This is a genomic window from Metabacillus kandeliae, assembly GCF_021166585.1.
GTDB lineage: Bacteria > Bacillota > Bacilli > Bacillales > Bacillaceae > Metabacillus_B > Metabacillus_B kandeliae.
This window is the reverse complement of record NZ_JAJOZE010000003.1, coordinates 230,686-344,236: the sequence shown is the minus strand read 5'-3', so window position 1 is coordinate 344,236 and position 113,551 is coordinate 230,686. Positions and strand designations below refer to the sequence as shown.

120 protein-coding genes (1 of these 120 cut by a window edge) are annotated in these 113,551 nt (G+C 45.7%); 91 read left to right on the top strand and 29 right to left on the bottom strand.

Translation table 11 applies throughout. The features are described from left to right. On the bottom strand, nucleotides 1-220 hold the 5' portion of the coding sequence (locus tag LRR81_RS10915) for a spore morphogenesis/germination protein YwcE (RefSeq protein ID WP_231789400.1). The gene continues 92 nt to the left of window position 1, outside the view; only the first 220 of its 312 coding nucleotides appear in the window; it begins with the start codon at nucleotides 218-220; the stop codon falls past the left edge of the window. Nucleotides 221-565: 345 nt separating this feature from the next. On the opposite strand from LRR81_RS10915, the gene LRR81_RS10910 reads away from it, so the two are divergent. From LRR81_RS10910 to nfsA, 3 genes are all read left to right on the top strand, one after another. Further along, nucleotides 566-1,762 carry an MFS transporter gene (locus tag LRR81_RS10910; RefSeq protein WP_231789399.1) on the top strand — a complete coding sequence of 399 codons (1,197 nt, stop codon included), beginning with the start codon at nucleotides 566-568 and terminating at the stop codon, nucleotides 1,760-1,762. Nucleotides 1,763-1,890: 128 nt separating this feature from the next. Beyond that, entirely contained in the window at nucleotides 1,891-2,754 is an 864-nt protein-coding gene (locus LRR81_RS10905; RefSeq protein ID WP_231789398.1) for a fructosamine kinase family protein, read from the top strand. Between the two features lie 14 nt (nucleotides 2,755-2,768). Further along, nucleotides 2,769-3,515 (top strand): oxygen-insensitive NADPH nitroreductase, encoded by a 747-nt coding sequence (gene nfsA / locus LRR81_RS10900; protein WP_231789397.1) that lies wholly within the window; start codon nucleotides 2,769-2,771, stop codon nucleotides 3,513-3,515. Nucleotides 3,516-4,211: 696 nt separating this feature from the next. Here the strand turns inward: nfsA and LRR81_RS10895 are convergent. The 3 genes from LRR81_RS10895 to LRR81_RS10885 all read right to left on the bottom strand — a co-directional run bounded on the left by LRR81_RS10895 (nucleotide 4,212) and on the right by LRR81_RS10885 (nucleotide 6,255). Then, complete coding sequence (locus tag LRR81_RS10895; RefSeq protein WP_231789396.1) at nucleotides 4,212-5,027, bottom strand: bifunctional hydroxymethylpyrimidine kinase/phosphomethylpyrimidine kinase; 816 nt, start codon at nucleotides 5,025-5,027, stop codon at nucleotides 4,212-4,214. Between the two features lie 139 nt (nucleotides 5,028-5,166). Continuing rightward, entirely contained in the window at nucleotides 5,167-5,733 is a 567-nt protein-coding gene (locus LRR81_RS10890) for a L,D-transpeptidase (protein WP_231789395.1), read from the bottom strand. A 195-nt stretch (nucleotides 5,734-5,928) separates the two neighbouring features. Then, the gene (locus LRR81_RS10885; RefSeq protein WP_231789394.1) at nucleotides 5,929-6,255 is read right to left on the bottom strand and encodes a general stress protein; all 327 of its coding nucleotides are present in this window, start codon (nucleotides 6,253-6,255) and stop codon (nucleotides 5,929-5,931) included. A 160-nt stretch (nucleotides 6,256-6,415) separates the two neighbouring features. On the opposite strand from LRR81_RS10885, the gene LRR81_RS10880 reads away from it, so the two are divergent. The 4 genes from LRR81_RS10880 (at nucleotide 6,416) to LRR81_RS10865 (ending at nucleotide 9,128) form a co-directional block, all read left to right on the top strand. Beyond that, a complete protein-coding gene (locus LRR81_RS10880; protein ID WP_231789393.1) occupies nucleotides 6,416-7,240 on the top strand; it encodes a glycosyltransferase family 2 protein in 825 nt (274 codons plus the stop codon). A gap of 88 nt (nucleotides 7,241-7,328) precedes the next feature. After that, nucleotides 7,329-8,099: an SDR family NAD(P)-dependent oxidoreductase gene (locus LRR81_RS10875; RefSeq protein ID WP_231789392.1), complete on the top strand. Its 771-nt coding sequence runs from the start codon at nucleotides 7,329-7,331 to the stop codon at nucleotides 8,097-8,099. 15 nt (nucleotides 8,100-8,114) lie between these two features. After that, on the top strand, nucleotides 8,115-8,414 hold the full coding sequence (locus LRR81_RS10870) for an ArsR/SmtB family transcription factor (protein WP_231789391.1): 300 nt from the start codon (nucleotides 8,115-8,117) through the stop codon (nucleotides 8,412-8,414). Nucleotides 8,415-8,438: 24 nt separating this feature from the next. After that, nucleotides 8,439-9,128 (top strand): uracil-DNA glycosylase, encoded by a 690-nt coding sequence (locus LRR81_RS10865; protein WP_231789390.1) that lies wholly within the window; start codon nucleotides 8,439-8,441, stop codon nucleotides 9,126-9,128. Nucleotides 9,129-9,168: 40 nt separating this feature from the next. Here LRR81_RS10865 and LRR81_RS10860 read toward each other — a convergent pair whose 3' ends face one another. Then, a complete protein-coding gene (locus LRR81_RS10860) occupies nucleotides 9,169-9,516 on the bottom strand; it encodes a general stress protein (protein WP_231789389.1) in 348 nt (115 codons plus the stop codon). Nucleotides 9,517-9,699: 183 nt separating this feature from the next. Here LRR81_RS10860 and LRR81_RS10855 point away from each other — a divergent pair, with 183 nt between their 5' ends. From LRR81_RS10855 to LRR81_RS10835, 5 genes are all read left to right on the top strand, one after another. Further along, complete coding sequence (locus LRR81_RS10855) at nucleotides 9,700-10,086, top strand: KGG domain-containing protein (protein ID WP_231789388.1); 387 nt, start codon at nucleotides 9,700-9,702, stop codon at nucleotides 10,084-10,086. A gap of 83 nt (nucleotides 10,087-10,169) precedes the next feature. Next, complete coding sequence (locus LRR81_RS10850; RefSeq protein ID WP_231789387.1) at nucleotides 10,170-10,556, top strand: KGG domain-containing protein; 387 nt, start codon at nucleotides 10,170-10,172, stop codon at nucleotides 10,554-10,556. Nucleotides 10,557-11,393: 837 nt separating this feature from the next. Beyond that, a complete protein-coding gene (locus tag LRR81_RS10845; RefSeq protein WP_231789386.1) occupies nucleotides 11,394-11,699 on the top strand; it encodes a YwdI family protein in 306 nt (101 codons plus the stop codon). A gap of 108 nt (nucleotides 11,700-11,807) precedes the next feature. Then, nucleotides 11,808-13,112, top strand: a complete 1,305-nt coding sequence (locus LRR81_RS10840) for a purine/pyrimidine permease (protein WP_231789385.1) — start codon at nucleotides 11,808-11,810, stop codon at nucleotides 13,110-13,112. Nucleotides 13,113-13,180: 68 nt separating this feature from the next. Beyond that, nucleotides 13,181-13,552: a DUF423 domain-containing protein gene (locus LRR81_RS10835; protein WP_231789384.1), complete on the top strand. Its 372-nt coding sequence runs from the start codon at nucleotides 13,181-13,183 to the stop codon at nucleotides 13,550-13,552. A gap of 14 nt (nucleotides 13,553-13,566) precedes the next feature. Here LRR81_RS10835 and LRR81_RS10830 read toward each other — a convergent pair whose 3' ends face one another. The 4 genes from LRR81_RS10830 to hemQ form a co-directional block, all read right to left on the bottom strand. Continuing rightward, the gene (locus tag LRR81_RS10830; RefSeq protein ID WP_231789383.1) at nucleotides 13,567-13,971 is read right to left on the bottom strand and encodes a VOC family protein; all 405 of its coding nucleotides are present in this window, start codon (nucleotides 13,969-13,971) and stop codon (nucleotides 13,567-13,569) included. A 101-nt stretch (nucleotides 13,972-14,072) separates the two neighbouring features. Beyond that, a complete protein-coding gene (gerQ, locus tag LRR81_RS10825) occupies nucleotides 14,073-14,579 on the bottom strand; it encodes a spore coat protein GerQ (protein ID WP_231789382.1) in 507 nt (168 codons plus the stop codon). Nucleotides 14,580-14,651: 72 nt separating this feature from the next. Continuing rightward, entirely contained in the window at nucleotides 14,652-15,074 is a 423-nt protein-coding gene (locus tag LRR81_RS10820) for a cell wall hydrolase (RefSeq protein WP_231789381.1), read from the bottom strand. 247 nt (nucleotides 15,075-15,321) lie between these two features. Beyond that, a complete protein-coding gene (hemQ, locus tag LRR81_RS10815) occupies nucleotides 15,322-16,083 on the bottom strand; it encodes a hydrogen peroxide-dependent heme synthase (protein WP_231789380.1) in 762 nt (253 codons plus the stop codon). A 299-nt stretch (nucleotides 16,084-16,382) separates the two neighbouring features. On the opposite strand from hemQ, the gene pta reads away from it, so the two are divergent. The 4 genes from pta (at nucleotide 16,383) to LRR81_RS10795 (ending at nucleotide 21,680) form a co-directional block, all read left to right on the top strand. After that, nucleotides 16,383-17,360, top strand: coding sequence for a phosphate acetyltransferase (pta, locus tag LRR81_RS10810; RefSeq protein WP_231789379.1), 978 nt, complete (start codon nucleotides 16,383-16,385; stop codon nucleotides 17,358-17,360). Between the two features lie 288 nt (nucleotides 17,361-17,648). Continuing rightward, nucleotides 17,649-19,115, top strand: a complete 1,467-nt coding sequence (locus LRR81_RS10805; RefSeq protein WP_231789378.1) for an NAD(P)H-binding protein — start codon at nucleotides 17,649-17,651, stop codon at nucleotides 19,113-19,115. Nucleotides 19,116-19,194: 79 nt separating this feature from the next. Beyond that, on the top strand, nucleotides 19,195-20,040 hold the full coding sequence (locus LRR81_RS10800; RefSeq protein WP_231789377.1) for a lipoate--protein ligase family protein: 846 nt from the start codon (nucleotides 19,195-19,197) through the stop codon (nucleotides 20,038-20,040). A 254-nt stretch (nucleotides 20,041-20,294) separates the two neighbouring features. Beyond that, entirely contained in the window at nucleotides 20,295-21,680 is a 1,386-nt protein-coding gene (locus tag LRR81_RS10795; protein WP_231789432.1) for an alanine/glycine:cation symporter family protein, read from the top strand. Nucleotides 21,681-21,848: 168 nt separating this feature from the next. On the opposite strand, the gene LRR81_RS21245 is transcribed toward LRR81_RS10795, so the two are convergent. Both LRR81_RS21245 and LRR81_RS10790 read right to left on the bottom strand, forming a co-directional pair. Continuing rightward, nucleotides 21,849-21,971 carry a hypothetical protein gene (locus LRR81_RS21245; protein WP_269448600.1) on the bottom strand — a complete coding sequence of 41 codons (123 nt, stop codon included), beginning with the start codon at nucleotides 21,969-21,971 and terminating at the stop codon, nucleotides 21,849-21,851. A gap of 699 nt (nucleotides 21,972-22,670) precedes the next feature. Further along, on the bottom strand, nucleotides 22,671-23,417 hold the full coding sequence (locus tag LRR81_RS10790) for an RsfA family transcriptional regulator (protein ID WP_231789376.1): 747 nt from the start codon (nucleotides 23,415-23,417) through the stop codon (nucleotides 22,671-22,673). A gap of 477 nt (nucleotides 23,418-23,894) precedes the next feature. Between LRR81_RS10790 and LRR81_RS10785 the strand changes: the two genes are divergently transcribed. Together LRR81_RS10785 and LRR81_RS10780 are read left to right on the top strand one after the other, a co-directional pair. Next, nucleotides 23,895-25,220, top strand: a complete 1,326-nt coding sequence (locus tag LRR81_RS10785; RefSeq protein WP_231789375.1) for an HD domain-containing protein — start codon at nucleotides 23,895-23,897, stop codon at nucleotides 25,218-25,220. Between the two features lie 113 nt (nucleotides 25,221-25,333). Beyond that, the gene (locus LRR81_RS10780; protein ID WP_231789374.1) at nucleotides 25,334-25,840 is read left to right on the top strand and encodes a YwgA family protein; all 507 of its coding nucleotides are present in this window, start codon (nucleotides 25,334-25,336) and stop codon (nucleotides 25,838-25,840) included. Between the two features lie 66 nt (nucleotides 25,841-25,906). On the opposite strand, the gene LRR81_RS10775 is transcribed toward LRR81_RS10780, so the two are convergent. Further along, a complete protein-coding gene (locus tag LRR81_RS10775) occupies nucleotides 25,907-26,683 on the bottom strand; it encodes an arylamine N-acetyltransferase family protein (RefSeq protein ID WP_231789373.1) in 777 nt (258 codons plus the stop codon). A gap of 43 nt (nucleotides 26,684-26,726) precedes the next feature. Then, nucleotides 26,727-26,912 carry a 2-hydroxymuconate tautomerase gene (locus LRR81_RS10770; protein ID WP_231789372.1) on the bottom strand — a complete coding sequence of 62 codons (186 nt, stop codon included), beginning with the start codon at nucleotides 26,910-26,912 and terminating at the stop codon, nucleotides 26,727-26,729. A 131-nt stretch (nucleotides 26,913-27,043) separates the two neighbouring features. Between LRR81_RS10770 and LRR81_RS10765 the strand changes: the two genes are divergently transcribed. Further along, entirely contained in the window at nucleotides 27,044-27,703 is a 660-nt protein-coding gene (locus LRR81_RS10765) for a site-2 protease family protein (RefSeq protein ID WP_231789371.1), read from the top strand. Nucleotides 27,704-27,717: 14 nt separating this feature from the next. Then, on the top strand, nucleotides 27,718-28,227 hold the full coding sequence (locus LRR81_RS10760; protein WP_231789370.1) for a YwhD family protein: 510 nt from the start codon (nucleotides 27,718-27,720) through the stop codon (nucleotides 28,225-28,227). Between the two features lie 46 nt (nucleotides 28,228-28,273). On the opposite strand, the gene LRR81_RS10755 is transcribed toward LRR81_RS10760, so the two are convergent. Beyond that, a complete protein-coding gene (locus LRR81_RS10755; RefSeq protein WP_231789369.1) occupies nucleotides 28,274-30,325 on the bottom strand; it encodes a transglycosylase domain-containing protein in 2,052 nt (683 codons plus the stop codon). A gap of 225 nt (nucleotides 30,326-30,550) precedes the next feature. Between LRR81_RS10755 and speE the strand changes: the two genes are divergently transcribed. The 4 genes from speE (at nucleotide 30,551) to argS (ending at nucleotide 34,868) form a co-directional block, all read left to right on the top strand. Beyond that, nucleotides 30,551-31,381, top strand: coding sequence for a spermidine synthase (gene speE / locus LRR81_RS10750; protein WP_231789368.1), 831 nt, complete (start codon nucleotides 30,551-30,553; stop codon nucleotides 31,379-31,381). A gap of 21 nt (nucleotides 31,382-31,402) precedes the next feature. Continuing rightward, on the top strand, nucleotides 31,403-32,281 hold the full coding sequence (gene speB / locus LRR81_RS10745; protein ID WP_231789367.1) for an agmatinase: 879 nt from the start codon (nucleotides 31,403-31,405) through the stop codon (nucleotides 32,279-32,281). 491 nt (nucleotides 32,282-32,772) lie between these two features. Then, complete coding sequence (locus LRR81_RS10740) at nucleotides 32,773-33,201, top strand: DUF1934 domain-containing protein (protein WP_231789366.1); 429 nt, start codon at nucleotides 32,773-32,775, stop codon at nucleotides 33,199-33,201. Then, a complete protein-coding gene (argS, locus tag LRR81_RS10735; protein ID WP_231789365.1) occupies nucleotides 33,198-34,868 on the top strand; it encodes an arginine--tRNA ligase in 1,671 nt (556 codons plus the stop codon). Before LRR81_RS10740 ends, argS begins: the two co-directional genes overlap by 4 nt. Before the next feature lie 211 nt (nucleotides 34,869-35,079). On the opposite strand, the gene uvsE is transcribed toward argS, so the two are convergent. Together uvsE and cls are read right to left on the bottom strand one after the other, a co-directional pair. After that, on the bottom strand, nucleotides 35,080-36,036 hold the full coding sequence (uvsE, locus tag LRR81_RS10730) for a UV DNA damage repair endonuclease UvsE (protein WP_231789364.1): 957 nt from the start codon (nucleotides 36,034-36,036) through the stop codon (nucleotides 35,080-35,082). 36 nt (nucleotides 36,037-36,072) lie between these two features. Continuing rightward, nucleotides 36,073-37,272, bottom strand: a complete 1,200-nt coding sequence (cls, locus tag LRR81_RS10725) for a cardiolipin synthase (RefSeq protein WP_231789363.1) — start codon at nucleotides 37,270-37,272, stop codon at nucleotides 36,073-36,075. 189 nt (nucleotides 37,273-37,461) lie between these two features. On the opposite strand from cls, the gene LRR81_RS10720 reads away from it, so the two are divergent. From LRR81_RS10720 to LRR81_RS10635, 18 genes are all read left to right on the top strand, one after another. After that, the gene (locus LRR81_RS10720; RefSeq protein ID WP_231789362.1) at nucleotides 37,462-39,576 is read left to right on the top strand and encodes a (Fe-S)-binding protein; all 2,115 of its coding nucleotides are present in this window, start codon (nucleotides 37,462-37,464) and stop codon (nucleotides 39,574-39,576) included. 120 nt (nucleotides 39,577-39,696) lie between these two features. Then, the gene (locus tag LRR81_RS10715) at nucleotides 39,697-40,878 is read left to right on the top strand and encodes an acetyl-CoA C-acetyltransferase (protein ID WP_231789361.1); all 1,182 of its coding nucleotides are present in this window, start codon (nucleotides 39,697-39,699) and stop codon (nucleotides 40,876-40,878) included. 31 nt (nucleotides 40,879-40,909) lie between these two features. Further along, entirely contained in the window at nucleotides 40,910-41,761 is an 852-nt protein-coding gene (locus LRR81_RS10710) for a 3-hydroxybutyryl-CoA dehydrogenase (protein WP_231789360.1), read from the top strand. Nucleotides 41,762-41,783: 22 nt separating this feature from the next. Continuing rightward, nucleotides 41,784-42,920, top strand: coding sequence for an acyl-CoA dehydrogenase (locus tag LRR81_RS10705; protein ID WP_231789359.1), 1,137 nt, complete (start codon nucleotides 41,784-41,786; stop codon nucleotides 42,918-42,920). Between the two features lie 23 nt (nucleotides 42,921-42,943). Next, nucleotides 42,944-44,083 carry an acyl-CoA dehydrogenase gene (locus LRR81_RS10700; protein ID WP_231789358.1) on the top strand — a complete coding sequence of 380 codons (1,140 nt, stop codon included), beginning with the start codon at nucleotides 42,944-42,946 and terminating at the stop codon, nucleotides 44,081-44,083. 60 nt (nucleotides 44,084-44,143) lie between these two features. After that, on the top strand, nucleotides 44,144-44,761 hold the full coding sequence (locus LRR81_RS10695) for a TetR/AcrR family transcriptional regulator (protein ID WP_231789357.1): 618 nt from the start codon (nucleotides 44,144-44,146) through the stop codon (nucleotides 44,759-44,761). Between the two features lie 26 nt (nucleotides 44,762-44,787). Next, on the top strand, nucleotides 44,788-48,036 hold the full coding sequence (icmF, locus tag LRR81_RS10690) for a fused isobutyryl-CoA mutase/GTPase IcmF (RefSeq protein WP_231789356.1): 3,249 nt from the start codon (nucleotides 44,788-44,790) through the stop codon (nucleotides 48,034-48,036). 494 nt (nucleotides 48,037-48,530) lie between these two features. After that, nucleotides 48,531-49,142 (top strand): TerD family protein, encoded by a 612-nt coding sequence (locus tag LRR81_RS10685; protein ID WP_231789355.1) that lies wholly within the window; start codon nucleotides 48,531-48,533, stop codon nucleotides 49,140-49,142. A 113-nt stretch (nucleotides 49,143-49,255) separates the two neighbouring features. Then, a complete protein-coding gene (locus LRR81_RS10680) occupies nucleotides 49,256-49,834 on the top strand; it encodes a TerD family protein (protein ID WP_231789354.1) in 579 nt (192 codons plus the stop codon). Nucleotides 49,835-49,966: 132 nt separating this feature from the next. Continuing rightward, a complete protein-coding gene (locus LRR81_RS10675) occupies nucleotides 49,967-50,545 on the top strand; it encodes a TerD family protein (protein ID WP_231789353.1) in 579 nt (192 codons plus the stop codon). Between the two features lie 93 nt (nucleotides 50,546-50,638). Continuing rightward, nucleotides 50,639-51,856, top strand: coding sequence for an HpcH/HpaI aldolase/citrate lyase family protein (locus tag LRR81_RS10670; protein WP_231789352.1), 1,218 nt, complete (start codon nucleotides 50,639-50,641; stop codon nucleotides 51,854-51,856). Beyond that, nucleotides 51,795-53,159, top strand: coding sequence for a phosphoribosyltransferase family protein (locus LRR81_RS10665; RefSeq protein WP_231789351.1), 1,365 nt, complete (start codon nucleotides 51,795-51,797; stop codon nucleotides 53,157-53,159). Before LRR81_RS10670 ends, LRR81_RS10665 begins: the two co-directional genes overlap by 62 nt. A 14-nt stretch (nucleotides 53,160-53,173) precedes the next feature. Continuing rightward, nucleotides 53,174-54,292: a cysteine protease StiP family protein gene (locus LRR81_RS10660; RefSeq protein WP_231789350.1), complete on the top strand. Its 1,119-nt coding sequence runs from the start codon at nucleotides 53,174-53,176 to the stop codon at nucleotides 54,290-54,292. Nucleotides 54,293-54,303: 11 nt separating this feature from the next. Beyond that, nucleotides 54,304-55,116: an HAD family hydrolase gene (locus LRR81_RS10655; protein WP_231789349.1), complete on the top strand. Its 813-nt coding sequence runs from the start codon at nucleotides 54,304-54,306 to the stop codon at nucleotides 55,114-55,116. 212 nt (nucleotides 55,117-55,328) lie between these two features. Beyond that, nucleotides 55,329-56,933, top strand: a complete 1,605-nt coding sequence (locus tag LRR81_RS10650) for a YceG family protein (protein ID WP_231789348.1) — start codon at nucleotides 55,329-55,331, stop codon at nucleotides 56,931-56,933. Between the two features lie 258 nt (nucleotides 56,934-57,191). Next, entirely contained in the window at nucleotides 57,192-58,280 is a 1,089-nt protein-coding gene (locus LRR81_RS10645; protein ID WP_231789347.1) for a toxic anion resistance protein, read from the top strand. A 304-nt stretch (nucleotides 58,281-58,584) separates the two neighbouring features. Then, on the top strand, nucleotides 58,585-59,142 hold the full coding sequence (gene rpoE / locus LRR81_RS10640) for a DNA-directed RNA polymerase subunit delta (RefSeq protein WP_231789346.1): 558 nt from the start codon (nucleotides 58,585-58,587) through the stop codon (nucleotides 59,140-59,142). A gap of 414 nt (nucleotides 59,143-59,556) precedes the next feature. Continuing rightward, the gene (locus LRR81_RS10635; protein ID WP_231789345.1) at nucleotides 59,557-61,164 is read left to right on the top strand and encodes a CTP synthase; all 1,608 of its coding nucleotides are present in this window, start codon (nucleotides 59,557-59,559) and stop codon (nucleotides 61,162-61,164) included. Nucleotides 61,165-61,282: 118 nt separating this feature from the next. Here LRR81_RS10635 and LRR81_RS10630 read toward each other — a convergent pair whose 3' ends face one another. Then, nucleotides 61,283-61,828, bottom strand: a complete 546-nt coding sequence (locus LRR81_RS10630; RefSeq protein ID WP_231789344.1) for a DUF2529 domain-containing protein — start codon at nucleotides 61,826-61,828, stop codon at nucleotides 61,283-61,285. A gap of 190 nt (nucleotides 61,829-62,018) precedes the next feature. Here LRR81_RS10630 and LRR81_RS10625 point away from each other — a divergent pair, with 190 nt between their 5' ends. From LRR81_RS10625 to fsa, 3 genes are all read left to right on the top strand, one after another. Further along, complete coding sequence (locus tag LRR81_RS10625) at nucleotides 62,019-62,393, top strand: response regulator (RefSeq protein ID WP_231789343.1); 375 nt, start codon at nucleotides 62,019-62,021, stop codon at nucleotides 62,391-62,393. Between the two features lie 175 nt (nucleotides 62,394-62,568). Further along, nucleotides 62,569-63,429 (top strand): class II fructose-bisphosphate aldolase, encoded by an 861-nt coding sequence (locus LRR81_RS10620; RefSeq protein ID WP_231789342.1) that lies wholly within the window; start codon nucleotides 62,569-62,571, stop codon nucleotides 63,427-63,429. A gap of 99 nt (nucleotides 63,430-63,528) precedes the next feature. Further along, a complete protein-coding gene (gene fsa / locus LRR81_RS10615; RefSeq protein WP_231789341.1) occupies nucleotides 63,529-64,170 on the top strand; it encodes a fructose-6-phosphate aldolase in 642 nt (213 codons plus the stop codon). Nucleotides 64,171-64,270: 100 nt separating this feature from the next. On the opposite strand, the gene LRR81_RS10610 is transcribed toward fsa, so the two are convergent. Further along, entirely contained in the window at nucleotides 64,271-64,450 is a 180-nt protein-coding gene (locus tag LRR81_RS10610) for a hypothetical protein (RefSeq protein WP_231789340.1), read from the bottom strand. Between the two features lie 51 nt (nucleotides 64,451-64,501). Between LRR81_RS10610 and LRR81_RS10605 the strand changes: the two genes are divergently transcribed. From LRR81_RS10605 to LRR81_RS10585, 5 genes are all read left to right on the top strand, one after another. Beyond that, nucleotides 64,502-65,791 carry a UDP-N-acetylglucosamine 1-carboxyvinyltransferase gene (locus LRR81_RS10605; protein WP_231789339.1) on the top strand — a complete coding sequence of 430 codons (1,290 nt, stop codon included), beginning with the start codon at nucleotides 64,502-64,504 and terminating at the stop codon, nucleotides 65,789-65,791. Between the two features lie 134 nt (nucleotides 65,792-65,925). Beyond that, nucleotides 65,926-66,888, top strand: coding sequence for a class II fructose-bisphosphatase (gene glpX, locus LRR81_RS10600; protein ID WP_231789338.1), 963 nt, complete (start codon nucleotides 65,926-65,928; stop codon nucleotides 66,886-66,888). 255 nt (nucleotides 66,889-67,143) lie between these two features. Continuing rightward, nucleotides 67,144-68,433 carry a transcription termination factor Rho gene (rho, locus tag LRR81_RS10595; RefSeq protein ID WP_231789337.1) on the top strand — a complete coding sequence of 430 codons (1,290 nt, stop codon included), beginning with the start codon at nucleotides 67,144-67,146 and terminating at the stop codon, nucleotides 68,431-68,433. 150 nt (nucleotides 68,434-68,583) lie between these two features. Further along, the gene (rpmE, locus tag LRR81_RS10590; protein WP_231789336.1) at nucleotides 68,584-68,784 is read left to right on the top strand and encodes a 50S ribosomal protein L31; all 201 of its coding nucleotides are present in this window, start codon (nucleotides 68,584-68,586) and stop codon (nucleotides 68,782-68,784) included. Between the two features lie 205 nt (nucleotides 68,785-68,989). After that, nucleotides 68,990-69,616, top strand: a complete 627-nt coding sequence (locus LRR81_RS10585; protein ID WP_231789335.1) for a thymidine kinase — start codon at nucleotides 68,990-68,992, stop codon at nucleotides 69,614-69,616. Between the two features lie 87 nt (nucleotides 69,617-69,703). On the opposite strand, the gene LRR81_RS10580 is transcribed toward LRR81_RS10585, so the two are convergent. The 5 genes from LRR81_RS10580 to gloA2 form a co-directional block, all read right to left on the bottom strand. Further along, on the bottom strand, nucleotides 69,704-70,063 hold the full coding sequence (locus LRR81_RS10580) for a hypothetical protein (protein ID WP_231789334.1): 360 nt from the start codon (nucleotides 70,061-70,063) through the stop codon (nucleotides 69,704-69,706). 13 nt (nucleotides 70,064-70,076) lie between these two features. Then, nucleotides 70,077-72,044 carry a DUF6792 domain-containing protein gene (locus LRR81_RS10575; RefSeq protein WP_331716335.1) on the bottom strand — a complete coding sequence of 656 codons (1,968 nt, stop codon included), beginning with the start codon at nucleotides 72,042-72,044 and terminating at the stop codon, nucleotides 70,077-70,079. A 12-nt stretch (nucleotides 72,045-72,056) separates the two neighbouring features. After that, nucleotides 72,057-72,671, bottom strand: a complete 615-nt coding sequence (locus LRR81_RS10570; protein ID WP_231789332.1) for a hypothetical protein — start codon at nucleotides 72,669-72,671, stop codon at nucleotides 72,057-72,059. A 322-nt stretch (nucleotides 72,672-72,993) separates the two neighbouring features. Next, nucleotides 72,994-73,494 (bottom strand): MerR family transcriptional regulator, encoded by a 501-nt coding sequence (locus LRR81_RS10565; RefSeq protein ID WP_231789331.1) that lies wholly within the window; start codon nucleotides 73,492-73,494, stop codon nucleotides 72,994-72,996. Nucleotides 73,495-73,611: 117 nt separating this feature from the next. Then, nucleotides 73,612-73,995, bottom strand: coding sequence for an SMU1112c/YaeR family gloxylase I-like metalloprotein (gene gloA2 / locus LRR81_RS10560; protein WP_231789330.1), 384 nt, complete (start codon nucleotides 73,993-73,995; stop codon nucleotides 73,612-73,614). Between the two features lie 89 nt (nucleotides 73,996-74,084). On the opposite strand from gloA2, the gene prfA reads away from it, so the two are divergent. The 8 genes from prfA (at nucleotide 74,085) to LRR81_RS10520 (ending at nucleotide 80,836) form a co-directional block, all read left to right on the top strand. After that, nucleotides 74,085-75,155: a peptide chain release factor 1 gene (gene prfA / locus LRR81_RS10555; protein ID WP_231789329.1), complete on the top strand. Its 1,071-nt coding sequence runs from the start codon at nucleotides 74,085-74,087 to the stop codon at nucleotides 75,153-75,155. Then, the gene (gene prmC, locus LRR81_RS10550; protein WP_231789328.1) at nucleotides 75,155-76,009 is read left to right on the top strand and encodes a peptide chain release factor N(5)-glutamine methyltransferase; all 855 of its coding nucleotides are present in this window, start codon (nucleotides 75,155-75,157) and stop codon (nucleotides 76,007-76,009) included. Before prfA ends, prmC begins: the two co-directional genes overlap by 1 nt. 503 nt (nucleotides 76,010-76,512) lie before the next feature. After that, complete coding sequence (spoIIR, locus tag LRR81_RS10545) at nucleotides 76,513-77,148, top strand: stage II sporulation protein R (protein ID WP_231789327.1); 636 nt, start codon at nucleotides 76,513-76,515, stop codon at nucleotides 77,146-77,148. Nucleotides 77,149-77,349: 201 nt separating this feature from the next. Then, nucleotides 77,350-77,790, top strand: coding sequence for a hypothetical protein (locus LRR81_RS10540; RefSeq protein WP_231789326.1), 441 nt, complete (start codon nucleotides 77,350-77,352; stop codon nucleotides 77,788-77,790). Nucleotides 77,791-77,950: 160 nt separating this feature from the next. After that, complete coding sequence (locus tag LRR81_RS10535) at nucleotides 77,951-78,997, top strand: L-threonylcarbamoyladenylate synthase (RefSeq protein WP_231789325.1); 1,047 nt, start codon at nucleotides 77,951-77,953, stop codon at nucleotides 78,995-78,997. A gap of 67 nt (nucleotides 78,998-79,064) precedes the next feature. Then, a complete protein-coding gene (locus LRR81_RS10530; RefSeq protein ID WP_231789324.1) occupies nucleotides 79,065-79,625 on the top strand; it encodes a manganese efflux pump MntP in 561 nt (186 codons plus the stop codon). 135 nt (nucleotides 79,626-79,760) lie between these two features. Beyond that, on the top strand, nucleotides 79,761-80,216 hold the full coding sequence (locus LRR81_RS10525) for a low molecular weight protein arginine phosphatase (RefSeq protein ID WP_231789323.1): 456 nt from the start codon (nucleotides 79,761-79,763) through the stop codon (nucleotides 80,214-80,216). A gap of 47 nt (nucleotides 80,217-80,263) precedes the next feature. After that, nucleotides 80,264-80,836, top strand: a complete 573-nt coding sequence (locus LRR81_RS10520) for a TIGR01440 family protein (RefSeq protein ID WP_231789322.1) — start codon at nucleotides 80,264-80,266, stop codon at nucleotides 80,834-80,836. Between the two features lie 15 nt (nucleotides 80,837-80,851). Here LRR81_RS10520 and LRR81_RS10515 read toward each other — a convergent pair whose 3' ends face one another. After that, on the bottom strand, nucleotides 80,852-81,202 hold the full coding sequence (locus LRR81_RS10515) for a PH domain-containing protein (RefSeq protein WP_231789321.1): 351 nt from the start codon (nucleotides 81,200-81,202) through the stop codon (nucleotides 80,852-80,854). 205 nt (nucleotides 81,203-81,407) lie between these two features. Here LRR81_RS10515 and glyA point away from each other — a divergent pair, with 205 nt between their 5' ends. Then, complete coding sequence (gene glyA, locus LRR81_RS10510; RefSeq protein ID WP_231789320.1) at nucleotides 81,408-82,643, top strand: serine hydroxymethyltransferase; 1,236 nt, start codon at nucleotides 81,408-81,410, stop codon at nucleotides 82,641-82,643. A 64-nt stretch (nucleotides 82,644-82,707) separates the two neighbouring features. Here glyA and LRR81_RS10505 read toward each other — a convergent pair whose 3' ends face one another. Beyond that, nucleotides 82,708-83,145 (bottom strand): YybH family protein, encoded by a 438-nt coding sequence (locus tag LRR81_RS10505; protein ID WP_231789319.1) that lies wholly within the window; start codon nucleotides 83,143-83,145, stop codon nucleotides 82,708-82,710. A gap of 199 nt (nucleotides 83,146-83,344) precedes the next feature. Here LRR81_RS10505 and upp point away from each other — a divergent pair, with 199 nt between their 5' ends. The 13 genes from upp (at nucleotide 83,345) to LRR81_RS10440 (ending at nucleotide 94,080) form a co-directional block, all read left to right on the top strand. Further along, nucleotides 83,345-83,974: a uracil phosphoribosyltransferase gene (gene upp, locus LRR81_RS10500; protein ID WP_231789318.1), complete on the top strand. Its 630-nt coding sequence runs from the start codon at nucleotides 83,345-83,347 to the stop codon at nucleotides 83,972-83,974. Nucleotides 83,975-84,116: 142 nt separating this feature from the next. Further along, nucleotides 84,117-84,377, top strand: a complete 261-nt coding sequence (locus tag LRR81_RS10495) for a hypothetical protein (protein ID WP_231789317.1) — start codon at nucleotides 84,117-84,119, stop codon at nucleotides 84,375-84,377. A gap of 20 nt (nucleotides 84,378-84,397) precedes the next feature. Then, nucleotides 84,398-86,617 (top strand): S8 family serine peptidase, encoded by a 2,220-nt coding sequence (locus tag LRR81_RS21240; RefSeq protein ID WP_269448598.1) that lies wholly within the window; start codon nucleotides 84,398-84,400, stop codon nucleotides 86,615-86,617. Nucleotides 86,618-86,819: 202 nt separating this feature from the next. After that, a complete protein-coding gene (locus LRR81_RS10485) occupies nucleotides 86,820-87,041 on the top strand; it encodes an AtpZ/AtpI family protein (protein WP_231789316.1) in 222 nt (73 codons plus the stop codon). Nucleotides 87,042-87,048: 7 nt separating this feature from the next. Next, entirely contained in the window at nucleotides 87,049-87,417 is a 369-nt protein-coding gene (locus LRR81_RS10480; RefSeq protein WP_231789315.1) for an ATP synthase subunit I, read from the top strand. Between the two features lie 21 nt (nucleotides 87,418-87,438). After that, entirely contained in the window at nucleotides 87,439-88,176 is a 738-nt protein-coding gene (atpB, locus tag LRR81_RS10475; RefSeq protein ID WP_269448597.1) for a F0F1 ATP synthase subunit A, read from the top strand. A 68-nt stretch (nucleotides 88,177-88,244) separates the two neighbouring features. After that, the gene (gene atpE / locus LRR81_RS10470) at nucleotides 88,245-88,463 is read left to right on the top strand and encodes a F0F1 ATP synthase subunit C (protein ID WP_231789314.1); all 219 of its coding nucleotides are present in this window, start codon (nucleotides 88,245-88,247) and stop codon (nucleotides 88,461-88,463) included. Between the two features lie 203 nt (nucleotides 88,464-88,666). Then, nucleotides 88,667-89,197 carry a F0F1 ATP synthase subunit B gene (gene atpF / locus LRR81_RS10465; RefSeq protein ID WP_231789313.1) on the top strand — a complete coding sequence of 177 codons (531 nt, stop codon included), beginning with the start codon at nucleotides 88,667-88,669 and terminating at the stop codon, nucleotides 89,195-89,197. Continuing rightward, the gene (locus tag LRR81_RS10460) at nucleotides 89,194-89,736 is read left to right on the top strand and encodes a F0F1 ATP synthase subunit delta (protein ID WP_231789312.1); all 543 of its coding nucleotides are present in this window, start codon (nucleotides 89,194-89,196) and stop codon (nucleotides 89,734-89,736) included. Before atpF ends, LRR81_RS10460 begins: the two co-directional genes overlap by 4 nt. Before the next feature lie 15 nt (nucleotides 89,737-89,751). Further along, nucleotides 89,752-91,263 (top strand): F0F1 ATP synthase subunit alpha, encoded by a 1,512-nt coding sequence (atpA, locus tag LRR81_RS10455; RefSeq protein ID WP_231789311.1) that lies wholly within the window; start codon nucleotides 89,752-89,754, stop codon nucleotides 91,261-91,263. 76 nt (nucleotides 91,264-91,339) lie between these two features. After that, a complete protein-coding gene (atpG, locus tag LRR81_RS10450) occupies nucleotides 91,340-92,197 on the top strand; it encodes an ATP synthase F1 subunit gamma (protein WP_231789310.1) in 858 nt (285 codons plus the stop codon). A gap of 33 nt (nucleotides 92,198-92,230) precedes the next feature. Beyond that, on the top strand, nucleotides 92,231-93,652 hold the full coding sequence (gene atpD, locus LRR81_RS10445; protein ID WP_231789309.1) for a F0F1 ATP synthase subunit beta: 1,422 nt from the start codon (nucleotides 92,231-92,233) through the stop codon (nucleotides 93,650-93,652). A 23-nt stretch (nucleotides 93,653-93,675) separates the two neighbouring features. Beyond that, a complete protein-coding gene (locus tag LRR81_RS10440) occupies nucleotides 93,676-94,080 on the top strand; it encodes a F0F1 ATP synthase subunit epsilon (protein WP_231789308.1) in 405 nt (134 codons plus the stop codon). A gap of 387 nt (nucleotides 94,081-94,467) precedes the next feature. Here LRR81_RS10440 and LRR81_RS10435 read toward each other — a convergent pair whose 3' ends face one another. Then, a complete protein-coding gene (locus LRR81_RS10435; protein WP_231789307.1) occupies nucleotides 94,468-94,956 on the bottom strand; it encodes a hypothetical protein in 489 nt (162 codons plus the stop codon). Between the two features lie 175 nt (nucleotides 94,957-95,131). Between LRR81_RS10435 and LRR81_RS10430 the strand changes: the two genes are divergently transcribed. From LRR81_RS10430 to spoIID, 16 genes are all read left to right on the top strand, one after another. Further along, a complete protein-coding gene (locus LRR81_RS10430; RefSeq protein WP_231789306.1) occupies nucleotides 95,132-95,473 on the top strand; it encodes a hypothetical protein in 342 nt (113 codons plus the stop codon). Nucleotides 95,474-95,672: 199 nt separating this feature from the next. Next, complete coding sequence (locus LRR81_RS10425) at nucleotides 95,673-96,047, top strand: NADH-quinone oxidoreductase subunit A (RefSeq protein ID WP_231789305.1); 375 nt, start codon at nucleotides 95,673-95,675, stop codon at nucleotides 96,045-96,047. Beyond that, nucleotides 96,038-96,550 (top strand): NuoB/complex I 20 kDa subunit family protein, encoded by a 513-nt coding sequence (locus tag LRR81_RS10420; protein WP_231789304.1) that lies wholly within the window; start codon nucleotides 96,038-96,040, stop codon nucleotides 96,548-96,550. Before LRR81_RS10425 ends, LRR81_RS10420 begins: the two co-directional genes overlap by 10 nt. Further along, entirely contained in the window at nucleotides 96,550-97,866 is a 1,317-nt protein-coding gene (locus tag LRR81_RS10415) for an NADH-quinone oxidoreductase subunit C (RefSeq protein WP_231789303.1), read from the top strand. Before LRR81_RS10420 ends, LRR81_RS10415 begins: the two co-directional genes overlap by 1 nt. Before the next feature lie 3 nt (nucleotides 97,867-97,869). After that, nucleotides 97,870-98,970 carry an NADH-quinone oxidoreductase subunit D gene (locus tag LRR81_RS10410; RefSeq protein ID WP_231789302.1) on the top strand — a complete coding sequence of 367 codons (1,101 nt, stop codon included), beginning with the start codon at nucleotides 97,870-97,872 and terminating at the stop codon, nucleotides 98,968-98,970. Next, on the top strand, nucleotides 98,970-99,968 hold the full coding sequence (gene nuoH / locus LRR81_RS10405) for an NADH-quinone oxidoreductase subunit NuoH (protein WP_231789301.1): 999 nt from the start codon (nucleotides 98,970-98,972) through the stop codon (nucleotides 99,966-99,968). The genes LRR81_RS10410 and nuoH overlap by 1 nt, the downstream gene beginning before the upstream one ends. Before the next feature lie 15 nt (nucleotides 99,969-99,983). After that, complete coding sequence (nuoI, locus tag LRR81_RS10400) at nucleotides 99,984-100,409, top strand: NADH-quinone oxidoreductase subunit NuoI (protein WP_231789300.1); 426 nt, start codon at nucleotides 99,984-99,986, stop codon at nucleotides 100,407-100,409. Next, nucleotides 100,406-100,912 carry an NADH-quinone oxidoreductase subunit J gene (locus LRR81_RS10395; protein ID WP_231789299.1) on the top strand — a complete coding sequence of 169 codons (507 nt, stop codon included), beginning with the start codon at nucleotides 100,406-100,408 and terminating at the stop codon, nucleotides 100,910-100,912. Before nuoI ends, LRR81_RS10395 begins: the two co-directional genes overlap by 4 nt. Further along, on the top strand, nucleotides 100,913-101,227 hold the full coding sequence (nuoK, locus tag LRR81_RS10390) for an NADH-quinone oxidoreductase subunit NuoK (RefSeq protein WP_231789298.1): 315 nt from the start codon (nucleotides 100,913-100,915) through the stop codon (nucleotides 101,225-101,227). 21 nt (nucleotides 101,228-101,248) lie between these two features. Beyond that, nucleotides 101,249-103,093: an NADH-quinone oxidoreductase subunit L gene (gene nuoL, locus LRR81_RS10385; protein WP_231789297.1), complete on the top strand. Its 1,845-nt coding sequence runs from the start codon at nucleotides 101,249-101,251 to the stop codon at nucleotides 103,091-103,093. Then, complete coding sequence (locus tag LRR81_RS10380; protein ID WP_231789296.1) at nucleotides 103,090-104,592, top strand: complex I subunit 4 family protein; 1,503 nt, start codon at nucleotides 103,090-103,092, stop codon at nucleotides 104,590-104,592. Before nuoL ends, LRR81_RS10380 begins: the two co-directional genes overlap by 4 nt. Before the next feature lie 2 nt (nucleotides 104,593-104,594). Further along, nucleotides 104,595-106,067 (top strand): NADH-quinone oxidoreductase subunit N, encoded by a 1,473-nt coding sequence (locus LRR81_RS10375; protein ID WP_231789295.1) that lies wholly within the window; start codon nucleotides 104,595-104,597, stop codon nucleotides 106,065-106,067. 239 nt (nucleotides 106,068-106,306) lie between these two features. Further along, nucleotides 106,307-106,549, top strand: coding sequence for a DUF1146 family protein (locus LRR81_RS10370; protein ID WP_231789294.1), 243 nt, complete (start codon nucleotides 106,307-106,309; stop codon nucleotides 106,547-106,549). 161 nt (nucleotides 106,550-106,710) lie between these two features. Further along, a complete protein-coding gene (locus LRR81_RS10365; protein ID WP_231789293.1) occupies nucleotides 106,711-107,448 on the top strand; it encodes a YwmB family TATA-box binding protein in 738 nt (245 codons plus the stop codon). Between the two features lie 32 nt (nucleotides 107,449-107,480). Then, nucleotides 107,481-108,779, top strand: a complete 1,299-nt coding sequence (gene murA / locus LRR81_RS10360; protein ID WP_231789292.1) for a UDP-N-acetylglucosamine 1-carboxyvinyltransferase — start codon at nucleotides 107,481-107,483, stop codon at nucleotides 108,777-108,779. 226 nt (nucleotides 108,780-109,005) lie between these two features. Further along, entirely contained in the window at nucleotides 109,006-110,022 is a 1,017-nt protein-coding gene (spoIID, locus tag LRR81_RS10355; protein ID WP_231789291.1) for a stage II sporulation protein D, read from the top strand. A gap of 92 nt (nucleotides 110,023-110,114) precedes the next feature. Here spoIID and LRR81_RS10350 read toward each other — a convergent pair whose 3' ends face one another. Beyond that, nucleotides 110,115-110,660: a glutathione peroxidase gene (locus tag LRR81_RS10350; RefSeq protein WP_231789290.1), complete on the bottom strand. Its 546-nt coding sequence runs from the start codon at nucleotides 110,658-110,660 to the stop codon at nucleotides 110,115-110,117. Nucleotides 110,661-110,766: 106 nt separating this feature from the next. Between LRR81_RS10350 and LRR81_RS10345 the strand changes: the two genes are divergently transcribed. After that, nucleotides 110,767-111,150: a hypothetical protein gene (locus tag LRR81_RS10345; protein ID WP_231789289.1), complete on the top strand. Its 384-nt coding sequence runs from the start codon at nucleotides 110,767-110,769 to the stop codon at nucleotides 111,148-111,150. 47 nt (nucleotides 111,151-111,197) lie between these two features. Then, nucleotides 111,198-111,626, top strand: coding sequence for a DUF4825 domain-containing protein (locus LRR81_RS10340; protein WP_231789288.1), 429 nt, complete (start codon nucleotides 111,198-111,200; stop codon nucleotides 111,624-111,626). A gap of 32 nt (nucleotides 111,627-111,658) precedes the next feature. Here LRR81_RS10340 and LRR81_RS10335 read toward each other — a convergent pair whose 3' ends face one another. Both LRR81_RS10335 and LRR81_RS10330 read right to left on the bottom strand, forming a co-directional pair. Next, on the bottom strand, nucleotides 111,659-112,153 hold the full coding sequence (locus tag LRR81_RS10335) for a GNAT family N-acetyltransferase (protein ID WP_231789287.1): 495 nt from the start codon (nucleotides 112,151-112,153) through the stop codon (nucleotides 111,659-111,661). After that, nucleotides 112,143-112,538 (bottom strand): VanZ family protein, encoded by a 396-nt coding sequence (locus tag LRR81_RS10330; protein WP_231789286.1) that lies wholly within the window; start codon nucleotides 112,536-112,538, stop codon nucleotides 112,143-112,145. The genes LRR81_RS10335 and LRR81_RS10330 overlap by 11 nt, the downstream gene beginning before the upstream one ends. Before the next feature lie 132 nt (nucleotides 112,539-112,670). On the opposite strand from LRR81_RS10330, the gene LRR81_RS10325 reads away from it, so the two are divergent. Beyond that, nucleotides 112,671-113,456 carry a M23 family metallopeptidase gene (locus LRR81_RS10325; protein WP_231789285.1) on the top strand — a complete coding sequence of 262 codons (786 nt, stop codon included), beginning with the start codon at nucleotides 112,671-112,673 and terminating at the stop codon, nucleotides 113,454-113,456. The last annotated feature ends 95 nt before the right edge of the window (nucleotides 113,457-113,551 follow it).

Sequence of the window (113,551 nt, the reverse complement as noted above, 5' to 3'; positions counted from 1 at the left end):
TCAAGAAAGCGGATAGATGTGCAAAAAGGACGTTTGCTACGAAGAAAGAGTTAAGGATTACATGGTTCATTGAGTCAAGCGCACCGGTAAGGTAGAGAATGAAGTAGGCCCAGATTCCAGCAATGAACGGAATGTGAAAGATGGCCAGCCGTCTTCTTTCTATCCATAAAAACAGGGGAGTTGCCGTAATAATGAATAAATAGACTACAAATACATCCATCTTATTCAACTCCTTATCGTTTTGTTACCGCTTACAAAAAGGAACAACTTGTGACAACATTTTATCCAAATTGTGAACTTTTTGTTACAGTTATTATATCATAAAATTCTGAATATTAAAGAACTTTATAAAAGAATTTCCTTGTAAATGGTATTTTTGCCTTTTTTCTTTTGTTTATTCACTGAAAGTATATGGGACAGGCAAATATATATTCCTTATTATCAAATTCTTTCCTGAAAGGGGCGGGTATGGCATAATAAAAAAGATCTTTTTAGAATCCTGTAATTTTAAAAAACGAAACAATAAACAGCTATGGCTAAAAACCATCTAAGCATGGAGGGAATTATGGAAAAAGTTCAAAAGCTGTCCCAGCGAAAGCTTCTGGGCATCGCCGGCACCGGCTGGTTATTCGATGCACTGGATGTTGGGATATTATCCTTTATAATAGCGGCCCTGCAAAAAGAATGGAGTCTGACCGCTTCGCAGATGTCCTGGATCGGTTCTGTCAATTCCATTGGCATGGCAGTCGGAGCTCTAATTTTTGGTCTTATGGCAGACCGCATCGGGCGCAAAAACGTGTTTATGATTACACTGCTTTTATTTACAATCGGCAGCGGCATCTCAGCAGCTGTTTCTTCTCTGGCTGTCTTTTTAATTCTTCGCTTCTTTATTGGAATGGGTCTAGGCGGCGAGCTGCCTGTAGCATCCACTCTTGTTTCAGAAAGCGTGCCTGAAAAGGACAGAGGCAGAATCGTTGTGCTGCTTGAAAGCTTTTGGGCTTTCGGATGGCTGCTGGCTGCCCTCATTTCCTATTTTGTCATCCCGTCGGCAGGCTGGAGAATTGCCCTTCTCATCACAGCCATTCCAGCCCTTTATGTCATATATTTAAGAAGAAACCTTCCTGATTCTCCTGAATACATGAAACTTCAAGAAAAAAAGACGATTTTCCAGAACATGAAAAGTGTTTGGGGAAAGCCTTACAGTTCGCAAACTGCCATGCTTTGGGTGCTCTGGTTCTGTGTAGTCTTCTCATACTACGGCATGTTTCTATGGCTGCCAAGTGTCATGGTTTTAAAAGGGTTCAGCATGGTAAAAAGCTTTCAGTATGTGCTTATTATGACACTTGCCCAGCTTCCCGGATATTATTCGGCTGCCTGGCTGATAGAAAGAGCCGGAAGAAAATTTGTGCTTGTGGCATACCTTGCAGGAACGGCGGCAAGCGCCTTGATTTTTGGCTATGCCGGATCTCTTGGCATGCTCCTGGCAGGGGGAATATTGCTTTCCTTCTTTAACCTCGGGGCATGGGGTGCTCTTTATGCATACACCCCTGAACAGTATCCTTCCGCCATCAGAGGGACTGGTTCAGGCATGGCAGCAGCCTTTGGAAGGGTCGGCGGCATTCTCGGCCCCCTTGCAGCAGGGTATATGCTCGAAGCGAAGTTTTCGATTCACGCGATTTTCAGCGTCTTTTGTGCAGCTGTAATAATTGGAGCTTTTGCCGTATTATTTTTTGGAAAAGAAACAAAAGTTCAGAAAGCCTGATAGAAGAAAGAGGCAGACCATGCAAATGAGGTCTGTCTTTTTAGCATGTTGAAAACAGCAGTTTAATTGACTCAAGAGTGTCTGTTCATGTACTCTAACGGTACTTTAACCGGCAGGAGTGACAGCAGATGATTTCCCTAATTGAAAAAGCTTTGCACAGCCTTGGCGATAACTCGGAAATAACAAAGTGCCAGCCGGTTTCAGGCGGTGACATTAACGAGGCGTACAGAGTGCAGACTTTGAGGAAAACTTATTTTGTAAAGCATAACAGCCATATTCCTGAAGGCTTTTTTGAGTCAGAGGCAAATGGGCTCAATGAAATACGAAACACTCATACTGCTTCCGTACCTGATGTATTAGCTCTGGAGCATGAAGGAAGACATGGTGTGCTTGTGCTGGAATGGATTCAGAGCGGCCCAAAGCTTAAGAAGACAGACATGCTGCTGGGGCAGGATGCAGCGCAAATGCACCAAACTGCAGGAAAGCAATATGGGTACGGGTCAGATTCATTTATCGGCAGGCTGCCGCAGCCTAATGGCTGGCATGATGATTGGGAAGAATACTACAGGATGAAGAGACTATATCCTCAAATCAGGCTTGCCGGTGAAAAAGGAAGACTTTCCAATGGAAGAGGAGATAAGCTTGAAAAATTGCTTTCTTCTCTGCACCGCTGGATTCCATCAAATCCGATTCCTTCCTTGCTTCATGGAGACTTATGGGGAGGCAACTGGATAGCTGGGCCGAATGGAAAGCCTTATTTGATCGATCCTTCTGTATTTTACGGTGATCATGAAATGGAGATAGCTTTTACAGAACTTTTTGGCGGCTTCAATGCAGACTTTTATAGTGCTTACAATGAAATTATGCCGCTTTCACCTGAATACGAAGAGAGAAAGCAGCTTTACCAGCTCTACTTTTTGCTTGTTCATTTAAATTTATTTGGCGAGACATACGGAAGTGCTGTAGATCAAGCTGTGAAAAGATACATATAACAGGAGGGCTTACTATGAATGAAACAATTGAAAGAATGCTGCAGCATCGCTCTATCAGAAAATTTGAAGACAGGCCCTTGTCAGACGAAGAAATCACCACCATTGTCAGAAGTGCACAGGCTGCATCCTCATCAAGCTTTGTGCAGGCTTATTCCATAATAGGTGTAAAAGACCCTGTGAAGAAGCAAAAATTGTCTGAACTGGCTGGAAACCAGCAATATGTAGCTGAAAATGGGCATTTTTTCGTCTTTTGCGCTGACCTGCACAGACATGAGCTTCTTGGAGAAAAGGAAGGAGCAGAGATTGAAACAGCCCTCGAAAGTACCGAGAAATTTATGGTTGCCGTCATAGATGCGGCGCTTGCAGCTCAAAATGCTGCTGTTGCAGCTGAATCGATGGGCATGGGAATCTGCTATATTGGAGGGCTTCGCAATCATCTGGATGGAGTAGCAGAAATATTGAAAACGCCTGACAGGGTCATTCCTTTATTCGGTTTGGCTGTTGGCTATCCGGCTCAAAACCCGGGAGTGAAACCAAGGCTTCCAATCGGAGGCGTTTATCATGAAGACACTTATCTGCCAGATGAAAAGCATTGGGAGCAGCTTGAAGAGTACAATAGAATTGTAAGCGAATATTACACAGGCAGAACAGCTGGCGCCAGATCTGATACGTGGACAGGCCAAATGGCTGCGATGCTCTCTCATCCATCACGCATGTACATGAAGGAGTTTGTTAATAAAAAAGGATTCGGCAATAAGTAAAAAGGAAGGCATCCGGATTGGTCCGGTGTCTTCCTTTATTTTCTTCTATATAGGATCCAGATGGGAAATGAAAAAAGCAGAACGATAAAATAAAATGCTGAAAAAATCCAGCTCGCTGGAAGCTTAATCAAATAATCAACAGTATCTTCAGAAGCTCTGCTAAAAGGGCTTCTATGGCTAGCTTTCTTATGAAGAAAATAAAAAAGAACAGTAAACGAAGCAAAGCAAAAGGTATAAGTAATGAGGATAAAGAAGAAAAGCTCCGGCATAGAAGGATTTCCTCCATCTTTTTTCTAGTATTTTAGCAAATCTATATGCCTGCAGGAGTAAAAAAATGCTAGTTACTGGGCAATTTAGGAATTTTGGGCTGGGAAAATTGAGTTATTCACAGACCCTGTGAATAGGAAGGTTTTAAAAAATAGATATAGTAGGGAATGAACGTTCCCCTACTAAATGTGGACAAAAAATGTGGATATGTTGATAAGTTCTGTGGATAAATTGTTCGTATTGTCAAAACAGACTGTTAATAACTGAAATATTTGACGGAAAAACTCGAATTTAGGAGATAACCACATGTTATCAACAGAAAGCTATTCAATCTATCAACAGATGGCAGAAAATCAACTCTTGTGTATAACAATTTTATTAGGGAAAAGCAGACAGAAGAAAAGCCGGACAGTCAGTCCGGCTTTTGTCTTATTTCTCCCCATATAAGCGAAGGGCTGCATGATTCGTCGGCCCAACATATTCATTAAGCGGGAAAGAATGACGTATAGCTGCTGTCATAAATTTCTTTGCTTCATAAATAGCTTCTTTCGGAGCAAGCCCTTTGGCAAGTCCAGAGGCAATAGCTGAGGAATACGTACAGCCGGCACCATGTGTATAAGAAGTATCAATGCGTTCGCCTTCCAAAACTTCAAAGCTTTCTCCATCATACAGCACATCAACGGCCTTTTCATGCTCCAGCTTGCCGCCGCCTTTAACCAGAACGAAAGGGGTGCCTTTTTCATGAATGATGCGGGCTGCCTCTTTCATTTGATCGATTGTAGTGATCGTGCCGATGCCGCTCATTTGTCCAGCTTCAAACAGGTTCGGAGTTACAATTGTTGCAAGCGGGCTTAAAATATCGCGCAATGCATCAGCAAGGTCAGGATACAATACTTCATCCGCTCCCTTGCAAACCATAACTGGATCGACTACTACATTTTTCAGATTATGCTTTTTGATGGTTTCAGCAGCAAGCTGAATAATTTCGACAGTTGGAAGCATGCCTGTTTTGACTGCATCCACACCGATTCCTTCAACAATCGTTGCGAGCTGGGGTTTAATCATATCTAAATCAACAGGGAAAACCTGATGATTCCACTCGTTATGAGGATCCATTGCTACAATGACAGTCAGAGCTGACATTCCGTAAACTCCGAATTCCTGCATTGTTTTTAAATCTGCCTGTATGCCTGCACCGCCGCTTGAATCAGAACCGGCTATCGTTAATGCTTTAGGCATTGTCATACTTGAACGACCTCCATCCATTTAGGAAAAGAATATAAAATTATTATATCAATAGATTCCCTGATATTAAAGTTGGGTGAATTTGGATCCTCTTTATTGCAAAAAAAAAGCCGCCTGCTGGCAGCCTATCTTGCCACTGCTATTTTTTCCAAAAGAAGGAGCCTGTCCTTTTATCAGCGGCAGCAGGTGCTGAAGCCACCTTGTATCCGGCAGATGCAGCTATGACAGGAAAGGATTTGGAAGAATGAAGAATTTTAACTTTTGTATACGTACGGACATGATCAAAAAGCCAATGCACATCTTGATTGTACATGCGGACACATCCTCCGCTGATGTATTTTCCGATCGACCCTGAATTATTGTTGCCATGGATAGCATAGGTTGTTCCATAAGTGCCTCTTGCATTGAGGCCAAGCCATCTGTCTCCAAGAGGATTTAGCTTGCTGCCTCCCGGTATATGCGATTTATAGTAAGGGCGGTTTTTTATCTTATTCACAATAGAAAAGGTACCCTCAGGTGTAAGACTGTCATTCTTTCCAGTCGCCACTTTAAAAACCTTCTGAAGCTTCCCGTTATCAAAGAAAGCCAGTGTATTTGTACTTTTATTAATAATAATTAATTGGCTGTCTGCCGCTTGAACAGGCGGCGGAACAGCTGCTGCCGAAAACAGAAGGACAGCGATCAGCAATCCCCAAATTTTTTTCATTGACCTATCCCCTTTTTTTAGCTTTTTTATTAACTGTAACAGAAGGGGATAGAAAATAATGTAAAAACTTGTCCCTTTTTTCATGAAAAAAAGCCGCTTTTGCGGCTTTTTAATTAGACTCTGTTAAATCTGGCTGCTGCTTTCAGTACACAGGCGTCTGCTTAAAAATCAATATCCAGCTAACCTGGCCTTAAATTAAATTTCATTCTCCTGTGCAATTAATAGAACTTTACCTTCGTCAAGCTGCTCTTCCATCTGTTCTGCTTCAGTCTGTGACAGACCAAGAGACACCATTTTGGAGCGGAGTTCATCACCGCGGGAACGAAATACATTCGCAACAGAATTGAAGATACCTTCATTAGACATGCCCACTTCATGAGTATGCGTTCCTTCGGTCAGGTCTTCCGACCGCTTCGGATCATGTGCAAGCAAATATATGCTATCTTTCGTAATTCCTTCTGCTTCCAAGCTTTTAATTTTTTCAACTGCCTGTACACCATTTTCAATAACAAAAGTTCTCATTTTCTTCAGCTCCTTCTATTCTTATCTATTCCGTTCATCCTTTACCCGCTGCAAGACAGGGAGAAAACATATAAAAGCAAAATCAAGGTCTAACAGACTATGAAATGTAATAACATACCAACTGTGGTTAAATAAGAAATAAACGGGTGGAGCTGACGATATGAAAGTTTCAGTGGTCGTGACGGCATATAATCGCAGAGTGGAGCTTGCAGAACTATTTGAGGCTCTTCTAAGGCAGACAAAGAAGGCCTTAGAAATACTAGTAGTAAATGATGCAGGAGAAGAACCGGCTGATCTGGCAGCTCTTTATCCTGAACTTCCTATAAAAATCATCAGTCTGAATAAAAATTCAGGTCATGTTATCGCCCGGAATGAAGGAATAAAAAGAGCAAAAGGAAATGCCATTCTGCTAATGGACGATGATGATCTAATTTTGCCTGAGCATATTGAAAGAATGGCAAAGGCGCTTGAAACAGCAGACTTTGTTTATTCAGATGCGGAGATTGTTTCTTTTAAAACTGTTGGCAGCTCCCGAATTCCTCAGCATAGAAGGCTGTTTGCTTATCATGATGACAAGCTTGCCATGCGCCGTTTTTCTACCTATGTTCCCTCTGGCAGTCTTTACAGAAAAGAAATTCACGAAAAAGTCGGGCTGTTTGATCCTGACATGCACAACTACTGGGATTGGGACTTTATATTAAGGGTCTCAGAGAAATATCATACAAAACGCGTTCCTTCAGCTGGTGTTTTGTATTCGTTCTCTGAAACAAGCAGCCAGCAGTCAAATGATACAAGCGGCAAAAGAAATGAATACCTAAAGAAGCTTTGCCGAAAACATGGATTAGGCCATCTGCCAAGCAAAAATTTCTTTCTGCTGCTGGAAGAACCGGAATTGAAAAGCAGAGAAGCAGAGAGTGCCATCCTGTGGGACGGAAAGCCGATTGTTTCGCGGCTTGCTTCTATCGAAAATCCTCTGTCTATTTAGACGGGGGATTTTAACTTTACAGACGGCCCTTTCTATATTATTATATGTTTAAGTACTTAAACATATAAACTAATTAGGAGTGGTAAATATGGAACGGAAAACAGCTTTAATAACAGGAGCATCCGGAGGAATTGGTTTGGAGCTTGCTGTAAGACTTGCAAAGGATGGCTATCAGCTTGTTCTCGCAGCCCGCAGTGAAAAGAAACTGCTTGAAATTCAGCAGGAGCTTTCCCCTCATTCAGTAATTATTAAAAGAAAAGATTTGAGCAGAATGGAAGAGGTTCACGAACTTTACCGGGAACTGCAAAACGAGGGAATAAAAGTAGATTTGCTGATTAATAACGCTGGCTTTGGCCTTTTTGGGGACTTTCATCAAACAAGTGCAGAAGAAGAGCTGAACATGATTGACTTAAACATCAAAACAGTCACATTGCTAACAAAGCTTATTCTTCCTGACATGCTGAAGGAAGGCAAAGGACAGATTTTAAATGTTGCTTCAACAGCGGCTTTTCAGCCTGGTCCGCTGATGGCTGTTTATTACGCTACAAAAGCTTATGTGTTATCATTTAGTGAAGCGCTGGAGCAAGAATGCAAAGGCACCGGGGTACATGTATCAGTCCTCTGTCCAGGCCCGACAAGCACGGGATTCAGTGAAAGGGCAGAGCTTGGCTCTTCCAAGCTGTTTCAGTCAGGAGTCATGACATCCGGTCAGGTTGCAGACAGCGCAATCAGCGGGTTGAAAAAAAAGAAAACAGTTATTATTCCAGGTAATAAAAATAAATTATTGGCTCAGGCAGTCCGGTTTATGCCGAGAAAAACAGTTGCTGAAATTGTCAGGCGAACACAGGAACGAGCCTAGAAAGGGGTGGAAGGGATGGACGAAGCGATACAGACATTTCGTTCCTGCATCCCGCTATTCCATGCACTTGGCGATCCCGCAAGGCAGGATATCATTTTATTGCTGGCCGAAACGGAAAAACTGACGGTAAACGAAATTGCCGATCAGTCCCGTTTATCGCGCCCGGCTATATCGCATCATTTAAAGATCATGAAAGACCAGGGGCTTGTCTCCATTGAGCAGCAGGGGACAAAACGCTATTATTCTCTTGAACTGGAAGAGTCTGTAGGACTATTAAAAAAATTGACCTCTCTTGTCGAAGAAACATGCCTATAATCGCAGCTTAAGGGGGAAACCAGGTTGAATCAGATACTGGAGAATGACTGGGAGCCGGTCCTAAAAAAGCAATTTCAGGAAAGCTATTACCAGCATTTAAGAGAATTCTTAAAGCAGGAATATCAATCAGGAAGTATTTACCCTGACAAATATGATATTTTTAATGCTCTGCATTTAACACCCTTTCACAAAGTAAAAGCAGTCATTCTTGGACAGGATCCCTATCACGGTCAGGGCCAGGCGCACGGCCTTAGCTTTTCTGTAAAGCCGGGAACAGGCAAGCCGCCGTCTTTAAGAAACATTTTTATTGAAATGAAAGAGGACTTAGGATGTGATGAGCCAAATCACGGTTCCCTTGTCAAATGGGCAAAAGAAGGCGTTTTGCTTCTCAACACCGTTCTCACTGTAAGGAAAGGTGAAGCAAACTCCCATAAGGGAAAAGGGTGGGAGCAGTTCACAGATGAAGTCATCAAAGGATTGAACAGCAGGGAAAAACCGGTGGTCTTTATTCTTTGGGGAAAGCACGCTCAAGCAAAAAAAGAAATCATTGATACCGGCAAGCACTTTATTATTGAATCTCCCCATCCAAGTCCCTTTTCAGCCAGCAGAGGCTTTTTTGGAAGCAAACCCTTCTCAAAAGCTAATGGATATTTGAAAAGGGCTGGCGAGGACGAAATTGACTGGTGCATATCAGATGAAGATGCCTCTCTCTGACATAAAAAAACTGGCCTTTTATTAGGCCAGTTTTTTTCTATTAGAGCAGGCCGCCAGTTTTTTCATGATCCGTTATAATAAGCAGAACTTTTCCTTCATCAAGCTTTTCCTCATAAGAAGATGCTTCATCTTCTGTAAAGCCAACCTCAGAAAGCTTGCTGCGAAGCTCATCCCCTTTTTTGCTGAAAAGATTGCCTACAGCTTCACCAATTCCCATTTCACTGATGCCGATCGTATTGGCATTGGCATCATCTGCTACCCTGTTTGTCCGTTCGTCATCATGCGACAGCACATAAATATCCTCTGGGGCAACTCCCTTCCCCTTCAATTCCAGAACATCCTGCTTCAAAAGGGCATCGTTGACGTATTCTCTTATAAATGGCTTCATTTTTTATATTGGCCTCCTCAGACTGTTTTTACTTCTTTTACCTGCCTATTCACTTGTCAAACATCGAGACAATTGAACCATAACCCTATGTTTAGCCCTTTCTTACCAATTGCTTTTCGGGACGTTTATCAAGCGACTGAGGTGGTAAACAGAGAGTACACCAAACAAAGGAGGAACCTGAAAATGGCAAACAAAAAAAATGACGATCATAAAATGAGCAGAGAAGAGGCAGGACGCATGGGAGGAAAAAAAACCTCCAAAGAACATGGCAAAGACTTCTACCAGGAGATCGGACAAAAAGGCGGCAACGCTACTTCTAAAGACCATGACAAGGACTTCTACCAGGAAATCGGCCAAAAGGGAGGAGAAACAACCTCCAAGGAACACGGTAAGGATTTCTATCAGGATATCGGAAAAAAAGGCGGAGAAACAACAGCCAAAGAGCATGACAAAGAATTCTATCAGGAAATCGGCGAAAAAGGCGGGAAAGCCACTTCCAAAGAACACGGCAAAGAATTCTATCAGGATATTGGACAAAAAGGCGGCAAAAACTCCGGCAGCAGCCGATAACCAAGCATCAAGAAATTATCACGTTTAAAGAACGAGATTCGTGGAAACACACTATATATCAACACAAAAGGAGGAACCTGAAAATGGCAAATAGAAAAAATGACGATCACAAAATGAGCAGAGAAGAAGCTGGACGCAAAGGAGGAGAAACCACCTCCAAAGAGCATGACAAAGAGTTCTATCAGGAGATCGGACAAAAGGGCGGCAACGCTACTTCTAAAGACCATGACAAGGACTTCTATCAGGAAATCGGCCAAAAGGGAGGAGAAACAACCTCCAAAGAACACGGCAAGGATTTCTATCAGGATATTGGACAAAAAGGCGGAGAAACAACAGCCAAAGAACATGACAAAGAATTCTATCAGGAAATCGGCGAAAAAGGCGGAAAAGCTACTTCCAAAGAACACGGCAAAGATTTCTATAAAGAGATTGGCAAAAAAGGCGGCAACAGCTCAGGCAGCAACAGATAAATAAATAGATCAGGAAGATTTACCACCCGGCACACACTGGGAAGGACTGGCTCTCCATCTGAGGGCCAGCTTTTTTTGTGCTTTTGGCGGCTGGCTGCTAAGAGGAGAGGGGCCCAGCACTCAACGAGCGGAAAAACTATTAAACTCGTATTCTGGGGCTTTGAAGCTGGCTTTGATCTTCGTATGCTGGAAGCGTGCGTATCGATTGCCAATCAATATTGCAGTTTGGATGCCGGAACTGAGTAAATTTATAACGGTTTTTACTAGTTTTGAGCAAAAATGACCCTATTTGATGCTAGTAATTTCATTTTCGCTTTAGTCTAATAAAGAAATTCGGCAAATATATGCGGGTTTTCGAAGTTTATATGCGGGTTTGAGGATTTTATTTGCAGCTTTTTGATTTTTATTTGCAGCTTTCGACTTTTTATTTGCAGGTTTTTCTATTATCGTGCAGGATGGGTTCGTTCCATGTGGGTTCGCCTTTTACATTGCAGGTTTTGCTGTTTATATGCAGATCCGCCATTGTTCAGCTTCAGCCCTTGTCGGTGCCGCTCCCGCATTTCGCTCATAAAAAAAGGGCGGCAAGCTTTCTGAAGATCAGAAAAACTTACCACCCAGCACACACATATATTGTATACATGAATGATTGATGATTGCAAGACGATGTGACCAGTTTCTTTTTGAGCACCAGCTTAGGGACATGGCGCTCGCAAGCCCCCTCCTGATAACTCCCCCAAAATTAACCACTCCCCCAAAAAGCACGAAACCTTTACCCAGTCCCCCATCTCCATGTTAAAATGAATAAGCATGATTGAACCCAGATCGGGAGGCAGAATAATGGAAATACCTATTCAGGCGCTTCTTTTGAAGATGGAAGAAGAGCTTAAGAAAGCGAAGTCAGCAGGAGAGGATAAGGCGGTGAGAGATCATTTGCTGATTATCAGGTCTCTTTGCGATGTGGCTATAGATGCTGGACAAAGCACGCGGGAAACTATTCAATATCCTCAAACACAACCATCGAAAAGCGAACAGCAGGTGAGCAGCTGGGAGCTTCAAAAAATGATGGGAAGCACAAAGAAGCCCGGAGAGCAGGCTTCCAAAGATGAGGATGAAGCAAACGGGGATTCTATTTTTGATTTTTAATTGCTGCCGAAGAAGCTGCATGTGATAAAAGCCGGTATGATGGTCGGCTTTTTCTTATTGGCTTTTAGAAGGGAAAGATCATCAAGGAACTAGCACGGAGGAGAAAAAATGAAAACGATATTATCTGCATTGCAATGGGTGTTTTTCATCATTGCATCATCCATTGTTGTGCCAATTGCTATATCTCAGCTGTACCAGCTGAATGCCCAGGAAACAGCATCCTTGCTGCAAAGCACGCTTCTTGTGCTGGGGATTGCGGGTCTCATTCAGGTTCTGGCAGGTCATAAACTGCCGATTAATGAGGGGCCTGCCGGTTTATGGTGGGGAGTTTATTCGATTTATGCAGGACTCTCAAGCACGCTGTTTGCTTCCAATATTGAAACGCTTCAGGCGCTGCAGGGTGCCATTATGATCAGCGGCCTATTCTTTATTGCGTTTGCAGCGTTTGGTCTTATTGGAAAACTGGCGAAGCTGTTTACACCTGCAGTGACGGGCATTTATCTGCTGCTGCTTGTTTTTCAAATCGGCGGATCCATTATTAAAGGAATTTTCGGCATCGGCTACAGGCAGCAGACAGTAGATCCGGTTATTCTTATTTTGTCAGTCGTCATTGTTCTTTTTACGTATTATTTAAGCAGCCACAGAGTAAAGGCGATTAAGCAATATTCTATTTTAATTGGCCTTGTGGCAGGCTGGATCCTGTTCGCTGTGTTTGGAGCGGCAAAGCCTGTAGAAACGGCTGGGAATATTTTTTCGCTGCCGGGCATTTTCCCATTAGGATTTCCTAAATTTGATGCAGGCCTGCTTGTGACGGCGTTTTTCATTTCGATCCTGCTTGTGGCCAATATGCTGGCAAGCATCAGGGTTGCAGAAGAAGCGGTTAAGGTAACAAATCCTTATACTTTGGGGAAGGATACGCTTATTCAGCGGGGCAGGAGAGCAGGGTTTGGAGCTGGTGCAAGCCATCTTCTGAGCGGATTGTTTGGCGCAATCGGCCCGGTTCCGATTTCTGGCGCCGGCGGATTTATTGCTGCGACAGGAAGCGGTGAAAGAAAGCCGTTTATTGTAGGAAATGCCATCATTATTCTGATGAGCTTTATTCCGCTTATTTTGCACTTGTTCGCAGCCCTTCCTGCTCCTGTCGGTTTCGCGGTTCAGTTTGTGGTGTTTGCCGGTATGGCTGGGATGGCACTGTCGCAGTTTGATCAGGAGAAGGACCAGAAAAGGCTCAGGTTCATTGCAGGGATTGCCCTGCTTGCCGGGATTGGCGCCATGTATGTGCCTGCACAGGCGTTTAAAGGGTTTCCGCCGGTTCTTATTTCTGTTTTAAACAATGGGCTAATTTTAGGGACGCTGATTGCGATCGCAGTTGAGCAGCTGATGCTGCGCGTCACAAAACGTTCACTGGGGTAAGGATTGGAAAGAGCCTGCCGGTTAGGTATGATAAGAAGAGATCTTACTTCAGAACAGGAGTTGTATCAATGAAAACGTTCATAATTGCTGCAGCTGTTAATGCATTCCTTGCTGTTGCTCTTGGTGCATTCGGGGCGCATGGCTTGGAAGGGAAAATTCCGGAGAAGTATTTGAAAATCTGGCAGACAGGTGTACAGTACCAGATGTTTCATGCAGCAGGATTGTTTGTGATTGCACTGCTCCTGAACAAGCTCCCGCAGGCAGGCATTCTTAATTGGTCCGGCTGGCTGATGGTTGCCGGCATCATTCTTTTCTCGGGAAGTCTTTATATCCTGAGCCTGACACAGGTTGGCGTGCTTGGCGCCATAACCCCGCTCGGCGGAGTGGCATTTTTAGCTGCCTGGGTTTTGATTATCATCACAGCTGTAAAATATCTATAACAAAAGGCGCCTCTTCAAAAAGAGGCGCCTTTGCTGTTTTGATCGACATTTAATTCGATTAAATTCCCATCAGGATCAGCGCAAAAAATTTGGGCAAAGCCGCTCATACTATTCGGTTTTTCTAAAATTTCCACACCATTCTTTTTCAGCCAGTTCAGTGTTTCTGAATAGCTTTGGACTCTGAGAGCAAAGTGGCCTTCTCTGCTGCTCAGTTTCTTGTCGCGCCGGATGGTTTGGGATTCTGGGAAGACGATAAGGTGAAGCTGCTGATGCTGCCCAATTCCATACCAGGCGCCTTCAAACTTAAAGTCAGGGCGTTTTATTTCAGTCAGGCATAATATTTCGCTGTAAAATCTCTTCGCCCTTTCGAGATTTGAGACAGTAAGACTGACATGGTGCAATTCTTGATAATGAATCATAAAAATCATCTCCCTTGCTGAGCAGGCTATAAGGAAATTATGGACGTATTATGCCGATTTGAAAAGAAAAAAAGACAGCCTTTAAGGCTGCCTGAATTTCATTATCTGGATGGATACGAAGACATTCTTATTGGATAATCATAAGCAATTGGTTCATCAAACGTAATGTAATCCAGGTACACAGTCAGCAGTAAATAACGGGTGCCGGTAGTGGATTCGCTTAGAATAATATGATCACGGCCGGCAGCTTCAATTTCGCCCTGAAAGACTTTGGCATTCCATTCCCGGTTGTTTTCAAAAGTCATATAGACAGTGGCTACTTTTCCTCTGTTCAGCCGGAGAATGTTTTCTACATAGGATTCTTCCAGCGGAAGCATTCCAGGAGTCTGCTGGGTTTGCTGCTGCTGTGATGGGTATGGAGGCACCATAAGGCCGCCCTGTCCCCCGCCTTGCTGCATCTGTCCCTGCTGACCGCCTTGCTGTCCTCCGCCCTGCTGTCCCTGGCCTCCCTGCTGCCCTTGCTGAGCATAAGGGGACATGCCCATTCCATATCTTTGGTCGTAACCATAGGCACTGTAATCAGGTGCGCCGCCAAATTGATTGTACATAAGCTGAAAACCTCCTTAAAGAATTGTGTAATCCGGCTGTGCTTTTTAGGAAGTCAGCCTTATAACGAATGGCTAGTAAACAGATGGGCAGTCCTGCTGGCTTGGAAAGAAAAAACAGTGGGATTTAAAGCGCCCGGCATTTGGCTGGTTATACCACTGAGGCGGACAATCACCAGGCGGCTTGAAAAACCAGAGGGAATTTTCCGCCGGGCTGAACCGCTGGCCATTTATCACTCTTTTAGCAAGAGATAATTCTTTCTGGCGGGGCCGCTGAAAAAAATAACCCCGCTGGGTTGCTTCAAAGCCGCCCGGACGCTGATAAATCATTTTTTTAAGGGAGGAAATACCTTTAAAATCAAGGCACTTTGCTCTCACCCGGTTTACTCCGACATTTCCGACAAGGAGCATGCCTTTTGTTCCATCTCCTTCAGCCTCAGCCCGCATCAGCCTGGCGAGAAGCTTTACTTCGGCATTATTATAAGAAATGACTGCCATTAATCTCACCCGCCTTCAGGTTGCTGTTTTCTAGCTGCGGAAGGATGTGATTCTCATTCATAGGTATGAAGAATAAACAAGGCTTATGACAAAATAGAAAAGCGCAAGCCGCTCGTTCAGCCCCGACAAGCGCTGGAGCTGGACAAAACAACTTCTAAAAATCAGCAAACTAAGTACATTACAAATTCTAATGTCATAAAAAAAGCTGCCCCCAGTTTCATAACCAGGGGCAGCTTTTTTTAATTTATCAAACGTGAAGAAAAGCCTGAATTTTATCTTCCGGAAGAATGTTCCCAACATAGAAGGAGCCAAATTCTCCGTAACGTGCGCTGACTTCATCAAATCTCATTTCATAGACTAGCTTTTTAAACTGAAGGACATCCTCCGCAAAGAGCGTGACACCCCATTCATAATCATCAAAGCCGACAGACCCAGTAATGATCTGCTTGACTAGTCCGGCATATTTTCTGCCGATCATGCCGTGGCTTCTCATCAGGGACCTTCTATCCTGCATCGGAAGCATATACCAGTTGTCGTTCCCCTGGCGGCGCTTGTCCATTGGATAGAAGCAGACGTGCTTTGCTTTTGGAAGAGAAGGGTACAATCTTGCGCGGACCTGCGGATTTTCATAAGGATCGCCATCCCCGCCCATATAGTTGCTCAGTTCAACTACTGACACATAGGAATAAGAAGGTATCGTAAATTCAGCAAGCTTTGACTTGTTGAATTCATTTTCAATTTCATTAAGCTCTTCCATTGTCGGACGGAGAATCATCAGCATAAAATCTGCCTTTTGACCGAGAATACTGTAAAGAGCCTGGCTTCCGTTTCCGGCATCCTCAGCGAGTCCCCATTTTTCCAGCAACCCCATAAATTCATAAGTGGCGGCATGTCTGTCTTCCTTAGGGGCTAGCTTCCAGGCTGTCCAGTCCATAAGGCGGAAATCATGCAGGCTGTACCAGCCGTCAAGCGTTTGTGCTGCTTCATTTGGCGTGTTCTGTTCGTTCATCTATTTTCACTCCCGTTTCGATTAAAAGTGAGCTAATTCAACATTAACTATAACATAATTGACAACGTTCAGACGTGTCCAAACCTTGAACTTAGGAATCATTGGAAATTCGGCAGAAATTCTTGGCGATTGGAATGGTTTTTCCTAATGGCGGGTATCTGTAAATTGACAGTCAATTTTCAATAAAAAGAATTCAGTTTGTAAGCGCTGCAAAGCAAAAGCGTTTATTTGTTTTTATCTGCAAGTAGGATATTCTAAGAAAAGAGCAGCAATTGGAGATAAACAAGGAGGTTTTTTGAATGGCAGATTTATTCTCAAGCTTAAAGGAGCGCATTTCCGGAAAAGGTATTCGCCTTGTTTTCCCGGAAGGCAAGGATGAGCGGATTTTGGAAGCGGTAAGCCGCCTTGCGAAAGAAGGAGAAGTTCAGCCGCTTGTGATTGGCAATGAAAAAGAAACAGCAGACAAAGCGAAGGAACTCAATCTCGATCTGGGAAGCGCAGAAATTGTAGATCCGCAAAATTTCACAGGATTCGATGAAATGGTTCAATTATTTGTTGAGCGGAGAAAAGGAAAAGCGACAGAAGAGCAAGCCCGCCAAATCCTGCTGGATGAAAACTACTTCGGCACAATGCTTGTTTACATGGGACAGGCTCACGGCCTAGTAAGCGGTGCGGCTCACTCAACTGCCGACACAGTCCGTCCTGCTCTTCAAATCATTAAAACAAAGCAGGGCGTTAAGAAAACATCCGGCGTATTCATCATGGTGCGCGGAGACGAAAAATACGTTTTTGCTGACTGTGCGATCAACATTTCACCAGACAGCCAGGATTTGGCTGAAATTGCCCTTGAGAGTGCCAAGACAGCTAGAATGTTCGATATCGAGCCGAAAGTGGCAATGCTCAGCTTTTCAACAAAAGGCTCTGCCGTTTCTCCTGAAACAGAGAAAGTGGCAGACGCCGTGAAGCTGACAAAAGAATTGGATTCCCTGCTTGCCGTCGACGGCGAGTTCCAATTTGATGCGGCATTTGTTCCATCTGTAGCAGCAAAAAAGGCGCCGGATTCCGAGATTAAAGGCGATGCAAATGTCTTCATTTTCCCAAGCCTTGAAGCAGGGAACATCGGCTACAAGATTGCCCAGCGCCTTGGAGGCTTTGATGCAGTCGGTCCTATTCTGCAGGGCTTGAATATGCCGGTAAACGATCTGTCCCGCGGCTGCAGCAGCGATGACGTATACAAGCTCGCTCTGATTACAGCCGGTCAGGCAGCAGCAGAATAAGAAGAGGAAAAGCCGGTCAGAGCGATGACCGGCTTTTTTTGTAAGATTAAATTATGTACTTAGTCAGATGATTTTCAGAAGTTGAAATGGCCAGCTCCAGCGCCTAGCCCCTCGAGGTCATAAGCCGGTCATCCAGAGAAAGGAAAGACCGCCTTTCTCCGGCTGCCCGTCTTATGCTTGTCGGGGCTGAGCAAGGCGCTTCCGCTTTTAAGTCAATATGCTCTTTTGGTTTTTCAGCAGCGAGGCAAAGGGAAAGGATCTATACTAATTAAGAAGGGGCTGATGGCCATGGGTGAAGCGGCGAAGGATTCTAAACGACCGGTTATCGCACTGACTGGGGCGAGCGGGTATATCGGAAGCAGTCTGCTGAAAAGGCTGGAAGGAAAGGCGAAGATTGTTGCTTTGTCAAGAAACGGGGATCAGAGGGAAGACAGTGCTGCTGTTTCGTGGCGCTCCTGTGATCTTTTTTCCCTGCAGTCTGCAGAGGAGGGACTAAGAGGCGCCGATTACGCAGTGTATCTCGTTCATTCCATGATGCCTTCTGCAAGGCTGACACAGGCAAGTTTTGAGGATATGGATCTGATTTTAGCTGATAATTTTGCCAGGGCGGCTAAGAAGAACGGCATTAAACAGATTGTCTATTTGAGCGGCATTATTCCGGAGAATACTGAGAATCTGTCGCGGCATTTAAAGAGCAGGCTTGAGGTGGAAAAGGTGCTCGGTTCTTACGGCGTTCCGGTTACAACGCTCAGGGCAGGGCTCATTGTCGGTCCGCAGGGCTCTTCATTTCCCATTCTGTCCAGGCTTGCCAGCAGGCTTCCTGTAATGCTCCTGCCGAAGTGGACAAGAACAAATACGCAGCCGATCGCGCTAAGCGATGTCCTGACGGCTCTTTGCGGGTGCATTGGCAGGGAAGATCTTTACACCCGCGCAATTGATGCCGGAGGACCTGATGTGATGACCTACAAGGAAATGATTGTTCAGACAGCAGAAGTGATGGGGAAAACGCCATACACGGCTGACGTTCCCTTCCTGTCAGTAACGCTTTCCAGGCTGTGGATTTCCTTGATAGCCCAGGCGCCGAAGGAAACAGCTTATCCGCTTATTGAAAGCCTGATCCACCCGATGACGGCAGATAAGGAAAAAATGGCCGCTGGGATCAGCTATGGCCGGCAGACATTCAAGGAAGCTGCGGCAAGGGCTCTGGAAGAGGAAAAAGGAGCAGAAAAAAAGAAGAACAGCGGCCATTCCAGGAAAACTTCCTCTTTTACTGGAGTGCGTTCTGTCCAGAGAATCCTCATTCCGGAAGGCCAAACAGCCGATTGGGCTGCTGCCTATTACATGCAATGGCTTGGGAGCTTTGCAAAGCCTCTCCTTTCTTCAAGGACTGATGCCGAAAGAAAAGCGAGCGTGTTCTTGCCGTTTTTGAAAAAGCCGCTTCTTGAGATGAGTTATGTAAAAGAGAGAAGCACGTCTGACAGAGCTTTATACAAAATCAGCGGCGGAATGTTTGTCTCGAGACAGGAAGGACCAGCGGGGAGAATAGAGTTCAGGCAGGTTCCGGGAACGCAGGAATGCATTATTGCCATTCACGAATACAGACCATCGCTGCCATGGATTATTTACAAAACCACCCAGGCGAAAATCCACCTTGCTGTTATGAATCTCTTTAAAAAACATTTGCTGAAGCTGATGAAAAAAGGGCATCCTTATGAGCAGGGGCAGCAAGTGCGGAAAATGGCTGACGAGCATTAAACACCTTGCTCTTTTTCGCGGATAAAACAGGCATTCATGCTATAATGTGATCACTGACATTTCCCGAAAGGAACATCTTATGGAAGAGTTATCAAGACAATTACTAAATCAGCCTAAGTGGCGTATGATAGATCAGTCAAGCCTTGGTCCTTTGTTTGAAGCAGAGCAATCCTTCGCCTATGATGACACGCTTTGCGAGGCAGTCGGCCGGAATATGTCCCCTGCAACAGCAAGGTCATGGGTGCACCATGACACAATTGTTCTCGGCATCCAGGATGCAAGGCTCCCTCATGTGGAAGAAGGCATTCAATATTTGCAGAATCAGGGCTACAGGGTCATTATCCGGAATTCAGGCGGACTTGCGGTTGTGCTGGATGAAGGCGTGCTCAACATCTCCCTCATTTTTCCGGATGCGGAAAAAGGAATTGACATCAGCCGCGGCTATGAAGCCATGTGGGAACTTATTAAGCTGATGCTCGCTGACTACGGAAAGAAAATCGAAGCAAGAGAAATCTCCGGCTCCTACTGCCCCGGAAGCTATGATTTAAGCATCGGAGGCAAAAAATTCGCCGGCATTTCCCAGCGCCGCCTTCGAAATGGTGCAGCAGTGCAAATTTATCTGTGCATCAGCGGAAGCGGATCCAAAAGAGCACAGCTCATCAAAGAATTTTATGAAGCAGGGCTCCAGGGCGAAGAAACGAGATTTGACTATCCTTCTATTATTCCGGATACAATGGCTTCCCTATCGGAATTGCTCGGTGTTCAGCTGACAGTCAATGACATGATGATGAAGCTGCTTGTTACGTTAAAAAGTTTAAGCGGGCGCATTTTCTCTTCATCCTTATCTATTGACGAACAGCTGCTGTTTGAAAAGAACCTGCTCCGCATGATGGAAAGAAACAAAAAAATCCGCATCGGCTCGTAGAACCTTCCAGAAGAGAAGGTTCTTTTTTATTGTCATTAAAAGTCTGACCTTTTTTCCTGAATGAAACGGGTAAAAACTCGCAGTAAGCAGCCATTCCTCTTTAGCATCAAGCCTTAACCTGAAAGAAAAGAAGTTTACATGAAAGCGAGAGGGGAATTGGTATGTAGCACTAAAATTGATAGGAGAGGGGCTCATACTAGTTGCATCAGTTTATTGGAGGGCTGGAAGCCGTAGTTGCATCTGTTTCAGGCTTTATGTGGACATATCTTCTTTCGATTTTACTAATCGGAGGCGGAATATTTCTTGCATTTAAAATTAAATTTTTCCAATTTCGTTTCTTTGGCCATATGATCCACCAGACAATTGGTCAGATTTTCAAAAAAAATAAACATGCTGGAAGCATCACTCCTTTCCAAGCCTTCACTACAACACTTGGTGCCACAGCAGGGGCGACCAATATTGTCGGGGTCCCGGTAGCGATTGCGCTTGGAGGGCCAGGCGCCTTGTTTTGGATGTGGGCAGTTGCTTTGCTTGGAATGGGCACGCGCTACTGTGAAATAGTTCTTGGAGTAAAATATAGAGAAAAAAATAAGGATGGAGAATGGGTCGGAGGCCCGCAGTACTATATTAAAAAAGGCCTTGGCTGGAATAAAATCGCAGCTCTTTTTGCTTTTTTCCTTATGCTTGAGGCAATTCCAAGCGTTATGGTGCAGTCAAACTCCATCTCAACCCAGCTGGAAAGCTCTTTTGGCTGGTCCACTATGGTAACAGGCCTTATTATCATGCTAATGGTCGGACTTGTCGTCTATGGCGGCATTAAGAGGATCGGGAGTGTGACGGACAAAGTTGTACCGTTCATGGTTCTTACTTATTTGATTGTTTGTCTTATTGTTATTTTTGCTAATGCTGCAGAGCTTCCGGGTGTTTTAGGTTCTATCTTCCTTCATGCGTTTACTCCAATTTCTGCAGCTGGAGGATTTGCCGGTGCCGCAATCGGCCAGGCGATCAGATGGGGGATTGCAAGAGGTCTTTATTCAAATGAAGCCGGTCTTGGAACAGGGCCGATCGCCAATGCGGCAGCTCAGACAGATCATCCGAGCAAGCAGGGACTATGGGGAATCTTAAGTGTTTTCCTTGATACTATTGTCATTTGCTCAATTACAGGCATTACGGTTCTTGTCAGCGGGGTCTGGAAAACCATTGGGGCGGATAATGCTTCATCCATGACAGCAGCTGCTTTAAGCTCCCTTTTCGGAAAAAGCTTCGGCGGGGTATTCATCTCTATTTTCCTCTTCCTGTTTGTCATCACAACAGTTATTGTGGTGATCTATTATGGAGAAAAGCAGGCGGAATATTTATTCGGACTGAAAGTGTCTAAAGGAATGAGACTCGTATACACTGTATCTGTCTTTTTAGGTGCGATAGGCGGCCTTCAATTTATCTGGCAGTTCCTTGATTTGCTGCTTGGAATGGCTGTTATCTGCAACGTTGTTCCGCTCTTATTTCTCCATAAAGACCTTAAAGAAATTACAGCAGATTATGTGGAGCGCATCTATCACGGCAAATCAGGCAGTGCAAAGGTAAGATTGTTTACCGATGCACAGCCTGAGATGAAAAAGGAAGGCACTTCAATGAACTAAAAGAAAGGACAGGCGCTCAGCCTGTCCTTTTTCTTATTACCAGAATTTATAAGTGTATTTAGATAGCTAATTCAACGGCAGAAACGGAGTTCGCCGATATAATCACAAGATCGCCGATATAAAGAAAAAAGTGCTCGATATATTTCAAAATCCGCTGATATCAAGTGATCATCCGCCGATATCTGATGGTGAATCGCCGATATCCTGTAACGATCCGCCGATATAGGACAGGAGAAAGGGGACTTTATAGCGATCTCCCTCAAGAAACAGCTCAAAGAATAAGTGCGGCATCTAAAACCGGCCCTTAGTTAATAAAAGAGCCGGTTTTAAGCTGCAGAAACAGAGTTCGCCGATATAATCACAAAATCGCCGATATAAAGAAAAAAGTGCTCGATATATTTCAAAATCCGCTGATATCAAGTGATCATCCGCCGATATCTGATGGTGAACCGCCGATATCCTGTAACGATCCGCCGATATAGGACAGGAGAAAGGGGACTTTATAGCGATCTCCCTCAAGAAACAGCTCAAAGAGGAAGTGCGGCATCTAAAACCGGCCCTTAGTTAATAAAAGAGCCGGTTTTCGAATGCAGAAACGAAGATCGCCGATGTTTTGTCCAGCTTCAGCCGCTATCCCGTTCTGAGTGTCTTCAAAATACCGAAAAGTCTAAAACCGGACTTTTCGGTATTTTCTTCAGAGCTTGTCAGAGCTGAAAGAGCGGCTTGCGCTTTTCTAATTTGTCCAGCTCCAGCCGCTAGCCCCTCGAGGTCATAAGCCGTTCATCCAGGGAAAGGAAAGACCACCTTTCCCCGGCTGATCGTCTTATGCTTGTCGGGGCTGAACGAGCGGCTTGCGCTTTTCTAACTTGTCCAGCTCCAGCCGCTAGCCCCTCGAGTCGCTTCGGAAAATACCAAAAAGTCAAAGTGCAGACTTTTCGGTATTTTCCTCCAGCGCTTGTCGGGGCTGAACAAGCGGCTTTCGCTTTTCTATTATTCAGCCAGCTTTTCAAGGTTCCCGTTGCGGTCCATTTTAAATTTGGCTGCAGGGCGTTCTTCTTCTTCAAATAATGTCAGCTTTCTCGCTCTGTTCATGATTTTCATCAATGTTTCATAGTCTTCTTGAATGGTATGCGTGTTTTCTTCCATCTTTGAGATTCTGGACTGAAGCTCTTCATTATGAATAATCAAGTCTTTCACTTCGCGTTTAAGCCGCTCATTTTCCTGCTTGAGTACAGCAGCATGTTCAGAATGGACGTCATAATTCTGCAAAAATGCAATAACCTGATCCATTGTGAGCGAATGGCTTGCTTTGACAGGGGCAAAGACCGGAATTTCATAGGATTCTGTATCAGAGTCTTCTATTTCTGCTTCATAGTGGGAAGAAATCTCTGAAGCTGTTAAAGTCTCAGAAGCTTCTTCTTCTTCAAGATAATGGTGAACAGATGGTGTTTGGGCGGGATCAGGATTGTACAGCAGCTTTTTCTTGGCCGGCTGTCCGCTTCCTTGAGCCCTCATCTTTTGCTTGCGCTGTTTTTTAGCAAGCTGCAGAGCCTTTTCATACTGATGGCGGACAACGGCATTCCAGCGGAAACCGCAGGCTGCTGAAGTGCGGTTCAGTTTATCTCCTACTTCTTCAAAAGCATTCAGCTGTGTACTGCCCTCGCGCACATGGCGAAGAACGGTTTCAGCGAGCAATAAATCATTTTCTTCCGACCAGGCATCTTGTCTTTGTTTCATCTTCTCAACTCCCTAAGAAAATATAAGTTTGGGTTGTTACCATGATGGCCAGATTGCCTGTTTTCTATACAATTCCTAGAAGGATAATAGAAAAAAAGCGAAAGAAAGCCTATGCAAAAGTCTGAAAAAAGGAAACGCTTCCACAGCTTGCACCTTCGTGCTAAGAAAGGTAAAATACCCAATAGTGTCTGTAAATAGACGGAGTAAAATTTAACAAAGCTTTGTGATTGATAAGAAAGAAAAAAGGGAAAAACAACCGGGAGATCGAAATTAATAGAGAACAGGCCAGTCTAAAAAGGTCGCCATTGCCGAAAATCTGCATGGTGATTTTTTGTTAGGTTTATAACCTAAGACCCGCCATACTTGCAAGGGGTTTAAGGGAAAAATATGTAAAAAAATAGGTATAATTGTCGACAGGCTGCCGATATAATAAATGAGAGATGTTTTCAGCCTGACTGAAACGGAAGAGGGAAAGCGATGACGAATCCAAATGGGAAATTGTCTGAGGAAAAGGTATTCAAAGATCCTGTTCACCGCTACATACATGTCAGAGACAAGCTGATATGGGATTTGATCGGGACAGCTGAATTTCAGCGGCTGAGAAGGATCCGCCAGCTCGGTACGACCTATTTGACATTTCATGGAGCGGAGCATAGCCGTTTTACCCACTCAATGGGCGTCTATGAGATTGTTCGGAGAATCATAGATGACGTGTTCAAGGGCCGTCCTGAATGGAATGATGATGAAAGAATGGTCAGTCTCTGTGCTGCGCTTCTTCACGATCTTGGGCATGGTCCGTTTTCCCATTCCTTCGAAAAAGTGTTTCATCTTGATCATGAAGATTACACGCGGGCGATTATTACTGGCGATACGGAAGTGAACCGGGTCCTCAGAGGCATGGGAGATGATTTTCCGAAAAAGGTAGCGGAAGTAATCGCCAAAACGTATTCCAACAAACAGGTTGTTAGCCTGATTTCAAGCCAGATTGATGCGGACAGAATGGATTACCTTCAGCGGGACGCGTACTATACAGGCGTCAGCTACGGCCATTTTGATATGGAACGGATTCTCAGGGTAATGAGGCCGCGCGAGGATCAGGTTGTGATCAAGCAAAGCGGCATGCATGCGGTCGAAGATTACATAATGAGCCGGTATCAAATGTACTGGCAAGTGTATTTTCATCCTGTCACACGAAGTGCGGAGGTTATTTTGACAAAGATTCTGCACAGAGCAAAGCACCTGTATCTGGACGGATATCAATTTGCCTTTGAGCCGCTTCACTTTCACTCCATTTTTAACGGAGAAATGACCCTGAAGGATTATCTGAAGCTGGACGAATCGATTATCATGTTCTACTTCCAGGAATGGCAAGAGGAAAAGGACTGGATATTAAGCGATCTCTGCAGCCGGTTTATCAACCGCAACCTCTTTCAATATGCAGAATTCAATCCGAATAATGTCGAAATGATGAAGCTTATGGAGCTGACGGCACTGTTTAAAAAAGCCGGCATTGATCCTGAATATTACCTTGTCGTTGACTCGTCCTCAGATCTGCCGTACGACTTTTACCGGCCTGGAGAGGAAGAGGAAAGACTGCCGATTCACCTGCTGCGCTCAAATGGCGAGATCCGGGAGCTCTCAAGAGAATCGGAGATTGTTGATGCCATTTCAGGAAAAAGGCGCACAGACCATAAACTATACTATCCACATGACTTGATTACCGATTTTTCATCCAAACGAACCATTAAAAAGAAAATCCTCGAGCTGCTTGGACTGACAAAGGAAAGCACAGAGAAAAAATAGACAAGAAAAGGCTCTTTTGAAAAATTGCTTCAAGACGCGGCCCATCTGCCGGCTATGTCAATGCAGCAATTTTTTGCCGAAAACAGCCGCAACGAAAAGGAGATGAAGGGGACGTGCTGAATGAACACGCGAAGGTCATGAAGGTTTTTTTGGCCTCAGGGGAGATCATCGGACGCAAAAAACTGCAGAAAATGATTTACATTGCAAAGAAAATCAATCTGCCATTCTATGAAAAATACGACTTTCACTTTTTTGGACCCTATTCAGAGGAATTGACGCTAAGAATAGAAGAATTGTGCAATTTAGGATTTTTAAACGAAGTGCGCGAGAAAAAAGGCGGCTACTTTCAATACCGCTATACACTGACTGATTCTGGAAAAGAGTTCTTGGGCCATTACGAATTGGACATGCCGCCGCTTGAGCCTTGCATGAACGATATGAACGGCCAGACAGCCCGTTTTTTAGAGCTTGTATCAACCGTGCTATTTTTTGAAGACCTCGAAAAAGAAGAGGTCAAAGAAAAAGTGTTTACCTTAAAAAGCAAGCAGCGCTACACAGACGAAGAAGTGGAAGAGGCTTATCAGTATATAGCAGCACTGCGTGAAAAGATTCTAAATTAATCATCAGATCGGGCCACCGCTGGAGCTGGACACAAGAAAAGCAAACAAAAAAGGTAAGCCGTGTGCTTACCTTTTTACATTCATATAAAACTGCTCTTTTAAAATATCAGAAAGCAGGCCGCTTTCAACAGGGCGCTTTTCCTGCTGCCCAGCTTTTTCTATCAAAAGATGATCTTCTGACAAAACGATTTTGCCCTCTGGAATCCTCTTGGCAATCAGCTGCCGCTTGTTAAAAGGCGATGCCGGATTGTCATGAATTTCTTTCTGAACAGATTCAAGTTCATCCTGCACATGCTGTATTTCAATATCTGAAAAGGCATAGGCTTTGATCCAGCTGCCTTCTTCGTTTTTTTGCTCCAGCAAATAGGTTCCTTTTTCGGTTTGCTGCCTGCTGACCCGGAATACGCCTGATTCAGAATGAACAGGTTCACCTGAAAACGGAACAGGCTTTAAGGGAATAGAGGTGCCAAACCCGGCATCAACAAGAAACATGCCTGACGCATTCTTAACAATGATGGTAAGATGTGTGCCGTCGAGTGCCCACTGGTCTTTCTCATTATTGTATACCGTTCCTTTCACAAGCTTTGCGTCAAAGCCAGCTTCTTTTAAAAAACGGTGCAGGAGCGGATTCAGTTCATAACATAAACCGCCTCTTTGCTGAATAAGGATCTTATCAGCGAGGTTATCCTCTGACAAGGATCTCTTCTCTTTATTCATCACATCAAGATTTTCAAACGGGATATGAAAGGCAAAGGCGCGCAATAATTCTTCCAGCTGTTCAAACTTAGCGGCGGTGCTCTGTTTCCAGCCGATCCGTTTGATAAATGCTTCCTGGAAATTCACAATCAGCCCTCCTCTAACTAGAAAAAGCCGCGTAAGCAGCTTTTTACTGATCGCTCAGGCGGACACCGCCGACAGCGTAATGATTTTTCGGCATTTCTTCAATAAACACAGTCACTTTATCAGCTGTCGCTCCAGTTGTTTCTGTAACGGCAGCAGTCACCTTTTCAACAAGCGCCCGTTTTTGATCATCTGTACGGCCTTCGAGCATTTTCACTGTTACATATGGCATGCATCTATCGCTCCTTTATGGTGGTATAGACTCCAAGTATAGTATACTGGATTATGAAAAAACATGCAGGAATTGAAACTCTTCTCCTGCTGTTTCGTACTTACATGTAAATTTGTTTAAAGGAGAATACTGTGGACTTTTTCCGACTTGCTTATCCGCTTGAACAGCTTCCGTTCGTTATTATCTCGCTTGCCGCGGCTTTTACGCTTCATGAATTTGCCCATGCCTATTTTGCCTATAAATTCGGCGATCCGACGGCGAAAAACCAGGGCAGGCTGACACTGTCGCCGCTAGCTCATCTGGACATATTCGGTACACTCTTAATCATTATAGCCGGCTTCGGGTGGGCAAAACCAGTTCCCGTTAACCGCTTTTTCTTTAAAAACCCGCGCCTTGCCGGTGTTGTTGTTTCCATTGCCGGCCCTTTAAGCAATCTGCTGCTCGCATTTCTAGGTTATGCCATTTGGTACGGGCTGGTCGCAGCTGGTATGATGAATAATATCCCGATTAATGTGGCAGATTCACTGCAGCAGTTTTTCAGCATCTTTATTGGGCTTAATACGATCCTGTTCCTGTTTAACCTGCTGCCGTTTCCGCCCCTTGACGGATACCGGATTATTGAGGATCTTGTACCGAATACTTTAAGGGCGAAGATGTCCCAATTTGAACATTACGGGGCTATTCTGTTTCTTGTAATCGTCCTGACGCCGCTGAACAGATATGTCATTCAGCCTTACTTCGCATATGGACAAAACACGATTGGATCTGTTTTTGATCTGATTTTTAAATAATTGGAGGGTCATCAATGGAAGAGAAAAAGAAAAAAAGCATCGGCTTCAACATCATCAAAAACGACCCGACCGGCGGCCATAAAGGCTACGGTACAGGGGCACTCAGCCTTGAAAACGTATCTCCCGTGTTTGTGGATACAGAAGAGGGCGAGGCATTTGTTGATATTGGCGCCATGCATGCCAGAAGCACTGTTGAAAAAGGAATTAAATTTCTCCCAAATTTAGACGACGTTCCGCCAGGCAAGCCTTACTGGCTTGTATGGGTCACCATTGACCGGAATGAGGACGGGCCGTTTTATGCGGGCGTCACAGCTTGCTACATGACAGTAAACAGGGAAGCGAGAAGAGGCTACAAATCCCTCCCAGAGCACGTGAACCGAATGGATAAATCCATCAAACGCCACATTATCGTAGATCACATGGACAGCCGTTCAAAGGAAATTCTTGCAGCCTTTCTTGAAAAGCATGACAAAGGCACATGGGACCGCTCTTCAGATGAACTGAAAAAGGGCTTATCCTTATAAAAAAAGGCTGAAACCGCGTTTAAGCGGCTTCAGCCTTTTTGGCAATTTACCAGTGAAACATCTTTTGCCACCAGTTTTTCTTAGTGCCTTCTTTTGGCTGCTTCGGTTTTTCTTCGGCGCTTTTTTGTCCTGAGCAGTATTCCTGAGGCTGTGTGCCGGTCAGGTAGTAAACATACCTCTTTACAGGACAGCCTGCTGCTGAGAGCTTGCCGCTGGCAGGATCAATATAGACACCTGTCACACCGTTTGGAGGCTGGAACATCTCAGCCGGCCTGCTCCTCAATGCTTCTTCCATAAAGGAAGCCCAGATGGTTTTGGCAATTCCTCTCTCCTCAGCCTCCTCCATTTTTTGCCCTTTATCATAGCCGGTCCAAATACCTGTTACGAGGCTTGGGCTGTACCCGATCATCCAGCTGTCAGTGGAGGTGGAGCCCGATTTTCCGGCATACACATGCGTAAGTTTTCCTGCGATGCTGTTTCCTGTGACAGACGTGTAGCCGTTCAGCTTTTTATCAAACATCCCTGTCATGAGCTCTGTCGTTACAAAGGCTGCCGCTTCATTCAGCACTCTTTTTTCAGGCTGCTTGTATTCATACAGCAGCTGGCCGCTTGCGTCTTCGATCTTTTTAATATAGACAGGCTGGATCAGCTTGCCGCCGTTGGCTAGTATCCCGTAAGCATTGACCATCTCAGACAGCCTGACAGGGGATGTGCCGAGTGCGAGAGAAGGCACTTTTTTCAGCGGGCTTGTAATACCGGTTTTCCGGGCTGTATCAATCAGTGTCTCCATTCCGAGAAACAGATGCGTTTTAACCGCATAAATGTTGTCGGATACAGCAATAGCCTGTGCCAGTGAAATCGGCGCATTGGCAAAATAGCCATTATAATTGCCTGGTTCATAGGTGGATTTGCCGTTATCATATTCAAAATCTGTCGGCTCGCTTTTCATCATGGTTGATGGGGTAAAGCCGTGCGTAATGGCGGAATAATAGAGAAGCGGCTTCATCGTAGACCCCGGCTGCCTCTCTGCTTGTGTGGCCCTGTTAAAAGGGCTTTCTTCATAGCTCCTGCCGCCGACCATGGCTTTTACTTCACCAGTAGCAGGATCCAGCGACAATAAGCCTGTCTGCAGGCGGGAGGAAGCTTTAATCTGGCGCTTTATCTCCTGCTCCGCAAGAGTCTGCAGCTTTGGATCAAGCGTTGTGTAAATTCTCAGCCCGCTTGTTTCAAATTCATCCTTTGATAAATGAAGAAGCTTTCTTGCCTGCTGCATGGCTGTATCATAAAAATATGGTGCTATTTTCGATGAGGAGGTCTGTGAGGCATGATCAGCAAAAGACAGCTTTTTTCCGAATGCCTCCTGTGCCTGGGCTTTTGAAATAGCTCCGGTCTCCACCATCGCGTTCAGAACCGTTTTTTGGCGATCCTTTGCCTTGGTATAGTGAAGGAGAGGAGAGTACTGGCTTGGCCCCTTCGGCACACCTGCAAGCATGCTTGCCTCTGCAAGAGTCAGATCCTTTGCCTTTTTGCCAAAATAATAATTGGAAGCAGCCTCGATTCCGTAAGCGCCATGGCCATAATAAATGGTATTTAAATAGCCCTCAAGAATCTGATCCTTGCTGTAATTCGCTTCAAGGCGGAACGTATAAAATGCCTCATCCAGCTTCCTTGTCCACGTTTTATCATGCTTCAGAAACAGGTTCCGTGCATACTGCTGCGAGATCGTGCTTGCCCCCTGCACCTTTGACATGGACTTCAGATCTGCCGCAGCCGCGCCTGCTATCCGTTTGATATCAAAACCATGATGCTCGTAAAAATGCCTGTCTTCTATTGCGATTGCAGCTTCCTTTATAAAAGGAGAAATATTTTCGTTTTTCACCCAATAGCGCTTCTGACCGTGGTGGGTTTCGCCCATCTTTGTGCCGTCCCCCGCAAACAGAATGGTAGACTGCGATACAGTCAAGGAAGGAGGGCCCTGAATTTTAGCGGATAAATAAACAGTAAAAATAGCTGTAAAAAGAAAAAGCAACAGGATCAGACAGATAAAAAAACAGGCGCGCAAAGTTTTTACGGTAATCCTCAGCCGTTCCGGATTCATGCAGACTCCCTCCATTCTCTAATAAACTGTTAATCAGTATGAGGTTTTCTGCTGCTTTCTAAACCTCTGATGAAAATGGATGGAAATTTTCCTTGCAATTTTGCCGGATTCCTCTATACTTTTGCTGAGGTTTGAGTAAAATGACCGAGTTTGTGAAAAAGTGAAACGGGAACGATACTAGTGGACACAAACTAACAATCTTCCAACTTGAAAGGATGGTTCAACATGTCTGAACTTTGGTATACAGAAAAACAAACGAAAAACTTTGGAATCACGCTAAAAGTGAAGCAAACTTTACATACAGAACAAACAGAATTTCAGCACCTTGAAATGGTCGAAACAGAGGAATTCGGCAACATGCTGTTCCTTGACGGCATGGTCATGACTTCTCAAAAAGATGAATTTGTTTACCACGAAATGGTTGCTCACGTGCCATTGTTCACTCACCCCAACCCTGAGAACGTGCTGGTAGTTGGCGGAGGAGACGGCGGCGTTATCCGTGAAGTGCTGAAGCATCCGTCCGTGAAAAAAGCAACGCTCGTTGACATTGACGGAAAAGTGATTGAATACTCAAAGAAATTTTTGCCTGAAATTGCCGGGAAGCTTGAAGACCCGCGCGTTGACGTGAAAGTAGGCGACGGCTTTATGCACATCGCTGAAAGCGAAAACGAATACGACGTCATCATGGTTGACTCCACTGAGCCGGTAGGACCTGCTGTTAACCTGTTCTCAAAAGGCTTTTACGCTGGAATATCCAAAGCGCTGAAAGAAGACGGCATCTTTGTTGCCCAATCGGACAACCCTTGGTTCACACCGGACCTGATCCGCAACGTGCAGCGCGACGTGAAAGAAATTTTCCCAATCACAAAGCTATATGTGGCTAACATTCCGACATACCCAAGCGGCCTCTGGACATTCACATTGGGATCTAAAAAATACGACCCGCTTGAAGTTCCGGAAGACCGCTTCCATGAAATTGAAACAAAATACTATACAAAAGAACTTCACAGAGCAGCATTCGCCCTGCCGAAATTTGTTGCGGATTTAACGAAGTAATCATCGGGAGGAGAAAACACCATGCGCTTTGATGAAGCTTATTCAGGAAACGTATTTATAAAAAGCCACCCGTCCTTCGAAGAAGCGGAAGCTGTACTTTACGGGATGCCGATGGACTGGACCGTCAGCTACCGTCCTGGTTCCCGCTTCGGTCCGGCAAGGATCAGGGAAGCATCTATCGGGCTGGAAGAATACAGCCCATACCTCGACCGCGAGCTTGAGGAAGTTAAATACTACGATGCAGGAGACATTCCGCTCCCATTTGGGAATGCCCAGCGAAGCATTGACATGATCGAAGAATTTGTTGACCAGATTCTCGCAAGCGGAAAATTCCCGCTCGGCATGGGCGGCGAACACCTGACAGCCTGGCCTGTCATGAAAGCTGTCTACAAAAAATACCCGGATCTCGCCATCATTCACATGGATGCGCACACAGACCTCCGGGATGAATACGAGGGCGAACCGCTCTCCCATTCAACACCGATCAAGAAGATCGCAAACCTGATCGGCCCGAAGAACGTGTACTCCTTCGGAATCCGTTCAGGCATGAAAGAAGAATTCCAATGGGCAAAAGAAGCAGGCATGCACATCTCAAAGTTCGAAGTTCTCGAACCATTGAAAAAGGTGCTCCCGACCCTTGCCGGCCGCCCTGTCTACGTCACCATTGACATCGACGTGCTCGACCCTGCGCACGCGCCCGGTACCGGAACCGTTGATGCAGGCGGCATCACATCAAAAGAACTGCTCGCTTCCATCCATGAAATTGCCGGCGCTGATATTAGAGTGGTTGGCGCCGATCTGGTAGAAGTGGCACCAAACTATGACCCATCTGAACAGACCGTCAACACAGCAAGCAAGCTGCTGCGTGAAATGATCCTGGGCTGGGTGCAGAAGAGATAAGCGCATAGACTGACTTGAGGGGAGCCTTTTTACGGGGGGCTTCTCTTGGGTTGGTTTTTTTGTTTTTTAGAGAGGGGATGGTCTCTGTCCCCCTATGTATAGAGGTGCCTGTCCCCCATCAAGGTAAAGTACAAAAGATATGTCCCCATAAGTGGAACATGCGATGTTGAGCGGCTTTGTAAGGGAGTGTCGCTGTCCCCTAATGCGGTAAAGCATCAAGGGACAGACACCGCATACTTGGTGCCTGTCCCTTGCTTTGCTAAAGGGATAAAGGACTGGAACCAGGCTTTCTGCTCCTTGGGAGACAACAAAAAAATGGTGCAGCCTATGTCCCTTGCCGCTTTAGTATACTGGGGGCCAGGTCCCTCTGTATAAAGGTAAAGGTAAAGGGGGACAGAGACCCCCAAATTCCGCCCCGCTATTGAACTTTTGCCAAAACATCTTTATACTATTGAAGTTATAGTGGAACAGTGCGAAAAGGATGTGTTCTGATGACAGAACGGACACCAGTTAACATACATGTCATTTCCGAAATCCGGGATGGTGAGGAAACGGAAAAAATAGAAATTCAGACGTCTGGGGAGTATTACCTCAAGGGATCCATTCCATACTTAAGTTATAGCGAAGAGCAGGATTATGGAAGTATCCGCACCATCATTAAACTGAAGGTAGCGGAGGCAGTCGTCATCAGGTCTGGCGCTGTTTCCATGAGGCAGCGGTTTATTGAGGGTGCAGAAACGCTGACAAATTATGAGACCCAGTTCGGCAGCATGCAGCTTGCAACATTTACAGACAAAATGAATTTCAAGCCTGGCAGCGGTGCGAGCGGAAGGCTTGAGATAGGCTATCAGCTGAAAATTGGCGAAGATCAGACGCACTTACATAAACTGTTAATATCGTTTAAGGAGGCCGAAGGATGAACATTGTCGATCAGGTAAAAGAACGGTTAAAAAATGAAGTGAAAGCAGCGGTTTTAAAGGCCGGCCTTGCGGAAGAAGCGCAAATACCCGATATTATTCTTGAAACTCCTAAAGATAAAGCGCACGGGGATTTCTCAGTTAACACAGCGATGCAGCTTGCACGGATTGCGAAAAAAGCACCGAAAGCGATTGCCGATGAAATTGTGGCGAGCTTTGATAAAGGGAAGGCATCGATTGACAAAATAGAGATCGCCGGCCCTGGCTTTATTAATTTTTATATGGATAACAGCTATTTGACGGATCTTGTTCCTTCAGTGCTTCAGGCAGGGGACAGCTATGGTGAAGCGAATACGGGGAATGGCGAGAAGGTTCAGGTGGAATTTGTTTCGGCCAATCCAACTGGAACACTTCATTTAGGCCATGCCCGCGGTGCAGCAATCGGGGATTCGCTTTGCAATATTCTTGAAAAAGCAGGCTATGATGTTTCAAGAGAATATTACATCAATGATGCAGGGAACCAGATTAATAATTTGACGCTTTCTGTGGAAGCCCGCTATATGCAGGCGATCGGCAAGGATTTTCCGATGCCTGAGGATGGCTACCACGGCCAGGATATTATCGAAATCGGTGAAAAGCTGAAAAATGAGTTCGGCACTCGTTTTGCTGATGAAACAGAGGAAGAGCGCCGCGCGTTTTTCCGCGAATACGGCTTGCAATTTGAGATGGAAAAGCTGAAAAAGGATTTGGAGGAATTCCGTGTTCCTTTCGATGTCTGGTTTTCAGAAACCTCTCTTTATAAGAACGGAAAAATTGATCTGGCTTTAGCAGCTTTGCGTGAAAAAGGCCATATCTATGAAGAAGAAGGGGCAACCTGGTTCCGTTCAACTGAATTTGGCGATGACAAGGACCGTGTTTTGATTAAAAATGACGGGTCCTACACGTATCTGACACCTGACATTGCCTACCATAAAGATAAGCTCGACCGCGGATTCACAAAGCTGATTAATATTTGGGGCGCAGACCACCATGGCTATATTCCGCGGATGAAAGCTGCCATTCAGGCGCTTGGCTATGAAAAAGATACACTTGAAGTGGAAATCATCCAGCTTGTGCATCTTTATAAGAACGGCGAGAAAATGAAAATGAGCAAGCGGACAGGAAAAGCTGTCACACTGCGCGACCTGATGGAAGAGGTTGGCCTTGATGCAGTCCGTTACTTCTTTGCAATGAGAAGCTCTGATACTCATATGGACTTTGATATGGACCTTGCTGTCAGCCAGTCTAATGAAAACCCTGTGTTCTATGCCCAATACGCTCATGCCAGAATTTGCAGCATGCTTCGCCAGGGCGAGGAACAAGCGATTGCTTACCAGAATGATATCTCATTCGAACACGAGCTTTCTGAAAAAGAGATCGAACTTTTAAAAGCAATCGGAGAATTTCCGCAGGCTGTGGCAGAGGCTGCAGGCAAGCGGATTCCTCACCGGATTACAAACTATGTGTATGATCTGGCTGCTTCCCTGCACAGCTTTTACAATGCAGAGAAGGTTTTAGATTCCGAGAATGCATCAAAAAGCCGTGCCCGCCTTGCTTTAATGAAGGCTACACAAATTACGCTGAAAAATGCATTGTCACTGATCGGCGTTTCAGCACCGGAAAAGATGTAAAGTAGAAAGAGGCTGCCCTGATATTGTCAGGAGCAGCCTCTTTTTTGAGTTAAAATGATGAAAATGGCTCCCTGACAAGCTGTTTATGCGCAGGTTTAGCAGCTTATGCGCCGAGCTCAATCACCCTTAGCAGCGTGAGTTCAGCCCTCTTATGCACCGACCCCATCAACTAATGCTTGGGTTTCATCACCAAACACCCCGCTCCCTCCATCTACCACTGAATCGCTCCCCCTGTCACCCGCTTCACTCCTCTGATTGCAGAGACTTCTTCGACTAATTTAAACATCGCCAGGTCTTTTTGCTTCGCTTCAATCATAAAATCGACATCAGTGTCGATCTTTTTTAATTCGCGAAAAAGCGGCATGAGAAATTCCAGATCGACAAAGTCGGCGTGGCTTCGGATTTCTTTTTCAGATTTTGGCGAAGAGAGGTGGATTTTTGGCGGAAGGCCTGTGTGCTTCCATGTGTCGAAAATCCTCGGCAGCACTTCTGCGAGATCAGCATGGTCGTCTTTGTTGGCAATGTGGTGATGGTAATCAAACATGAGCGGAATGGCGGCTCTTTCGCATATAGCCAGGACTTCTTCTGTTGTATAGGTTTTGTCGTCATTTTCAAGTGTCATGCGGCCGAGCACTTCTGACGGCATTTTTTGGCTGTTTGGAAAAAATCTTTCGGCTGATCCTGCTTTGTCTCCGTATGCACCGCCGACATGAATATTGATCCATGCCTCATTGTGCAGGCCCATCGCTTCCAGCATGTCATAATGGTATTGCATATCACCGACAGAGTTTTCAGTAATGGTGTCATTAGGACTTGTGAAGAGGGTGAATTGGTTTGGGTGAAAGCTTGTCCGGATGCCGTGCTTTTTCACGAGCTCTCCGATTTCTCGGAACTTGTCTTTAAAGGGCGAGACAAAGTCCCACTTTACGTCAGGATGGGTGGCAAGCGGCACAAGTGATGACGACATGCGGTATACGGTGATTTCGTGAGCAATATTGTAATGCATGATGCGCAAAGTGTTTTCAAGGTTTTTCCCGGTAACAGCGAGCAGGCCGCTTTTTCGTTCATCTGCAGGAAGCCCGCTGTAGCGCTTATAGGTCATCGTTTTAGCAGGAGAGCAATCCCACAGAGCCAGCGCGTTTGCTACATAGCCAAACCGATTGTACATGATGTTCTCCCCTCTCTTTCTCTCTTTAAGCCGGCGTCAGAGAAAGCGGGAAACCATCCCAGCGATCATTTCCTTTCCTCTTGCCAGCAAGGGCCTTTTCTGAAAAGCTTCAATTGTGTAAAGCTCAGATCGTTCCATATCCTTTTCAATTTGCTCGAGAATATTGTCAATAAAGGGCATGTCATAGATAAAGCAATTAATTTCATCATTTAAGTAAAGGCTTCTTTTATCAAAATTAGCTGTGCCCAAGTCGCAGACTTTCCGATCTGCTACAACAACTTTTGCATGATAAAATCCTTGATAAAATCTGTAAATTTGACAGCCTTTTAAAAGCAGCCTCCCAAAGAAGGGAAAGGCAGCTTCGCGGACGAGAAGGTGGTCAGTTTTCATCGGGACAATAATTTTAACTGCCACACCTCTGGAGAGTGCGTGCTCCAGCTCTTCCATTAATCCATTGCTCGGAACAAAATAAGGGGTGCAGATGATAAGCTCCTGTTCAGTTTCCTTAATAATGCGGGTAAAGATTTTGTCGAGTTCTTTTCCATTTGTGCATAGAAACTGGTGCTCCATCTGTTCTTCTTCGTATAATTCAGGCTGGACATACGGCTTGAGTTTTTCGCCTGCAGCAAGCTTCCAGTCCTGGTTAAACTGATCAAGCATATCCTCAACACTTTTACCCTCAACCTTCAAATGGTAATCCCGCCAATAGCCGAATTTCGGGTCATTGCCGATGTACTCCTTGCCAATATTAAATCCGCCGATATAGCCGATATGGCCGTCGATAATGGTAATTTTCCTATGGTTCCTTGCCTGAAGGGTAAAAAAGAGAAAAGGCAGTTTTGGCTTATGGGAATAGGTCACCTCTGCGCCGGCGTCTTTTAGGCGGCGGATGGCCTTTTTGTTCACCTTCAGTGAGCCTGCCCAGTCCATTAAAAGCCTGACAGTAACACCGTTTGATGCTCTTTCGGTTAAGATATCAAGAAATTCTGAACTGATGGCATCATTTTTTACGATGTAAAATTGAATTTTTAACGAATGCTGTGCCTGCCGGAGGTCAGAAAAGTAGTGATCGTATAAATTCCGGCCATCTGAAAATAAAGTCAGCTTTCCCTTGTAGCGCGGATAGCATTTAATACCCTGCTGACGGATATGTTTTTTGTAGCCGATCATAAAATCAAGCGTAAACCATAAAATCAGCACAAGCAAAATGAGTGCGGCGATCGAGAGAAAGGTCATAGAATCCCTCCTTTGGGATAGTTTTTGTTAAAAGGAGAATTTTTATTTTTCCATGCAAATTTATTTGGAAAACAATTGACTGAATGCTCATTCATTATTAAACTGTTAGTAGAAGGAATTTTTGGAATTTTAGAATACATCTTTCGGGATAAAGGGAGAAAATTCGGCATCATGGATAGGGGGATAATGATGGGACCGCTGCTATGGATTAATTTCCTTGCGTTTTTATTTGTAACCGCTTACGCTGCTTATTTGTTTGTATATTTGATCCGTACCAGGATGGCCTACATCAGGCTGGGTAAGAAAGAGGAGTTTGATCATCGCTGGAAGGAGCGCCTGAACAGGATCTGGGTGAATGTGTTCGGCCAGAAAAAGCTTTTAAAGGATAAGAAAAGCGGAGCCATTCACGTTATGTTCTTTTACGGCTTTATTCTCGTCCAGTTCGGTGCTCTTGATTTCATTACAAAGGGGCTTGCGCCAGGGCATCATTTACCGCTTGGGCCGCTGTACCCTGGATTTACGTTTTTTCAGGAAATCGTTACGTTTGTTATTCTTGTCGCTGTTGTCTGGGCGTTTTACAGAAGATACATTGAAAAGCTTGTCAGGCTGAAGCGGAATTTTAAAGCTGGTCTTGTGCTGATTTTTATCGGCGGTTTGATGCTTTCCGTTCTGCTTGGAAACGCCATGGATCTTGTTTGGCATCAGGAGGAATTAAGCTGGACAGAGCCGATTGCATCCGGAATTGCCTTCTTGCTTGGGGGAATCGGCCAGACGGCAGCCATCGCCATTTTCTATGTATCTTGGTGGATTCACCTGCTCATCCTCTTGACATTCCTTGTTTATGTTCCGCAGTCCAAGCATGCTCACTTGATTGCAGGGCCAGCCAATACTTTCCTGAGCCGGCTTTCCAAGCAAGGGAAGCTTGAAAAGATCGATTTTGAAGATGAATCACAGGAATCCTTCGGGGTTGGTAAAATAGAAGATTTTAAACAGACGCAAATGCTGGATTTCTATGCTTGTGTTGAATGCGGACGCTGTACAAATATGTGTCCTGCCACTGGCACTGGAAAAATGCTCTCTCCGATGGATCTGATTCTTAAGCTTCGGGACCATTTAACAAACCACGGTGCAGCTGTTACATCAAAGGCGCCTTGGGTGCCGGCACCGGCATTCTCCGGCACATTCGGCAACCAGCTGGCAATGGCTTCAAAGTCTTCAGGAGCTGAGGAAACAGCTGCAGCTTCCCTGTATAATCCAGCTTTAATCGGAGAAGTCATCACAGAAGAAGAAATCTGGGCATGCACAACATGCCGGAACTGTGAAGATCAATGTCCGGTGATGAACGAGCATGTTGATAAAATTATCGACCTTCGCCGCTACCTCGTTTTAACAGAAGGGAAAATGAACCCGGATGCCCAGCGCGCTATGACAAACATTGAACGCCAGGGAAATCCGTGGGGACTGAACAGAAAAGAGCGCGAGAAGTGGCGTGAAGCGAGGGAAGATGTTGAGATCCCGACAGTGAAAGAGCTTCAGAAGCAGGAAAAGGAATTTGAATACCTGTTCTGGGTTGGCTCTATGGGCTCCTTTGATAACCGCAGCCAGAAGATTGCTTTGTCCTTTGCAAAGCTGCTGAATGAGGCGGGCGTCACATTTGCGATCCTTGGAAACAAGGAGAAGAATTCAGGAGACACGCCGCGCCGCCTTGGAAATGAATTTTTGTTCCAGGAGCTGGCAGCGAAAAATATTGAAGAGTTTGAAAAGAATGGCGTGACCAAGATCGTCACCATTGATCCGCATGCTTATAATATTTTCAAGAATGAATATCCGGATTTCGGCTTGCAGGCAGAGGTTTACCATCATACGGAGCTGCTTGCAAAGCTGGTGGAAGAGGGCAGGCTGAAGCCTGTGAGAGAAGTAAACGAAACGATTACTTTCCACGATTCCTGCTATCTCGGCCGGTACAATGATGTATATGATCAGCCAAGGGAAATTCTGAAGTCCATTCCAGGCGTCAAGCTTGTGGAAATGGCGCGCAGAAGAGAAACAGGCATGTGCTGCGGAGCCGGCGGCGGCCTCATGTGGATGGAAGAAGATGCAGGCTCAAGAATCAATGTAGCGAGAACAGAACAGGCACTTGCCGTGAAGCCTTCTGTTATCAGCTCGGGCTGTCCATACTGCCTGACCATGCTGAGTGATGGAACTAAGGCAAAAGAAGTGGAAGAAACCGTCAGCACGTATGACGTTGCTGAATTGCTGGAAAAAGCAGTCTGCGGTGAACCGGAAAAGGTTGAGGCGTCTTAATGATTGCCGGAAAGATCAAGCGTTATAGCTTGATCTTTCTGCCGCAGCAAAATCTGAGCGAGCGTTCAGTCGAAAAAATGTAACCGTTTACTTATCACTTTCTATATGGGGGAATGAAGGATGGGAAGGACAGTTATTATCAGTGGAGCAAGAACACCTTTTGGCAAGCTTGGCGGAAGCCTTCAGACGCTGACAGCATCTGAACTGGGCGGAAAAGCCGTTAAGGAGGCGCTGAACAGAGCAGGGGTTGAGCCTGGAGACGTTGATGAGGTCATTCTCGGCAATGTGCTGCAGGGAGGACAGGGCCAGATTCCTTCCAGACAGGCGGCAAGGCATGCGGGCATTCCATGGGAAGTAAAAACTGAAACCATTAATAAAGTCTGCGCTTCAGGTCTTAGGAGCGTGACACTTGCCGACCAGATTATCAGAGCCGGTGATGAGGAAGTGATTGTCGCGGGCGGCATGGAATCCATGTCAAATGCTCCGTATATCCTGCCGAAAGCGCGCTGGGGACTCCGCATGGGCAACCACGAAGTCAAGGACTTGATGATTCATGATGGCCTCACCTGCTCCTTTGAGGGTGTCCATATGGGGAATTACGGCAACAAAACAGCCAAGGATCTTGGCATCTCAAGGGAAGCTCAGGATGAGTGGGCGCTGAGAAGCCATCAGAAGGCTGCAGATGCTACCCAAAGCGGCAAATTTTCCGAGGAAATTGTAGCTGTTGAGATTCCGCAGCGAAAAGGGGATCCCGTTCTGGTTGATCAGGATGAAGCGCCAAGGAAGGATACATCCCTTGAAAAGCTGTCCTCGCTCCGCCCAGTATTCCAGCATGACGGAACAATTACAGCCGGTAATGCTCCAGGAGTAAATGACGGCGCATGTGCATTCGTTCTGATGAACGAGGAGCGTGCACAAAAAGAAGGCAGGGAGCCGCTGGCTGTTATTCTCGGACATGCGGAAATTGCCCTTGAGGCGCAGGACTTTCCGAAAACTCCGGGACTTGTCATCAATAAGCTGCTTGAGAAAACAGGCAAGCCGCTTGAAGAAATCGCCCTGTTTGAAATCAATGAAGCGTTCTCTGCGGTAGCACTTGCTAGCATGGAGCTGGCAGGTCTTGACAAAGAAAAAGTAAATGTGAACGGCGGCGCAGTGGCGCTTGGGCATCCGATTGGCGCAAGCGGCGCGCGGATTCTCCTGACACTGATTCATGAGCTTAAGCGAAGAGGCGGAGGTCTTGGGATAGCGGCGATTTGCTCAGGCGGGGGCCAGGGAGATGCGGTACTGATTGAAGTGAAATAAACAAATGCGGCAAGCAAAGGGGAGAAGAAAAATGGAGATTAAAAAGGTAATGGTCATCGGTGCAGGCCAAATGGGCTCCGGGATTGCCCAGGTTTGCGCAATGGCGGGATATAGCGTGATACTGAATGACCTGAAAGAGGAGTTTCTGCAAAGAGGCATGGGTGTGATCGGAAAAAACCTGCAGCGCCAAGTGGAAAAGGAGCGCATGACGGGAGATGAAAAAGAACAGATTGCAGCGCGTATTGCTCTTTCATCTGATATTTCCTCTGCAAAGGAAGCCGATCTCATCATTGAAGCGGCGACAGAAAATATGGAAATCAAGAAGTCTATTTTTACAAAACTGGATGACCTGGCGCCTGAGCATGCCATTTTAGCCTCCAATACATCTTCGCTCCCTATTACTGAGATTGCCGCTGTGACGAAGCGGCCTGAAAAAGTAATCGGCATGCATTTCATGAACCCTGTGCCTGTTATGAAGCTTGTAGAAATCATTAAAGGGCTTGCGACAGATGACAGTGTTTACAAGGCCATTGAAGACATGACCAAAACACTGAAAAAAGTTCCCGTCGAAGTAGAAGATTTTCCAGGCTTTGTATCGAACCGCATTCTGATGCCGATGATCAACGAAGCGATCTATACGCTGTATGAAGGTGTTGCCAGCAAGGAAGCCATTGATGAAGTGATGAAGCTCGGTATGAATCACCCGATGGGACCGCTGACACTGGCTGATTTTATCGGCCTTGATACATGCCTTTCCATTATGGAAATTTTGCATGAAGGCTTTGGGGATGACAAGTACCGTCCATGTCCGCTGCTCCGCAAATACGTAAAAGCCGGCTGGCTCGGCAAAAAGACCGGCAAAGGATTTTATTCATACGAATAAATTCATCAAGGGGGAAAAGGGGATGAATTTGCAATTCACGGAAGAGCAGGAAATGATGCGGAAAATGGTCAGGGATTTTGCCAAAGCGGAGATTGCTCCTTATATTGATGAGATGGAAAAGGGGCACTTCCCGCGGGAAATCGTGAAGAAAATGGGCGGACTCGGCCTTATGGGCATTCCGGTTCCTGAGAAGTATGGAGGTTCCGGAATGGACTTTGTCTCCTATATCATTGCCATCCATGAGCTTTCAAAGGTCAGTGCGACAATCGGCGTCATTCTGTCCGTTCACACATCTGTCGGCACAAACCCGATCCTTTATTTCGGAACTGACGAGCAGAAAGATAAATACCTTCCAAAGCTCGCTTCAGGCGAATATTTAGGGGCATTTTGCCTGACAGAGCCAGGAGCTGGATCGGATGCCGCCAATCTAAGGACAAAAGCAAAGCGGGACGGCGATTCCTATCTATTAAACGGCTCGAAAATGTTCATCACAAACGGCGGGGAAGCGGACACCTATATTGTATTTGCCTCTACAGACAGCAGTGCAGGAAGCAGAGGCATTACCTGTTTTGTTGTCGAAAAAGGGACACCGGGCTTCATCATAGGAAAAGATGAGCATAAAATGGGCCTTCAAGGCTCAAGAACCGTACAGCTTACCTTTGAAGATGCAAGAGTTCCGGCTGAAAACAGGCTCGGAGCAGAGGGAGAAGGCTACAAAATTGCGATGGCAAATCTCAATGCAGGCCGCATCGGAATTGCAGCCCAGGCACTTGGGATCGCAGAAGCCGCATTCGAAGCCTCTGTAAGCTATGCAAAGGAAAGAGTGCAATTCGGCAAACCGATTGCAGCCCAGCAGGGAATCGGCTTTAAGCTGGCCGATATGGCGTCACATGCAGAAGCAGCACGCCTGCTTGTGTATCAGGCTGCCTTTTTAAGAGAAAATGGGCTTCCATGCGGAAAAGAAGCCTCCATGGCAAAGCTTTTTGCTTCAAAAACAGCGATGGAAAATGCTATAGAGGCGATACAGGTGTTTGGCGGCTATGGCTATACAAAGGATTATCCTGTTGAGCGGTTCTTCCGGGACGCAAAAATTTGCGAAATTTATGAAGGTACAAGCGAGATTCAGCGGATTGTCATCAGCAAACATTTAACAGCCTAAAACGGTGCAAAGGGGATGCAGAAATGAACTTTAAACTATCAGAAGAACATGAAATGATCCGAAAAATGGTGCGCGATTTTGCGAGAAAAGATGTACAGCCGACAGCTGCAGAAAGAGATGAAGAGGAGCGCTTTGACCGCAGTCTGTTTGACAAAATGGCGGAGCTTGGGCTGACGGGAATTCCATGGCCTGAAGAGTACGGCGGCATCGGCAGCGACTATCTTGCTTACGTCATTGCTGTCGAAGAGCTTTCAAGAGTATGCGCTTCAACAGGTGTAACGCTCTCTGCCCATACGTCATTAGCCGGCTGGCCGGTATTTAAATTCGGTACAGAAGAGCAAAAACAGAAATACCTCCGCCCGATGGCAGAAGGCAAAAAAATCGGTGCTTACGGCCTGACTGAGCCAAGCTCCGGTTCTGATGCAGGCGGCATGCGCACGAATGCCCGCCTGGACGGTGACCACTACATCCTTAACGGCTCTAAAATTTTCATTACAAACGGCGGCATCGCTGACATTTATGTTGTGTTTGCTGTAACAGATTCAGAGCAGAAGCATAAAGGAACAAGCGCCTTTATTATTGAAAGCGGCTTTCCTGGATTCTCTGTCGGCAAGAAGGAAAGCAAAATGGGGATTCGTTCCTCGCCGACAACAGAAATCATTTTTGAAGACTGCCGTGTGCCAAAGGAAAACCTTCTTGGCAAGGAAGGTGACGGCTTCAAAATTGCGATGATGACGCTTGATGGCGGCAGAAACGGCATTGCCGCACAGGCGGTCGGGATCGCACAGGGCGCACTTGATGCAGCAACTGATTATGCAAAAGGACGCGAACAGTTCGGAAAGCCGATTGCGGCCCAGCAGGGAATCGGGTTTAAGCTGGCCGATATGGCGACAAGCGTTGAAGCAGCACGCCTGCTGACTTATCAGGCAGCATGGCTTGAGTCAGAAGGACTTCCGTACGGCAAAGAATCCGCTATGTCCAAACTGTTTGCCGGTGATGCAGCCATGCGCGTGACAACAGAAGCCGTGCAGGTTTTCGGGGGCTACGGCTATACAAAGGATTACCCTGTTGAGCGATACATGCGCGATGCGAAAATTACGCAGATCTACGAAGGTACACAAGAGATCCAAAGGCTGGTTATCTCTAGGATGCTGACAAAGTAATGGCCGGCGTATCGCCTGGCGATACGATACACGGCAGGGAAGCAGGAGAGGAGGAGCAGGATGAAAAGGGAAGTACTGGCATCTGTGAAGGATGAGCGGCTTGTCAAAAAACGGCGCGATCAGATGATCAAAGGGGCGGTCAGTCTTTTTAAGGAAAAAGGCTTTCACAGAACAACGACAAGGGAAATTGCCAAGTCTGCCGGCTTCAGCATCGGGACGCTCTATGAGTATATCCGCCAGAAGGAGGATGTGCTCTACCTCGTATGCGACACCATTTACGATGAAGTCCGGGAAAGACTGGAGCGGGACATTGACATGAAAAAAGGAACACTGGAGAGTCTGAGACTCGCCATTGCCAATTATTTCAGGGTCATTGATGAAATGCAGGATGAAGTGCTTGTGATGTATCAGGAAGCCAAATCGCTTTCAAAGGATGCGCTTCCTTATGTGCTGCAAAAAGAAATAGAAATGGTTGCGATGTTTGAAGCAGTGATTCAAAACTGCATTGAAAATGGGGTATGCAAGCTGTCTGAACCTGAAAAAAAACTTCTGGCTCATAATATTTTCGTGAAAGGGCAAATGTGGGGCTTCAGGAGATGGGCGCTTCAAAAGCTCTACACGCTTGATGAATATATTGAAGGGCAGACCAATCTGATCTTAAAAGGGATAGATTGCTGAAGACGGAAAACAAGGGGGAAAAGGAAATGCATATTTACAAGCCAAAGCATGCCGTTCGATTTGTGACAGCATCCAGTCTTTTTGACGGACACGATGCTTCCATCAATATTATGCGCCGCATTCTTCAGTCAAGCGGGGCGGAAGTGATTCATCTTGGACATAACAGGTCAGTTGAGGAAGTAGTCAATGCAGCCATTCATGAGGATGCACAGGGAATCGCGATTTCCTCCTATCAGGGCGGCCATGTGGAATATTTTAAATACATGTATGACCTGTTAAAGGAAAAAGGCGCGCCTCATATCCGCCTTTATGGCGGCGGGGGCGGCGTCATCATTCCCAGGGAAATAAAAGAGCTTCATGATTATGGGATTTCCCGCATCTTTTCACCTGAAGACGGCAGAAAGCATGGCCTTCAGGGAATGATCAACCAGATGCTTGAGGAGTGCGATTATCCGACAGTTTCAAGTATTGGAAATGAGCTGGAAGAATTAAAAGCAGGCAGTGTGAACGCTGTTTCGCGCCTTATTACATTAGCTGAGCAAAGAGCGCAGGAACAGACAGAAGCAGCTGCTGCGGCAGAGGTATTGGATGAAGTTCAAAAGCTGGATTCCAAAGCACCGGTTATCGGTATTACCGGTACAGGAGGGGCTGGGAAAAGCTCGCTCACAGATGAGCTGATCCGCCGTTTCCTCAATGAACTGCCTGAACTGAAGCTGGCAATCCTGTCAGTAGACCCGACAAAGCAGAAAACAGGCGGCGCGCTTCTTGGCGACAGGATTCGGATGAACGCCATCTTTAATCCCCGCGTCTACATGCGCAGCCTTGCAACAAGGCAGTCCCGCTCAGAGCTTTCGCTTGCCATCAAGGATGCTATCTCTGTTGTGAAAGCAGCAGGCTATGACCTTGTTATTGTAGAGACGAGCGGGATCGGACAGGGAGATGCAGGCATTACAGACATTTGCGACCTGTCGATGTATGTTATGACAAGCGAATACGGGGCACCTACCCAGCTGGAAAAAATTGATATGATCGACTATGCCGATCTGATTGTTATTAATAAATATGAACGCAAAGGCTCTGAAGATGCAAAGCGCCAGGTTCAAAAGCAATTTCAGCGCAGCCGCATGCTTTTTGAAACAGAGCTTGATGATCTGCCGGTTTACGGCACGATTGCCAGCCAGTTCAACGATCCGGGCACGAACACCCTGTTCAAGGCCCTATTAAAGGAAATCCGCGAAAAAACAGGCAAGGAATGGACGTCGGATCTTGAAACGGTCACAGATGTGAAAAAGCAAAATGTGATTATTCCGACTGACAGAAGATATTACCTTAGAGAGATCAGCGAGACAGTCAGAAATTATCATAAAAAAGCAGAAAAAGAAGCGGCATTGGCAAGAAAGGTGTTCCAGGCAGAAGGTGTGCTTGAAGCGCTGAAAGAAGACAATGCGGAAACAGCATTGGCTGCAGTTGAAGCTGTGAAGCAGAAGGCAGAGGAAGAACTGACGAAGGAATCCCGCAGCATTCTTGCCGGATGGGGCGAATTGAAGGAAAAATACAGCTCTGATCAATTTACCACAAAAGTGCGCGACAGAGAGCTTGTCACAAAGCTGAAAACTGTCACTCTTTCAGGCCTGAGCATTCCAAAGGTAGCTCTTCCGAATTATAAAGACTACGGTGAGATTCTCCGATGGGTATACAAGGAAAATGTCCCTGGCAGCTTCCCTTATACAGCAGGTGTGTTTCCATTCAAGCGGGAAGGCGAAGATCCGAAGCGCCAGTTTGCCGGTGAAGGAACACCTGAAAGAACGAACAGACGCTTTCACTACCTATCAAAGGATGATGAAGCAAAGCGCCTAAGCACAGCCTTTGATTCAGTAACTCTTTATGGTGAAGATCCTGCCTATCGTCCGGATATTTACGGAAAAGTCGGGGAGAGCGGTGTGAGCATCTGTACGCTCGATGATATGAAAAAGCTCTACAGCGGCTTTGATCTTTGTGCACCGTCTACATCCGTATCCATGACGATTAACGGCCCTGCACCGATCATATTGGCTATGTTCCTGAACACGGCCATTGCACAGCAGATAGCGAGGAAAGCAGAAGAACTCGGCCGTGAGCTGACAGAAGAAGAGCAGCTGCAAGTGAAGGAAATGACACTTCAAACTGTCCGGGGCACCGTGCAGGCGGATATTTTAAAAGAAGACCAGGGACAGAACACCTGCATCTTCTCAACAGAGTTTGCTTTGAAGCTTATGGGGGATATTCAGGAGTACTTTATCCGTCAAAAGGTTCGAAACTATTACTCTGTCTCCATCTCTGGCTATCATATCGCCGAAGCCGGCGCTAATCCGATTTCCCAGCTTGCCTTCACGCTCGCTAACGGCTTTACGTATGTAGAATACTATTTAAGCAGAGGAATGAACATTGACACCTTTGCACCGAATCTCTCGTTTTTCTTCTCTAACGGGCTTGATGCCGAGTATACAGTAATCGGGCGCGTTGCAAGGCGCATCTGGGCAACCGTTATGAGAGATAAATATGGAGCAAATGAGCGCAGCCAGAAGCTGAAATACCATATTCAAACATCAGGCCGCTCGCTGCACGCGCAGGAAATCGACTTCAATGACATACGGACAACGCTTCAGGCCTTGATGGCGCTGCAGGATAACTGCAATTCCCTTCATACAAATGCGTATGACGAGGCGATTACAACACCGACAGAAGAATCCGTGCGCCGTGCCATGGCTATCCAGATGATTATTACAAAAGAACATGGCCTTGCGAAAAACGAAAACCCGCTGCAGGGAGCGTTTATCGTAGAAGAGCTCACAGATCTTGTCGAAGAAGCAGTTCTCCAGGAATTCGACCGCATCAACGAGCGCGGCGGCGTTCTCGGTGCAATGGAAACTCAGTACCAGCGCGGAAAAATCCAGGATGAAAGCATGTTCTACGAAATGAAGAAGCACTCCGGCGAACTGCCGATCATTGGCGTGAACACTTACTTAAATCCGAACCCGCCATCAGAAGAAGAAATGAACAGCATGGAAATCGCGCGTGCATCAAAGGAAGAAAAAGAAACACAGATTCAGAACCTGAAAGAGTTCCAGTCACGGAACGAAGCGCAGCTTGCAGCCGCCATTCAGCGTCTGAAGCAAACCGCCATGCAAAACGGCAACATCTTTGAAGAGCTTATGGAAACCGTCCAGTACGCAAGCCTTGGCCAAATTACAGAAGCTCTGTATGAAGTCGGCGGACAGTACAGGCGGAATATGTAAGAAACTTGGGCCGGCGCCTGTTTGGAGCCGGCTTTTTGTATGGGATTGCTTGTAAAAAATGAATTTTGCAAGCTGAAAAACAAGTTTTGCCGCACCATGGCAGCCGGTGGTTTGTTCACATAATGTCTTACTGTCCAAAGCGCGAACTTCACTGTCCAAAGTCCGCTGTTTACTGTCCAAAGCGCCGTCTTTACTGTCCAAAATCCACTGTTTACTGTCCAATACCACCTTTACTGGCGGGTCAGCAGTTCGACAGCAGAATTCCGACCCCGCTCTAAAAATTCGAAACCTCGTCTGCCCTTTATCCGTATAACACATACTGCAGGCAGATTTTTGGAAGTTTGGGTAGGAATTAGTTGAGTTTTGTAGAATAGTTGTTAGTATTAGTTATATAGTCAGATTTTTTGCATTTTGCAGGCAGGCCAATAGAATGACAATGAGCTTGGCAGAAGTCTGGCTTCAATTACACGAATACAGGCGAGGAGCGTGAACATATGGCAATTACATTGCAAAAAGGGCAAAAGATCGATTTGACGAAGGGGAACAGCACCCTTAACTCCATGCTGGTCGGACTTGGCTGGGATCCCGTACAGCAGAGCGGCGGCAAAGGGCTTCTCGGAGGGCTTTTCGGAGGAAATAAGGAGTCAAATGTAGACTGCGATGCTTCCGTTCTAATGCTTGATGAAAAGGATCGTCTTGTAGACAAGAAGAGTGTAATTTACTTTGGCAATCTGCAGAGCAAATGCGGCAGTGTCAGACACTCCGGCGATAATTTAACAGGCCAGGGCGAAGGAGACGATGAGCAGATTCGCATTGATCTTCAAAAAATTCCGGCCAGCGTACATAAGCTTGTTTTTGTGGTGAACATCTACCAGGCTGTTCAGCGCAAGCAGCATTTCGGGATGATTCAGAATGCGTTTATCCGAATTGTGGATGCATCCAGCAATACCGAACTTGCTCATTATAACTTAACAGATAATTATTCAGGTTTAACCTCATTGTTTCCAGGGGAAATTTACCGCCATGGGAACGAATGGAAGTTTGCTGCAGTAGGACAGGGCACAAAAGACGCGTCCATCGGCGATATTGCAGGGCGCTATTCATAAAGCAGGGCTTTTTCCATCAGTTTTTGCTTGCAAAATGTTAAACAATTCCGTGATAAAGCGGAAATTTCCTCGAAAGATGCTAAACTACCAAACATTAAAGGAGCGAATAACACATGGCTATTTCACTGAGCAAAGGACAAAAGGTTGACTTAACAAAAGGAAATCCGGGATTAACGAAAGTAACGGTTGGACTGGGCTGGGATACAAACAAGTATGACGGAGGCAATGACTTTGACCTTGACACTTCTGTCTTCCTTCTTGACGAAAACGGCAAATGCCCATCAGAAGCGGATTTTATTTTCTACAACAATCTTAAAGGCGGAAACGGATCTGTTGAGCACACTGGCGACAACAGAACGGGAGAAGGAGAAGGCGACGACGAGCAGGTTAACATCAGCCTGCAGGATGTTCCTCAAAACATTCAAAAAATTTCTTTTGCGATTACGATTCATGATGCAGAAGCCCGCAGCCAGAACTTCGGACAGGTTTCCAACGCCTATGTGCGCATCCTGAACCAGGATAGCAATGAAGAATTAATCCGCTACGACCTTGGCGAGGACTTTTCCATTGAAACAGCCGTAGTTGTCGGTGAATTGTACCGCCACGGAGGAGAATGGAAATTTAACGCAATCGGCAGCGGCTACCAGGGCGGACTTGCTTCCCTTGTCAGCGACTATGGCTTGAATGCTTAAGCTAAACCGGTAAATGATAGAGGTTCTTTCAAAATGTAAATGAAAGGTGCGTTGCTACTGGCGCACCTTTTTTGAACCCTTCATAAAGATTGGTGAAAATTTTCCATATTATAATCAAACGGGGTGGAGTTAATGGGAATTCAACTGGCGAAAGGACAGCGGATTGATCTGACTAAAACCAATCCTGGCCTGACAAAAGCAATCATTGGACTCGGATGGGACACAAACCTGTACTCTGGCGGCTTTGATTTTGACCTGGATGCTTCCGCATTTTTGGCTGATGCAAACGGCAAGGTGCAGAATGATGAAGAATTTATTTTCTATAACAATCTAAAAAGCCCGACTGGAGCTGTCGAACATACGGGGGATAACAGGACAGGTGAAGGGGAGGGCGATGATGAGCAGATTATCATCGACTTTTCGCTGATTCCGGCACACGTGGAAAAAATCGGCATCACGGTTACCATCCATGATGCAGAACAGCGCAAGCAAAACTTCGGACAGGTCTCCAATGCCTTCGTTCGCGTGGTAAATCCTGATACAAATGACGAAATTCTCCGTTTTGACCTTGGAGAGGATTTTTCGATCGAAACTGCAGTAGTTGTCTGCGAGCTTTACAAGCACGCCGGAGAGTGGAAATTCAATGCAATTGGAAGCGGATTTTCAGGCGGGCTTGCCGCACTTTGCAGAAACTACGGACTGGATGTTTAACAAATCGGCTTTTCTTAACCGCACCATATGAATGTTCTCCCTTCCATGGATTAAGAAAAGGCTTAATAAGTAAAGGAAGCGGGGGAGTATGGCGTGCAGCATTTTCAATATGTGCCTGATCAAAAAAAGAAGGACATTTTTTTTCTGGAGCCTGAGCGTTTTACAAAGCACTCAGACCAAAAGCTATTAAGCTATGCTCTCGGTGCAGCGCTCTATATGCCGGGGAGCAGAACGTCGATTGCACAGGATCTTCTTTCAGGGAAATACCTGCAGGGCAAGCATGAAGGGCTGACCTCTATGGTGATCTGTTTGGAAGATTCGATTGCTGATCATGAAGTGGAGACAGCTGAACAGAACATTGCAATGTGTATGGCAGAAGTGGCAGAAGGGATTGAAAAGCAGCGCTTTTTTCAGGAGGATTTGCCGCTTATTTTTATCAGGGTCAGGGAGCCTGCTCAAATGCAAAGGCTTGCCGCTGTATTGGCTCCTTATTTAGGTTTGATTGCGGGATTTATTTTCCCGAAAATCAGCAGCGGAAATGTAAGGGAATACTTTTCTCTTTTGCAGTCTTTAACAAAGGAGCATAAAGAAATTCTTTACGGCATGCCGATTCTGGAAACACCTGAAGTGATTTACCGCGAGACCCGTATGGAGGAGCTGCTTGAGATCAAGCGGGTGCTCGATGAATACAAATCGCTCGTGCTGAATGTGCGGCTTGGAGGCACCGATTTATCAGGCATTTACGGAATCCGCAGAAGCAGAGGAACCACGATTTATGATATTTCGGTAATCCGAGACTGCATTACGGATATTATTAATGTTTTCGGCAGAAGCAGTGAAGAATATGTGATTTCAGGACCTGTATGGGAGTATTTTAACGGGAAAACGCGGCTTTTAAAGCCTCAGCTCAGGCAGACGCCTTTCCGGAATGCTTCAGGCAGTGAAGGCCTGAAGCTCAGGGATGAACTTCTGAGCCGGTATGATGACGGGCTGATTCAGGAAATTTTGCTGGACGGCGCCAACGGTCTTGTCGGAAAGACGATTATCCATCCTTCGCATATTAAAATTGTGAACGCGCTCAATGTTACGGCCAAGGAAGAGTACCTGGATGCAGCGGCGATCCTTGAACAGTCTCTGACCTATAATGGCGTGATTAAAAGCGAGTTTGCCAATAAGATGAACGAAATCAAGCCGCATGCAAGCTGGGCAAGAAAAGTGATGCTGAAATCAAAAATCTACGGGGTGTTTCATGAGAACGAGTCATTTGTCGAACTTATCGGTACAGCAGCAGGAGAACACGCGTACATTTGAGATTCTGGACCATTTATCTGCAGAAATCGCTGTGAGGGAGAATCCTTATTTTATCCCGCTTGAAAATCTGTTTTCCATGGCGGCAAGAAAAAATAAAAAAAGGGCCTTCCTGTTTGTCAGCAAGCTTTTAGGCAAGCATCTCCCTGTTCGTCCTGAGCTTGCTCTGCTGACGGGAAAGGCGCTTGCTGCCAGGTACCTTGAAACAGTGCATGGAAAAGCTCATCCAGAGCTTGAAACCATCATAAAAGGGCTGCACGGGGAAGCTGTGCCATTTTCATCCTCGCCGGAGCAGTATGAGCTTCCAGAGGAAACGGTTTTTATCGGATTTGCAGAAACAGCCACAGCGCTTGGTCATGCCGTGTTCGAAAACTTTTCAAATGCTGTCTTTTTTCATACAACAAGAGAGCAGATTGACGGGATGGAGTCCATTATCCACTTTGAAGAAGAACACTCTCATGCAACCTCGCACCGCTGCTATGTGAAAAAAAGGCTGCTTAACGGCGGCCAGCCAGTTGTCCTTGTTGACGATGAAGTCACAACAGGCAACACAGCTTTAAACATCATCGAATCCATTCAGCTTTCCTTCCCGCGGAAAGAGTACACGGTCATCTCCATTTTGGACTGGCGCTCTGATGCGGACAGGGAAAAATTCCGCGAAACAGAGCTAAGGCTCGGCATCAAAATCCACCATGTTTCTCTCCTTGAAGGAACCATAAAGCTCGTCGGAACGCCTGCTGAGGAATTCCCGGAAACACCTGTTCAGTCAGAGGAATCAGAGGCGGAAGTTACGGTTCACGAGCTGCCTTTCTTTGCAGATGAAGAGATCAGAAGCCGCTTCGGCTACCTGCTTTATACAGGCCGCTTTGGCTTGAAAAGCGAAGATCAAAGGGTGCTTGATGCAAAAGCAAAGGAAGCGGGCACCGCACTGAAAGAATTGAGAAGGGGATCGAGGACCTTATGCCTCGGAACGGGAGAATTTATGTACTTGCCGATGAAGGCAGCTGCCTTTATGGGGGAAGGAGCCGTTTACCAATCCTCAACGAGAAGTCCGATTCATCCAGCGTCACTGCCGGATTATGCTGTGCAGACGGCATATCCATATATCAGCCCTGAAGACGGAGAGACCCTCAATTATTTTTACAATGCCTCACAAGGCCAGTATGATGAAGTCTTCGTTTTTTTCGAAAAAAAGATGAGCTCTGAAGCGCTCAAACCGATGCTCGACCAGCTAAAACGTGTGTTTCCCATTGTCCGCATCATCCTATTCAGCGGGCAGGCAATCTTAGATTCTACGAATTCATAAGGGCGGTGCTGTTCATGGAACTAACGCGAGATCGTCTTCCGCAGCCGGGCGAGCTGGGAAGCTATTCAAAAAAAGACGTTGTATTTTTACTGAAGGACTTAAGCCATGCAGAAGACCTTGAAAAGCCGACAATGGAGCGGGAACAGGCCATTCAATCCGGCGGACATTACTCTGAGATGCTTCCCATTGAGTACCAGCCGTCGCCTGAATACTTGAAGCTCTACTATCAGTCTCTTGAAAAATATAAGGAAAAACTGGCATCAGCAGTGGGTTTTGTAGCAGAAAAAATCTTACAGGCAAAAGGGAAGAACGCTGTGCTTGTTTCATTGGCACGCGCCGGCACGCCGATCGGAATCCTGATTAAGCGCTACATTCAGCACCGCTTTCAGCTGGATGTTCCCCATTACAGCATTTCCATCATCAGGGGCAGAGGGATTGATGAGAATGCGATGAAATATATTCTCGCCAATCATCCTGACTCAGCCATTCAGTTTGTTGACGGCTGGACGGGTAAAGGAGCCATTACCCTTGAATTAAAAGAAGCGGTTCTCGAATTTAATAAGACGCATCAAACAGAGATTGACTGGTCTCTCGCCGTTCTCGCCGATCCGGGCTATTGCGCAGCAATCCGCGGCACGCACGAGGACTTTCTCATTCCCAGCGCCTGCTTGAATTCAACCGTATCAGGCCTTGTCAGCCGGACTGTTTTGAACGAAAAATGGATTGGCCCAAATGATTTCCACGGTGCAAAGTATTATAATGAATTAAAAGACGAAGATGTATCCAATCATTTTATTGATACAGTGTCAAACGAGTTTGGGTCTATTGCGGCAGCGGTTCAGCAGCAGCTGGAAGTAATGCCGGAAAGTGAAGCTCCTGACTGGAGGGGGCTTGCTGAAATTCATAAAATGCAAAAGGAATTCGGCATTGAAAATGTCCATCATATAAAGCCGGGTGTCGGCGAAACAACGCGTGTTCTTCTGCGGAGGGTTCCGTGGAAGGTGCTTGTGAAAGATATGAAAAGCCCTGAGCTTGAGCATATTCTTCTTTTGGCAAGAGAAAAAGGCGTCCCTGTCGAAGAGTATCAGGACATGTCCTATACTTGTCTCGGATTGATCAGGTCTTTAAAATAGGAGGCACCAAAATGATATTTGCGAGTGATCTTGATCAGACTCTGATCTACTCCAGGAAATCCTTCCGGGAGCCTGCAGCTGAAGAAGAGATCGAGCTTATTGAAACACTTGACGGCAAAGAAATTTCCTTTATGACAAAAAGAGCGATCCAGCTTCTGAAAGAAGCAGCGCAGCTGTACGAATTCATCCCTGTTACGACAAGGACGATCGAGCAGTACAAGCGGATTTCCATTTTCCAGAACAGCATTGTTCCAAGATTTGCGATAACATGCAATGGGGGCCGGATCCTTGAGAACGGCCGAATTGATGAGGATTGGAACAGAACCCTGAAAGACCGGCTCGACAGCGGATCAGCGCCGATCGAGGCGGTAGCGGAGAAGTTTGATCAGATTGCTTCAGAACAATGGGTTTTGAAAAAGCGGCGCGCAGATGATCTTTTTCTTTACTATATTGTGGAGCGCTCCCAAATTCCTGCAGCAGATCTGGCCGAATTTACAGGGTGGCTGGACCAGGAGGGGTGGACCTATTCCCTGCAGGGCAGGAAGCTGTATTTTGTGCCGAAGCCTGTGAGCAAATGGAATGCCCTTCATCATGTCAGCGAGCAGCTGAACGCTGAAAAAGTGATTACTGCAGGCGATTCGCTGCTTGATTTGTGCATGCTGGAAGGAGCTCATCATGCCTTTTGCCCTTTCCACGGAGAACTTGGCACAATCGAGGTGCCTTTAAAAAGCCACATTATGAAAACAGAGAAAAACGGCATTTTTGCTTCAGAAGAAATATTGGAATCTGTTCTGCAGCTGAGAGAATCAGGCATCCTGGCTTAAAATGCTGCCGGATAAATAAGAAGGCTAAGCTGGTTTTTATCCACCTGTTGATTGGAGTGGCAGGCGGGAGACTCCTGCGGGAGTGCAAGTGACGGGAGACCCCGCAGGAGCGAAGCGACGAGGAGGCTCCCGCACTGCCCGCGGAAAGCGGACGCCTGAAACGGAAATCAACAGCCAAATTTAACAGCCCAAATAAGAAAGGAGGACTGCCGATGAATCCGCAAGTTCATACTCTGGCCAAAACAGTCAGCGAAGAAAACTGGATGAGCTTTATCAGCACACCGCTTGCATCAAGGGAAGGCTATAAGTCAGAAGAACAGGAAATTGTGATTCCGCATACGGCAGTCCGGCTACTCGGAACACCCTATGCAGAAGATGAATATTTCCAGCTTCTATATGACCTTGCCCATCAAACTTCACCTAAAATCCATTGCTTAAGCGGGGAGCTGAATAAGGAAATTCAGCAGGAAAAATTCCAGGCAATTCAGAACCTGCTGATGATTCATGGGAAAGAAAAGCTGTCCATCAACAGGTTTGTAGCCTTTATGGACAGGGATTCACTCCTCCCCATGCTGGATGATCCATCACTGAACAGGCATATTAGAACCACCTTCATAGCAGTTTTGACCCGCTATGAAGAAAATCATAAGGATGGACTCGGCGGCCAGCAGTTCCGCAGAGTGATTGTTGATCTTGTCAAATGGACGTGGAACCACCTGAACGAATGGCTGGAGGAAAAGAGCGGCGACATTCCCCGTGTTCTTTGGTACGGCCCGGCAACGGCAAGCGAGCAATATTTTTTGTATCTGCTGTTTCTATTTGGATGCGACTTGATTCTTGTGCATCCTGAAGGAATGGATCCTTTATCTGAAGCAGATCCAAAGCAGACGGCAGGCTGCGCCATTTCGTTTCCCGGAACGCAAGAGCTGATCCCATTTCCTGCAGAGCGGCCGAAACGAAAATCAACGGTAGCCTATAAAGCAACAAAAGAATTGGATCAGGTCCTGCATTCCGATGATTCAATGCTGTACAAGCCTTGGCAGTTCAGGAATTATTCGACAAACTCCATTACCCTGAAAACAACTTACGATGAACTTTTCCTGCTGATCAGGGAACAGGCTTTTGTGAGACCAAACTTTGAAGTCAAGAACAAAACGGTCTATATCCCGACACTCTTTTCAAAAATCATGGGCATCTCCAAAAATCGCAAAACCTACTGGTCAAAGCTTGAGGAGCTGCGCGATTTTGAGCTTTCCCTTGTTATCCGGCACTTTCCTTTTACAAGGCCTGTGAAAGGAAATCCCCAGTTTCATATCCAGGATGCGGAAGGGCCGGACGGCAGGCTTGATCCGAAGCGAATGATGGCCAGCAACTGGTGGCGCTATAAAAAGCTTCCGGCAGGTCTGCAGCTTGCGCTTGCAGAGGCTATCTCCCGCTATATCTATAAGCCGCGGCTGAAAATGGCAGAAGGTGAAAGCGAACGGGGCCTGCAGTATTTTCTTTTTAACCATGCGCTTGAAATTCCGCAATCCATTATCAGCCTGCTGCAGAATTTCGATTATGCTCAGGCTGTTCCAAGGCTCATTCTTTATAACAATGAACAGAGCGGCAAGCTGTCAAGATCAGATGCAGCCATGCTGCTCCTGCTGAATGAATTCGGAATCGACATTGTGCTGCTGAATCCTGCTGGCTATATGGATGTAGAGGAATTTATCGAGGAAAAGTATTTCGACATCCATTGGCTTGATGAAATGAACCATGGTGAACCTTACAGAGAAGCAACACTTTTTCAAAAGTTTATCAAAAGAATTTTCTGAGGTTTTTTCAAGGGGCTATGTTATAGAAGAATGCCGATTTTTAATCACCTGTTGATTGGAGTGGAAGGGGGAGACTCCTGCGGGAGTGCAAGTGACGGGAGACCCCGCAGGAGCGGTCGCTGTGAGGAGGCTCCCGCACTGCCCGCGGAAAGCGGACCCCTGAAACGGAAATCAATAGCCAAATTTAACAGTGTCTTTCAGAAATTTATGTAATTTTATAAGATGCATGATTTTGCGCGAAAATAGGGAGGGTCTAAAATGAACGAGCTGGATATCATAAAGCCTGATCAGGCTGAGGAAATATTGGAAAACGGGCAAAGTGCACTAAAAGAAAAGCTAAAAAAAGATCCAAACATCCAAAAGCTTGCGGAGCAGATTGACCATCGCGACCAGGTGGCGATTCTCGAATACGGCAGAAAGCCTGCTAATGAAATTTCGGCTTTTTCAGGAAAAATATTAGACACAATCAAATCCAGCAGTATGGAAGAATCAAGCGCGCTTCTTAAACACCTTGGCCGCATTATGGACAGATTTGATCCAAAAGACTTTGCCGAACCAAAAGGATTTGTGTCAAAGTGGTTCAGCAAAGGACAGAAGATGGTCGAAAAGCTGATGTCTAAATACCAGACAATGGGCTCTGAAATTGACAAAGTGTATGTGGAAATCGTGAAGTATGAAGATGAAATGAAGCGTTCTACTACTACACTTGAACAGCTGTATGAGCAAAACTTCCAATACTACCTGGAACTTGAAAAGCATATTACAGCAGGGGAACTGAAACTTGAGGAACTGAAGGGCAAACTTCCTGAAATGGAAAGGCAGGCTGCAACCGGAGATCAGCTGAAGGGCATGGAGCTGGATTCTATGAAAAACGCTGTTGAATTGATGGAACAGCGCGTATATGACCTGGAGCTTGCCAAACAGGTCGCCTATCAATCAGCACCGCAAATCCGTCTTCTGCAAAGAGGGAATACAAAGCTGATTGGAAAAATCAATTCCGCCTTTGTAACAACGATCCCGATTTTCAAAACTGGCCTGATTAATGCTATTGCAGCCAAGCGCCAGAAGCTTGTAGCCGATTCAATGAATGAGCTCGAAAAAAGAACGAACGAAATGCTGATTAAAAACGCTCAGAACATTTCGCGCCAAAGCGTTGATATTGCCCGTATGGCTGGCAGCCCAAGCATCAAAATTGAGACAATCGAAGAAACATGGAATATTATTCTTCGCGGCATGCAGGAAACAAAAGCAATTGAGGATGATAACAAACGCATCCGTGACGAAGGACGCGTCCGTTTAGAGCAGCTGCAGGACAATTTTGATAAAATAAAGAGCGGCAGAAACTAATAGATAGAATTAGCAGAAGCACCGGTTCCGGCCGGTGCCTTTGTTGTCTCTGCATCGAATTAAGACAGAGGGCTTGGTAGCAGAGAAAAAATATGGTAGCATAAAGTGCTGGAAATTGTTTATAATGAATGGTATGACTATTAGGAAACATAGGGGTAAGCCTGCCTTTTTGCTCTAGCAATCTTATTCCTTCAAATCATAAAATCAAAGAGCCTCGCAATCAGGCTGTCACTGTGAGAGCAGAAGCTGACGGTCCATTGTGATGGCTGCAAATGAAAGAGATTACGGAAAGGGTGTGCCTTGTTTGAGCCTTAAAAAGTATTCGCCTGAGCAGGTGAAAGAAATCGCAATGGTAGAATTGGCGTATGAATTATTGGAAGAAAAGAAGCAGCCTTTAACCTTCAAGGATATATTTGATGAATTGGTAGGCAAGCAGGGTTATACGAAAGAACAGGCAGCAGACCGCATTGCCCAGTTCTACACGGATTTGAATATTGATGGAAGATTCATCGCCTTGCAGGATGGTTATTGGGGACTTCGCAAATGGTATCCATATGATCAAATTGAAGAAGACATCGCAACAACTGTTGTGAAGCCTAAGAAGAAAAAAGGCAAGAAGGCTTCTGACGATGATCTTGATACAGAAGGCTTTGATGATACAGATGACGATGACTTCGATGATCTGGAAGAATACGAAGATGATCTGGATGAAGATCTTGATGAAGATGATTCTGCAGATGATGCAGACGAAGATCTCGATGTTGATGAAGATGATGACGATGACGACGAGGAAGACTTTGATCTCGAAGAAGACCTCGACGAAGATGATGAAGATGAAGAAGACGAAGACGAAGATAAGTAAGGAAAATCACCTGCCTGCCGGCAGGTGTTTTTTCATGGAAGCCAGCGGTGCATGGCAGGGGCTTTTTACCTGATTTTTACTCTATTTAAAATCAGCTTGACTTTCTATTCCCCAGTAGGTAGTATTTTATTTGGGCTCTTTCATTGAGACATTGTTCGTGAAGAATAAATATCCGCTCCCTTCTGAGTAATTGGAAGGGAGCTTTCTTATTTATTGCTTTTTTTATTTTTAGCGCAAGGCCCTTGAGCTAAGCGCAAGCATATCGGCTTTTTTAGCACACGCCTGAAAGCAGTCATCTGGTTGGGATTAAAAAAGAGCCATTTCTTTCATTCGCTGAAAGCACGGAAAAATGTTTTCTCGCTCTTTAGCGCACAATATACACATCCATTATTATTCGAGGGGGAAAAGCATCAAATGACAAAGTATATTTTCGTGACCGGCGGTGTTGTTTCATCGCTCGGAAAAGGCATAACAGCAGCTTCTTTAGGCCGTCTTCTTAAAAACAGAGGCTTGAGCGTCACTATTCAAAAGTTCGACCCATACATCAACGTAGACCCTGGAACAATGAGTCCTTACCAGCACGGAGAAGTTTTCGTAACAGGAGACGGTGCTGAAACAGATTTGGATCTGGGCCACTATGAAAGATTTATCGACATTAATTTAACAAAACTAAGCAATGTGACAACAGGAAAAATCTATTCTACAGTCCTTCAAAAAGAACGCCGCGGTGATTATCTTGGAGGAACAGTCCAGGTTATTCCCCACATTACAAATGAAATTAAAGAACGCGTTTTCCGCTCCGGCAAAGAGACGAATGCTGATGTTGTCATTACGGAAATCGGGGGCACAGTAGGCGACATCGAGTCCCTGCCTTTCCTTGAAGCGATCCGCCAAATTAAAAGCGATATTGGCCGTGACAACGTCATGTACATCCACTGTACGCTTGTTCCCTATCTAAAAGCAGCAGGCGAAATGAAAACAAAGCCGACACAGCACAGTGTAAAAGAACTGAGAAGCCTCGGCATTCAGCCGAACGTCATTGTCGTTCGTACAGAAGCACCGATTTCTCAAGACATGAAAGACAAAATCGCTTTGTTCTGTGACATCGAAGAAAGAGCTGTTATTGAAGCCGCTGATGCTGACACTCTTTATTCAGTGCCGCTCGCTCTTCAGGCCCAGTCCTTTGACTCAATTGTCTGCGAGCATTTAAAGCTGGATTTCCCAGAAGCGGACATGACGGAATGGAAAGAGCTTGTTCATAAAGTAACCAATCTTTCAAAAACTACCCGCATTGCTCTTGTCGGAAAATATGTCGAGCTGCAGGACGCTTATATTTCAGTCGTTGAAGCCCTTCGCCATGCAGGCTACGAATACGATTCCGATATCGACATAAAATGGATCAACGCTGAACACATAACAGACGACAACGTTCAAACCATGCTCGCTGATGCGGATGGCATACTTGTACCGGGCGGCTTCGGCGACCGCGGCATCGAAGGAAAAATCATTGCCGTCAAATATGCCCGCGAACACAAAGTTCCGTTCTTCGGCATCTGCCTCGGCATGCAGGTAGCATCTATTGAATATGCAAGAAATGTACTCGGCTTAGAAGGCGCCCACTCATCTGAAATCAATGCTGACTCACCATATCCGGTCATCGACCTTCTGCCTGAACAAAAGGACATCGAAGACCTCGGCGGCACACTTCGACTCGGCCTGTACCCTTGCAAGCTTGACGAAAGCTCTAAAGCGTACGAAGCTTACCAGGACGAAGTGATTTATGAGCGCCATCGCCACCGCTATGAATTCAACAACGAATACCGCCAGCAAATGGAAGAAGCCGGCTTCGTATTCTCTGGAACAAGCCCTGACGGCAGACTGGTCGAAATCATTGAACTCAAGGACCACCCTTGGTTCATCGCATCCCAATTCCACCCGGAATTCACATCAAGACCAACACGCCCGCAGCCGCTGTTCCGCGAATTCATTCACGCATCACTGCGCAATGCTGAGAAAATGTAAATGAGAAAAGCCCCGTGCTTCGAGTAGCGCGGGGCTTTTGTTTTGGGTTTTTGGGTTGAGCATAGAGGTAGTTGCGCACGTAAAGCATAAAAGGGAAAAACTAAGGTTTCCATCCACCTCAAACCCCATCCTCTTCATACTCCTGCAAAATCTCCACAAGCACAAACCGCAGAGCGTAATAAACATAAAGCGACGTCATAATGGCAGGAAAGCCGTAGCGGCTGCCGTCCTCTGCAGGGATCAGCGGTTTCTTGAGCTTTGAATCAATGTGAACATCAGCAAATTGTTCAAGGCTTTCCGCTGAGTCTTTTACAAGAGCTGATACTGCTGCAAATAGTATTTCTTTTTCTGCTAGATCCTTGGCAAGCGTCAGTGCTGCTTCATCATTAGAGAAACGGGAAAAGATCAGCACTCTGTCTGCTTCTGTTACTTCAGCCATGCTGCCGTCTTCCTTAAACAGCGGTTTGGCAAACGGGAAGGGCTCGCTGCTGGAAAGGGCTTCTGCCAATATGGCTGAAAGTTCATCGAAGCCGTGGAGATAAATGCTTCCGGCTCCAACGGCAGCCTGTGCAAGCAGCCGGGCAGCGTCTTCTGTCTGGTATTCTTCCTGATCCGCAATGCGGTTGAAATGTCCGGTTAGTTGAGTTGTAAATATTTTAAGCACAGTCAGGCTCCTTTGTTCATCTTTAATTTGTATTGGTCTATTATAGCGAATGTAAGGAAAAGAAGAAAAGGATGCGGAAAATGTCGAAGAACATGTCATTTTTCAAGCAGGATATTGGTCATAAAAAAAGAATAAATAGCTTTAAGTTAAATTGGAGAGCTTTTGGAAAATACACGAAGAGGTGTCGAATATGCAGAATGAAAAAATATTAATAGTAGATGATCAATATGGGATTAGAATTTTGCTGAACGAGGTATTTCAAAAAGAAGGATACCAAACGTTTCAGGCGGCAAGCGGATTTCAGGCACTGGAAATTGTCGAGCAGCATTCTCCTGATCTAGTTCTTCTTGATATGAAAATTCCTGGAATGGACGGCATTGAAATCCTGAAAAGGATGAAAGTGATTGATGAGGGAATACGGGTAATTATTATGACAGCGTACGGTGAACTGGATATGATTCAGGAAGCGAAAGACCTTGGGGCTCTGACTCATTTCGCTAAACCTTTTGATATTGATGAAATTCGGGCAGCAGTGAAAAAGTATCTTCCGATCAGGTCGAATTGACATATCTTTCAAAGGCCGGAAATCTGCCGAAATGTTGCTGATTCTGATAGAACTTGGTATGCTTATTGTTGAGTAAAGTATTGCATTCATACTTGCGCTACATAAAACGAGTTTATTTGGCTATTCTTTCAGCATGCATTAAAATAGCCAAGCAAAACAAGGAGGATATTTCGATATGCCATTAGTTTCTATGACAGAAATGCTCAACAAAGCAAAGAGCGAAGGGTATGCGGTTGGCCAATTCAACCTGAATAACCTGGAGTTTACCCAAGCTATTCTTCAAGCAGCTCAGGAGGAGAACTCACCGGTAATCCTTGGCGTGTCTGAAGGTGCAGGCCGTTACATGGGCGGCTACAATACAGTTGTCGCTATTGTTAAAGCTCTGATGGAAGAGTATAAAGTGACAGTGCCTGTAGCCATTCACCTTGACCACGGTTCAAGCTATGAGTCTTGTGCAAAAGCAATTCATGCAGGCTTCACTTCTGTTATGATTGATGCGTCACACCATCCGTTTGAAGAAAATATCGAAATTACTTCAAAAGTGGTTGAACTGGCTCATTTCCATGGCATTTCTGTTGAAGCAGAGCTTGGTACTGTGGGCGGCCAGGAAGACGATGTTATTGCTGAGGGCGTTATTTATGCTGATCCTAAAGAATGCCAGGAGCTTGTTGAACGCACTGGTATTGATACGCTTGCTCCAGCGCTTGGTTCTGTTCACGGCCCTTACAAAGGCGAACCGAATCTTGGGTTCAAAGAAATGGAAGAAATCGGCGCTGCAACAGGTGTTCCGCTTGTTCTTCACGGAGGCACTGGCATCCCGACAAAAGATATTCAAAAAGCGATTTCTTTCGGTACAGCTAAAATCAACGTAAACACTGAAAACCAGATCTCTTCTGCCAAAGCAGTGCGCGAAACGCTTGCTGCGAAGCCTGAAGAGTATGATCCGCGCAAATACCTTGGTCCTGCACGCGATGCAATCAAGGAAACCGTTAAAGGAAAAATGCGCGAATTCGGTTCTTCTAATAAAGGTAACTAATTGAAAAACCGCCTTTTTCTAAAGGCGGTTTCTATACATGTCTGCAAGTAAGCGATACCAATAGGCGTACAATTCAGAAAAAACAGGAGGTTCCTTTTCATGCTTTTTTTCATTGATACGGCCAATATTGACGAAATCAGGGAAGCAGAATCAATGGGAATACTTGCTGGTGTCACAACCAATCCTAGTTTAGTAGCCAAGGAGAATGTATCTTTTCATGACCGGTTGAGAGAAATTACGAATCTTGTAAAAGGTTCTGTCAGCGCTGAAGTGGTATCGATGAACGCACAGGACATGATCAAAGAGGGCAGAGAGCTCGCAGAAATCGCCCCGAATATTACAGTGAAAGTTCCAATGACAAAAGAAGGAATGAAAGCTGTCAGAGCGTTCAAAGAGCTTGGCATTAAAACAAATGTCACTCTTATTTTTAATGCGAATCAGGCGCTGCTTGCAGCAAGGGCGGGAGCGAGCTATGTTTCGCCTTTTCTTGGACGGCTTGATGATATAGGCCAGGATGGTTTGGAACTCATTTCAACCATTGCAGAAATATTTGATGTGCACGGCATTGATACAGAAATTATTGCTGCTTCGATCCGCCATCCGATGCATGTAACGGAGGCGGCAAGAAGAGGTGCAACCATTGCAACACTTTCTTTGAAGGTAATCGATCAGCTCTTTAATCATCCTCTGACAGATCAGGGGATTGAAAAATTCCTGGCAGACTGGGAAAAGAGAGCCTGACTTTTCAGAATGGCAAGCTCCGGCTTGCCATTTCGCCCGTTTATAAAGCAGGATGATTTGAGCTTCTATGCAAAGTGTCCTACAATAGAAACTAACGTTTTTAAATGGATGCAATGGAATTTTTATTATGATAAAAGCTGCCAGGATGCTGATAAATATAAGAGCAGCAAGCTCCAAGCAGGAATTCTTCGTACGGACTGCCTCCCTGCAAACAAATATAGCTTGTATTCTTTTTCTTGATTATGGTAAATATTTGATGAAAAGGAATCTTTTTAACCATTCCAATCCACCTGGCGTGCAAGTGACCAACTTCTTGGGAAGGGGAACCATCATGGAAAAGTTGAAAATTGCCGGCGGAGACCTGCTGAAGGGCTCAGTCAGCATAAGCGGTGCTAAAAACAGCGCAGTAGCCTTAATTCCGGCTACAATACTCGCAAATTCTAAGGTGTCAATTGAGGGGCTTCCTGATATATCAGATGTCCATATTTTAAAAGATCTTCTGGAGGAAATCGGCGGAAAAGCCCAATTTGAAAATGGGGAAATGACTGTACAGCCGGAAGAAATGATTTCTATGCCGCTGCCAAACGGAAAGGTGAAGAAGCTCCGGGCTTCCTATTATTTAATGGGAGCTATGCTTGGCCGCTTCAAAAAAGCCGTTATCGGCCTTCCTGGAGGGTGCCATCTCGGGCCTCGTCCGATTGATCAGCATATTAAAGGATTTGAAGCGCTCGGTGCACAGGTGACAAATGAGCAGGGCGCCATTTATCTTCGTGCAGACGAGCTGAGAGGTGCCCGCATCTATCTGGATGTGGTGAGTGTCGGCGCCACAATTAATATCATGCTCGCGGCAGTTTTGGCCAAAGGCAAAACGGTTATTGAAAATGCTGCAAAAGAACCGGAGATTGTAGATGTGGCAACACTGCTTTCCAACATGGGCGCCAGAATTAAAGGCGCAGGCACAGATGTGATTCGCATTGAAGGGGTAGAGGAGCTTCACGGCTGCCGTCATACCATTATCCCTGACAGAATTGAAGGCGGTACCTATATGATTATCGGTGCTGCCATGGGCAAGGAAGTTCTGATCGATAATGTGATCCCGCTTCATTTGGAATCACTGATTGCCAAGCTCAGAGAAATGGGGATCCATGTCGAAACAAGCGATGATCAGATCTGGATTGTCGGCGGGCAGAAAGAGCTGAAGCCTGTTGACATCAAAACATTGGTTTATCCAGGCTTTCCGACCGATTTGCAGCAGCCGTTCACATCGCTTTTAACAAAAGCAAACGGGACGAGCGTTGTGACAGATACCATCTATTCAGCCCGCTTTAAACATATTGACGAGCTGAGAAGAATGGGTGCAAGCATTAAAGTGGAAGGCCGCTCAGCGATTGTATCAGGCCCGAATAAACTGCAGGGTGCAAAGGTTAAAGCGAGTGATCTCCGCGCAGGTGCAGCCCTTGTGGCAGCAGGCCTTCTTGCTGACGGCGTGACGGAGATTACAGGCCTTGAGCATATTGACAGAGGCTACAGCCAGCTTGAAGAAAAGCTGACAAATATGGGTGCAACCATCTGGCGTGAAAAAATGACAGACCAGGAAATTGAACAGGTTCAAAATTCCTAAAAAGGGTACTGGAAACTTTTTCTCAAAGAGAACCTATCGCACCAGCAAACCAAGTTTGTTACAATCACATAGGTAAAGCATGTTTTAAATACAGCTAATGACAACCGGGTTTTCAAAGGGGAGGAGTACAAACGATGGAAAGAAGCTTGTCAATGGAACTTGTACGCGTCACAGAAGCAGCAGCGCTGGCCTCAGCAAGATGGATGGGCCGGGGCAAGAAGGATGAAGCGGATGACGCGGCAACATCAGCAATGCGGGACGTTTTTGATACTGTTCCGATGAAGGGCACAGTCGTAATCGGTGAAGGGGAAATGGACGAAGCACCGATGCTTTATATCGGCGAAAAGCTAGGGAACGGATACGGGCCCAGAGTAGACGTCGCGGTTGATCCTTTAGAAGGAACTAACATTGTTGCACAGGGCGGCTGGAACGCATTGGCGGTTATCGCTGTTGCGGATCACGGCAACATGCTGCACGCGCCTGATATGTACATGGACAAAATTGCAGTCGGGCCGGAAGCGGTTGGCTGCATCGACATCGAAGCGCCAATACTTGATAACCTGAAAGCAGTAGCAAAAGCAAAGAACAAAGATATTGAAGATATCGTCGCAACCGTACTGGAAAGAGAACGCCATGCCCACATCATCAGTGAGCTGCGCGAAGCAGGCGTCCGCATCAAGCTGATCAATGACGGAGATGTGGCAGGGGCCATTAATACGGCATTTGACCATACAGGCGTAGACATTCTATTCGGTTCAGGAGGCGCTCCTGAAGGCGTGCTCGCAGCTGTTGCACTGAAATGCCTCGGCGGCGAAATCCAGGGCAAGCTGCTCCCTCAGAATGACAAAGAACTTGAACGCTGCGTGAAGATGGGGCTTGATGTTCAGAAGATCCTCCGTATGGAAGACCTTGTGAAGGGCGATGATGCCATCTTTGCCGCAACAGGGGTAACAGACGGCGAATTGCTGAAAGGCGTCCAGTTCAAGGCATCACAGGGAACAACCCAATCGGTTGTCATGAGAGCAAAGTCAGGCACTGTCCGTTTCATTGACGGCAGGCACAGCCTGAAAATGAAACCGAATCTGGTGATCAGATAAAGCAGGGCTAAAGGACAAGCCCAAAAAGAAGCAGGCGCCATGCCTGCTTTCTTTTAAAGCTTTATGTCAGTTCTATTACTTGTCTTCAAAAAGATTGATTATTCGAGTGAAATAAGGTAAAAATAAAGAGTGCTGCAAAAAGAAAAAAACGCGCATTTCTCTACTTCAGCTCACCTTCTTTTCCTTCTCTATTTTCTGTCCCTAAAAGAATGGACAAACATTATTTTATTCCTATTACTAAAGAGTGGTGTATATATGAGTGATATTTCAGTTTCCATTTCAAGCCTTGAACATATGAAACTAAAAGAGCTGTACGAGCTTGCAAGACATTATAAAGTTTCCTACTACAGCAAACTGACTAAAAAAGAATTGATATTTGCCATACTAAAAGCCAATGCAGAGCAGGAAGATCTTCTGTTTATGGAAGGCGTTCTTGAAATTATCCAATCTGAAGGCTTTGGTTTCCTCCGGCCGATCAACTATTCTCCAAGCTCTGAAGACATTTATATTTCAGCCTCTCAAATTAGAAGATTTGATTTGAGAAACGGCGATAAAGTCTCCGGAAAAGTGCGTCCCCCAAAAGAAAACGAACGCTACTATGGCCTTCTGCATGTAGAAGCAGTGAATGGCGATGACCCTGAATCAGCAAAAGAGCGGGTTCATTTCCCGGCATTGACACCGCTTTATCCTGAAAGGCAGATTGTCCTTGAAACACAGCCTCAGCATCTTTCAACAAGAATTATGGATGTGATTGCTCCTGTTGGTTTCGGACAGCGCGGACTGATTGTAGCACCGCCTAAAGCAGGGAAAACGATGCTTTTGAAAGAGATCGCCAACAGCGTGACAACGAATCACCCGGAAGCCGAACTGATTGTTCTCTTGATTGATGAACGCCCTGAAGAGGTGACAGACATTGAGAGATCGGTTGCTGGGGATGTTGTCAGCTCTACCTTTGACGAAGTTCCTGAAAACCACATTAAAGTGGCGGAGCTTGTGCTCGAACGCGCTATGCGTTTAGTCGAGCATAAGAAAGATGTAATCATTTTGATGGACAGCATTACACGTCTAGCGCGGGCTTATAACCTTGTTATTCCACCAAGCGGCAGAACGCTGTCAGGCGGTATCGACCCTGCGGCTTTCCACCGTCCGAAGCGATTCTTCGGTGCGGCGCGGAATCTGGAAGAGGGAGGAAGCCTGACGATTCTTGCGACAGCGCTTGTTGATACAGGATCCCGCATGGATGATGTGATTTACGAGGAATTTAAAGGAACAGGCAACATGGAGCTTCACCTTGACCGCTCGCTTGCGGAAAAGCGCATTTTTCCAGCAATCGATATCCGCCGTTCCGGCACAAGGAAAGAAGAATTGCTTATTCCAAAAGAAAACCTCGAAAAACTTTGGGCAATCCGCAAGGCGATGTCAGACACACCTGATTTTGTCGAAAAGTTCCTGAAGAAATTGCGGCAGTCAAAAACAAATGATGAATTTTTTGAGCTTCTTGCTGCTGAGCCGAAGCAGACAGGTTATGCTGGGGCAAAACGGTAAAATTCAAAATTCTCCCTCTTGCAATTGGGAGTAACTGTTGTTATACTTTTTTCATATGCATTCTGGAGATACGTAAGTGAGATATTCTCGCTTATCTGGAATAGATAACTCTGTTTCAAACATGATTCAGGGCGGAAGGAGATGAAAGTAATGAAAGCAGCAATTCATCCTAACTACAAAAAAGTAATGGTGAAATGTTCTTGCGGAAACGAATTTGAAACTGGTTCTGTAAAAGACGAGGTTCGCGTTGAGACTTGCTCTGAATGCCATCCATTCTACACAGGCCGTCAAAAATTCGCTGAAGCTGGCGGACGTGTTGACCGATTCAATAAAAAATACGGCATCAAGTAATAAGAAGCTGTACAGAAAACAGGCAAGTACATTCTTGCCTGTTTTTTTTACGGATGAAACACACTGGTTTGGCCTGAAAAGAAGGCCTTTAGTCATGGAACGCGGTCAATTGACTCGAAGAAGAAGCATTTGCTTATGAGAAGGACAAGCTTTAAAATAAGCCAAATGCAGCGAGCAATGATGACGAAGGGAGAGGCCGTTTAATATGTACGTAATGAAACAAAGCGGATGGCTGGAAGTCATTTGCGGAAGCATGTTTTCGGGAAAATCAGAGGAACTGATCCGGAGGGTGCGAAGAGCTCAATACGCCAAGCAGAACATAAAGGTTTTCAAGCCTTCCATTGATAACAGATACAGCGAAGAAGAGGTTGTTTCCCATAATGGAACAACGATCATGGGCATGCCTGTTGCTGCCTCCATTGAAATTCTTTCGCACGTCACGGACGAAGTAGACCTGGTAGCGATCGACGAGGTTCAATTCTTTGATGAGGATGTCCTCGAGGTTGTCTCAAGACTCGCAGATCACGGCCACAGAGTCATCGTCGCAGGCCTCGACCAGGACTTCAGAGGCGAACCATTCGGAATTATGCCGAACCTGATGGCTGTAGCGGAAACGGTCACAAAGCTCCAGGCTGTCTGCTCTGTCTGCGGATCCCCTGCAAGCAGAACACAGCGCCTTATTAACGGAAAACCGGCCTCCTACGATGATCCGATCATCCTCGTGGGCGCGTCAGAATCCTACGAACCGCGCTGCCGTCATCACCACGATGTCCCGGGAAAGCAGCTGAAAAAAACTGACAGCAAAGAGATGAAGGACGGACAAAAGCTGTAAAAGAAAGGCATGGTCATTGGGATCATGCTTTTTTGTATGGGGAAAAGCGGGTGAAATGAGAAAAGGCTGCAGAATGGGGTTGGCATTCTACAGCCATATAGGTGGCTTTCCCTTATTTAAATCAAGGGGCTTTTCTTCCTCTTCATAATAAACCGTCACCAGCTGCTCATTCATGGTGTTGACCACACTATCGTATTGATTAGCAAGCGCAAGCATGGAAGCTTGATGCTCACTGATTGCTTTTTTGGCCTTCTCATTGTGCTCTTCGATGGAAGTACAGATCTTATTGACGATTTCTCCAGATTGGTGAGTCATTTCATTTTTAACCATACTTGCAAACTTTGCACCCTCATTATCCATTTCAGACAAGAGCCTTTCAAAAATCTTCGCCTTATACGTTAAATCAGATTCAGGAATAAAGCGGTGCATGAATGTATTCTGTCCCATGGCTGCTCCTTTCTTAGCTATATTTGAAGATGGCCGCAACTTTTTGGTCATCTTTAAAAAACGCTTCTATGGAAGAGCGGATCTTTTTAACTAAAGCTATGCCTTCTGTACGTTCCTTTTCAAAGTATTGAAACATATTAGAGAAGGTCTCTTCATTGGCTGGGGGAAGGGGATAGATATTCTCCTGAACCTCGATCCTTGTTACCCTGTAGAAAGTACCGGATAGTGTGGAAAATTGGTTCAGCTTTGCCTCCTGCTCGGAATGATTCGCTTCCATATCCGCAATCTTTGCCATCAGGATTCTTTTGCGGTCTTGGTAATCATCAGGATATTCCCTCTGATAGGCGATTTGCAAATCTTTTAAAATGGATTCTTTCCGCTCGAAGGAGGCAATTCCTTCTTTATAAATCCGGACGGCAGAGGATAAATTAATCTTAATGGTCTGCCCATTGGCCGAGCCCGTCATGACCATATCATCTCCCTCATAGGAAATGCTGCTGCCTTCGGAAAGCGCGCCAATCACTGCATCGAGCAAGTGAGCAGCAGTAGCCATATCGAACTTCTCCTTAAACTCTTCTATTATTTTTTTTATATCATCAAAGCCGTCCATAAACTCGCTGAACTCATATTCCAGGCTTCCTACAGTGAAAAGCAGTTTGAGAATTGAACCGGGATCACCATTTCCCAGCTCTTTAATAAAGGATGCACCCGAAATACCCTTTACAGCATTCTCGATATTTTCCAAATGTTTAATCATTCCATCCACCGTCTGTATCACCTTTTCTCTATCTTCAGACGAAACAGCTCCAACGATATGCAGCAGGGCAGGTAGCTCTTCCTTCAATTGATACATTTTTTTCAGCATCAGCCCTGCATTTTTCCCCATCTCTATAACTGTTGCGATTCCTTTAGCCGCTTCTCTGCCCGTCTCAATTGGATTAAACGATGGGTGCAGACTTTTTAATGAATCCATCGCATCGTCCCAAAACTTTTTGTCATAGCCGGTCGCTTCATAGATAAGACCATCTATTCCGCCTTTTTCATAGGCAGGAGCCAGCTCAGCCAGTTTTTTCTGAATAATGGCCAGATCCTTGTCCGATAAATGGCTCATCATGCCTTTTAGGCCAGCGAAATTGGGATTTGAGTCAAGAAGCTTGCGATCGCCCAGAAATAAAAATCCTCTGAGACCAGAGATGCCGTAAAGTATTTCTTCTTCGTTGGTTACATGGTGGATGTGAGCGCCTTTTTCTTTATAGTAATCTTCGGCAAATTTTTTGAGTTCTTCTGGGGGGAGGGAGTAGATTTGGTTCAAAGACTTGATATTGAATTGTTGCATTAACTTCAGTTGAAACTTTTTATCTTCTGTAAAAAGCTGATAAACACTGGGAGGCGCGTCGTTAAAAGTATATACTTCTTTAAAATCATCCGATAATATGGATAGCATTTGAATTAAGTTACCTCCAAGTGAATGCCCTATTCCGTAGTTCTCTAATTTTAGATTACTAATCTTTTCTCCTTTAGCTGTTCTTTTTTCTAGATCTTTCTCTACTCGTGCTGAAATGTCAGCCTCAACGGACTTGAAGAATACAGTAGCATCATCAAGCTGGGATGTGTTTTTACCAGCATAAATTCCAAAGGTATTATATAGCCAGTCTAATGGCTGGCCTTTACCGCTGTCTTCTCCCATTTCACTTCCTCTAGTGATTGTGTAGGATTGATTGATTCCTTTATTAGGATCATAAAAGTGAATAATAGTACCATCAAAACCTGAATCTTTATCCGTCTGGTATTTGGGAGCCCCTGAACTGTAAATTTCAATTTCTGCAGGTGGTTCCTTGCCAGTCTCTTCAACAATGACTTGTTTTATCTTCTGTTTAAAAACTGCTAGTTGTTCTTTTGTAGCATTTTTGGGAATGTCATATTCAATTTTAGCGATTCTTGCTCTTAAAATATCGGAATTTAAAACAGAGTTACCGCTCATCTTTATCACCTTTTATTCCTTAGTGAATTTAACAGATTTCATTAGCATTAGTGCATTTTTTTCAAATTCAGTATTGGTTTTTTTGCATTTATTCTCTTTATCATTACATGTAGAGGTATATATAAACTGAATACTCTTATTATCATTTTTGCTTTTGATAAAGCTGAAGTAATAAAATGTTAATAAATTTTGGCTTTCGTCAATTTGTTTTCCTAGATAGATTTCTTTATCATCCATTGATAGATTATCAAAGTTCCCCTTGTAGCCAACTTTGTTTGAAACCAGTTCTTTATAAGCATCAATATTTTTAGTTGTGGATTTATTTGAGTAGATTACTTGGTTATTGAAATCTTCATTTAATAATTTTCCTTTGCCTGTATAGGTTATATTTTCGAAGAAATTACCATTCTGCTCGTGGCCCAGGTCAGCAGAAATGACCCCATCCTTCGGAAACAGCATCGTATACCCGCCAGTCTTCGATTTAAACAAATAATACCCAGGCTCCACTTCCTTAGGAGAAGCCATATACCCTCGCGTAAACTCATCCTGAAAGGCAGCCGTTTTCGGCAGTTCCTGAGAAGGAGTTCCGCCCCCTGATACTGGTTTTTCTTCCTTGCCTTCGCTCATACCGCAGCCTCCTATTGCAAACATTGCTAAGATTATTCCGAGCTGTATGTATTTTTTCAAAATGGAATCCCCTTTCAAGGTAACAGTCAACGTATCACATTCCATTACTACCACATATTCCCACGTCCTTACAATACAAAACCCTATCCATTAGAAATTCGAAACTATTATCCTGTGTGTATCGTCTTGTTTTTCTTTTTGCTCAAAGGGAAAGGTATGCCGTTCGTAGTGTAGTTGACAGCGGAGCAAAAAATTTACGGGACTGAAAGAGGGGGGATAGTAAAAATAAAAAGCCGCACCTCAAAAGGTGCGGCTGTCACGCCTACAAGCTGAACATGGCTTTCAAAAAGCTCTTTTTCTGCGGCTGGATCTCATGATAATTTTCTTCTTTCCGGCTTTCCGCCAAAGCGGTCAGCTTTTCGAGGGTTTCTTCGATTTGTTTCATCCTGCCTGAAAGCTCGTCCATTTCCCGTCTGTGCTGCAGGAGCTGGTAGGAGACGACAGCGTCTGCTTTGTCGTTCATCTTCTTTTCGAGGCTTTTCAGGCGATCCATGATTTCCGCCATTCCGTCAGGCTGGGGCTGAGGCTGGGCGAGGGAGGCGGCCCCTTTGCGCACAGCCGGTTTCTTTTCGATAGAAATATCCTGAAGCAGAATGCCGCTTGTGAGCTGCTTTTTAACATCCTTCAGTGTTTCAATGTCTTTATCCTCAAACAGGTAGTGGCCGAGTTCATTTCGCTCCATGGGCAAGTCCAGCTGCTTGACCCAGCGCTGGATTGTTTTCGACGAGACACCTAACTGCTTTGCTGCCATACTTGTATTCATCGTCCATTCCCCCTTTTTGGCTAAGAATGTTCGACGCTGGGCGTAAATTCCCTTTATGTATGACAAAACAAGAACAGATTCGGCAAAGGAAGTGCTGTTTCGCTGTTTGTCGAACGCTCAGCGTTCATAGAGCTCAAGCGGCAGGCCGTCCGGGTCCTTGAAAAAGGTATAGGCTTTACCAGTCAGTTCATCGACTCGGACCGGCTCGGTTTCAACGCCTCTCTCATTTAATATTTTGACCGCTTCCTTCAGGCTGTCCACTTCAAAGGCGAGATGCCGCAGGCCTCTGGCTTCAGGCTGATTGGGCCTTTCCGGCGGATTCTGAAAAGAAAACAGCTCAATTTGGTATGTATCGCCGACCTTAAGATCGAGCTTATAGGAATTTCGTTCTTCCCTGTACGTCTCCGCTTCAATTTCAAGGCCGAGCGTTTCGGTATAAAAGGTCTTTGAGACTTTATAATCGGAACAGATAATGGCAGCGTGGTGAATTCGGTTCAGCATCTTTCCAGCTCCTTCTCAATTTGCTTTTGATTGTTCCCCTCACCTATACTATAATTATAACGTTACGGAAAAAAATAGAGGTGAATAACGTGCTGGATCGTTTGCAGGCGGTTGAAAACCGCTACGAGAAACTCAATCAGCTTTTAATGGATCCTGATATTATCAGCGACACGAAGAAGCTGCGCGAATATTCAAAAGAACAGTCTGATATACAAGAAACGGTTGAAGCATACCGCGAATATAAAGAAGTGGACCAGCAGATCAAAGAAGCAAAGGCCATGCTTGATGAGAAGCTTGATGCTGAAATGCGCGACATGGTTAAAGAAGAGCTTTCCGAGCTGACTGCACGGGAGCAGGAGCTTTCTGAACGCTTGAAAGTGCTCCTGCTGCCAAAAGACCCGAATGATGACAAAAACGTTATTATGGAGGTCAGAGGTGCAGCAGGCGGTGATGAGGCAGCCCTTTTTGCAGGAGACCTTTACCGCATGTACAGCCGTTTTGCAGAGATGCAGGGCTGGAAAACCGAAGTAATGGAAGCGAACACAACAGGTGTCGGCGGCTACAAGGAAATCATTTTTATGATTTCCGGAAAAGGCGCTTATTCCAAAATGAAGTTTGAAAACGGAGCGCACCGCGTGCAGCGAGTTCCTGAAACAGAGTCAGGCGGGCGCATTCATACGTCGACAGCAACGGTTGCCTGCCTTCCGGAAGCGGAAGAAGTGGAAGTGGACGTCCATGAGAAGGACATCCGCGTTGATACGTTTGCTTCCAGCGGACCAGGCGGACAGAGCGTTAACACGACAATGTCGGCTGTCCGTTTAACACATTTGCCGACAGGTGTTGTTGTATCCTGTCAGGATGAAAAATCACAGATTAAAAACAAAGAAAAGGCGATGAAGGTCCTTCGCGCCCGCGTTTATGACAAATTCCAGCGGGAAGCACAGGCGGAGTATGACCAAAACCGCAAGCTTGCTGTTGGTTCCGGCGACCGTTCTGAGCGGATCCGCACATACAATTTCCCGCAAAACCGCGTGACCGACCACCGTATCGGCCTGACGATCCAAAAGCTTGATCAGATTTTGGAAGGCAAGATGGACGATATCATTGATGCGCTGATCATGGAAGATCAGGCAAACAAGCTCGAGCAGGCCACAGAGTAATGAAAACCATTTTTGAAGCCCTAAAATGGGCTTCTTCTTTTTTAGTCTCTGCGGGAAGAGACGAAAATGCGGGGGAGCTGCTGCTGAAAGAGCAGCTGAACATGAGCCGTTCAGCTCTTTTGGCAAATTTAAGGGAAAAGCTTGAATCTGAACAGCTTGCCATATTTGAAAAAACCGTCAAAAAACATGCAGACGGCATTCCGGTGCAGTATTTGCTCGGCTATGAAGAATTTTACGGCAGGCGGTTTATCGTAAACAAAGAAGTGCTGATCCCAAGGCCAGAAACTGAAGAGCTTGTGGAAGGAATTCTAAACAGGGCAGCAGCGCATTTTGGAAACGAAGCAGTTTTAAAAGTAGCAGACGTTGGCACAGGGAGCGGAGCCATCGCCATCACCCTTGCCCTTGAAAACAGCCAATTCAGCGTTTCAGCGATTGATATTGCAGCGGAATCCTTAACAGTAGCTGAAGAGAATGCGAGGCAGCTGGGAGCAGCGGTTGCTTTCTATGAAGGAGATCTTCTGAAACCGCTGTTGGAGAAAGGGCAAAAAGTTGACATTATCGTATCGAATCCTCCCTATATCCCGGACGAAGACGTGCTGAGTTTATCACCTGTTGTAAAGGACCACGAGCCAATGCGTGCGCTTGCAGGCGGCAAGGACGGCCTCAATTTTTACCGGGAGCTGTGCAGGCAGATTCCGCAGGTTATTGAAAGCCGGGCCCTGATTGGATTTGAAATCGGCGCAGGTCAGGGAGAGGATGTAGCAGGCTTGTTAAAAGCAGCCTTCCCTGAAGCAGAAACTGAAATTGTTTTAGATATAAACGGCAAAGACCGAATGGTATTTGCGATGATTTAAGAGGCTGGGACATAAGTATTTCAGACAATGAAAAACCCGAATGATTAGGTGGATTTATGTGAATTATTCCCCTAATAGTTCGGGTTTTTATTTGGTATAAGAAGAGTTTATTCTTCCTAAGGATCGTAAACTTTAGTGGAATGGAGCGGAAGCCACTCAACTCCTGCGGGAAGAAGAGGAAAGGCTGAGATTCCGCAGGCGAAGCCAAGGAGGCTAAAGCCTTCCTCCCCTCGGAAAGGGAGTGGCTGCAGCGCAATGGAACGAACCTGTTCCTCCAGCTGAACTATTCATATCATCTAGACATTGTTCGTCTTAGAGGATAGTTGTTACAGTTATGTCCCAGCCCCTTTTTGTGTGGATAAAAAACGATTGACAGTGACCTTGCGTTAAGAGGCAATGAACGCTGACAATTAAAAATACTAGTTTCCTAGATTTTTAAAAAACCATGTTTAAAAGTTTCTCCCCCTGCCCATACTGATTCTATCGAGGGGATGGTGGAGAAAATGAAAAAACAATGGATTGCCATTATATATATCTTTCTATTAATTGCAGGTGCGCTTCTTAGCACCTATAAAGAACCGCTTAAAGCACATGCAGAAGAGCCGCCTGTTGTGATTCCGGATGAAGCGATACGGTTAAGGATTTTAGCCAACAGCAATTCAGATGCCGATCAGTCACTGAAGCGGGAGATCAGGGATGAGGTTAACAAGGAAATTACAAAATGGGTGAAGGATTTGACGAGCATAGAAGAGGCGCGCAAGCTGATTAAAAGCCGTCTGCCTCATATTAAGGCCATTGCAGAAGGTGTTCTGAAAAAAGAGCACTCCAAACAAACGGTAAAAGCGGAATTTAACTCGAGTGTGGATTTCCCGACAAAAATGTACGGCAATTATATTTACCCGGCAGGAAATTATGAAGCGATCTTAATCACACTTGGCAATGGAGAAGGTGCGAACTGGTGGTGCGTGCTGTTCCCGCCCCTTTGCTTCCTTGATTTCTCAAACGGAGAGGCTGTGAAGGATCCTGGTGCATCCCAGCCGGAAACAAAGCCTGTGCAGACAGCTGACAATAAGCAGAACGGGCAAAAGGTAGAAGTCAAATTCTTTTTAGTAGAGTGGTTTGAAAGCCTGTTTTCCTGAGTCTCTCCTTCATGCGGGGAGGCTTTTCTAGTAAGGCGATATAAAAGAAAAATGCTGATTGTTACGCACCTGTTGATTGGAGCGGAAAGCGGACGCCTGCAGCGGAAATAAACAGCCTAATTAAAAGAGCCTCTAGTAAAAGAGGAATAAAACGGATTTCGGCTCATAGATTGGGAGTATCAAACGATACGGGGTGGGGACATGTTCTATCAATTAAGAATGGCTGAAAGCAACGATGCGGTAAAGTTAAAAGAGTTTATGACCATCGCAGGAGTCAGCACGGCAGGAGTCGAGGAAAACATTGCTTCCTTTATTATTATGGAGGACCAGCAGGAAGAGATTGCAGCCTGTCTCGGCATTGAAAGGTATGAACAGGACGGACTGCTGCGAGCTCTTGTTGTTTCAGATAAATTGGACCAGGCTCACATCCTGTCTCTCTTTAAAAGTGCCGGCTCGCTTGGCAAAAAGATGGCTGTCAGCAGGCTTTACCTGATAACGAACAGACAGTCATCAATAGATTTTCTAAAATTCGCCGGATTTGAAGCAGTCGATGGAGAAGTTCCTGGACATCTTCTGCATTCAGAGCACGTAAAAGAATCCATGCAAAAAAAGGGAGCGACATTGATGGCGAGACATTCCTGAGCAATTCTTGTGGAAAAAATCAATTATCAACAAAGTTATGCACAAATCACATGATCTTATCCACAAATTGTGGATAAGGCTTGTTTTTGGGCAGGTTCTCTTTTATACTTTCATGAGGATTAACCGAGAATACTAACAGATACAAGGAGAATACAACAACATGAAGACGAAAAGCTGGACTGTGGATAGAAAGGATGATTTATCCCGAAGTTATCCACAAATCTCACAGGCAGCAGCCCTTTTAAAAGAAAATGAACTGGTCGCTTTTCCGACGGAAACGGTTTATGGATTAGGCGCGAATGCCCAGTCAGATGAGGCTGTCGCCAAAATCTATCAAGCAAAAGGACGGCCCAGCGACAACCCGCTGATTGTCCATGTGGCAGACAAAGAGCAGGTAAAAAAGATTGCGGCCAAGATCCCGCCTTTGGCTGAAAAACTAATGGAAACATTCTGGCCAGGCCCTCTTACACTTGTTCTTCCTAAACAAGACGGCCTTTCAAAACTTGTCACAGCTGGTCTTGAAACCGTTGCTGTCAGAATGCCGGAGGACGCACTCGCGCTTGCTTTGATTAAGGAATCAGGCTTGCCGATTGCTGCCCCGAGCGCTAATCTTTCCGGCAAGCCGAGCCCGACGCTCGCTGAACATGTGGCCCATGATTTGACCGGGAAAATTGCCGGAATTCTTGATGGCGGCCCAACTGGAGTTGGAGTAGAATCCACTGTTGTTGACTGCACAGGTGAGGTGCCAGTGATTTTGCGGCCTGGCGGCATTACAAAGGAACAGCTTGAGGAAGCTGTCGGAACAGTTGAAGTGGACAGGGCTCTTTTGAAAGAAGGCGAAGCTCCAAAGGCACCTGGCATGAAATATACACACTATGCGCCAAAAGCGGATTTGTACATTGTAAAAGGCAGCATGGAGTACCTTCAATCGCTTGTTGATCAGGAAAGAGCAGCAGGCAGAGAAGCAGGTGTGCTCACCACAGAAGAAAATAGAGCAGCATATGACGCAGACGCTGTACTTGCAGCAGGCTGGCGCAGCAAGCCTGAAACTATTGCGGCTCATTTGTACGAAGTGCTGCGCCAATTTGATGAAAGAGACCTGGACGTTATCTACAGTGAATCTTTTTCAGAAGAAGGCGTAGGCTCTGCCATTATGAACCGGCTGATGAAGGCAGCAGGCCAGCGTGTGCTGACAGAAAATCACTGATGTTCTAACGTTCTAACCCTCCTGGGATAAGCATAGGCTAAAACAGGCATGTCCGGGAGGGTAAGGAATGAGCATTGAAGCATATATAGGTGAATTTCTGACACTGACTTTAATGGCGTTTGCTTTAGGGATGGATGCATTCTCGGTAGGACTGGGAATGGGAATGATTAAGCTCCGCTTCAGGCAAATTTTTTACATAGGCCTTACAGTGGGATTTTTCCACATTTGGATGCCGCTCGCCGGCATGATAATCGGCAAGCTGATTTCCGGAAAGCTTGGCACGATCGCAGGCTATGCAGGCGGAGTGCTGCTTATGCTGCTTGGACTTCAGATGCTGCTCTCTTCCTTTAAAAAAGATGATTCACCGCTCATTTCTCCGGTTGGATTCGGTCTGTTTATTTTTGCGACAAGTGTCAGCCTTGACAGCTTTTCCGTCGGTCTGACGCTCGGAATCTACGGAGCTAAGCAATATGTGGCGATTGTGATCTTCGGCGCTGTGAGCATGCTCCTCACATGGGCCGGCCTTTTAATAGGAAAAAGAGTGAAGGGCTGGCTCGGCAAATATGGTGAAGCTCTTGGCGGAACGATCCTTTTTGCTCTCGGGCTGAAGATGTTTCTTCCCTTTTAAGAAGATGTTTCTTCCCTTTTAAGAAGATGATTCATCTTCTTTTTTTATTTGCCGCAGGACGCATGGTGTAAAGGTATGTTCCTGTTATATCAAGGATTTTTGGATTATAATAAAGTAAGCGGAAGGGGGAACGTTATGATCAATATCTTGTTTGTTTGCACTGGAAATACATGCCGCAGCCCGATGGCCGCAGCTCTGCTGAGAGATATGAAAGCAACGGGCAATATGCAGGTAAAATCAGCCGGTATTTATGCAGCGGACGGCGGCAGCGCTTCCCGGCTGGCCGTTGAAGTCCTTCAGGAAAAAGGAATAGAACCAAACCATACATCAGCCATGCTGAAAGAAGAGCAGCTCATCTGGGCGACTCATGTCCTCACAATGACTGAGGCCCATAAGCAAATGATTCTGGACCGGTTTCCGGAAGCAAAAGGGAAAACATGGTCACTTTCAGAGTTTGCCTCTGAAGCCGGTATGAAACCGGATGATGTCCAGGACCCGTACGGAGGATCAATCAGCACGTACCGGGAAACACGCGATGAGCTGGAAAGGCTGATTGGACTTATATTGAAGAAGCTTGAACAGGAGACATAATGAGAGTATGGAAGGTAAAAAAATCAAGCATGCAAAGGTGATGAAGGATGCCTATTATGGAAGCTTGGAAAAATGATCTCATAGCAGCGCTTGGCGATTTTGAAATGCAGGCACCGCTCCGGCCGTTTGATGTCATGGCAGTAGGATGCAGCACAAGCGAAGTGGTCGGCGAGAAAATAGGTACTGCTGGAACAGAAGAAATAGCAGAAATGATTTACAGCGTTCTTTCCGATTATAAAGAAAGAAATAGCATTGAACTTGCCTTTCAGTGCTGCGAGCATTTAAACAGAGCATTGGTTGTCGAACGTGAAACTGCCCTTGCGAGGGGGCTTGAGGAAGTATCGGTGATCCCTGTGCGTAAGGCTGGCGGCGCCATGGCAACCTATGCCTATCACCGGATGAAGGACCCGGTTGTCGTTGAGTTCATCCAGGCTGAGGCCGGGATTGACATCGGCGACACATTCATCGGCATGCATTTAAAGCATGTGGCCGTTCCAGTCAGAAGCAATGTGAAGGAAATTGGCCATGCGCATCTGACGATGGCCAAAACCCGTCCGAAGCTGATCGGCGGAGAGCGGGCAGTTTATCTGCCTAATGAAGAAAATCAGTCCTGCACATAAAGAGGCCGCCTGCAGTCAGCAGGCGGATCTTTTTATTTTGGAAGCGATATGGTTGGCGAATTCTTCAGGCTTGCTGCTGTAGAGGTGCTGGAATTTTACTGCATCTCCCTGGTAATTCATAGAGATAAATTGATTGAACAGTCCTTTTTTTAAGCGGAAACTCCGAACCTTTTCATATTCGTAGATTTCTGTGAACCCAAATCCTGTAAAAGAATCACCTGTAAAGATCAGCTTTTTAGAAGTTGCCGCCAGCAGGCCTGGTTTTGTGATCTTATAGGCAGTGATTTGGATCGTACACCTAATGGATGCGATGATCTCGTCATCAGCCTCCATATATTGCCTTATGTTTTTTACCCCTGCTTGCAATTAGCATCAGCCCCTTCCTCTAACCCTTATTTTTCCATCAACTGCTAATATCTTCAACTATTTTTTTATAAGCGAACATTTCCTTCTGATATAAAGGAATTATTCGCTAAAAAGCGCTTTCATAATGGCTGATTTTCTTTTACAACCGCAAAAGAATTCGTGTACAATGAAAAAAGAGTCTTATTTTCAAAAGGGGGACTGCACAATGGAATTTTTGCCAAAACAGGATGAAGCAGTATTCGAAGCAATTCAAAAGGAATTCAAGCGCCAGCAGACAAAAATCGAGCTGATTGCTTCTGAGAACTTTGTCAGCCAGGCTGTCATGGAGGCACAGGGATCTGTGCTGACGAATAAATATGCGGAAGGCTACCCTGGAAAACGCTACTACGGCGGCTGCGAGTATGTCGACATCGTTGAGGACATTGCCCGCGACAGAGCGAAGCAATTATTCGGTGCAGAGCATGCCAATGTTCAGCCCCATTCAGGCGCCCAGGCAAACATGGCTGTCTATTTCACGATTCTTGAGCAGGGCGACACAGTCCTTGGGATGAACCTGTCTCATGGCGGACACTTAACACACGGCAGTCCAGTCAATTTCTCAGGCGTTCAATACAAGTTTGTCGAGTATGGTGTTGATGAAGAGACCCATCTTATCAATTATGAGGATGTTGCCGAGAAAGCACGCTTACATAAGCCGAAGCTGATTGTAGCTGGAGCCAGTGCCTATTCCCGAACAATTGACTTTAAAAAATTCCGCGAAATCGCTGATGAAGTCGGCGCATACTTTATGGTGGATATGGCGCATATTGCCGGCCTTGTGGCAACAGGCCATCACCCTAATCCTGTTCCATACGCAGACTTTGTGACAACAACAACGCATAAAACACTCCGCGGTCCGCGCGGCGGCATGATTCTCTGCAAAGAGGAATTTGCGAAGAAAATCGACAAGTCCATTTTCCCTGGCATTCAGGGCGGTCCGCTCATGCATGTGATCGCAGCAAAAGCTGTCGCATTTGGCGAAGCCCTTCAGGAGGATTTCAAAACCTACTCAGCCAAAATTATCGAAAATGCCAAACGCCTTGCAGAAGCACTGAAAAAAGAAGGCTTGAATCTTGTTTCCGACGGAACAGACAATCACCTTGTGCTGCTTGACGTGCGGTCCCTGAACCTGACCGGCAAAGTAGCTGAAAAAGTGCTGGATGATATCGGCATTACCGTTAACAAGAACACCATTCCATTTGATCCGGAAAGCCCCTTTGTAACTAGCGGCATCCGTATCGGTACAGCAGCTGTGACAACACGCGGTTTCGGCGCAGAAGAAATGGACGAGATTGCTTCCATTATTGCAGAAGCTCTAAAGAACCATGAATCAGAAGAAAAGCTGAAAGAAGCCCAAAGCCGTGCAGAAGCACTGACAGGGAAATTTCCGCTTTATCAATAATGGCCAGCAGGCTTGTTACACTATTAGATACAGCCGCCAATCATAATTAGCGGCTGTATCTTTTTTATTTTAAATGAAAAATGCCTTTTCCTGTTTCCATGCTGATGGGCAAGGATGAATGCTGATGGATAATTTTCCAAGAAAGATTTTCCTTCTTTAATCCGAAAGTAAATCGATTCGTCATCTGGCGCAGTTTCTCTCCAGCCCCGTTGTAAGCAATGAAAGACACATTACTATAAATGAAGGCAAGTCCCTCATTTTCTTCAATAACTAAATCATTGAACTCTGCTTTGAGCTGAACACCCTCCTCTCTCAACCCGGCAAACCAATCATTTGCAGATTCCTGCCACCTTGAAATACCTTTACACTCCCAGTCAGCCCAGCAATCATAAACGTGAATGTTAGCTGCGTATGCTGATGCAAACTTTTCCGCATCCTGTTCAAAAACGGCAGACTTATAGTTTTCTATGACATCCTGGACCTTTGTTAATTCAGCAATCATCTTCTATTCTCCTTAGTTTTCTGAATAATAAGATAATACATTTGGAGTTTAACATATTGTGGAAAAGGAAGCTATACAAAATTCCCCGGGAAATGCAGGCATTTACTCGATTTCTGTCATTTCTTCTGTTTTCGCCTTGAAACGTCAGCTTTTTTTCTGTAAAATCTATGGAAGTGTAAACAAAAAGGAGATGAGCCAAGTGGGGAAAGTTTATGTTTTTGATCATCCGCTGATTCAGCACAAACTTACATACATTCGTGACGTCAATACAGGAACAAAAGAATTCCGCGAGCTTGTCGATGAAGTGGCTTCTTTAATGGCCTTTGAAATTACGCGCGAGCTTCCGCTGGAGGAAGTGGACGTAACCACACCTGTAACGAATGCGAAGTCAAAAGTGCTGGCAGGCAAAAAGCTTGGAATTATTCCGATTCTTCGTGCCGGTCTAGGAATGGTAGACGGTATTCTGAAATTAATCCCAGCTGCTAAAGTAGGGCATATCGGTCTTTATCGCGACCCTGAAACGCTGAAACCTGTTGAATATTACGTAAAGCTTCCAACAGACGTAGAAGAGCGTGAATTCATCGTTGTTGATCCGATGCTTGCAACAGGCGGCTCTGCCGTTGAAGCCATCAACAGTTTGAAAAAGCGCGGTGGAAAAAACATTAAATTCATGTGTCTGATCGCAGCTCCTGAAGGTGTAGAAGAAGTCAAAACGGCTCATCCAGACGTAGACATCTACATCGCAGCGCTCGATGAAAAGCTCAATGAAAAAGGATATATTGTTCCTGGCCTCGGTGACGCAGGCGACAGATTGTATGGAACAAAATAATGAAAAGCCTCTCTTTAATAGGGAGGCTTTTGCTTTATTTTTAACTAAAGGGAGGGGAGCGCATATAAACCGCGGAACCCGCATGTAAAGGAAGAAACGCGAAAGTAAGCTGCGGAACCTGCATGTAAAGGGATAAACCGGCATGCAAGCAAAGAAACCTGCAAATAAAAATCTCAAAGCTGCATATAAAATTCAAAAATCTGCAAATAAAAATTCGAAAGCCGCAAATAAAAACCTGAAACCCGCATATAAACCCGCTTTTAACCCACTTTCAATGAAGGGAAATGATACAGAAGGCTCTGCACAGTGCGATTTTACCCTGTTTTTAATCAAAACTGGCCTCAAACTGAGAGTTTTTCTCTCAAATCAGCCTTCTGCATTTCCCATCGCCTCCCGGGGATAATACCCAGAGAGGTGATATCCATGCTAAAACAGTTTCTTCTTATAATATGTTCGCTTGTCATTCTAACGCCGACTTCAAAAGCAGCAGCTTTTCCAAAGCATCCGCCTTTGCCGGCAGAGAAGGCTTCTGATCGCATTCAGATGGTCATTGTAATAAAAGAAGATTTATGGCCTTCTTTTTCTAAAAAGCTGAAAACCAAATTTTCAGCTGTAACTGTTAAAAGAACCTACAGAAATGTTTTTAAAGGAGTTTCAATAGAAGGAAGACGAAAGGACATCCAGCAGGTTCTAGCAGATCCTGCTGTCATGCAGTCTGGCCCTGTCACTGTTTATCAGGCGGAAATGGGAGAAAGCGTGCCGTTTATCGGGGCGGAGGAAGCCCGCCGGTATTATGATCGGCATCACCGCCGCCTTACTGGGAAAGGCATCAAAATCGGGATCATTGATACAGGTCTTGACTATGAGCACCCTGACTTAAAACAAAATTATAAAGGCGGCTTCGATGTGATCGAAAACGATGCTGATCCTATGGAAACGAAAGGGGCAGAGGGCATCGCCACCTTGCATGGAACACATGTCGCAGGGATCATCGGGGCAAACGGAAAGCTGAAGGGAGTTGCCCCTGAAGCCTCGCTTATTGCCTACCGAGCACTCGGACCAGGCGGAAGCGGAACGAGCGAGCAGGTGATTGCTGCGATAGATAAAGCGGTGGAAGACAAGGTCGATGTATTGAATTTATCGCTTGGCAACAGCATTAACGGTCCGGATTGGCCGACAAGCCTTGCCCTTGATAAGGCATTTGAGAAAGGAATCGTTACGGTAACGGCGAGCGGAAATTCCGGTCCTGGAACATGGACGGTCGGTTCTCCGGGCACGTCTAAAAACTCGATCAGTGTCGGGGCCTCAACACCGCCGATGACAATTCATTTCCTTCAGGTGAAAGGGGAGCAGAAGAAAATCCAGCTGTCAGGCATGGAAGGCTCATTAAAATGGACAGCCGCCCAGCATGCAGAATTGATTCCTGCAGGCAAAGGAAAGGCTGCTGATTTTCCGAAAAATGCATCCGGCAAAATTGCTGTAGTTGAAAGAGGAAGTATTCCATTTTCAAAAAAAGCGGCAAACGCCAAAAAAGCCGGACTGATCGGTATCATTGTATTTAATAATGAAAAAGGCAAGTTTTCTGGAAGCATTGAAAAGGACATTGGCATAAAAGCAGCCGCAATCTCACGGGAAGATGGCCAGTGGCTGAAAAACCAGGCAAAAGGGCCGCTGCAGGCTAGAATACTGGCGAAGGAAGGCAAGGACCAGCTGGCAGAGTTCAGTTCAAGGGGTCCTGTTACACACAGCTGGCAGATAAAGCCGGATGTTGTAGCGCCCGGAGTTGAAATAAACAGCACAGTACCGGAAGGCTATCTTCCGCTTGACGGAACAAGCATGGCAGCTCCCCATGCAGCAGGTGCTGCAGCCTTAATCAAACAGGCGCATCCTGACTGGACACCCGAGCAGATTAAATCAGCTCTTATGACGGCAGCCATTCCGTTATATAAAGGAAAAAGAAGATTGTATGATCCGATAGAACAGGGGGCAGGCAGAATCGATATCGCTGCGGCAATCAAGACAGAAACTCTGATTACACCTGGATCCTTAACGTTTTCTTCCTATTCCAAATCAATGACGAGAACCAGACGAAAAGCAGTGCTTACTTTTGAAAACAGTTCATCAAAGCAGCAGAAGATCTCCTTTTCCTATCCTAAAAAGGAGAGCGGTCTGACATGGAAGCTTCCGCATTCCTTCTCAGTTGAAGCAGGCGGGAAGAAAGCAGTGCCTGTTGAACTCGAAGTTTACCCTTATAAGATGAAGGAAGGAATCCATCAAGGCTGGCTGGAAGTGACAGCAGGCGGGAAAAACAAAAAGCTTCCTTATATATTCGCAATTGATGAACCCGATTATCCAAGGATAATGGGATTTGATTTCAAGCAGGGGCCTGGAAGAAACACCCTGCAATATGAAATATATCTTCCGGGCGGCGCCGATGAAGCGGGCATAGCCTTATATGATCCCGTTGCCTATACGTTTAAAAGCTTTCTGGACTGGACAAGATGTGCACCTAGAGGCATGTTTAAAAAGCAGCTGGATATGCGAAAATTGAAGATAGACCCAGGTCATTATAAGGCACTTGTTTTTGCAAAAAAAGGAAACAAAGAGGATGTGCTGGAGGTCGAATTGGAGATCCCTTTTTAAGTCAATATAGGATGCTTGGAAAAAATGTGAACGTTTTGTGATAGGCGGCGGGGCAAGGAATTTTTTAGCTTTTATCTCATTGACACCGCCAACTGTCTATTGTATGCTTAACGAGGGTAATGATAAGGTTTTCAAATCTTGGAAAATACCCGCTAAATATCCCCATTTTAATCCTTTTTTCACGAGATCGCGAGGATTGCGAATGAGACAAAAACAGCGCCATCCGTTTCAATCAATGGCAATCATGTATGCTATCCTGTCACAGCTGGCTGGCTCAGTTTTGATCGGGATTTTTGCCGGGAGATGGATCGACGGGTATGTTCATTCCGCACCGCTGTTTTTGATAATTGGCCTTCTCATCGGACTTTCTGCTGGCATATTCGGAATGCTGAAGCTTGTCCGCCACTATTTTCTAGGAGACTAGCATCTAAATGTCTGACTTACACCTCATGTTCCGAAGGTACCTAAAATACATACTTTATTTCCTTGCGCTTTGTGTGCTTGGTTACGGTTTTACTGAGTTTAAAGACATATTCCTTGGAGTGATTCTTGGGACAGGCTTTGGTCTGTATAATCTTTGGACGATGGTACGGAAACAGAGGCAATTCAGCCGGGCATATGATGAAGGCAAACGAATTCGTTCTTTGGGGACGCTCTCCAGAATGGCGTCTGCCGGAATTGCCATACTTATTGCCATGAAATATCCGGAGCAGTTCAACGTTTATTCTGTAGTGTTTGGATTAATGACGATCTATTTTGTCATTATGATAGATTATTTCATCGTTCATTTACGTTCATAGCTGGAAGCGAGGTGAATATGGTTGGAACACAAAGCACCTGAGGTGGAATTTTTAGGACTTTATTTTAATTTGGCCAATATTATGATGATCACTATTGCAAGCTTAATTGTGTTTATCATTGCGGTGGTTACAACAAGATCTCTTACCCTGAAGCCGACAGGCAAGCAGAATTTTATGGAATGGGTCATTGATTTTGTCAGAAATATCATTAACAGCACTATGGACTGGCAAACTGGAGGGCGCTTTTTAACACTCGGCGTAACCCTCATTATGTATATTTTCGTTTCCAATATGCTTGGACTGCCTTTCTCATTCAGTACTGCCGATGGTACTTTATGGTGGAAATCACCGACAGCCGATCCGGTTATTACGCTGACGCTGGCTGTTATGATTGTGGCGCTCACGCACTATTACGGCATCAAGATTAAAGGAACAAGCGAGTACTTAAAGGATTATGTAAGGCCATTCTGGTTCCTGCTCCCGATTAAAATCATCGAGGAATTTGCGAACACGCTGACATTGGGGCTGCGGCTTTACGGTAACATCTTCGCCGGAGAAATTCTGCTCGGATTGCTTGCAGGCATGGCAACAAGCGGATACGCAAACAGTGCGGCAAGCGGCATTACCGGTACACTTGGAGCAATCATTCCAATGTTCGCATGGCAGGGCTTCAGTATCTTCGTAGGCGTCATCCAGGCTTTCATCTTCACAATGCTGACAATGGTTTATATGTCTCACAAAGTGAGCACTGACCATTAATCAATAGCAACTGCTTTAAATGAAACAAAAAATCTTACAGTTTTTATAAATTAAGGAGGACTTTTATTATGACTTTAGGTGTAATCGCAGCTGCGCTAGCAGTAGGTTTGGCGGCAGTAGGCGCCGGTATTGGTAACGGACTTATCGTAGGACGCACAATCGAAGGTATGGCTCGCCAGCCAGAACTTAGAGGAACTCTTCAAACAACAATGTTCGTTGGTATCGCATTGGTTGAGGCACTTCCAATCATCGCAGTCGTTATCGCATTCATGGTTCTTAACCGTTAATTAGCGCTTTAAATGAACTGGAAGGCAACAGCCTGCCGGTACATTCATAGAAAGAAATGGCGAAGATCATTCGGAAGAACCTTCGCCATTCCTTTATGGTTTAATATTATTCTTTCTTTACCATCCTTATCCTCCTTTCTGGGAGGATAAATTATGAACAAGCATAAAACACCTGGAACCTTTGAAGGGAGTGAAACCGAGCTATGTTAATTAGCCAATTCGCACTTGGAGTAGCTGAGGCAGGCGAAAAGCATTTTACTGCCGGCGACATCATTTTTCAGCTAGTTATCTTTTTAATCCTATTGGCATTGCTTAGAAAATTTGCGTTTGGTCCAGTGATGAATATCATGAAACAGCGCGAAACACATATAGCGGGCGAAATTGATGCTGCAGAGTCTAAGAATCTGGAAGCCCAGAAGCTTGTTGACGAACAGCGCGAATTGCTGAAACAGGCGCGCCTTGAAGCACAGGCACTTGTTGAAAACGCAAAGAAGCTTGGAGATCAGCAGAAGGAAGACATTATCAAAACGGCTCGTGCTGAAGGCGAGCGCATGAAAGAAGCAGCACTGAAAGAAATTCAGCAGGAAAGAGAGCACGCTGTTGCTGTCCTGCGCGAACAAGTTGCTTCCTTATCAGTTATGATTGCTTCCAAAGTTATTGAGAAAGAACTGAACGAAGAAGCACAGGAAAAACTGATCCGCGACTACATAAATGAAGCAGGCGATATGCGATGAGCAATGAAGTCGCAGCAAAGCGGTATGCTTCAGCCCTCTTTCAAATTGCATTGGAAAAGAACAGCCTTCAGGGGTTTGAAGAGGACTTAAGAGTAGTCAAACAGGTTTTTCGCGAAAATCCATCGCTCTCAGCTATGCTGAACCACCCGAAAATTCAGCCGGCTGAAAAGAAAAATTTGATCAGGACTGGTTTTGCAGCTGTTGAACCATCGATCTTGAACACTTTGTTCCTTTTGATCGACCGCCATCGCGCTGATGTGATCAGCCACATGGCAGACGAGTTTACCCGCCTTTCCAACCAAAGAAGCGGCACAGAAGACGGCATTGTCTATTCCGTCCGCATTCTTTCAAAAGAAGAGCTGGATGAATTGTCAAAAGCCTTTGCCAAAAAGATCGGCAAAGTATCCCTGCGCCTTGAAAATGTGATTGACCAAAACCTGATCGGCGGCGTGAAAATCCGCATCGGGAACCGTATTTATGACGGAAGCATCAGCGGCAAGCTGGAACGCATAGAACGAACACTTGTAAAAAGAACGTAGATAGGGGTGAAATTCATGAGCATCAAAGCAGAAGAAATTAGTGCGTTGATCAAAAAACAGATTGAATCATATCAGTCTGATATAGAAGTTAGCGATGTTGGTACAGTTATCCAGGTTGGTGACGGTATCGCTCGTGCTCATGGCCTCGACAATGTCATGGCTGGAGAGCTTGTTGAATTTTCAAACGGGGTTATGGGTATGGCTCAAAACCTTGAAGAAAGCAACGTTGGTATCGTAATCCTCGGACCTTACACAGAAATCCGCGAAGGTGACGAAGTTCGCCGCACAGGACGCATCATGGAAGTACCTGTTGGCGAAGCGCTTATCGGACGTGTTGTGAACTCTCTTGGACAGCCTGTAGACGGACTTGGCCCAATTGAAACAACTGTAACTCGTCCTATTGAAAGCCCTGCACCAGGCGTTATGGACCGTAAATCAGTACATGAACCGCTTCAGACAGGTATTAAAGCAATTGATGCCCTTGTGCCTATCGGCCGCGGACAGCGTGAATTGATCATCGGCGACCGCCAAACAGGTAAAACATCTGTTGCGATCGATGCGATCCTTAACCAAAGAGATCAGGATATGATCTGTATTTATGTCGCAATCGGACAAAAAGAATCTACTGTACGTAACGTAGTAGAAACACTGCGCAAAAACGGCGCACTTGACTATACAATTGTTGTAACAGCTTCGGCTTCCCAGCCGGCACCGCTATTGTTCCTTGCTCCTTATGCAGGGGTAACAATGGGTGAGCACTTCATGTACAATGGCAAGCATGTTCTTGTCGTATATGATGATCTTTCCAAACAGGCTGCTGCATACCGTGAGCTTTCCTTGCTCCTTCGCCGTCCTCCAGGCCGTGAAGCTTATCCTGGTGACGTATTCTACTTGCATTCCCGCCTTCTTGAGCGTGCTGCAAAATTGAGTGATGCAAAAGGTGCAGGATCTCTTACAGCACTTCCGTTCGTTGAAACGCAAGCTGGAGATATCTCTGCTTACATTCCGACAAACGTTATTTCCATCACTGACGGACAGATCTTCCTTCAGTCTGACTTGTTCTTCTCAGGTGTACGCCCTGCGATCAACGCAGGTTTATCAGTATCCCGTGTAGGAGGAAGCGCGCAGATTAAAGCGATGAAATCCGTAGCCGGTACTCTTCGTCTGGACCTTGCTTCTTATCGTGAGCTTGAAGCATTTGCCCAGTTCGGATCTGATCTAGATAAAGCAACACAGGCGAAGCTTAACCGCGGTGCCCGCACTGTTGAAGTATTGAAGCAGGATCTGAACAAGCCGCTTAGAGTTGAAAAACAAGTTGCTATTATTTATGCACTGACACGCGGATTCCTTGATGATATCCCTGTAGGCGACATTCGCCGTTTCGAGTCTGATCTTCATGTTTACCTTGATCAGAACCATGCTGACCTGATGGAGCACATCCGTACAAGCGGACGCCTTCCTGATGAAGAAGCATTAAACAATGCGATCAATGCCTTCAAAAAAACATTCGTAACATCTGATAACTAATTGGATCGGGAGAACCATCTCCCTTTCCTTTTCATGTAAATAGAACGGGATTTTAGAGAAAAGGTGGTGAGAATCTTTGGCATCTTTACGCGATATAAAATCAAGAATCACCTCAACTAAAAAGACGAGCCAGATTACTAAAGCGATGCAGATGGTATCAGCAGCCAAGCTGAACCGTGCAGAGAACAATGCAAAAGCATTTAATCCTTACATGGAAAAAATGCAGGAAGTCGTCAGTAACGTGGCGCAGGGAATCTCCGGGGTTACGCATCCTATGCTGGAATCCAGAACGGTGAAAAAGACCGGTTATGTTGTGATCACTTCTGACAGAGGGCTTGCTGGAGCATTTAACAGCAGTGTGCTCAGAACGGTTTACCAAACGATCCAAAAGCGCCACTCCTCAAAAGATGAGTATGAAATTGTGGCAGTCGGACGGATTGGACGCGATTTCTTCGCGAAACGCGGAAGCAGCATCATCTCCGAAGCGATCGGGCTTGGCGATGAAGTAAACTTTGCTGACATCAAGGCTCTTGCTTCAAAAGCAGTGACGCTGTTTGCGGATGAAAAGCTTGATGAACTGTATCTTTATTACAACCATTATGTCAGCGCGATTGAGCAGGTAGTTACTGAGAAAAAACTACTCCCGCTTACCGATCTTGAGGGCAGCGGCAGCCGTGTTGCGTATGAGTTTGAACCAGATCAGGAAGAAGTATTGAAAGTTCTTCTGCCTCAATATGCAGAAAGCTTGATTTACGGAGCATTGCTGGACAGTAAGGCATCTGAGCATGCTGCACGGATGACAGCGATGAAAAATGCAACAGACAATGCGAAAGAGCTTATTGACTCTCTTACGCTTTCATACAACCGTGCGCGTCAGGCTGCGATCACACAGGAAATTACCGAGATCGTCGGCGGAGCAGCGGCATTGGAATAAACTTTTTGAAATAGCCAGTAAGGAGGGAAAGCGATGATGAAAGGACGCGTTATTCAAGTAATGGGCCCGGTCGTTGACGTGAAATTCGAAAGCGGCCATCTGCCTGAAATTTACAACGCTCTTAAAATTCAACAAGCACCCGGAAAAGATCAGAGCGCATCTGTCGAGCTGACTTTGGAGGTTGCTCTTCACCTAGGTGATGATTCTGTACGTACAATTGCGATGGCATCAACGGATGGCCTTACTCGCGGAGCAGAGGTACTCGATACAGGTGCTCCAATTTCTGTACCTGTAGGTGACATTACACTGGGCCGTGTTTTCAACGTACTTGGTGAAAACATTGACCTAGACGAGCCTCTTCAGGGAGACATTCGCCGTGATCCGATTCACAGGCAGGCTCCAACTTTCGAACATCTTTCCACAGAAGTGGAAATCCTTGAAACAGGAATTAAGGTTGTTGACCTTCTCGCTCCTTATATCAAGGGCGGAAAAATCGGTCTTTTCGGCGGTGCGGGTGTAGGTAAAACCGTACTGATCCAGGAACTGATCAACAACATCGCTCAAGAGCACGGCGGTATCTCTGTATTCGCCGGTGTAGGCGAGCGTACACGTGAAGGTAATGACCTTTACTATGAAATGACAGACTCCGGCGTTATCAAGAAAACAGCCATGGTATTCGGACAAATGAACGAGCCGCCTGGCGCACGTATGCGTGTTGCTCTTACAGGCTTGACAATGGCTGAATATTTCCGTGATGATCAGTCTCAGGACGTATTGTTCTTCATGGATAATATTTTCCGCTTTACACAAGCAGGTTCTGAAGTATCTGCCCTTCTTGGCCGTATGCCATCAGCGGTTGGCTATCAGCCGACACTTGCTACTGAAATGGGTCAGCTTCAGGAACGCATTACATCTACAAATGTAGGTTCTGTAACATCAATCCAAGCGATTTATGTACCAGCCGATGACTATACGGATCCGGCTCCTGCTACAACATTCGCTCACTTGGATGCAACAACGAACCTTGAGCGTAAGCTTTCTGAAATGGGCATCTACCCAGCGGTTGATCCGCTTGCTTCAACTTCCCGCGCGCTTTCTCCTGAAATCGTCGGTGAAGAGCACTATGATATTGCCCGTTCTGTGCAGCAAACATTGCAGCGCTACAAAGAACTTCAGGATATCATTGCGATCCTTGGAATGGATGAGCTTTCTGATGAAGATAAATTGGTTGTTAACCGCGCACGCCGCATCCAATTCTTCCTGTCTCAGAACTTCCACGTTGCCGAGCAGTTCACAGGCCAAAAAGGTTCTTACGTGCCTGTTAAAGAAACGGTTAAAGGCTTCAAGGAAATTCTTGACGGCAAATATGACCACCTTCCAGAAGATGCATTCCGCCTAGTCGGCCGCATCGAAGAAGTGGTTGAAAATGCGAAGAAGATGGGCGTAGAAGTCTAATCTGGTCCTTAGGAGGGTAATTTATGAAGACAGTACCAGTCAATGTCGTTACTCCCGATGGCCCAGTTTACGAGGCACAAGTTGAAATGGTCAGCGTTAAAGCAAAGAGCGGAGAGCTCGGCGTTTTACCAGGCCACGTTCCAATGGTTGCTCCGCTTGAAATTGGAGCAGTCCGCCTTAAAAAGGATGGCGCCACGGAGCTTGTGGCTGTCAGCGGAGGCTTCATAGAAGTACGTCCGGATAACGTAACAATTTTGGCACAGGCAGCCGAAGCATCAGAAGAAATTGATCTCGAACGCGCCCGCGCAGCAAAAGACCGAGCAGAACGCCGTTTGAACGAAACTTCTGACAAAGTCGACTTCCACCGTGCTCAAGTCGCTCTGCGCAAAGCCATCAACCGCATTGATGTGCGTGAAGGCAGAGTATAAAGAAAACCCTCATGGCCCGTGCCATGGGGGTTTTTCATTAAGGTTCTCTATATTTTTGAGGGAACCCGCATATAAACGACCAAACCAGAATACGAAACCCGCAGCCCGCATGTAACGGCCTTAAGCTGCATACTACCAAAAAACCTGCATTTAAATTCTTTAAATCAGCAGATAAAAGTTGAAAAGCCGCAAATAAAAATCCCAAACCTGCATAAAAAAGTCTGAAACCCGCATATAAACCCTCTTTCAGCCATAATAAAACATTAGCAAGTGAACAAAAATCCGAAAAACAATGCTAAATCAGCTCTATTTTGCCGATTTTCCTCTCTAACTAGCGGAATTTCAAACCTTTTCAATAAAAAAAGAGCCCTTTAACAAGGACTCGTTCTATTTCAATTCAGCCCGCTTTTTCATTCTTAAGAACCGCTGATAAATCATCATTTGCAATTCATCTTTAGCTGCCAGGTAATGCTGTTCGAACAGGTTGCTGAAATAATCTGTAAAACGGCCTCTTCGAAGTCCCATTGCATATTTTTCTTCTGCATAGGGGTATTTGCTGACTACCCAGTCGGCGTTTTTTAAATGGCGAACGACAATTTCCCCAAAGTAAACCGACATGCAGCTTTCGAATTCTTCAAGAGTAAGCTGAAAATCAAATAATCCGTTTGTACGGAACAAATGAAAATAAAGAGATTCTAAGTTGATGAGGCTGTCAGGCTCAAAGTTCAGCTTCACATCAAAGTACCCTGCGATATCCAGCAGCAGATCAAGCTGGTCATTGCGGTAGTCATAATAAAAGGCAATGGCTGTGAACTCGTTAGGGAAATCAGGCAGATTTTTGCCGTATTCTTCACCTGTATGAGGCTGATTTTCCATTGTTATCCCTCCCATCATCAAACACGTTCGCTATACAGTATAACATGAAATACCCAAAAAATAGGAAATAACAGACATTTCCTAACAAAAGAAAAGTGTAGATATATAGGAAATTATTAGTTATTATGAAATGAAAAGGGTCAATTGTTGTCTTTTGTAAAAGGAGCTGGGTCGTTTGAATATATACTGGCTTGGAGCAGCACTGATTGCTGCAGCTGCCATACTGATAGGGTTAAACCTGACTTTTTCCTTAAAAATCAAATGGCATAGCAACCGTTTGAGAGACTGTGCAGATAACAGCACAGCTGCTTCTTTTTTAAAAGGCATTCCCTCCATTTGGTGGATCCCGAATAAACCCGAATTTTGGACGGCATTAAAAGAATCCTATTTTATCATCTATCATAACCCATCAATAGATTTTGACATCAAGCTGGATTTGTATCAGCTTTTGACTAAAAAGAGAGTGTATGGATTGAGAAAGCCCATTAGGCGAAAATCTATCCAGCTTCCTTCTTGAAAAAAGCCTTGCTTCGCGCAAGGCTTTTTTCTTTGGACCAGCCGATGCAGACATGAAAGGCCCGCATAAGCCATATAAATAAAAGAGCGCAGGTTGTCCTCAGCAAAATAGTGATATCGACATGAGCTGGGGTATTTTGGTATAATGATAGCGGTTACATTATTAGAATATTCAAAGTTTTGAAATAAAGGAGGGTACTATGAGTTCCATCAACAGCTATTTTAACAGCTACATGGTGGTCTTCATTTTTTTGCTGCTTGGCTTGCTTCTTCCGGTGATCGCTTTGTCAATGGGCCGTCTGCTCCGCCCGAATATGCCGAGCGAGGCAAAGAAAACAACCTATGAGAGCGGAATCGAACCGTTCCATGACTCACGCGTTCAGTTTAATGTCCGCTACTACATATTTGCCCTGCTGTTTGTTGTTTTTGATGTGGAAACCATCTTTATGTACCCTTGGGCGGTTGCATTCGATAAGCTCGGCATGCCGGCGCTGATTGAAATGCTGCTCTTCGTATTGATGCTCTTGATCGGCCTACTCTATGCTTGGAAAAAGAAGGTGCTGAAATGGACTTAAAAGTCTTGAATATTCCCGAAGAAGACATGCAGGAGCTGAGGCGGAATGTCTTCCTTTCCACATTGGAGCAGCTGAAAGCCTGGGCAAGGAGCAATTCGCTTTGGCCGCTGACATTCGGTCTTGCCTGCTGTGCCATTGAAATGATGGGAGCAGGAGCTTCGCATTATGACCTGGACCGCTTTGGCTCATTCTTCAGAACCTCTCCCCGCCAGTCTGATGTGATGATCGTTTCCGGAACGGTTACAAAGAAAATGGCACCGGTTCTCCGCCGTCTTTATGATCAAATGCCAGAGCCGAAATGGGTTATAGCGATGGGCTCCTGTGCAACAGCAGGGGGACCATACGTGAAATCTTATGCCGTCGTGAAAGGCGTGGATCAAATCGTCCCGGTGGATGTGTATATACCGGGTTGCCCTCCGAATCCAGCCGCTTTAATATACGGGATTAATAAATTAAAAGAAAAAATCAGATATGAAGCGAGGACTGGGAAGAAGGTGTACTGATGAGCGACACAAAAAGTCTGGAAGAATTAAAGAAAGAAGCAGCCCTTAAAGCAAAGGAAGAAGCCAAAAAGCGCCTTGCTGATAAAAGGGCAGCCGAACAATCGGCGGCTGAAACTCAAGTTCCCTCTGACATAAGCCTTGCCAAACAAAAAGCCGCTGCTGCAGCAAAAGCAAAGGCAGCCGCACTCGCCAAACAAAAGGCAAAAGAAACCGCAGCAGCCGGGCCTTCAGACGATCTAGCCAAACAAAAAGCCGCCGCTGCAGCAAAAGCAAAGGCAGCCGCACTCGCCAAACAAAAGGAAAAAGAAACCGCAGCAGCCGGGCCTTCAGACGATCTAGCCAAACAAAAAGCCGCCGCTGCAGCAAAAGCAAAGGCAGCTGCACTCGCCAAGCAAAAAGCAAAAGAAACCGCAGCAAACGACCCCACAGATGACCTGGCCAAGCAAAAAGCAGCCGCAGCCGCGAAAGCAAAAGCAGCTGCACTCGCCAAGCAAAAAGCAAAAGAAACCGCAGCAAACGACCCCACAGATGACCTGGCCAAGCAAAAAGCCGCCGCTGCAGCAAAAGCAAAAGCAGCCGCACTCGCCAAGCAAAAAGCAAAAGAAACCGCAGCAGCCGACTCCACAGATGACCTTGCCAAGCAAAAGGCAGCAGCTGCTGCAAAAGCAAAGGCAGCCGCACTTGCCAAAGCAAAATCCACAGAATCTCTTACGCCAGATGAACTGGCAAAGGAAAAGGCAAAAGCCATCGCAGCTGCAAAAGCAAAGGCAGCTGCTGCAGCGAAAGCAAAGGCGATCGCTCAAAAAGAGCCTGCAGCAGAAACGGAAGAGCTGCCATCCAAAAATCAGCCTGTTCTTGACCGTATTGTGGGCATTCTCTCAAAAGAATTGGGGGAGCAAACAATCAAAGAGTTCTATATTAATAGATTGTCGAAGGATATGCCGACTATTGTGACGCAAAGCTCAGAGTATTACCGTACGGCAGAGGTGCTGAGAAACCATCCAGAGCTCGCTTTTGATTTTTTGTCTGAGCTTCATGGAACAGATTATGAAACGCACATGGAGCTGTTTGTTCAGCTTTATTCCTACAGCACAGGCCTGTCTGTCGCTTTAAAGGCAGTACTCGACAGGGAGAATCCTGCTGTTCCTTCTTCTGTCCCTCTTTGGAAGGGAGCGGACTGGCCGGAAAGGGAAGCGTACGATTTGCTTGGGATTGCCTTTACCGGCCATCCGAACTTGAAAAGAATAATGCTGCCGGATGAGTGGGTCGGCCATCCGCTGAGGAAGGACTATGTGCCGTATGATGCGGAGGTGTGATCTATGATTCGAACAGAAGAGATGCTTTTGAACGTCGGTCCCCAGCATCCGAGCACACATGGTGTTTTCCGGCTTGTGATCAAGATTGACGGGGAGATCATTAAAGAGGCAGAGCCGGTGATCGGCTATCTGCACCGGGGGACGGAGAAGCTTGCGGAGGATCTGCAGTTTACCCAGATCATTCCTTACACAGACCGGATGGATTATTTGTCCGCTATGACGAACAATTATGTGATCTGCCATGCTGTTGAGACGATGGCAGGCATTGAAGTACCGGAGCGGGCAGAGTATTTAAGAATTCTAGCGATGGAGCTCGGCCGGGTCGCAAGCCACCTCGTCTGGTGGGGCACATACTTATTGGATATCGGGGCGGTGAGCCCGTTTTTGTATGCGTTCCGGGAACGCGAAATGATTATCAACCTGCTAACAGAGCTTTCAGGAGCAAGGCTGACCTTTAACTATATGAGAGTCGGCGGCGTTAAGTGGGATGCACCAGAAGGATGGATCCAGAAGGTGAAGGAATTTGTTCCTTATATGAGAGAGCAGCTGGTGGGATATCACAAACTCGTCTCTGGAAATGAAATCTTCCTGAAGCGGGTCATCGGCGTTGGACGCTATACAAAGGAAGAGGCAATTGCCTACTCTTTGAGCGGAGCGAATCTCAGATGCACAGGCGTTGATTGGGACCTTCGGAAAAATGAACCGTACTGCATTTACGACAGATTTGATTTTGATGTTCCGGTCCGGCATGAAGGAGATGCGATGGCCCGCTATGAATGCCGGATGGAGGAGATTGTCCAGTCGCTGAGAATCATTGAACAGGCAGCAGAGCAGTTTCCTGAAGGCGGAAGCATCATGGCGAAGGTGCCGAAAATCATTAAGCCTCCAAAAGGGGAGACCTATGTCAGAATTGAATCTCCGCGAGGGGAAATTGGCTGCTTTATCGCCTCCAACGGTAAAAAAGAGCCGTACCGGCTGAAGTTCCGCCGGCCGTCTTTTTACAACCTGCAGATTCTGCCGAAGCTTCTGGAAGGTGAAAATATGGCCAATTTAATTACCATTCTTGGTGCGATTGATATCGTTCTTGGGGAGGTGGATGGCTGATGGTGGAGCATCTGCTGAATGCGGAGCCGGGTTTTCAGGTGTTTTTCGCCTTTTTTCTCATGGCTGTTCTGTTTTTATTTGCCGTTTTAGGGTTTGTGACTTATGGGATTCTGGCCGAGCGGAAGGTTATGGGATTTATGCAGGGAAGGATCGGCCCGAACCAGGTTGGAGGGCGCTTCGGTCTTTTGCAGACTGTGGCAGACGTGCTGAAGCTGCTGTTAAAAGAAGACACCATCCCAAAGCTTGCAGATAAGCCGCTGTTTATCCTTGCGCCAGTTTTTGCATTTGTTCCTGCCTTTATGGTGCTCGCCGCGATTCCGTTTACAGATGCTTTCCAGTTTGCTGACATTGGGGTCGGCCTGCTTTACTACATTGCCATTTCAGGGCTGACGGTGATCGGCGTTGTGACAGGGGGCTGGGCATCCAATAATAAATATGCGCTGCTCGGCGGCATGCGGGCAGCTGCACAGATGATTTCCTACGAAGTGCCGCTTGTAATGTCTGTCATCGGAGTTGTGCTGATGACAGGAAGCTTGAATTTAAATGAAATTGTTCAGGCGCAGACTGGCATCTGGTTCATCTTCGCTCAGCCGATCGGATTTTTGATCTTTCTCACCGCATCAGTTGCTGAGCTGAACAGAACGCCGTTTGATCTGCCGGAAGCTGAATCTGAGCTTGTGGCAGGCTACCATGTCGAATACTCAGGCTTCCGATGGGCATTTTTTATGCTTTCCGAATATGTGTACTTTTTTGCGATGGCCGCTCTTACTACGGTGTTATTTCTAGGAGGCTGGCATCCGATTCCGTTTCTCGGGTTCATCCCCGGCGCTGTCTGGTTCTCGCTGAAATTCAGCGGTATCGTCTTTTTGCTGATTTGGTTCAGGGTGTCGCTGCCGAGGCTTCGGGCGGATCAGCTTATGGAATTCGGCTGGAAGGTTCTTCTGCCGGCAGCCCTTGTGAACATTTTCCTTACTGCTCTTATTAAAACACTATTCTAGAAAGGGGCCGATTCAATGAAGGGAATGGCGAATGGATTAGCCTATACCTTGAAAAACCTTTCCAAAAAGAAAGTGACCTATGATTATCCGAATGAAGCCCTTCCGCTGCCTGACCGGTTCCGCGGCATTCAGAAATTTTACCCGGAAAAATGCATTGTCTGCAATCAGTGCGTGAATATCTGCCCGACAGACTGCATCCATCTGACAGGAAAAAAACATCCCGATCCGGCGAAAAAGGGAAAAATCATTGAAACATACGATATCAATTTTGAAATTTGCATTTTGTGTGATTTATGCACAGAGGTATGCCCGACAGAAGCCATCGTGATGACAAACCATTTTGAACTTGCCGAGTTCAGCCGTGATCAGCTTTTTAAAGATATGGAATGGCTTGATGAAAACGATACGCATGTTAGGAAAGAAAATAAGGTGTCAGGATGACAGGTGAGTTTGCAGCATTTGTCGGTCTTGCACTGGTTGCGGTCACAGGCGGCGTCCTCATGCTCAATGTCACAAAGGTTGTCCATATGGTCGTGTCTCTTATTTTCACATTTGTCAGCATAGCCGGGCTGTATGTTCTCTTATCGGCTGAATTTATTGCCGCCGTTCAGGTTCTGATTTACTCCGGTGCCGTTACCATCATTATGCTGTTTGGCATTATGCTGACAAAGCACCAGGACGAGGAGGAAAAACCCGTTGGAAGATGGCGGAAGGTGCTGACTGGCGGCAGCATTGCCGTTTTTGCCTTTCTCGTTTACAAAGGTATTTACCAGCTTGATCTCGGACAGACGGCACAGGCTCCGCTTCATGTGAAGAATACAGAGCAGATCGGCATGGCTTTGTTCACAAAGCACCTGATTCCCTTTGAGCTCACATCTGTTCTTTTGCTCGCCGCTCTGATCGGGGCCATCGTTTTAGCGAAAAAAGAAGAGGAGGACAACTAAATGAACAGTGTCCCGCTCTCAGCCTACCTTGTTCTTGCTTTGATTTTATTCTGCATTGGATTATACGGAGCATTGACAAAGCGGAATTCGGTCATCGTTCTCATTTCCATTGAACTAATGCTGAATGCAGCCAATTTAAATCTTGTCGCCTTCAGCAAGTATGCGCAGCACCCATCTGTTACAGGCCAGATCTTTTCGCTCTTTACGATTACGATTGCGGCTGCAGAGGCGGCGGTTGGACTGGCTATCTTATTTGCCCTTTACCGGAACCGGAAATCCGTTAATATGGATGATTACAATACCATGAAACATTAGATCAGAAAAGGGGGCGTCAGGATGATGCCATTCGCTTGGGCCATACCGCTGTTTCCGCTGGCTTCCTTTTTATGTCTTCTTCTTTTCGGAAAAAGACTCGGGAACAGGAGTGCCGCTTTTGCTATAGGATTTTCTCTCCTGTCTTTTGTCCTGTCCATCACAGTGCTGATCGATTGCATCATGCATGGGGGATATAAAGCAGGATTTACTTGGCTTGATGCCGGCAGCATGAAGCTTTCAGCGGGATTGGCCATCAACCAGCTTAATGCTTTGATGCTGGCTGTTGTGTCGCTTGTGAGCCTGCTTGTTCATCTGTATTCAATGGAATACATGAAAGGTGACCAGCGGTACAGTGTTTTTTTCAGCTACCTCGGCTTGTTTTCTTTTGCCATGCTCGGGCTCGTCATGTCGCCGAATCTATTGCAGCTCTATCTCTTCTGGGAGCTTGTCGGGCTTGGTTCCTTTCTCTTGATCGGGTTTTACTTTTATAAGGAAGAAGCAAAAGCCGCAGCCAAAAAAGCGTTTATCATGACAAGGATCGGCGATGTTGGCCTTTTTATCGGCATGATCCTGCTTTTCTGGCAAACTGGGAGCTTTGAATGGAGTGTGATTTTTGAAAAGGCGGGGTCCATTCCGCCAGATCTGCTGACCGCGATCTGTATTCTTATTTTTATCGGAGCGATGGGGAAATCAGGGCAATTTCCGCTTCACACATGGCTTCCGGATGCAATGGAAGGGCCGACGCCTGTTTCAGCTCTGATCCATGCCGCCACAATGGTGGCAGCAGGGGTATATCTCGTTGCGGCAGCGTATCCTCTTTTTGAACTGAGCCCTGCTTCGCTTTCTGCAGTGGCAGCATTCGGCGGCTTTACAGCCATTTTCGCTGCAAGCATCGGGCTTGTGCAGACTGATATTAAACGGGTGCTTGCCTATTCAACCGTTTCCCAGCTCGGCTATATGATGCTTGCCCTTGGAGCCGGCAGCTATGAAGCAGGCGTTTTTCATCTTGTGACACATGCCTTTTTCAAAGCGCTTCTGTTCCTTGCAGCAGGGAGTGTCATTCATGCCGTACATACACAAAACATCCGTGAAATGGGAGGCTTATGGAAGAAGCTCCGCTTTACAGGACCTCTGTTTTTGATCGGTGCGCTTTCCATCAGCGGATTTCCTCTTCTTTCAGGGTTCTTTTCAAAGGATGAAATTCTCGCTGCAGCCTGGAACGGAAACCCCGGCTTTTTCTGGGTTGCGGTCGTCGCCGCTTTTTTCACTAGCTTCTATATGTTCCGGCTGTTCTTTCTCATCTTCACAGGTGAGGAGAAGGCTGCTGCATCACCGAAAGAGCCTGGGGCTGCCATGCTGCTGCCAATGCTGATTCTTGGAGTGCTCGCAGTCTTTGCAGGGTACATGAATACACCGTGGTTCGGCACCTTTTTATCTGACTGGCTGAACAGCGGGCATCCTGCTCATCATGATTCACCTGCCTGGATTATGATCCTAGCGTCGGCTGTTTCGCTCCTTGGCATTTTGCTTGCCTATTTGATGTACGGGAAGGGCTCCATCAGACGGGACTTTCTTTCATCTAGAATTCCAGGCATTCACAGAGTGCTGTATGACAAATATTACATGGATGACATTTACGGATTTACCTTTATAAAAGGGGTTCGCTTTTTTGCCGGGTTCCTGGAATTCTTTGACCGCTATTTGGTAGGAGGGGTGATGAAAGGCATTGCCGGTTTTATCTCAGCCCTTGGAAACCTCGGATCCCGCGTTCAATCAGGCAATGCACAGACTTATGCGGCAGCTGCGTTTGCAGGGCTTGCTGTCCTTCTGCTGATCTTCGCTGCCATTGGGGGGTATCTGCTATGAGCTCCATCATTTTATCTGCCCTTGTTTTCTCACCTGTTCTTGGAATTCTTTTTCTGATTTTCCTCCCAAAAGAGCAGGAGGCCTCCATCAAGCTGACAGGATTTTTTGCAACATTTCCGGCAGCCATCATTGCCATCATCCTTTTTGTGCAGTACATGCTCGGAACAGATCCGGCTGTTTTCGCGGAAAAGGCGAGATGGATGAGCTTCGGTCCTGTGAATCTATCAGGAGAAACACTATTTGCTGTTGATTATGAACTTGGAGCAGACGGCTTTTCGCTTGCCATGCTCCTCTTGACCGCCATACTGGCAGTGCTTTCCGCTGCTGCATCGTTCAAAATTCAGCACAGCATCAAAGGTTATTTTCTCCTCTTTTTGCTTCTGGAAATCGGCATGCTTGGCGTTTTCGCCTCTCAGAATATGATTCTGTTTTTTCTTTTCCTGGAAATCACGCTTGTTCCGATGTTTTTCCTGATCGGAAAATGGGGCTATGGGGAGAGAGAAAAGGCAGCTTACAGCTATCTGCTATACAATGGGGCAGGCTCAGCAGCCCTTTTAATTGTAACGGTTCTTCTGTTCTCGCTGACAGGCACTTCAAATATCGCGAAACTGCAGGAATTAATCAGCTCAAGCGGGGCCATGTCCTCCTCCATGCAGCTCGGACTCCTGCTTGCCCTGCTGTTTGCCTTCGGTGTTAAGCTGCCGGTGGTTCCGCTTCATTCCTGGATGCTGAAGGTGCATGTTGAAGCACCGCCGCCTGTTGTGATGCTTCATTCAGGTGTGCTGCTGAAAATCGGAGCCTATGGCCTCATTCGCCTTGGGCTAGGCATTTTTCCGGAGGCTTTTCACTCGATCGGATACATCCTCATCATTTTGGGGCTGGTCAATCTCTTTTATGGCGCTTTTCTCGCCTTGATTCAATACGAATTAAAGCGGATCCTAGCCTTTTCCAGTGTTTCACATATGGGGATAGTTCTGATTGGACTTGGGGCATTAAATGAAGCCGGGATTCAGGGAGCGATTTTTCAGTCGGTTTCTCACGGGTTTATTTCAGCTCTTCTGTTCTTTATGATCGGCATTCTTTACAGCAGATTCCAGACAACGGATATCAGAATGCTGAAGGGGCTTGCGAAGCCGATGCCGATCGCAGCAGGCTTTTTGATGGCAGCCTGCATGGCATCGCTCGGACTTCCCGGTTTGTCAGGCTTTATCAGCGAATTTCTGGCATTTCTCGGATTGTTTCATGTGCAGCCTGAGCTTGGAGCGATCGGTGCGCTGGGACTCATCCTGACAGCCGCTTATCTGCTCAGGGCACTGCTTTCCGTCAGCTTCGGAAAAGCGGAAAACAGCCTTCTCAAGGCAAAGGATTTAACGTGGCACGAAACCGTTCCAGTTCTCGTACTTATCCTATTTATTGCGGCAATCGGCGTCTATCCGAACCTGCTTGCCCTGCCGCTTCAAGTGCCGATTGAGACCATTCTGCAGGGAGCGGGGGGATAACCATGAGCATGAAAGCCTTCGTAAGCATTCATTGGCAGTACATGACACCGGAATTTATTATTGCAGGCACTATTTTACTGCTGGCAGTTCTCGATTTATTCATTAGGAGGAAAAACTGGCTCATCTGGATTGGACTCGCCGGAACGGCTGCAGCTGCTGTCAGTCTCGCAATCCTGTTTGGAGCCAAAAGCGTGAGTATCCTTTACGATACATTTGTGCTGGATGAGTTTGCAAAAATGTTCAAGCTGATTCTTCTTTCCGGCACCTTTCTCGTTCTGATCATGCTCTTTCAGGAGCGGGAAAAAGATATCCAGGCAAAAGGGGAATACATTTATCTCCTCCTCACAGCGCTGCTTGGAGGAATGATGGTCAGCTCAAGCAGGGACCTGATTACGCTGTTTGCAGGCCTTGAACTGCTGTCGATTGCTTCGTATATTCTTGCCGGGATGAAAAAGAAAAATCTTAAATCGAATGAAGCTGCAATGAAGTATTTAATAAACGGAGGAATTGCCTCAGCCATTACGCTGTTTGGCATGAGCTACCTGTACGGGCTGACAGGGACAACAAGCCTGACGGAAATGTTTCAGGTTCTAAAGACTTTGGAAAACCCCCAGATGCTGTACTTAATCGGCATTTCCTTTTTTCTTCTATTTACAGGCCTGGCGTTTAAAATTGCGTCCGTGCCGTTCCATATGTGGGCACCTGACGTATATGAAGGAGCGCCGGTACCGGCTGCCGCCTTTTTCAGCACGGTTTCAAAGACCGCGGGATTTATTCTGATCCTGAGGATTTTTCTGACTGTCTACACTTTTTTGCCGCAGGGAAAAGAAGTTCCATACCTGCTCTCCATGCAGGGAATACTTTCAGCCGTCGCAGCGGCAGCTATGATAATCGGCAATGTGACGGCGCTGAAACAGAAAAATGTCAAACGGATGCTTGCCTACTCATCGATCGCTCACGCAGGATATGTACTGACTGCTTTTGTTTCGTTTTCCCATCATTTTTACTTTGAGAGCATCTGGTTTTATCTTTTGTCCTACTTGTTTATGAACGTTGGGGCATTCTGCATTCTGCATATAGTGGAAAAGAACAGCGGGGATCTCAGTCTGTCTTCTTTTTCAGGGCTGTATAGAAGATCTCCGGCTGCTGCTGTCTGCATGGCGCTTTTTCTGCTCTCTCTTGCAGGCATTCCCGGAACAGCAGGCTTTATAGCAAAGCTCGGCATTTTAATGAGCGCGTTCAGCTCAGATGTTCCGATGATCATGCTTGCCTCGATTATGGTCGCCGCAACTGTTATCTCCTATGTTTATTATTTTGGGGTATTTACTCAAATGTTTTTCAAGCCTTCAGGGGAGAACAGAATGGTGAAAATCGGAGCATCCTCCATGACGGTCCTCGTTCTATGCGGTGTCCTCGTCATTGTGCTCGGACTTTTTCCAAATGCGGGGCTCAGTCTTTTTTATCTGATAAAGTAATTGTGCAGGAAAAGTTCAAAAATCCTTCAATTATTGTGCTGAAAAGTAAGAAAGTTTATAAAATGTTCCGATATAATAGGAGAGGTAAGAGCCTCTTCTATTTTGTTTGATAACATCTTTTTTTACGCACTCCGAGGGCTTCTTTCTGATTCCCTGTTTCCATTTTTCCGAAGGATGCAGTATGATGACGGGAAGAACTCTTAACATATAGCAGTCGCCATAAAATGGAGGTTATACATATGGATCAGTTTGGGCTCGGCCAGGGTGCATTGGTCGGTCTTATCTCACATCTTTTTTTTATTGCCGTCACATGGTGGGCTCTTCAGGCAGTGAATTTTGAGAAATTCATTAAAAAGAACAGGATTGTTCAGGCCCGGATCCTGCTGATTTTGCTGACGGTTGCCATTGCAGCGCTCGTGTCGAACTTTTTTATGGACTATTATGACTGGTCCCGGCAGCTACCGTCACTTTTTGGAGTTTAATTCTTAAAAGTTATGGGAATATGGATTGAGATGGGACAGGAATACTGTCTTACGGACAGGTACTTATACTTAAGCCGCACTGTTGAATATTGACGAGTATTCAATAGTATGGACGCTTCCGATCTGGTAACACTGTTACTAGGAGAGGAAGTGGACGAGAAATGAGAAACAAAGCTGCAGCCTTATTAACAATTGCTATTTTACTAGGTTTGGCCGGTATCGGAAAAATGGTTCATGCTGAGGCAAAAAAGCCCGTGATTGCCAGGATCGCAGAAGTAATGGCAAATCAGGGAGCAGAAATCAGCCAATGGACCCTGTATTCCAAAAAGCAGGAAAGCTTAGCGGGAAAAAATCCTTTGAAATATGTGCAACGTTTCACAGCGGAACAGCGTCTATTTCATTGGAGCTTTGATTACAAGGACAATTTTGTGAAAGCAATTGGTACCAGGTATAACAGCCAGATGAAAAGTTTTGAAAAGCTTCAGGTTATCAGTACCCTCACAAAAGGCAATTCCCAGGCGTATATCTTGTATCAGGCCCAAGGAAAGGGCGGGCGCCGGGACTGGAACAAAATCACTCAAGTTTTTGGACAGCAATCATTCGACATTTTAAAAGAAAAAACTGCAATTTTCTCTTGTATGAACGGTCAATTTGGTGATAAGATTGAAGGTGTTTTGCAGCTTAAAGCAGAAGCCCTGCTCCATGAGTTTAATGCGGTGCCGAGGGAAAAGGCGGAAGAAAAAGACTTTGTGTCTGTATCGGCCTTGACCAGCGAATGGGACTTGTCCATTCCTGCCAAAGAAGGCAAAATGAACATCCAGATCGCATTGAGAAACGCTGGAATAGGCGAAAAGCCTACGGTTGTGATAGGAACACCAATCATAACGACTGAATATTAATATAGAGAATTTGGGACGCGGAGGGGAAAACCTTGGAAAAAATCATCGTCCGCGGCGGTCAGAAGTTAAACGGTACCGTAAAGGTTGAAGGCGCAAAGAATGCCGTTTTGCCAGTTATCGCTGCATCCTTATTAGCAAGTGAAGAAAAAAGCATCATTTGTGATGTACCTACGCTCTCCGATGTATATACGATTAATGAAGTGCTGCGCCATCTTGGAGCAGACGTCCATTTTGAAGATAATCAAGTAATTGTAGATGCATCAAGAGAGTTGAATACAGAAGCGCCATTTGAATATGTTCGCAAAATGCGTGCCTCTGTACTGGTAATGGGACCGCTTCTTGCACGTACCGGCCATGCCCGGGTCGCCCTTCCAGGCGGATGTGCAATCGGCTCCCGTCCGATTGATCAGCATTTAAAAGGCTTTGAAGCAATGGGTGCCAACATTAAAGTCGGCAACGGCTTTATCGATGCCGAGGTTAACGGAAGACTTCGCGGTGCGAAAATCTACCTTGACTTCCCAAGTGTCGGTGCAACAGAAAACATTCTCATGGCTGCAGCATTGGCAGACGGTACAACTGTACTCGAAAACTGTGCAAAAGAGCCGGAGATTGTTGATTTAGCCAACTACATTAATTCTATGGGCGGTATCATCAGAGGTGCCGGAACTGGAACAATCCGCATCGAAGGTGTTGAGCGCCTGAAAGGCTCACGCCATAACATTATTCCTGACCGTATTGAAGCAGGAACCTTTATGGTGGCTGCAGCAATTACACAGGGCAATGTCCTTGTACAGGGAGCTGTGCCAGAGCATTTAACATCACTGGTTGCCAAGATGGAAGAAATGGGCGTCGAGATTATTGAAGAAGCAGACGGTCTGCGTGTAATTGGACCTGAAGTTTTGAAAGCTATCGACATTAAAACAATGCCTCACCCAGGATTTCCGACTGACATGCAATCCCAGATGATGTCACTCTTGCTTCGCGCACAGGGTACGAGCATGATTACCGAAACCGTATTTGAAAACCGCTTCATGCATGTGGAAGAATTCCGCCGCATGAACGGAGATATTAAAATCGAAGGCCGTTCTGTTATCATTAATGGTCCTGGATCACTGCAGGGCGCTGAAGTGGCAGCAACTGATCTTAGAGCAGGCGCTGCACTGATTCTTGCCGGCTTGACAGCTGAAGGCTACACAAGAGTAACGGAACTCAAGCACCTTGACAGAGGCTACGTGAATTTTCACGGCAAGCTTGCTGGTCTTGGAGCAGATATTGAACGCATCAGTGAAGCAGCACCGATTGAAGCAGCAGTATCTGACCTAAACGCATAATCAAATACAGTACTCATTACATTTTACTTTCAAGAAAGCCGAAGCCGAATGCGCTTCGGCTTTTTTTAATGCTCTTTACATGTATACGCAAAGTGAAAATGTAAATGCTTACATTAAATATCTATCAAATCTAGCAAACAGTCAATACGGAAATGAAAGGCATAACTGGTTGTCCAGTCCCATAAGAATAGAGAGAAGCAAAAAAGAATCTTGCAGGGGGATGACGATGAAATCCATGAAACCAGTACTATTCGTACTTGCGGGCATGTTTATTATCACTCTATTAATTCCAGCTATGCTCGTGGTGCCATTTGCAAACAAAACACAAGGGCATCTGACTGAACCAAAAAAGCCAGCGCATTCCACGCAAACAGCATCCGCTGATCCTTCTGTTATGGTTTCTGTTTACCGCACCAGCTCGAAGGCAGTGGAAAAGGTTCCATTGGAGGAATATGTCACAGGTGTAGTAGGCTCGGAAATGCCTCCGGAATTTAATGTGGAAGCATTAAAGGCCCAGTCACTGGCTGCAAGAACCTACATTGTTAAATATCTTCTGGCTGACACTCATCTGGCTGCACCGGAAAATGCAGCTGTCACAGATACTCCAAGTCATCAGGTGTACCATAATAAAGAAGAACTGAAAAAGTTATGGGGCCCTGATTACAACTGGAAAATAAAGAAGGTCCAAGAAGCAGTCCAGTCAACAAAGGGAGAAATTCTCACATATGACAACAAGCCGATTAATGCCCAGTTCTTTTCTACAAGCAACGGATACACTGAAAACTCTGAAGCGGTCTGGTCCAACTCCTTCCCTTACTTAAAAAGTGTGAGCAGCTCGTGGGATAAAGAATCCCCTAAATACCACAGCCAGAAGATTTTCTCTGTAAAAGAGTTCGAACAGCTTCTTGGTGTGAAAATTCAAGGAAGCTCCATCGGGACCATTCTAGAACGCACACCTGGCAAACGCGTTGCCTCTGTCAGCTTTAATGGCAAAAAATTGTCCGGAACGGATATTCGGCATAAGCTCGACTTAAGATCGGCAGACTTCAGCTGGGAGCGAAAAGGAAACAACATTATCATCAACACGATCGGTTACGGCCATGGAGTGGGGATGAGCCAGTACGGAGCTAACTACCTCGCTGAAAAAGGAAAAAAATGCAACGACATTATTGCCTATTATTACAAAGGAGTCAGCGTCGCCTCTGACGAAAACTATATGCCTACCTTAACAGCTAAATATTAACAGGGCAAACCGGCAGAAGCCGGTTTTTCTTCTGCTTCTATGCTTAAAAAGAATTTTCCACTATACAAATATTCCTTTTTAATATGCTAAAATTAAAGAAGAGCCTCAATATCTTTTTCCATATCAAGAGGATCTGTCGTTGCTTCAAAACGCTTTACAACATGGCCGTTTCTATCAATCAGAAACTTGGTAAAGTTCCATTTAATAGAATCACCAACCATATATTCCGGATGCTTATCATTAATCAAAGGAATCAAGAGCTTGGATACCGGGTGGAAAGGATTGAATCCTTCAAATGGCAGCTGGTTCGCCAAGTAATCAAACAGCGGATGCACGCCCTCATCTCTGACTCTTGTTTTTTGAAACATTGGGAAAGAAACACCGTACCTCAGCTCGCAAAACTGCTGAATGCCCGCATTGTCCAGCGGCTCCTGACCATCAAACTGATCGCATGGAAAACCAAGCAGCACAAGCCCTTTATCCTTATACCTGTCATAAAGCCGCTGAAGATCCTCGTACTGAAATGTAAAGCCGCACTGGCTTGCTGTGTTAACGATCAGCACAACTTTCCCGCTGTACTCCTCAAGGGAGATTTCCCTGCCATTCATCGCTGCCGCCTTAAAAGAATATACGCTCATCAAATACCGCCCCTTAGTTAAAAAGTAGTAGTTCTAAAGTATTAAACTCATTATATCTCAATGAAACTGGATTTCCACTAAAAACTCTTTGGAAGGAGACAGCCGTATGAGCAGAAGCATTGAATTCAAAAAAGAAGAATGTGTACTGAACTTATCAGGTCCCGCAGCCCTTTTCTCCCTTAAAAGAAAAGTCCGCATGCCATATAAGGAGATTAAAAGCGTGTTTGTCGACACCTTTGATCCGCCTTTCTGGATGCTGAGGCTTCCCGGCACAGCGATTGCCCCGCTTTATATTTATGAAGGCAGCTACCTGTACAGAAACGAATGGTATTTTCTTTCCTTTGAACGGCGAATTCCTCTTTTTATGGTAGAGTTTGCGGGGAAAAGCAAATACAAATACCTCGTTGTTCAGCTGGAAAACCCTAAGGAAACAGCTGCTGAGCTTAGGAGAAGGATTCAGAAGTATGAAGAAGAAAACGGTGTTTCTTAATGGCAAAATATGTTAGTATCGGGGAAGAACAAATTTAGGGGGTAAGCATGAAAAAAACGGCTCTTACATTTTTGACGGCACTATTGCTCGCTTCTGCGCTTGCAGGCTGCAGTTCCAGCAGTTCCGCCAGTGAGGATCTTTTCCGCTTTAAAAATTCCTATATTGGAGACCACAACGCTGTCATTGGCATTCTCCGGCAGCTGCCAGGCGGCGGACAAATGAAACAATTGGCTCTTCAGACGAACACAAAACCATACGGTCTGACAGCCCAATACAAAGAAGATATCAATAATGAAAAATCCACAAGTATGCGGAATGCCGCTTATGTTTTCACACTAGTCCAAAACGCAGAACAAGCCACCTTCCAATTCCCGAACGAAACATTTACCTATACAAAACAGCAGATCGAAAAACAGCTTGGAAAAGATCTGAAGGAAATTAAAAAAGAAGAAGAGCTGAAAAAATTATTAAAATGAAAAAGGGCCTGGACGATCCAGGCTCTTTCCCGTTACACTTTTCGGCCCAGGATGACCAAATCCCTGTCTCCATCCTCGAAACTCGCCACGCCCGGCAGCATGCCCCACTGTTCAAACCCAAATTTCTCAAACAGCTTGACGCTTGGGACATTCTGGCCAAAAATAAATCCAAGAAGATTTTTAATCTGAAGCGATGGTGCAGCCTGGATTGAAGTCTCCAGCAGCAAATGGCCGATCTTTTTCCCTCTGTATCCTTCATGCACGTAAATGCTTACTTCTGCCGTGTACTTGTAGGCTGCTCTTCCATAAAAGGTGTTAAAGCTCACCCATCCGCAAATGTTTCCATCCGCGTCTTCCCCGACCCAGAGCGGACGTTCAGGGGTATGCTGCTGAAACCACTCCTGTCTGCTCTCCACTGTAACCGGCTCAATATCAGCCGTAACCAGGCGCGAAGCCACCGTTGAATTGTAAATCTCTACAATGCTGTCCAAATCCTCTAAAAGCGCCTGCCGAATATTAATGTCCATTCCGAGTTCCTCCTATAAATAACAAAAGCCTTTTCTGATAGCGCTGAATGAGGTAATAAGAAAGAAGCACCCCGATTGCATCCTTCAGCAAATCAATCCACGTGGAAGACCGCAAAGGGGTGAACAGCTGATGAATTTCATCAATACCTCCGTATAAAATACAGACGAATATAGCTGCGATGCTCACTCCCCGTGTAAACCTGCCGTGGGCAGCAAAAGCGAAAAAAATCAGCCAATACAAAATGCCAAACTCAATTAAATGAAGAGAATCCTTAAAAAACTCCCAAAACTGAAACGTATCAGAAGGCGGATTCCCCTGCCGGCTCGATAAATACCAAATCAGCCCGGCATAAAGGAATGGCAAAACAGCAAATACCCGCTTCATCCAAAAAATCTCCTTCGAAAAAAGATGTATGTATAGTTCACAAACCTCAAGCAAACAATAAGAGTTAAAATTTTTTCAGCAAGTGTATATATTTTCAGAATTCTGTACAGAATGATTGCTGAGGTGATAATGATGAGAGAGGAAGAAAAGAAACGTACTTCTCTAAACTCTAAATTTCAACAGGTCTTAAGAAAACGCTGGGTATTCCCTGCAATCTATCTGGTCAGCGCCGCAGTTATTCTAACTGGTGTCTTATGGTACCAAGCTGCACGCGATACAAAGCACATTGCAGACAACCCATCGAACACAAACACTTCAAAAGGACATCAATCTGTTGAAGTTAACAAAGGCATTGAAACAGTCTCTATGCCTGTGCTGGACAAAGAATCTGTAAAAGTTGTAACCAATTTCTATGATGTTAACGCAAGCAAAGAAGCCCAAGTAGCAGCACTTGTCTCCTATAATAACACGTACAGACCGAACAAAGGCATCGACATCGCAAACAAGGATGGCAAGGAATTTGACGTCACTGCTTCTCTATCCGGAACAGTAACGAAAGCTGAAAAGGACCCAGTCCTTGGAAGTGTTGTAGAAATCAAAAATGCCAATGGTGTTGTGACAATGTATCAATCTCTATCATCTGTTGACATCCAAAAAGGCGATAAAGTCGCTCAAAACGAAATTATCGGAAGAGCAGGCAAAAGCCTATACAACCAAAAAGCTGGCGTACACGTTCACTTCGAGATCCGCAAAGACGGCAAAGCAGTAAACCCAAGCCAATTTATCGACAAGCCTGCAACAGCCATTACTGACAAAGTGGAAAGCACGAAAGCAGTAGACGGCAAAGCCAAGGAAAAGAAAGATAGCAAAAGCGAAAAAAAATCCGCTAAAGCTTCGGATGAATCTGCAAGTGCATAATTTGTGAAGAGAAAGGCTCCTGTCCTGTGAGGGAAAGGGGTCTTTTTTTTGTTTTAATACGGACAGGCGGGATTGAGAAAATATTAAATAAAAAA

Coding starts and splice junctions, on each gene's coding strand:
- LRR81_RS10910 (WP_231789399.1), top strand. CDS start 566: ATGGAAAAAGTTCAAAAGCTGTCCCAGCGAAAGCTTCTGGGCATCGCC.
- LRR81_RS10905 (WP_231789398.1), top strand. CDS start 1,891: ATGATTTCCCTAATTGAAAAAGCTTTGCACAGCCTTGGCGATAACTCG.
- nfsA (WP_231789397.1), top strand. CDS start 2,769: ATGAATGAAACAATTGAAAGAATGCTGCAGCATCGCTCTATCAGAAAA.
- LRR81_RS10895 (WP_231789396.1), bottom strand. CDS start 5,027: ATGACAATGCCTAAAGCATTAACGATAGCCGGTTCTGATTCAAGCGGC.
- LRR81_RS10890 (WP_231789395.1), bottom strand. CDS start 5,733: ATGAAAAAAATTTGGGGATTGCTGATCGCTGTCCTTCTGTTTTCGGCA.
- LRR81_RS10885 (WP_231789394.1), bottom strand. CDS start 6,255: ATGAGAACTTTTGTTATTGAAAATGGTGTACAGGCAGTTGAAAAAATT.
- LRR81_RS10880 (WP_231789393.1), top strand. CDS start 6,416: ATGAAAGTTTCAGTGGTCGTGACGGCATATAATCGCAGAGTGGAGCTT.
- LRR81_RS10875 (WP_231789392.1), top strand. CDS start 7,329: ATGGAACGGAAAACAGCTTTAATAACAGGAGCATCCGGAGGAATTGGT.
- LRR81_RS10870 (WP_231789391.1), top strand. CDS start 8,115: ATGGACGAAGCGATACAGACATTTCGTTCCTGCATCCCGCTATTCCAT.
- LRR81_RS10860 (WP_231789389.1), bottom strand. CDS start 9,516: ATGAAGCCATTTATAAGAGAATACGTCAACGATGCCCTTTTGAAGCAG.
- LRR81_RS10855 (WP_231789388.1), top strand. CDS start 9,700: ATGGCAAACAAAAAAAATGACGATCATAAAATGAGCAGAGAAGAGGCA.
- LRR81_RS10850 (WP_231789387.1), top strand. CDS start 10,170: ATGGCAAATAGAAAAAATGACGATCACAAAATGAGCAGAGAAGAAGCT.
- LRR81_RS10845 (WP_231789386.1), top strand. CDS start 11,394: ATGGAAATACCTATTCAGGCGCTTCTTTTGAAGATGGAAGAAGAGCTT.
- LRR81_RS10840 (WP_231789385.1), top strand. CDS start 11,808: ATGAAAACGATATTATCTGCATTGCAATGGGTGTTTTTCATCATTGCA.
- LRR81_RS10835 (WP_231789384.1), top strand. CDS start 13,181: ATGAAAACGTTCATAATTGCTGCAGCTGTTAATGCATTCCTTGCTGTT.
- LRR81_RS10830 (WP_231789383.1), bottom strand. CDS start 13,971: ATGATTCATTATCAAGAATTGCACCATGTCAGTCTTACTGTCTCAAAT.
- gerQ (WP_231789382.1), bottom strand. CDS start 14,579: ATGTACAATCAATTTGGCGGCGCACCTGATTACAGTGCCTATGGTTAC.
- LRR81_RS10820 (WP_231789381.1), bottom strand. CDS start 15,074: ATGGCAGTCATTTCTTATAATAATGCCGAAGTAAAGCTTCTCGCCAGG.
- hemQ (WP_231789380.1), bottom strand. CDS start 16,083: ATGAACGAACAGAACACGCCAAATGAAGCAGCACAAACGCTTGACGGC.
- pta (WP_231789379.1), top strand. CDS start 16,383: ATGGCAGATTTATTCTCAAGCTTAAAGGAGCGCATTTCCGGAAAAGGT.
- LRR81_RS10805 (WP_231789378.1), top strand. CDS start 17,649: ATGGGTGAAGCGGCGAAGGATTCTAAACGACCGGTTATCGCACTGACT.
- LRR81_RS10800 (WP_231789377.1), top strand. CDS start 19,195: ATGGAAGAGTTATCAAGACAATTACTAAATCAGCCTAAGTGGCGTATG.
- LRR81_RS10795 (WP_231789432.1), top strand. CDS start 20,295: ATGTGGACATATCTTCTTTCGATTTTACTAATCGGAGGCGGAATATTT.
- LRR81_RS21245 (WP_269448600.1), bottom strand. CDS start 21,971: ATGCCGCACTTATTCTTTGAGCTGTTTCTTGAGGGAGATCGCTATAAA.
- LRR81_RS10790 (WP_231789376.1), bottom strand. CDS start 23,417: ATGAAACAAAGACAAGATGCCTGGTCGGAAGAAAATGATTTATTGCTC.
- LRR81_RS10785 (WP_231789375.1), top strand. CDS start 23,895: ATGACGAATCCAAATGGGAAATTGTCTGAGGAAAAGGTATTCAAAGAT.
- LRR81_RS10770 (WP_231789372.1), bottom strand. CDS start 26,912: ATGCCATATGTAACAGTGAAAATGCTCGAAGGCCGTACAGATGATCAA.
- LRR81_RS10760 (WP_231789370.1), top strand. CDS start 27,718: ATGGAAGAGAAAAAGAAAAAAAGCATCGGCTTCAACATCATCAAAAAC.
- LRR81_RS10755 (WP_231789369.1), bottom strand. CDS start 30,325: ATGAATCCGGAACGGCTGAGGATTACCGTAAAAACTTTGCGCGCCTGT.
- speE (WP_231789368.1), top strand. CDS start 30,551: ATGTCTGAACTTTGGTATACAGAAAAACAAACGAAAAACTTTGGAATC.
- speB (WP_231789367.1), top strand. CDS start 31,403: ATGCGCTTTGATGAAGCTTATTCAGGAAACGTATTTATAAAAAGCCAC.
- LRR81_RS10740 (WP_231789366.1), top strand. CDS start 32,773: ATGACAGAACGGACACCAGTTAACATACATGTCATTTCCGAAATCCGG.
- argS (WP_231789365.1), top strand. CDS start 33,198: ATGAACATTGTCGATCAGGTAAAAGAACGGTTAAAAAATGAAGTGAAA.
- uvsE (WP_231789364.1), bottom strand. CDS start 36,036: ATGTACAATCGGTTTGGCTATGTAGCAAACGCGCTGGCTCTGTGGGAT.
- cls (WP_231789363.1), bottom strand. CDS start 37,272: ATGACCTTTCTCTCGATCGCCGCACTCATTTTGCTTGTGCTGATTTTA.
- LRR81_RS10720 (WP_231789362.1), top strand. CDS start 37,462: ATGGGACCGCTGCTATGGATTAATTTCCTTGCGTTTTTATTTGTAACC.
- LRR81_RS10715 (WP_231789361.1), top strand. CDS start 39,697: ATGGGAAGGACAGTTATTATCAGTGGAGCAAGAACACCTTTTGGCAAG.
- LRR81_RS10710 (WP_231789360.1), top strand. CDS start 40,910: ATGGAGATTAAAAAGGTAATGGTCATCGGTGCAGGCCAAATGGGCTCC.
- LRR81_RS10705 (WP_231789359.1), top strand. CDS start 41,784: ATGAATTTGCAATTCACGGAAGAGCAGGAAATGATGCGGAAAATGGTC.
- LRR81_RS10700 (WP_231789358.1), top strand. CDS start 42,944: ATGAACTTTAAACTATCAGAAGAACATGAAATGATCCGAAAAATGGTG.
- LRR81_RS10695 (WP_231789357.1), top strand. CDS start 44,144: ATGAAAAGGGAAGTACTGGCATCTGTGAAGGATGAGCGGCTTGTCAAA.
- icmF (WP_231789356.1), top strand. CDS start 44,788: ATGCATATTTACAAGCCAAAGCATGCCGTTCGATTTGTGACAGCATCC.
- LRR81_RS10685 (WP_231789355.1), top strand. CDS start 48,531: ATGGCAATTACATTGCAAAAAGGGCAAAAGATCGATTTGACGAAGGGG.
- LRR81_RS10680 (WP_231789354.1), top strand. CDS start 49,256: ATGGCTATTTCACTGAGCAAAGGACAAAAGGTTGACTTAACAAAAGGA.
- LRR81_RS10675 (WP_231789353.1), top strand. CDS start 49,967: ATGGGAATTCAACTGGCGAAAGGACAGCGGATTGATCTGACTAAAACC.
- LRR81_RS10665 (WP_231789351.1), top strand. CDS start 51,795: ATGAGAACGAGTCATTTGTCGAACTTATCGGTACAGCAGCAGGAGAAC.
- LRR81_RS10660 (WP_231789350.1), top strand. CDS start 53,174: ATGGAACTAACGCGAGATCGTCTTCCGCAGCCGGGCGAGCTGGGAAGC.
- LRR81_RS10655 (WP_231789349.1), top strand. CDS start 54,304: ATGATATTTGCGAGTGATCTTGATCAGACTCTGATCTACTCCAGGAAA.
- LRR81_RS10650 (WP_231789348.1), top strand. CDS start 55,329: ATGAATCCGCAAGTTCATACTCTGGCCAAAACAGTCAGCGAAGAAAAC.
- LRR81_RS10645 (WP_231789347.1), top strand. CDS start 57,192: ATGAACGAGCTGGATATCATAAAGCCTGATCAGGCTGAGGAAATATTG.
- LRR81_RS10635 (WP_231789345.1), top strand. CDS start 59,557: ATGACAAAGTATATTTTCGTGACCGGCGGTGTTGTTTCATCGCTCGGA.
- LRR81_RS10625 (WP_231789343.1), top strand. CDS start 62,019: ATGCAGAATGAAAAAATATTAATAGTAGATGATCAATATGGGATTAGA.
- LRR81_RS10620 (WP_231789342.1), top strand. CDS start 62,569: ATGCCATTAGTTTCTATGACAGAAATGCTCAACAAAGCAAAGAGCGAA.
- fsa (WP_231789341.1), top strand. CDS start 63,529: ATGCTTTTTTTCATTGATACGGCCAATATTGACGAAATCAGGGAAGCA.
- LRR81_RS10610 (WP_231789340.1), bottom strand. CDS start 64,450: ATGGTTAAAAAGATTCCTTTTCATCAAATATTTACCATAATCAAGAAA.
- LRR81_RS10605 (WP_231789339.1), top strand. CDS start 64,502: ATGGAAAAGTTGAAAATTGCCGGCGGAGACCTGCTGAAGGGCTCAGTC.
- glpX (WP_231789338.1), top strand. CDS start 65,926: ATGGAAAGAAGCTTGTCAATGGAACTTGTACGCGTCACAGAAGCAGCA.
- rho (WP_231789337.1), top strand. CDS start 67,144: ATGAGTGATATTTCAGTTTCCATTTCAAGCCTTGAACATATGAAACTA.
- rpmE (WP_231789336.1), top strand. CDS start 68,584: ATGAAAGCAGCAATTCATCCTAACTACAAAAAAGTAATGGTGAAATGT.
- LRR81_RS10585 (WP_231789335.1), top strand. CDS start 68,990: ATGTACGTAATGAAACAAAGCGGATGGCTGGAAGTCATTTGCGGAAGC.
- LRR81_RS10580 (WP_231789334.1), bottom strand. CDS start 70,063: ATGGGACAGAATACATTCATGCACCGCTTTATTCCTGAATCTGATTTA.
- LRR81_RS10575 (WP_331716335.1), bottom strand. CDS start 72,044: ATGAGCGGTAACTCTGTTTTAAATTCCGATATTTTAAGAGCAAGAATC.
- LRR81_RS10570 (WP_231789332.1), bottom strand. CDS start 72,671: ATGAGCGAAGGCAAGGAAGAAAAACCAGTATCAGGGGGCGGAACTCCT.
- LRR81_RS10565 (WP_231789331.1), bottom strand. CDS start 73,494: ATGAATACAAGTATGGCAGCAAAGCAGTTAGGTGTCTCGTCGAAAACA.
- gloA2 (WP_231789330.1), bottom strand. CDS start 73,995: ATGCTGAACCGAATTCACCACGCTGCCATTATCTGTTCCGATTATAAA.
- prmC (WP_231789328.1), top strand. CDS start 75,155: ATGAAAACCATTTTTGAAGCCCTAAAATGGGCTTCTTCTTTTTTAGTC.
- spoIIR (WP_231789327.1), top strand. CDS start 76,513: ATGAAAAAACAATGGATTGCCATTATATATATCTTTCTATTAATTGCA.
- LRR81_RS10540 (WP_231789326.1), top strand. CDS start 77,350: ATGTTCTATCAATTAAGAATGGCTGAAAGCAACGATGCGGTAAAGTTA.
- LRR81_RS10535 (WP_231789325.1), top strand. CDS start 77,951: ATGAAGACGAAAAGCTGGACTGTGGATAGAAAGGATGATTTATCCCGA.
- LRR81_RS10530 (WP_231789324.1), top strand. CDS start 79,065: ATGAGCATTGAAGCATATATAGGTGAATTTCTGACACTGACTTTAATG.
- LRR81_RS10525 (WP_231789323.1), top strand. CDS start 79,761: ATGATCAATATCTTGTTTGTTTGCACTGGAAATACATGCCGCAGCCCG.
- LRR81_RS10520 (WP_231789322.1), top strand. CDS start 80,264: ATGCCTATTATGGAAGCTTGGAAAAATGATCTCATAGCAGCGCTTGGC.
- glyA (WP_231789320.1), top strand. CDS start 81,408: ATGGAATTTTTGCCAAAACAGGATGAAGCAGTATTCGAAGCAATTCAA.
- LRR81_RS10505 (WP_231789319.1), bottom strand. CDS start 83,145: ATGATTGCTGAATTAACAAAGGTCCAGGATGTCATAGAAAACTATAAG.
- LRR81_RS10495 (WP_231789317.1), top strand. CDS start 84,117: ATGCAAGCAAAGAAACCTGCAAATAAAAATCTCAAAGCTGCATATAAA.
- LRR81_RS21240 (WP_269448598.1), top strand. CDS start 84,398: ATGCTAAAACAGTTTCTTCTTATAATATGTTCGCTTGTCATTCTAACG.
- LRR81_RS10485 (WP_231789316.1), top strand. CDS start 86,820: ATGAGACAAAAACAGCGCCATCCGTTTCAATCAATGGCAATCATGTAT.
- LRR81_RS10480 (WP_231789315.1), top strand. CDS start 87,049: ATGTCTGACTTACACCTCATGTTCCGAAGGTACCTAAAATACATACTT.
- atpE (WP_231789314.1), top strand. CDS start 88,245: ATGACTTTAGGTGTAATCGCAGCTGCGCTAGCAGTAGGTTTGGCGGCA.
- atpF (WP_231789313.1), top strand. CDS start 88,667: ATGTTAATTAGCCAATTCGCACTTGGAGTAGCTGAGGCAGGCGAAAAG.
- LRR81_RS10460 (WP_231789312.1), top strand. CDS start 89,194: ATGAGCAATGAAGTCGCAGCAAAGCGGTATGCTTCAGCCCTCTTTCAA.
- atpA (WP_231789311.1), top strand. CDS start 89,752: ATGAGCATCAAAGCAGAAGAAATTAGTGCGTTGATCAAAAAACAGATT.
- atpD (WP_231789309.1), top strand. CDS start 92,231: ATGATGAAAGGACGCGTTATTCAAGTAATGGGCCCGGTCGTTGACGTG.
- LRR81_RS10440 (WP_231789308.1), top strand. CDS start 93,676: ATGAAGACAGTACCAGTCAATGTCGTTACTCCCGATGGCCCAGTTTAC.
- LRR81_RS10435 (WP_231789307.1), bottom strand. CDS start 94,956: ATGGAAAATCAGCCTCATACAGGTGAAGAATACGGCAAAAATCTGCCT.
- LRR81_RS10425 (WP_231789305.1), top strand. CDS start 95,673: ATGAGTTCCATCAACAGCTATTTTAACAGCTACATGGTGGTCTTCATT.
- LRR81_RS10420 (WP_231789304.1), top strand. CDS start 96,038: ATGGACTTAAAAGTCTTGAATATTCCCGAAGAAGACATGCAGGAGCTG.
- LRR81_RS10415 (WP_231789303.1), top strand. CDS start 96,550: ATGAGCGACACAAAAAGTCTGGAAGAATTAAAGAAAGAAGCAGCCCTT.
- LRR81_RS10410 (WP_231789302.1), top strand. CDS start 97,870: ATGATTCGAACAGAAGAGATGCTTTTGAACGTCGGTCCCCAGCATCCG.
- nuoH (WP_231789301.1), top strand. CDS start 98,970: ATGGTGGAGCATCTGCTGAATGCGGAGCCGGGTTTTCAGGTGTTTTTC.
- nuoI (WP_231789300.1), top strand. CDS start 99,984: ATGAAGGGAATGGCGAATGGATTAGCCTATACCTTGAAAAACCTTTCC.
- LRR81_RS10395 (WP_231789299.1), top strand. CDS start 100,406: ATGACAGGTGAGTTTGCAGCATTTGTCGGTCTTGCACTGGTTGCGGTC.
- nuoK (WP_231789298.1), top strand. CDS start 100,913: ATGAACAGTGTCCCGCTCTCAGCCTACCTTGTTCTTGCTTTGATTTTA.
- nuoL (WP_231789297.1), top strand. CDS start 101,249: ATGATGCCATTCGCTTGGGCCATACCGCTGTTTCCGCTGGCTTCCTTT.
- LRR81_RS10380 (WP_231789296.1), top strand. CDS start 103,090: ATGAGCTCCATCATTTTATCTGCCCTTGTTTTCTCACCTGTTCTTGGA.
- LRR81_RS10375 (WP_231789295.1), top strand. CDS start 104,595: ATGAGCATGAAAGCCTTCGTAAGCATTCATTGGCAGTACATGACACCG.
- LRR81_RS10370 (WP_231789294.1), top strand. CDS start 106,307: ATGGATCAGTTTGGGCTCGGCCAGGGTGCATTGGTCGGTCTTATCTCA.
- LRR81_RS10365 (WP_231789293.1), top strand. CDS start 106,711: ATGAGAAACAAAGCTGCAGCCTTATTAACAATTGCTATTTTACTAGGT.
- spoIID (WP_231789291.1), top strand. CDS start 109,006: ATGAAATCCATGAAACCAGTACTATTCGTACTTGCGGGCATGTTTATT.
- LRR81_RS10350 (WP_231789290.1), bottom strand. CDS start 110,660: ATGAGCGTATATTCTTTTAAGGCGGCAGCGATGAATGGCAGGGAAATC.
- LRR81_RS10345 (WP_231789289.1), top strand. CDS start 110,767: ATGAGCAGAAGCATTGAATTCAAAAAAGAAGAATGTGTACTGAACTTA.
- LRR81_RS10340 (WP_231789288.1), top strand. CDS start 111,198: ATGAAAAAAACGGCTCTTACATTTTTGACGGCACTATTGCTCGCTTCT.
- LRR81_RS10335 (WP_231789287.1), bottom strand. CDS start 112,153: ATGGACATTAATATTCGGCAGGCGCTTTTAGAGGATTTGGACAGCATT.
- LRR81_RS10330 (WP_231789286.1), bottom strand. CDS start 112,538: ATGAAGCGGGTATTTGCTGTTTTGCCATTCCTTTATGCCGGGCTGATT.
- LRR81_RS10325 (WP_231789285.1), top strand. CDS start 112,671: ATGAGAGAGGAAGAAAAGAAACGTACTTCTCTAAACTCTAAATTTCAA.